The sequence below is a fragment of the Nocardia sp. NPDC051929 genome, from assembly GCF_044548645.1.
Taxonomy (GTDB): Bacteria; Actinomycetota; Actinomycetes; order Mycobacteriales; family Mycobacteriaceae; genus Nocardia; species Nocardia sichangensis.
This window is the reverse complement of record NZ_JBIUCG010000025.1, coordinates 57,672-151,500: the sequence shown is the minus strand read 5'-3', so window position 1 is coordinate 151,500 and position 93,829 is coordinate 57,672. Positions and strand designations below refer to the sequence as shown.

Below are 93,829 nucleotides of genomic sequence, written 5' to 3'. Positions count from 1 at the left end.
CCGGCCAGGTCCCCGAATTCGTCGACCCGAATACCGCGGCACCCCCCACCAACGGTGGAACAGGCAGTGGCGGCGGAACCGGAAACAACAACGGCAACAACGGCGACAACGGCAACAACAGCGGCGGAGACAACAACAACGGCAAATCCAACGCAAACGGAAGCGGTGGCACCGGCGGCGGATCCGGAAGCGAAGCCGGCGGCAGCGGCAACGGATCGGGCGCGGGTTCGGGCAGTGGAAACGGCGGGCCCAGTGGAAACGGCGGCACGAGCGGCGCACCCTCGGGCGATCCCGGCCAGGGTACCGGTCCGAGCGGTGCCCCCGGGACCGGCGCCAGCGGCGCTCTCTCCGCCTCCGAGATGCTCAGTATGTTCTCGGAGGTGTTGCAGCTCATCACTTCCGGCATCACGACTCTCGCGCAGCTCGGCAATCAACTTGCCGCCCAGCTCGGCCCGGGATTGCAAGCGCTGACCAAAGCTGTCGAGGACGGCACCCTGACGGTGAAGCAGGCATTGGCCGAGGCTGCCGAGCGGATCGGCGAGGATATAGCTGAGGTCGAGGAGCTACTCCTCCCACCGGGTGCGACCGGGCCGGTCGACTCGCGGGCGCTGTTGCCCAGCCCGAACGAGGCGCTCGAACTACTTCAGCTGGGGGTACCAGGACGTGCGGCGGGCAATCAGCCCGCGGTCTTCCAGGATTTCACGACGGCGAGGTCGATCGATGACGTCGTCGGCGAGCCCGGATCGGCGGGCGTCCCGGGTATCGCGGCGGAGGGTGGCAACTGATGGCACGGACCTGGCGCCTCACCGGCCTCGAATACCTGGTGCTGCGTGAGCGACTGGTGGGACGCCGCACGAGCTGGCCGTTCGCCTACGTCGCCGACGTGAAGGGACATTTCGACTTCCAATTCGTCAAGGCTCGGGTCTGGGGTGAGCTGCAGGCCGCGTGGGACCCGGCGCTGGCCGAGGCGATGGTGAAGTCGATGCAGGCCGATGTGCGGATCGCGGTGCTCGCCCATGATGACAGCGCGCCCCATGATCTGGCCCGGCAGTGGACGATGGCGGGCAAGCTGTTCGGCGACCGAGCGATCCTGGTCGAGGGATTCCGCGTGCGGTCGCCCTATAGTCACGACGAACTGGTGATCACCGAGTGCGATGCGGTGGAGCTCGCACGAGTGATCGTGGACAAGCTTCCCCCGATGGCGGCGGGCGGCCAGTCGCAGGTCGAATTGCTGAGCTCGACGGCCGAGCCCGTGTTCGATCACTGGCACGGTCGCAGTTCGCTGTACGACGAAGGCGACCGCGATGTCGACACTCGGAGCCGAGGGTGGCAGGCCGCGCCGAAATCCACGGTCGGCCGGATCGAGATCACGCACGGTCACTCGAATTTCGGCCCGCGCGGGCAGGTGACCAAGTGGATCTTCTGGGAAGACCATCCCGGCGATGGCCGCTACATCGTCGATGCCGGGCCGCCGGTGGCCGCGGTCGCGACCGATGCCGAGCGGCTGGTGCGGCTCATCGAACGGGAATGCGGTGAACTGCAGCGCGTCCGGGGGGACGAGTCGCGCGGTGGAATCTCGCGGCTCAGCGTCTACGACGACGGCCGTTGAGATGACCGATCCGAACTGATTGCGCTGATAGGAGTTGCGACATGGCACTTGATTCCGATGTCTCGGACAACACCAAATGGGCGAGCTTGGGCGGCGCGGAGCTTCTGCTCGAGGCGGGGACGGCGCAGAAGTGCGCACAGCACGTCGAGGACATGCTGAATGTCGTTGTCGGCGTGCACAGCTGGGTGCAGGGCAACTATGAACGCGCGAGTCCGGTGTTCGCCGCGTGCGCCTCGGGGGTGCAGATGTGGGCCCTGTTCAACTCAAAGATCGCCACCGAGTTGCTGGAACGCATGGATCGGCATCGCAACATCCTCACCAATATGGGCAACACGTTTCTCGCCGCGGGCAAGAAATACGCCCTTACCGAGCACAACTCGGCCGTGAGCTTCGAGGGGATCTCCTTCGACAGCCCGCCGGGCACGCCACCCAGCGGAGCGCCCAAATCGGTGAAGATTCCCCGACATTCGAACAAGCCGGATACCACGACGCTCTACGACCCGGCCTTGTTCTGGCCCGAGGCGGGCTCGCAGCTGGATTGGTCGATTTTGTACAACGTCGGCCAGTCGATCAATGCGCAGGCGGTCGCCGACGCGGGTGGTGTGTGGTACTGGCTGTCCAAGGGGTTGGACCGTGGTTTCGACACCCTGCGGACCACCATCGCCGGTGCGTCGGATCAATGGACCGGCGCGGGTGCGGACGCGGCGATTCTGGCGACCACGCAGTACGTATTCGCCTCCGAGCAGCTCACGACGGATATGAATCTGTTGGGTGACTCGCTGGTGTTCAGCTCGGGCTGGCTGCAGCGGACGAAGAACGGCATGCCGCAGACCCCCGAACCACCGCCCTCGACGACCAGGACGCAGAACGACGCGGACCTGCTCCGGTTCCAAGAGCATTTCCAGACGCATTACACCGAGAACTACACGCATTTGACGACCCATATCGTGGCGCTACCTCAGCCGAACGAGGTGGTGACGCCGAGCCTGAACGTCGGCGGGACCGCGCCGATCGAGGCGCTCGACACGCCCGGTGCAGACGGGTCCGGCGGTGATCCCGGCGACGAGCCGCCGACCGGCCCTGACGACAACGGCGGTGACGCGACGCCCGTCGGCGACAATCCGACGGGCGGTAGCAACCCGCCCGTCGACGGCGACGATCCCTCCTCCGAGCTCCCGAATCCCCAAACAGAAACGGGACCGAACACCTCGAACCTGCCGGAAGGGCTGAAGGACAAACCATTCGAGACGCTGAGCAACCTGCCCGACGACCTGACCTCGAAAGAATCGGGCAGCACCCCGTGGCTGATGAATTCCGCCCTCCTGCCACCAGGAAACGTCCCGTTCGTCGGCAAGGGCGGTGGCGGCGGAGGTGGGACCGGTCGCGTATTCGCCCTGGAACAGCTGAAAAACCAGGAGGCCAAGCTGTTCCCCCGCCTCACCGCCGTTCCGGACGAGAAGTTGACCGGACGGGCCGGACCCGCTGGTGGGCGCGAACCGGGTGTCCCGTTCGGCGGTCACCCCGGCCGCCCGAATGGCGAGGAGAAGGAGAAGAAGCGGTCCGAGCTGCTGGATTCGACCGAGCATCTCGACGAGGCGCTCGGGCAGCCGGGGCTCGCGATCAGACCGGTGCTCGATCGGTGAGCCGCACCTGGCAGCTCACTGATACGGAACTGATCGCCTTGTGGGACAGGCTGTTTCAGGACCGGCTACCGTTGCCGCTGTTCGCGCTGAATCGTGGCGACAACACGCGGGGCTGGGCGCGACTGGCGGCGGCGGCGCTGGCCGGGCTGGACGAGACGGCTGACGGCGCCCTGCACGACGCCCTCACCCGGGTCGCCCATGCCGATATTCGGGTCACAGCGGTGGCGTTCGACCCGCGCGATTGCGGCGACCCCGCAGGCCGGCTTCGCCTGGTCGGAGCCCGGCAGGGCGACGTGGCGGTCCTGATTCGCCAGCTACCCGGCGAAACGCGGTGGCACAGTGGCGGTTATGTGATCACCAGTGGCGATGCCGATCGGCTCGCCGGTGCGGTGGTCGGCGCGCTCCCCGCTCGGGCGGCCGGGCGGGGGCCGGATACTCCGTTGATCACCAGCCCGGCGAGCGCGGAGGCCGACCACCACTACGGCCGGTCTCCGGTCTACGACAACTATGCGGCCGATCGCGCCAGCGCGGCGTGGCTGCGACGGCCCGCGGAGCGGCTCGGAGTGATCGAAACCCGTATGGGTAGTTCGATCTTCGGGCCGCGCGGCATCACGCCCTACCGCATCGAATGGCGAGATCTGGTCGATGACGGCCGCTACGCCGTCGCCGAGACGGCAGGACCGGTCGCGACAGCGGTCGATCGGACGGCGCTGGCGTCCATGATCGCCGCCGATATCGCGACCGTGTCACAGACCATGGAGGACGAGCGACGTGTCTGAACAACCCCCGAGAATCGACGCCGAGTGGTCCGCGGACTCGATGTTCGGCGCGACGATCCATGAGAGCCCGGTTTTCGACGGGGCCGAGGCCGACCCGGAGACGACGCTCGATCGGGACGCGCCGGAACTGGAAGCACCGAAATCTGATTTCACGCCCTATTCGACCGGCGAGGCCGCACTGCGCGGTGGCGACATCGTGGTGAGCGCGACCGATTCGGCTGTGCCGCTGGCGGTTCGGCTCACCGCCGACCAACTCCGGCGCGACCCGGACGATCTCGGTGACGACATTCTGCGGCTGTGCAAGCTCGCGGCCAACCGGGCCGGCTTGCTCCGGCGTGCGTACCTGGCCGAGATCGGTGTCCCGGAATCGGCGCTGGACCTGCTCGAACTGCCGTCCCAGGACGCGGTCGAACACTACGAGCTCGCAGCGGAATCGGAGCACGGGTACGAGCCGCACAGCTGGCTCGACCGGGATGGAGATTCGTGGTGACAGATTTCGCTGCCCTCGAGGCGGGTGCTCGCGCACGACTGGATCGGATGCGACGGCTCGCCGCGGATCTCGCCGCGATCCGAGTCGACCACACCGATGCCGAGGGGGTCATCACCGTGTCGGTGGACGGGGTGGGCCGACTGCTCGATGTCCGTCTGACACAGGCGATCGCGATGCTGTCGCCGTCCGAGTTCGAACGGGTGCTCGTTGCCACCGCCGCTGCGGCGGTGCGGCGGGCTTTGGGAGCGCGCGGACAACTGATCGACGAATTCAACGGTCAAGTGAACAGCTAGCGCTGCCCTGCCCGCAGGGACGAGTCAACGGGCAGGTGAACAGCCGGGGTCGCCGCTCGCGCACCGCTTGCGGACACCGCGGCCCGAATTAGATTTCTGACGCGAGCCGTCTAGGTATCGAGATCACAGAACCAGCCCAGGAGGGTACCGCGATGAACGTCCTCAATGTGCAGCCGCAGACATTCCGCCGATACGGCGAGATTTCGGACGGGATGGCGGCGACGGTCGCCGTCGCGGGGGCCGTCGACCAGGCCGCTGTCATAGCGGCCATCGCTCCGACCTTCGGGTTGATCGGTCACGAATTCCTGACGAGTTTCGCGTACGCTCAGGCCAACCACTTCGCCGCACTGACCAAGCTCGTCGAAATCCTCACCACCACCGCCGATACCGCGCGGGTGGCGGCGGCGTCCTATGAACTGACCGAGCAGCACAGCGTGGCTTCGTTCGGTACGCTGACGGGCGCCGAACAGTGACTCCCGCGCAACCCTCCGCGGCGCCGCTACATCCGACCGTTCTCGACGCGCTCCGAAATACGCCGGCTGCTCCGTTTCTCGATCAGCCGACCCAGCAGTTGCTGGCCGGCATCGGCTTGCCGCAGTTTCCCACTCTTCCACCGCTGCCGGGTCTGCCGGTCCTCCCGCCGCTCGACCCGGCGGCACTGTTCAAACCGGTAACCGACCTGATCAGCGGCTACGGCAACGGCAACCTGGGCGCGGGGGAGTTCAATCCGCAAACGTTGATGCGGAATGTCACCGACGCGGTGCGCACCGCGATGCAGCTGGCCTCCACGGGCATTCAGCTGCTGCAGTCGATGGAGAGCTCAGGGGCAACGGCGGCGACGGCGGCGGCGGTCGACACCGTGGCGACGTCCGCATCGATCTCCGAGCAGGCCGCGCGGATCAACCTGACCACCGGCGGCGCCGCGGGCACCGTCGCTGCCGGATATGCGCAAATGGCGGCGGTAGCGACGCGTTTCGCGCTCACCACCGCAGCGCTCGGGCCCACGCTGGTGACGCAGCCCGGCCAGGCGGCGCTGCTGGCCACCGCCATCGAGGCGGGCACCGAGGCGACGGCGATCACCGCCCAGACCAAGGCGCAGTTGCTGGCGCAGTCGGCGGAGATGACCGAGGCGGGCAAGCCGGTGCCGACTCGCAGCCCGAAACATGCGGACCTCGGCAAGGTCCAGCGTTCGCTCACCCAGACGGTTTCGGCGGCCGGTCCCTCGGCGCCGGATGTGTCGGCGGTCGGTTCGCGGTCCTCCCCGGGATCGGCGTTCGCCACCGCCGGGGTCGCGCCCTCCTCGCCGAACCAGCCCACCGTGACGCAGTTGCTGTCGCGATTGCAGCAGGTGGTGACGCCGTTGATCTCGGTCGCGCAGACCGTCGGGAAAGAGGTCCCCGCGCAGTTCCCGGCCAAGCCTGGCGCCGACCCCGCGGCGCCGGCTCCGACGCGCTCCGCTGCGGCAGCCGTGCCGGTCGGGTCGACGAGTGGGGGAGCGGCGGTCGCCCCGGCGGCGGCTCCGCTGGGCGTGTGGCAAACCGAAGGCGTCATCACGGTGACCGCGAGCCCGATCGGCACGCCGCTGATTTCGGCGTCGGCCTCCACGTACTCGCATGAAGTACTACCGCCTTTCGCACCCGGTGCCAGCTCGATCGGCGACGACCGGGCACGCCCGGGGGGCGGCCGCCAGGAGTCGCCTGTCGATGCCCGCTATGGCGACGAACTGGTCGGAGGCGGCCTGCCCGAGACCGCAGCACCCATCATCGGCGTGGAAACGACCGCCGACCCGGATACGCCATTCAGCCTTTAAGAGGAGAACGTTGATGAGCAGCATCGCGATAGATCACCAACTCGCCAGGATGGCGGCCGGTCGGCTGGACATGCTGGCCGATGACCTGGAGGGCGGGCTACTTCAACGCAGTGACGCGCTGCGTCCGGTGCCGGCAGCCGCCGACCCGGTGTCGCGGCACACCGCGCAGGTGCTGCGACAAGTCAGCGCTTCGTTCGAGCAGTCCTGTCTGGGGGGCGTCGGCGAACTGCGCAAGATCGCCGCGAACCTGCGTTCCCACGCCGACCTCGTCGGGGATTCCGATGACGACGCCGTGCAGTCGTTCCAGCGCCTGGCGTAGCACCGCGCGCCGAACATCGAGACGAGGAGTGACGCGATGGTCGAACTTCCGCACGCCGGTTTCACCGGCACGATGTGGGACGCCGTACCGGCCCAGCAGCTGGCACGCGAGCTGACGACCGGTCCCGGCGTCGTGCCGATGGCCGAGGCGGGGCTTGCCTACGCAGCGCTCGCACTGCACCTGGGTGAGGCCGGTGCCGAGTATCGCGCCATTCTCGCCATTGTCGGGAACGCGTGGGGATCGGATTCCAGCGCGGAGGGCATTGCCCGGTTGGCGCAGCTGGCCGACTGGTTCGACGACCTCACCACCGCCGCCGAGCACAATGCTGCCACGGCCGCCGAGCAGGCCGCGGCCTACGAGATCGCTCAGCTCACGATGCCGCACGTGGACGAGGTGGCGGCGGCGGTGCGGATGGCCGAGGAGACGGTCAGCGGCACGCTGCTCGGCGCACCGCTTGCCGGACTGTTCGACACTGCCGAGCATCAGATCGACGCCTTGCGCGACCACGCCGCCCAGGTGATGCGCACCTACGAGGCGGGCAGTGCGAAGCTGTCCGCAGCGTGGGAGCAGGAGACGGCCCCCGTCGTCTCCGCGGGAGCCGCCCTACTCGCTGAGCAGGCGCCGAAGCCGGTCGGCGACGGGTCATCGGGGCCGCCGCCCGACGCGCAGGCCGTTTCTTCTCCCGCGCTGCGGGGTTCGCCGGTCGTCGACCTGTCGGCATCGACTGTCGCTCCGGCTCCGACCCTGACAGTCGGCGGTGAGTCGCTGGTGATCACGCCGATGCCGCAACCCGTCTCGCCGATCGTGGCGGCAACGGCCGGCGCTCCCGTCGTGGCAACGGCCTCGCAGGTACCGCCACCGTCGATGCTCGCGCCGCCCACGACTTCGCCGGTTCCGGTGTCGCCGCAAGCCGGTCAGCGGGCGGTGGCAGCCGAGGCCGGAGCTCTCGGCGAGCAGATCGTCGTCCAGGCCGGGCTCGCCACCGCACCACCAGTTCTGGGCGGCGTTGCGCAGTCCCGTACCGCCGGGGCGTCGCAATGATGACCCTGACCGTCGATGCCGCCCTCGTCGTCGCCGAAACGCTCGGCGCGCAAACCCTTCCGGTGGTTCTCGCCCTGCGCCCACAACACAGCGAGCACGCCGACTTCCTTGCCGCCCGCGTCGCCGCTGTCGCGGAGCTTTATGCGCGCGGCGTGCTCGACGAGGACGGGAACGTCCTCGACGACGAGCTGACCACGGCGATACTCGCCCTGGCCCGTCCGGAAAGGCAACTGGCCCTGCGGATCCGGCGCGCCGGCGCGCATCGGATCTGCCTGGCCCGGCGCGGCCTGGACCACGCGGTGGCGGTGCGAGTGGGCGACGAAATCCAGGTCGGCACCGTGTGGGGTGACGAGGATCCGGTCGCACTGGCCCGGCCGCTGCTGGCCGCGCTCGGCGCCCGTCCACCCGCGGACATCCCGGTGCTCACCGCACCCACCGCCGAACTGCGTCGACGGCTCGACGACGCGGGAACCACCGAGGCCAGCGCCGCCTACCAGCTCGGCATGTCCGAATCGGACGCGCTGGCCCTTGGGCTGGCACTGCGCCAGTGTATTTCGGTCGCCGAGTTGGTGTGCTACTCCCACCGTGACGGCAGCGCGGAGCGATCGCCCGCCGCCGTCGCCGTGTACGACACCGCGGCCGGCCGGATCATCGGCGGCGGCAGCATGGCCCCTGACGGGCAACCGTGGACGACCTTGGCCCCCGGCAGTGATCGCCGGTTGGCCCATGTCGTCGGTGCGCAGATCGAAGCGCTGCCCGAGGGCCGCTGGATGCCGTAATCGGTACGCGCATCCACCCATCGTCCGGAGTCACTTCTCCGGAATTCTCAACACATCATCATCCGAAAGGAACTGTCAATGGCCGGCGCAGATGCTCTCCACCTTGATTTCGCCATATTTCAGAAGTACGCGAACGCGTACGCCGACGTGATTCCGCCCATCGACAAGAGCGTCGACAACCTCGAGGCCACAGTGATCGCCGCGAAGAAGGATTGGGAAGGTGAAGCCAACGTCGCATTCACCAAATTCGCCGACGAACTGCAGGCGAGGATCCGAAAAGTGAATGTCGATCTGGGCCAGGTCTCAGAGGCGTTGCGTACCGGTGAAACGAAGGTCGCGGCAACCGAAAACGAGAGCATGGGCGGGTTCACCACGCTGAACACGAATTACCTCTGACCGGAACCGACCGAAACCACTTCTGAGAACGGAACCAGCACAATGTTGTACAACCCGGCGGGCGTCATCCAGCTGATCACCGATATGGACAACTACCACGCGGCCATTACCACGGAGCGGGAAAACGCGCAGAACGCGGCGACCTCGCTGGTGCGGGAGGGCTGGCATAGCGGCGAAGGCGGCGCCGCCGGCTCGTTCCTGGCCAAGCACAAGACCCTGATCGCCGACCTGGACGAGCTGCTCGTACTGCTGAAGAAGGGACGTGACAACGTGCAGGCCGCGCTGGACAAGGCCCGGGCGACCGATCAGCACGTCGCGGACGACTTCGTCTGGTAGATCCGGCACCGAGGAGTCCCCGGGGGCCCGCCGCCAACTGGCCGCGGGCCCCCGTTCTCATGCGGATCGCAGTGCCGGCTCTGGTTGCGGCCCGACCTCGGTTTCGGCGTCGGTTCCAGCGCCCTCGAGATACTCGACTTCCTCCCGGATCGAGACCACCTGGACGGTCAGTTCCCGGCCCGCGCTGCGAATGTGCACCCGCCCGGGCACGTCCGCCGATTCGATCAGCGCGACATCGGCGCCGAGCAGAACCGCCGCTGACTCCCGCGGCGAACGGACATGGACGGCCGTCGCTTCCGACACCTGTCCGGCCGAGGCGATACCGTCGAAAACGATCATCGTCGCCGCGGCCGTGTATCGCGCGCTACCGGACGCGGGCAACGACAGCGCGGCAGGCGTGCCGACCGCTGCGACCAGGCATTCCCATTCACGGGGGCGAACGCTGTGCACGATCACCTGCGCACCCACCGCGATCGCGCGCAGCACCATCAGTTGGGTCAGCCGCAGCGACCCGACGATCTCCACCCGCCGGACCGCGGGCCCGAACAGCGGCACCGCGACACCGAGCCCGTCATCGGTAGCGCCGATCACCTGACCGCACCCTGCGGCCTGCACCGTGAATCGCGACATCGCCGCTGGTACCCCGCGTAGCGCGGCGGATGGCTCGAGGTTCCCGCCGTCGAGCAGGACCTGGCGCTGCAGTCCGCGCAACGGACGCAACCCGAGTTCGGCGGGCGGTTCCTCGGCGTCGTGATGACCGACGCCGGCAAGGTCGCGCCGCACGACCGCGCTCAGCGCGACCATGGTGCCACGCCGGCCCGGCGAGTCCGAATCGACGGCCGGTGTCATGCGCAAGCGGGTCAGCACCGACTTGCCGGGCAATGTCCACACCGCCGCCAGCACCCCCGGTTCGAGCAGGTGCGGCCGGACCGCGTAACCGGCCAGTTCGATGCCGCCGCTGCGCAAGACGCGCCAATCCTCAGCCCACTGCTGTGGGTCGTTGTCGTGCAGGACCGCGGCCTCCGCGGCCGCCAGTTCGTCGGCGGTGAGGATCGATACCCCGACGCCGCTGGCGGCGATGCGACCCGCGACCCGGCGCGTCGCGACCAGGGCGGTGCGGATCATGCCTTCCTGTGCGTTGCCCCGGTTGTCGATCGCGCCGACGTTGTCGAGCGGGTCGAAACGCAGGACCAGCCAGACGGTCTGGGTAGCGGCGGCAGGCAGTGGCCCGAGCAGTTTTTCGTAGACCCGGACGACGTTGTGCGGGCCCTGGGTGCGGACACCGAGCGTGACGACGTCGACGGCGGCCAGCCGAATATCGAACTGGGACAGGCACCGCGCCACATCGGCGAGTGAGATGGCCGCGCCCGCCTCGATCCGAGCCGATCCGAGCAGGGTCGGCCGCACCACGGTGTCGCCGAGCCCGACCATGGTGATCAGGTGGCTGCCGTCCCAGCGCATGCCACAGCGGGCGCCACCGGAGTCCGGGATATCGACATCGAACGACTCGGGGCGTGGTTCATTACCACTACCGCGCCGATTGCGCCACCAGAGCGAGCCGCGCATTCCCAGAATTCGCCAAACATTGGTTTTCCAAACTCGGACGCCACCGAGCAACGCAATTGTGATCCCGATGCCGAGAGCTAGTCCAATATCTGCGCAGAGGGCGATGGCTGTGGTGGCGGCCGTTGTTCCCGCGGCCGCCGATGGCAGCACGATGGACAATGGAATCCGTGTGAACAGTTCGCTCGGCCCCGAAGTCAGCAATGGCACAACAGGTGATTCCCGGGTATCTTCCGGCGGCATTATCTCGCTATTCATTCAGAACATCTCCATTCGGCGCTCGCCTGTGTGGTGCGGTAGCCTCTCATATGTCGTACGAGTGTGCACATTCAGGCACACGGTGTTCATGCGCACGTGTTCGTGCGCACGGAGGAGTTGAAATGCCGGCACAGTTGACGACCCGGGCGCAGGTCAATGGATACAGATTTCTGTTGCAGCGTTTCGAGCACGCGCTGGTTCGCCGCGATGTGCGAATGCTGCACGATCCCATGCGCATCCAATTCCGTTCGTTGCTGACGGGTTTGGTGCTGGCAGTGCTGGTGACGGCAGGCTGCGGCGTCCTGGCGTTCCTGCGGCCGCAGGGGCAACTCGGCGATGCCAAGATCATCATGGCCGGCGACAGCGGTGCCCTCTACGTCATGGTGGACAAGACCATGCACCCGGTGCTGAATCTGGCTTCGGCCAGGCTGATCACCGGCACCAGTGAATCACCGACGTCGGTGCCGGATTCGAAGCTGGCCTCGGTACCGCGCGGACCGATGCTCGGCATCCCCGGCGCACCCGCGTCGCTGCCGGGGGCGGTCGATCGCGATCGCTCCGAGTGGACGCTGTGCGAAGACGCGACCGACGGTTTGCGCAGTACGGTTCTCGACGGCGTGCCACAGCTCGGCCCGCAGATCCGGCCCGCCTCACCGGATGAGGCGGTGCTCGCGACCTATGACGGCGCCACCTACCTGATCTACGACGGCAAGCACGCACGCATCGATATGAGCAGTGAAGCGGTCGTGGCTACCTTGCAGATTCGCGACATGCGGCCGCGGCCGATCGGTGCCGGACTGCTCAACGCGACCGCCGCCGCCCCCGAACTCCTCGCTCCGGCGATACCCGACGCGGGTGCGCCCAGCGCCGTGCGCGTCGGCAATGTCGTTGTGGGGTCGGTGATCCGGGTCCAAGGCGTCAACGGCGCGCAGCCGTATGTGGTGCTCGCCGACGGGCTGCAGAAGATTTCGGAGTTCACCGCGCAGGTACTGCGCACGTCGAACTCGATGGGGCATACCGTCATTCCGCTGCTGTCCCCGGACGCGATCGGCGGTCTGCCGGTGCTGAACACCCTGCCGATCGGGCAGTTCCCGGCCGGCGTCCCGTCCATCGTCGCCATGGATACCGATCCGGTGGCCTGCGCGAGCTGGGCGCGTAGCGCGAGCGATCAAGCCGCCACCCTGCGCTTGCTCGTCGGCAGGCAACTGCCGCTGGCGTCCGGCCGGACACCGGTGCGTCTCGTCGGGGGCGAGGCTGCCCACACGGCCTATATACCCGCTGCCAGCGGCGAATTCGTGCAGGCCACCGGTATCGAGCTGGACAGTACCCGGCGCGATGGCCTGTTCTATGTCACCGACACCGGCGTTCGATTCGGTATTCCGGACGCCGCGACGGCAGTCGTGCTCGGACAGACCGCCGAGCCGAAGCTGGTGCCGTGGCAGATCATCAGTCAACTGCCAGCCGGGCCGATGCTGGATCGCCAATCCGCCCTCATCGCCAGGGATGTCGTCCGCACCGGCGGGGCGTAGCCGGTGTCCGCGGGTGACGAGAAGGTGAACGGCTGTGGCGACCAGATCATGCCCGGTCGCCGCCCGTGCGTGGGCTGGGTACTTTCCTGGCAGTCGAGCGCGAAGGGAACTTGCTGATGCCGCGGATTGTGGGCAGGCGAAGCGATGGCGGCGTGGTTGTCGCTGCCGGCGGGGTGTGTGTCATCGTCGGATCCGACGCCCTCGACGCCGCCAGGCACTGTGCGACACCGCCGGAGCAACTGCGGGTGATGTTGGTCAGCGCCACGGCCGACGACGGCGATTGCACCGTTACCGACGAGCCGATGCCCGCCGGTCTGCTGTCGGCGGCGCAGCTCGCGACTATCCTGGCCTGGGAGGTCGGGTTCGTCGAGGGCGAACCAGGCGACAGTGAGCGGCCCGGACTGAGCAGTGCCGAAACCGAACTCTACCTACGCTATCGACCTGATACCGGGGACGACTATCCGAACAGGCCGGCCGTGGCGGAGGTCGACCGCCCGTTCTTCTCGCTCGAACCCGTCATCGTGCCCGCACCGGTCGGGCCGACCGATGCGCCCGAGTTCGCCGACTATGCGTCCGCGGCGCTGGTTCAGCTCTGCGCATCGATGGCCCATGTCGACGATCTGTCCGCTGCCGAGGTCGTCGGCGCGGCAGCCGAAGACCTGATCGACCGCGTCAGCTATGCCCAGACGGTCGAGGAGTTCTATCCGGCGCTGGCGCAGGCCGTTTCGACGCAGACGGTGCCCGATCCCGCCGTCGAGGCGGCCGACGGCGTCGACCGCGACGAGATCCTGGGCTTCTTCGCCCGCCTGCTGGCGGAGCTGGATCGGCGGCGGCCCTGGCCCGACCCGGTCACGGTCGCGGTCGACCCGCGCACCTGGCCGACGCCGGGGTCGAGCAGGCTCATCGGCTGGCTGGATATCGGCATCTCCGCCCTGGAGTGGGCGGTGAAGGCGGGCTTTGCGGAGGTTCCCGACGACGATCAGGCGGTGCTGGTCTTGCGTTTACGGAGCGGCCAGCTGATCGCGCTGGTGGGGGAGCAGGACCCGGACCCGGCGAGGTTCATGGTGCTGCTGCCCGATCTCGACGGCCAGCAAGACCCCGTGGCGGTGATCGCGTATCTATCGCGATACGCCGGACTACGGGTCGAATTCGATGAACGGGCGGCAGCGATGGCAGAGGTGGCGGCACAGTGATACGACCGGAGAACGCGAGCACGGCGGCCGATGCCGCTGAACTGATCGATGCGGTGAGCCGGGCCCTGAGCCAGATGCGCAGTCTGCGCGGTGCGCGCGACGCGCTGACCGCGTCCGCCACCGTGGAACACGGCCGAATCACCGTCGTGGTCAATGCTTCCGGCTCGATCATCGAGACGTACTACGCCGACGACATCAACACGCTCAGCTATGGCCAAATCGCCCGCGCGACAGTGCAGGCGGCGCAGGCGGCGGCCGCGAAGGTGGCCGCCGAGCAGGAAACGCTCCTGGCCCCGGCAGCCGAGTTGCGGTCGCGAATGCCCAAGTCAGAGGATCTGTTCGAAGGCCTGGCAGCGCTGCGGGCGCAACTGCCGAAGCACACCCCCGCACCGCTTACTTCGCAGTCGCAAAACCCGCCGAATGACCGTCGAAGCGATAGTCATCGGATTCTCGACCGATGAAGCCGCCCGTCGAATTGTGAGCGCGACAGAAGGACCCGACACGATGGATGATGATTTCAACGCTGCCGTCGAGGAATTTCAGGCCAAGATGGCCGAAATCGCCGATCTGCAAGCCGAACGTGCGCTACTTGTCGGCGTCGCCACCACTGCGCGACGGCGGGTGCGCGTCACCGTGAATGCCGACGGGATCGCCACCGACATCAAGTTTTCCGGCTCGATCGGCGAATTGACCCCGGCGGAGCTCGCGGACGCGGTCACCGCGGCGTCGCGGGCGGCGGTGCTCGAGGTCGCGCGCAAAGCCAAGGAACTGATGGCACCGCTCGACATCGATCAGGCCGAGGCGCCCAAACCGGACGATCTGTTCGCCACAATCAACTCACTGCGCGATCACCTGGGCTGACGCCGACCGCAGTGGACCGGCACCGCGCCGATTGGCGAGATCGCCACCGATAGTCGAGACTTCCGATCGGGGGTGGCCGAGCTATCGAGTCGAAGGCGCACCATGGCAGTCGAGATCAGCCGTCCAGGCCGAGTGACCCGGACGCAACCGGCGCTGCCGTCGAGCCGCGGGCGGCGCGCACTCGTCCTGTCGCTCGTCGGCGGCACCGGATTCCTGATCAGCCAGGACGTTTCGTTGCACAGCATCGCCGTGTCGACCTTGCTGCAGCAGCTGGGTGACCGGGACGTGCTCGAGTTCTCGCTGTGGATCCCGAAGTCTTATGTGTTGTCGCTCATCGTGTTTCTGCTCGTCGGTGGTGTGCTCACCGACCGTTGCGGCGCCAAGCGAGTGCTGATTGCCGGGTATGTCACCTTTCTCGCTGGTCTGCTGGCCCACATGCTGCTGGCCGCGACCTCGATTCCGTTGCTGGTGGCCAGAATCGTCATGGGTGCGGGTGTCGCCGCAATCGTCCCCGCGTCGTTGTCGATCCTCGTGCTGGTCAGCAATGCCGGTCGGCAACGTGCCCAGGCGCTGCTGTTGTGGGCAGGCTGTCTGGCCGCGGGCGTGACAGTCGTTCCGCTGGTCAGCGGCCTGCTGTTGAACAATCTGTGGTGGCCCCGGGTCGCCCTCGCCGATGCCGTGGTCGCGGTGGCGCTGCTGGTCGGCATCGTCAAGTTCGTCCCGCGCTGGCCCGGCGATCCGCAAGCCCCGGTGGATTGGCCGGGTGTCGTTGCGGCGACGATAGGTTCAGGGCTGGTCGCGCTCGGTCTGTTCAAGGCGCCCGACTGGGGTTGGACCGCGGCTCCCGTCGTGGCGCTGCTGGGGGCAGGCGCCGTGCTCTTGGTTGTGGCGGCGGCTACCCGCCGTGGCGGCGAGTTGCCGCACGACATTCTGTTGCGAGCCGACCCGCGGGCGCAGCCCGCGATGTTCGCGCTGTCCGCGGCGGTCGTGGCGGAATTCGGCATTGTCTTCGTGACGATCCAATACCTGCAGGCGGTGCGTGGCACCGACCCGGTCGTGGCGGGCGCGCTCATCTTCCTGCCCGCCTGCGTGGCCTCCGCGCTGGGTGCCAAGGCCGGTGCGATGCTGCAACGCCGTACCGGCGCGACAACTCCGCTGATCATCGGCTTGACGATGGTGCTGGATGGCCTGGCTGTCGGTTTGACCGCGGACGCGGCGGGCAGCCTGGAGCGGATCGTGGGGATGGTCGCGGTGATGAGCGTGGGTATGGGCATTGTCATGGCGGTCGCGCTCGATGCGATCGCTACCGCGCTGCCCCCGACTCGCAACGGCGTCCTCTTCGGGGCACAGTCGGCCGTCGTCCAACTCGGTAGCCTCCTCGGTTTGGCAGTAGCCGGTGGTCTCGTGGACCAGGGATATCGAGCGGAGCTCGTCATTCCGGCCAAAGTCGCCGCGCACGAAGGCATCGTCGCGGTCGGGCAACCGCTCGGCAAGAACGTGGCAACGGCGGCCGCGGTTGGCGACACACTCGGTGGGCCGCTCGCCCAAGCGGTGCAGAACGCGTTTTTGGTCGGCTACCGGCACGCATTGCTGGCCACCATCGTCGTGGTCGTCGTGATGATGCTCGTAACCGTCGCCCTGACCGCGCGCGCCCGCCGGCGGAGTGCTGGGAACTCGAGGGGTTGTCAAGAGATTCCAAAGAATATTCGAGATATGTAAATAATCGCAAAGTCGATATCAAGAATTCGCGGCGAGGTTGATCGCTTTCGATGTGGTGCGCATAATTCATTTTCGGGGCGCATTGACTATTCTATCGAGAGGCTGGGGTTGTCGTGAAAGAGGTTGACGATGGCACTCCCGTTCCGCGCCGGATCCGGCCGAGTGCTGCCACGGCCCGATCGGCTGTGTCGCGAACCTCGGCCGAAGAGATCCTGACCCGCGCGCGAGCCGAACGGGCCCAACTCGAGCAGGGTCGCCACTTCTATGCCCAGCTTGTCGATCAGGCAGAACAGCTACACCACGAGATCCGTAGGCTGCACGAGGAGCAGCGCGAGGTCTATCGGCAGCTGAACAACCTGCGTCGACGATTCACCAGCCTGCCGCCCGTCCCCCGGCCGAGCGGCTATCCGCCGATCGCGGTCGCACCGGCCGCGCAGGCCGAGCCGCGCGCCGGTGCAGGTAGAGCGACTGCCTGACTTCGGATCGCCTCGATGAGGACCGTTGCCGGACAACAATGTTGACCGATCGGCGGCGCTCCACTCCGCGACGGCAGGCGTGATCGTCTGCGGTAGTCTCACCTCGTGTTCAGGTGCGGGTCTGGACGTGTGGAAGGGACCGGGTTCGTGCGTGTGGTGGTGGTGGAGGACGACGCGGGCGTAGCCGGCGCTGTTGTCGACGGCCTCCGAGCGCATGGTTTCCCGGCCGTCGACCATTTGTCACACGGGCTCGATCTGCTGACTTCGCACGCAGGCTACGACGCGGTCGTGCTCGATATCGGGCTGCCCGACGTCAACGGTTACCTGGTGTTGCGCCAGCTCCGCAAGGTCAGCACGGTTCCGGTGATCATGCTGACCGCGGAGGGCGACGAGTTGGCGGTGGTGTCGTGCCTGCGTGCCGGAGCCGACGACTACATGGTCAAACCGCCGCGGCTCGGTGAACTCGCCGCCCGCCTGGAAGCGGTCGTGCGACGCAGGCAGACAACCGAGTCCGCTCCGGCCGTGGTGGTTACCGGTGATGTCACGGTGGATCTGGGAGCTCGTTCCGTCGAAGTGGCCGGTCTGCCGGTACAGCTGACCCAGAAGGAATTCGCCATAGCCCGCGTGCTGGTCGAGCGCGCGGGCGTCGCGGTGGCCCGGGACACGATCATGGACGAGATCTGGGGCGAGAAAACCCCGTCCACGTCTCGTTCGCTCGACGTTCACATGGGCGCGCTGCGGGCCAAACTGAACCGCCCAGGACTGATCGCCACCATTCACGGCTTCGGCTACCGCTGGACTCGGTGACCTCGCCGGATGCGCGTTCGGTTGGTCAGTGTATTCACCTTGCTGGCGGCGATCTGCATGATCTGCTTCGCGATCGGGATCGGGATGGAGTTGGCGTCGAGCCGGACCCAGGCGATGGTGATCGATCGGATCCAGGTCGCCAACCAGTTCGCGGCGACGGCGTCGGTTGATCCGGCACGCCTCGAGGGGGAGGCGCAGAGCTATTTCGAGCAGACCGGCAACGGTGTCCTGGTGATCGCGGGCAGCGGCACGGTGATGGTCGATGTCGGGGTGAACCGCGCCGACCCACGGGTCACCGAGGTATCGAACAACGCACACCGGTTCATCCCGCCGGAGACGCTGTATCCGTGGAGTACGCACCCGATGGTGGTCGGCCAGCCCATCGGAACCTCGCAGCAAGCCGGCGGTGTGGTCGTCATCGCGATCTCGACCTCGGCGACTCGCCGTGGTATCACCGACAGTTGGATTCAACTCGCCTGCGTGACCGCCACCGCCCTGCTGGTGTTCGGCGGCGTGGCGCTCGGGGTATCAGGGTGGATCCTGCGACCGGTGTCCAAGCTGCGCCGCGATGTCGACGCGCTGACCTCGACCTTGCCGGTGCGGCGCGCGGAGCCGCGGGGTCCCCGGTCCAGAGGCCGGGGGCCGCGGGAGATCGTCGAACTCGCGGTCGGTGTCGCGTCGATTACCCGAGCCGTCGCCGACCTGGCCGCGGCCGAGCGAAAACTGGTGGTCGATACGGCGCATTCGCTGCGAAATCCACTGGCCGCGCTCGCGGTTCGGTTGCAGGCCTTACAGCCGATGATCGCCCAGGATCACGCGTCGGCCACCTTCGCCGGTGTGGTGAGCGAAGTGGACCGGCTCACGGAGTTGCTGGACGGCTTGCTGGCCTCGGCGGTGGCCGATGCCGCGCCCGGACACGCCGCCGCGCGCTCGAACACGTCGGACTGTGACGCGGTAGAGGTGGCACGGGATCGAGTGGACGCGTGGCATGCCGCGTTCCAGCGCGCCGACATGACCCTCACCCTCGACGCGACTACCGAGGTTGCCGAAGCCGGTGTTCCGGCGAGTGTGCTCGCCCAGATTCTCGATGTCGCGCTGAGTAACTCCGTACGCTACGCGGGCCGAGATGCCCATACCGCGATCACCGTCAGCCAAGAATGCGAGTCGGTGATCGTGTCGGTCCGCGACGACGGTGTCGGGGTGTCACCCGATGAGCTCGATCAGCTGACCACTCGATTCTTTCGCGGAGCCCAGGCGACGGCCGGCGGTTCCGGTCTCGGCTTGCCGATCGCGGCGACCATGGCGGCCCAGTACGGGGGATTGTTCTTCGTCGACGTAGCCGAACCGTGCGGTCTGGTCGTCACGGCCAGCTTTCCGGCTGCGGTCGCGCCGAACCTTACATCCGGGTGAACGCCTGAAGGTTTGGTGAACTCCGTCGGCGCGCCGCGCGAGCGACACGAGGGCGACGGCACGATCGCCTTGTGGCACCTAACCCTGACGCCGGTAGCAACCCGTTCCTTTCGCTGTTCGGTGAGTCGGGGCGGTTCGAGTTGCCGGCGGGGTTGTCGTTCTTGGATCTGGGTGAGGACTGGCAATCGTCGGGGTTGCCCTGGGATCTCGATGGCGAAGGCAAGCCCGAAGACGGAAAGCGCGTCAAGGACGCGGATAAGGACGACAAAGATAAGGAAGATAAAGACGAGAAGAATCCGAAGGGCGACAAGGACGATCGCGCCCCGGCGCCAGGAGGCGGGTCCGGCAAGGGCGGCTCGGGGAAGCCCGCGCCGAAAGGCGGCGGTGCGGGGCCGAGCGGCGGGCCACCGGTCAACAACCGCCCGAGCGGTGGGAACCCGAACATTGGCGGCAAGCCCAACAGCGGTTCGAACCCCTACGGCGGCCGGGCCAATTACAACTCCGGTGGCGACCCGATCAAGGTCGACCCGCAGGATCTGATCGACAAGGGTAAGCGGCTCGCCGAACTGCCGAGCGCGCCGAAGGGTCTGTTCGACATTCTCAGCACACTGAGCGACTCCTTGCAGCGGCTGGGAAGTCCCTGGGGGGCGGACGAGTTCGGTAAACAGTTCGCCGAGGGCGCGACAGGCTATTCGGCATCGGCCGAAGCGCTGGTGGGCAACGCGAGTCGGGAATCGGACGCCACCGGGGCGATTCCGATCTTCGGACAGCTACTGGTCAACTATGGCACCACAATCGAGCAGGCGGGCAGAGCATTCGCCGCGGGCGAGGACCTCTACGCCCAGTGGATTCTGAAGAACTACGTAGACGAGAACGCCAGTGGCGACCCCGGTCCGTACAAGGGCCCGCTCAGCTCCGATCCGAACTTCGGCAAGAACACCGGAAACAACAACCCGTCCAGCCCGCCGCCGGGTGATCAGGACCAGCAGTCCGGCAATGGAGGCGGACAGAATTCGGGTGGATCCACCGGCGGTGGTTCTGATCCCGCTGGCTCCTCGGCCGGTGACCCGGATGCCGACCGGCCGAACGGGCCTTCCACGCCGAATCTCGCGGCTACCGGTACTCCCGATCCTGCCACGCCACTGAGCGTAGAGGCTTCCTCCTCGACCCCGATCGACGCACTCCCGATGCCGGGACCGACGCTCGGCGGCGTCCCGGCACACCCCGGCGCGCCCGCGCTCCCCGGTGCTCTCGGTCCGAACGTGTACCGCGCGACCGATCCGGGAACGGGTGTGCCAGTTGACAAGACCGGTGGTCCGGCGACCGGCGGCAAGGGTGGAGGCATTCCGTCGGCGCCGCTGCCGCGGGTGCTCGGGGCGGCCTATGACGGGGAGAAGCTGGTGCCGAAAGCCGGTGGCATCGGCGCCCAGTCGCGTGCGGGCGTACTGCCCCAGGCCGCGATGCCGGGGATGCCGGGGACGCCCGCGATGGGGAGTAGTGGTCAGTCGGTCTCTGGCAAGGAGAAGCGGCAAGAGCGTCGTGAGCCGCCGGTCGAGGAGCAGTTCGAGCCCGAGCCCGACGCTGCCGACCCGTGGCATGGGCTCGGTCCGCGAGACGGCGGCCGGTGATGTCGATTCCCGATGCGGTACGGCAATCCGATATCAACCTGCCCGAGGACCTGCGGTGGTTGAGCTGGGTCGCCGGTAGCGCTTGGCCGGAGGGCAGCGAGAACGGCATGTTCGCCCTCGCCGACGCCTGGTCGGAAGCCTCGGCGGGATTGACCGGGCTGGTCTCGACTATCGAAGACGCGGTGGACGACATCCTCTCGGCGTATCCGTCGGCCGGTTCGGGTTCGGCCATGTCGCGCACCCTGCGGAACCTCACCGATGAGTCGGATCAGGCCTCGTTGCAAGCTATCGCCAAATCGCTCGGTCAGCTCGCTGATTCGTGCGATCAGGTCGGTTGCGCGATTCAACAGAACAAGATCATGATCATCGTCGGCCTCGTACAGCTGGTCTACGAGATCGCGCTCGCGTGGCTGTTCCCGCCGACCGCCGGCCCGACGCAGGCGGCGTTGATCGGGTGGTACCGCATTGTCTTCCAATACCTGAAGCAGCTGTTGCGGCAGATGCTCGTCGCCGCGCTGAAAGCCATGGGGCAGCAGGTGATTCTGACGCTCCTGATCCAGCTGGGACAGATGGCGGCCGGACATCGCGACGGTGTCAACGGTAAGGATTTGTGGTTCGCGGCGCTGGGCGGCGCGCTGGGTGGTGCGTTCGGCGCGATGTTCGGCAAGCTCGGTGGTGATCTGTTCAAGCTCCTGGGCGGAAAGATCACCCGTTCGCAATTCGACAGCAGGTTCCAGCAGCTCATGCGCGGCGCCGTCGAGGGCGGCGCCGGTGGTGTCGGCGGAATGATCGGCGGTGGCATCGCCAACCAGGTCATCAACGGTGGCGAATTCGAACTGGACCCGAGGATGCTCGGCGCCGGTGCCGCGGGCGCGTTCAGCTCCGGCGCGGGACGTTGGCGTGGCGCCGGCGCCGGCGGCGGCAAAGTGCACGTCGATCCCGTCGGCGGCCCGCGCAGACCGGCCGGATCGACACCACCGACCGAAGTGCCGCCCTCGGCCTCGGATACCGGGCCCGCGGCTGCACCCAAGAGCGCTTCGGACTCGCCGAATGGCAACGCGGGGAGAGGGAGTGGCGCGCAGCCGAACGAATCGCTGTCCGAACACCGCAGTGGGTCCTCGGCATCCAACCAGGGCGGTGACCAGACCGATGACTCGATCGTGAGCTCAACGCACCGGAACACCGCCGAGGACAACCTGTCGCAGCAGTCGTCGTCCGCGAAATCGGGTGGTGACGACTCTTCCGCACCGAACACCGGTCACGCGCTGGCGAACCATGAACAATCGGAATCGACTGCACAACGGCAGTCTTCCGAGACGGCCGGGCCCGCGTCGCAGCAGCTCGACGGCGGTCAGCTCGTACCGCAGCCACACAACGCGGCAACCGCATCCCAGCAGGCGGCGTCGAACGCCACCGGCGGGGACAAGTCCACGAGTTCGTCGCCATCCGCCCAACGTGGCGCGGACACCAAAGTTGTTGCAAGCCGAGACAACGTGCCGACGGCACCGAAGGACGACGTATCCGGTGACCACTCGGCGCGTGCGCAACCGCGGGCGGGTGGCGCATTCGATGCTCCGGAGTCCATTCAAGCGAAACAAGCCGACTCGACCGTCGCGACCAAGCCGGACGAGGTGCCGTCGAACCCGGTCCAGCGGCGTGCGGAATCCGCGCAACCCGAGATGAATTCGGTGTCCCTGAACCGGCCGGACGCTACGCAGGGAACCCGGCCGACCCTTGAGAATTCGGCCGCGGCATCCGACAAGACAACGCCGGTCAAGGAACCAGCCGGTGCTCCGAATCCCCAGGGCGACAAAGGGGAGAAGGCTCCGGCGCGCGAAACCTCGGCCGCGCCCGTGGCCGAACCGCGGGCCCGCGCGGGCGCCAAAGGCATAAAAGGCGTCAGCGACGACCTGGCTCTCGTCGGAAGGATCGACGAGGCCACCGGCCTGCGCTGGCGGCTGGTCGAGACATCGCTGCTCGATCCGGCCTGGCCGGGCGGCAAGGCCTTCATCCGGGAAGTCCTGGGCTTCGAGCAGACAATGCAGATGCTCCGTGGCAACAAGTCCCCGCACGAAGGCCGGGAGCTGTTCCGGCCATTCCAGGACGGCGACTTGCCGATGCGCCCTGGCTTCGGCCAGAAGAAGACGGCCGACGCCGACGATCTCGGCGAGGGCGCGGGCGGCGGCGTCCGCGGTTACGACGAACGAAACTCCCGGGGTGTGTTCCGGTTCAACACCGACGAGCTGCCCGATCACCGGTACACGATCGACAAGGACGGCCTCTGGTCCAAAGCCTCCGATCCGGAATCCAACGGTAAGCCGGATCCCGGATCGGACGTGATCCCGCGCAAGGGCGCCACGACGATCGAGGTGCCGCGCCAGGGCCCGATTCTGAGGCGCTGGGCCGAAATATCCGCGCCCGCGATGCGGACCGTGGTCGGCGACCATGACGGCAACTGGTACGTCGGCAAGAACATGCACCACGAGCAATTCCACAACGCGGGCGTCTACGTGGCTTTCCAAGCGCAATTCGTCAACGGGAAAATGGTCGCAGTGCACGACTGGGCAGGTGCCTACCAGCCCTCGCCGACTCGGGTGAAAGCCGCGCTGGAAAAGCTCGGGATCTACGGCGACCTGGCCCATTACGACCAGCAGGGACGCAAGTACACCGATTCCGATCGCGAGGGGTGGACGCAGGCCGTCGAACCGACGCTGACTTCGCGAAAGACGTCTGCGACAGAGATTGATTCGACTGAGCTGCCCGAGCCGGTCACCCGTGCCGTCTCCGATGAGCCGCAGCGGGACTTCCTCCGGGAAGCCGAAGACATCACCCGGATGTACAGGCGTGAAGATTGGGAGAACGCCACACCTGAGGACCTGCGGGAGGCGCTGCGAGGCAGCGTCCACCACGATGCGCGCGACGCGGAAAGCGCTGCGAAATATCACCGCGCGGTGACCGCCGCCGTCGAAACCATCCGGCGGGGGACAACGAAGTTCGACGACGACGGTGCGGAGGTGGCGCCGGGCAAGGTCCTGCGCTGGACCCAGGTCATGGGCACGATGGGAATGCGCGAGGGCCCCATCAATATGGAGGCGGGCGAGGGTAAGACGTTCGTCTTCCTCGCCGATTCGATTCTGAAGGCCGCCGCCGGTGACTCGGTGCACGTTTTCACCACTCGCGACACTCTGGCCAACGACGCGGTCAATCTGTACAAACAGGTTCTCGGGGTGCTCGGTCCGGACGTGTTCAACGTGATCAGGATGAATCCGAACGGCGCCGACGAGACCGGCCTCGATCCGGCGAAGCCGACTATCTATATCGGCACCCTCGACGATGCGGCATTCGGGCAACTCCGCGGCAAGTTCATGCGCGGGGATATCGCCGTCATCGACGAGCTCGACGAGGCGCTGTACTACGCCGACACCACCTGGATCATCTCCGACGGCCCCAGCCTGGCCGCGGATCCGCATATCGCCTCCCGCATCATGGCGGCTCGGCACTTCCTCGACAATCGGCTTGCTTCCGGGGATCTGAGCCCCGCGGACTTCGATCGGACGGACGGGCAGGTCGGCGGCCCGGCGAAGCTCAACGCCGAAGGCGCCGAGAAGGTCAGAGGACTGCTCGCCGAGGAGGATCCCGGCGCGAGCCCCGACGACCTCGCCGTCCAGATCGACCGGGTGAATTCCGCCGCATCGGCGCACTGGGAGTTCGTCGAGAACGACCACTACATCGTGCACCGAGGTGGCGACGGCGTCGACAAGGTCTACATCATCGACCAAACCACCCACAAGGTGATGTTCGATCCGGCGACCTCGACCGAGAGCCGGTGGAACGGCGGTCTGGCTCAGGCGATCGAGGCCAAGCACGGGATCACGATCCGGGGCGACTCGGTGTCTTCACAAAGCCTCACCGCCAAGACCATGCTCGCGGAGCGGTACGAATGGCTCTCGGGCGCTTCGGGCACGGCCGAGGGGGTGTCCGGCCACCTGGTCGACAACTACGGGATGAAGCCGGTAGTCACGGTTCCGCGCTTCACGGAATCGAAACTGGACACTCTCGAGGCGAATCTGGCTCCGAACCAGTCGGCCAAGCATGATGCGATCGCCGACAAACTCATCGGTCGGCACGGTGCCCAGGCGCGTCCCGAACTGGTGATCACCAACCGCAACAGTGAGGTCGCCGAGATCTCGGCCCGGTTGAAGCTCGCGAATATTCCGCACGAGGTCGTCGATGCCCGGTGGTTCGCGGACCGGGGCCCCACCGCGGAAGCCGACCTGAAAGCGATCTTCGACAAGGCGGGGCAGCTCGGCAAGATCCTGATCATCAACCGTCAAGGCGGCCGTGGCGTCGATATCGAGATCAGCGACGCCGTCAACGCGGCCGGTGGCCTGCATGTCAGCATTTCGGGCAAGTCGGATGTGCGTGACATCGATATCCAGGCCGAGAACCGCGCTGCGCGCAACGGCCAGCAGGGCAGTGTCGAATACTTCCTGGCCGCCGACGACGCGCTGTTCGCCACCGCTCCGCACCACGCCCAGACCATAATCCGCTACACCGACGCGGTCACCAGCCATGAGAACGCGACCGTCCGGCTCGATGAGGCGTTGGCCACAAAGGACCGCGCGGAGCATGCCGATGACCTGCGTCGCACCGTGCAAACCCGCACGGTCCGGGACGCGGCCCTCGGCGACTACACCATCGCGGAGGACGCGCACCGGGCGGCGACGGCCGAACGCGAAGCCGCCGAGGCCGCGGTGCGGGCCGCGGCGTCGCACCTGCAAGCGGAAAACGCCGCACGGCGGATGGGCCGCACGGTGCTGCCGCCGACCGCCGTCCCCGCGAGCGTGGCAGCACACACATCCGCACGGGACCTGGATATCCCGTCGCCGATACACGAGCAGCGGGCGGACCTCGGGCAGCAGGATGCCGATGTCTCTGAGTCGGCTACCGGTTCGCTGTCGGACGACCTGAGCGGTACCGAACTGCCGCAGCTGTTCGGCGACGATCAGTTCGGTCCGCCGGCGCCGCTCGCCGTCGTCGACTTCCCGGGCCTGTTCGTAGCCGATACAACTGGGCATCTGGTCGCGTTCGGGACCGAGGAAATGCCGGTGGTGCGGACCTATTCGCACGAGCAGAACCTCGTGCACGAGATCGAACATCCGGACTCCGGTCCGGTGGTGCTCGACAGCGCACTGGTGGCTGAGCTTTTCACCACCCGGACGCGCGATGACGGCACGGTGGTGGTGAGCTCGACGGCGACGGGGGCGCATGTCGTCACCGCCGGGACAACGTCGATGTTGCCCGCCGGGTCCGTCTACGGACGTCCTGATCCGCTCGACTCGACCAAGTTCACGCTGTACGGCGGGTCGACTGTCGGCTGGTTGTCCGTGGACGCGAATCGGATCGGCGTGACGCCACGCCGGGCGACCGGCCCGCTCCAGCGTGACGATGTCCCCGAAGCGGCGATTGTCAACGGCCACGTACCCGCGCCGGCGGTAGTGTTCGCGGACCCGCGGAGTCGTGTGCTGGGCGAGCGGCTCGCGGAGCTGACCGACGAGATCGCAGCCAGTCGCAACGATTCCGCACTGCGTGACAAGTTGACGGCGCAGCGGAAGGCATTGCACGACGAGTTGGAGAATCACTTCGCGACACTGCCGGAGGAGCAGCGCACCATCGCTGTGGCACGCGCGAAACAGCTGGGGAGCATCGATCGGCACACGGCGAAACTTGCTGCCGAGCACGAGATTTCGCTTGATACGGCGCGCGCGGAGATGAAGGCCGAGCTGGTCGCGGCGCTCGCGGGCAAAGATATCGCCGTGCGGATCTTCGAGGAGTCGCTGCTGGAAGTACTGCGGGATGGCCGGTTCAAAACGATATTCGATCTGGGCGACACCGACACCGGAATGAATGACCGAGCGCTGCTCGAAGCCCGCTGGTTCGGCCATGACGTGAATGACCATCCGATCGATAAGCGGGCCGTCTACGGGTACGTTCGCGTCGGCGGTGAACAGCCGGTCGGCGAGCTGAACGACGAACGATTGAATGTCTACGGCGACGCCGTGGTGGTCCTGAAGTCCGCAGTGCGGGCCCGCACGACGGTGTGCGTGGGAGATTCCATCGAGCATAAGCAAAATGTCTATCCTTCGAGCCTCGAGGATCCCGCACCGGAGTCCTTCGGCGTCTACCCGCCCCGCAGGCCCGGCCTGCCGGCCGCCCATGTCGGTCTGCGGCGAGACCTGACGCATCCGGACTTCCGGAAGTGGGGGTATGTGGAGGCGCAGGTGCACGGTGGCGTCACCAGTGCCGACATCGATCATGTGGTCTTCAAGTGGGAGCCGGAATCAGCCCTGCGGGATCAGCTCCATGCAGCCGGAATTCCCTGGAAGGTACTCCCGCACACGGCCCCGCCGATAGTGAACAAGCCAGGGCAGGCGGACCACGCGATCAGCAGCGGATGGAAAACCTATCTCAACTCGTCGCGCGCATCCGATGATCCGAATGCGCTGCACGGCAAGAACTTCCTGGGCGTGACGGTCAATTTCACCTACGCCGACGTGGTGACCCAGGACCTGATCGGACCGGCGGGGACGCCGATCGGGGTCAGTTACAAGCACGTCGAGTCGGAGATCGAGGGGGCCGAGCGCTGGGCGGGTGCGCAACAGTGGCACGACAAGGTGGTGCGTACCCGGCCCGGTCAAACCGGCAAGGATGTCTTCGCTGGTCAGACCAGGGTCGGGCACGAGGTCGTCGCGGCGCCGTGGGCGGCCGAATACGGCGGGGTCGGCCGGGAACCGATTTTCGTCAACGCCCACGCTGGTCCGAACGCCTTCGAGATCCGGCTGCGAACCGGAACGACGCTCGAGGTGAGCGGCGCTACATTCGCCAAGCTCGTCGAGCAGTCCCCGGCGCTGGAAGCCGCGCGCGCCGCCGGCGGTCCGAGCTCGGTCGTGCTGGTCGCGTGTGAGCCTGCGAAAGGTTCGGCGGCCACCGACTTCGCGGCTACGCTGCACCAGAGGTTTCCGGCCGCGCCGGTGCACGCCGCCGCCAGCGCGGTCTGGATCTCCAACTGGCAGAACCCGGCCGTGCCCACTGTTCGTTACCGCTACCTCGCCGCCGACAACAATGCCGGGTGGGTGAGTTTGCACAGCGACGGCACCCGGGTCGAGCACGCCGGCACCCGCTATCCCACCGGTGCGACCGGATCGTCGACCACCGCCGCCACCGAGCTCGCAGGGTCGAATTCACTGGGTTCCAGCCGCAATCCGATCGTGCGGCAATGGAAAGAAGTCCTCGATCCACCGGTGAGCTCGCCCCTGACGACGACCACTGCGGAAGGCGTGCGCGGCGCGAGCAAGCGGCACACCGAGTTCGATGTCTCGGACGTACTCACCCGAGCCCTGCTCGACAAGAACGGCACCACGATCGGAGTGTCGTTCGTCCTCGAGTCGGAGGGGCAGCGCGAGGCGATCAAGTGGGCGCGCGCGGCATCCGGGCAGGACAGTGTGGTGCTGACCGATACCGGTCAGGCCGTGGACCAGGTCACCAAGCGGCGCTTGGAATTCGGCGAAAATTTCGTCGACGCGCCATGGAAGACCGACTATGCCCAGAACGGTCCGGGTCCGGTCTATATCGACGCGCACGCGGACTCGAAGGGGTTCATGGTCGAGATCATCTGGAAGAAGGGGACGAAGCAGGAGTCGACTCGATCGGTGCGGGTCGACGGTGCCAACTACGCCAAGATCGTGAAGGCCGCCGAGGACTTCCGGGAGGCGCTGGGGCCAGGTGGTCAGGCGACGGACCGGTCGCTGGTGCTGATCTCGTGCAAGGCGGGCAAGCGGACGGCGGCGACCGATTTCGCCCTGGCGATGCGCGATCTGCTGCCCACCGCCCCGGTGCACGCGGGCGCGGGCGTGGTGCGGGTAGGCGTCAAGAAGGCGCAGAAGACCATCGCCACTCTCGGTGTCAACGACAACCGGGGCTGGGTCACCATCGGTCCCGATGGCGCGAAGGTGGTGCAGCAGAACACGATCAAGCATGCGTCCGCCGCGGTGAGTGGGTCACCCGGGCGGTCTACGGGGACGCCGACCGGCGTGGTGCCCGAGGTTGCCGAGGAGACGGTGGCCGACACCACCGCGGAGTCCGGGGCACTCGTCACCCCGGCGGTGAGCAGTGGCTGGCGCACGTATCTGAACTCGTGGCGGGTATCCAACGATCCGGACGTCCTGCACGGCAAGAACGCCTTCGAGTTGCCGATCAATTTCACCTACGCCGACGTCGTCGCGCACGAGATGTTCGGCTCGACCGGAGCATTGACCGGCGTCTGCTTCCAGAACCGCGATCTGGAACTCGACGCGAATCGACGCTGGGCGGCAGCGACGGAATGGCACGACAAGGTGGTGCGCACCCAACCGGGGCAGACCGGGAAGCAAGCCTTCGACGGTCCGAAAAGGGTCGGACAGGAGGTGGTCGACGCGCCGTGGGTTGCCGAGTTCACCCGGACCGGACACCGACCGGTCTTCGTCACCGCCCACGCGGGTCCGAACACGTTCGAGATCCGGCTTCGGACCGGAACCACGCTCGAGGTGAACGGTACGACGTTCGCGAAGATCGTCGAGTGGTCACCGGGACTGCGAGGCCCGCTGAGCACCGGCGCGGCGACCTCGATCGTTCTGCTGGCCTGCAAACCCGCGAAGGGTTCGGCGGCGACGAAGTTCGCGCGCACGCTACACCAGAACTTCCCGCATGTGCCGGTTCATGCCGCCGCTACCTCGGTGTGGCAGTCGACTATGCGTTATACGGCACGGCCGAATGTCGACTATCGCCTGCTCGCGGCGGACCGCAATGCCGGTTGGGTGACATTGCACAGCGACGGCACTCGAACAGAGCACGCGTCCACTCGCTACTCAGGCCCGGCCGCCGCTTCGAGTGGCGTGGTCGGCTCCGGATCGACCACCGGTGGCACGCTCAGCGCTCCGCTGCGTTTTTCCTCGGACCAGGAAGCCACCGAGGTGGTCGAGGCGGTAACCTCCGCCGAAGCGGTCGCGAACGCCGCTAGCCTGTGGAAGTGGCTGATCCGCAACATGTTCGACGACGCGTTCGATCACGCGGTGCGCGGACGCAGGCTGCGCGACGGGTCCGGTCTCGAGGAACTGTCCGATCTCGAGGATATGTCCGAGGATGCCCGGCACCCGGCGCCGGGCGCGGGCTTGCTCGCCGACACCGCCGAGATCCGATGGGGCGATGACGCACTCGCCGCGCTGTTCGCCGACCCGGACGCCGGCTCGACGGCAACGGCGAGCCCACCCGCTGCGACGGCGGAGCATCACCCACCGACCACGGAAATCCTGGGGGCGTTGCCTTTGCACGTCGCCCCGGCCGCCGAGGCGTTCGTTCGCGGCGATCGATGCGTGCTGATCGACGGACTCGGTACCGCGCACCGGCTCGACGTCGGCAGCGGCTGGCGCGCCGTGCAGGGAACATTCAGCCATCCCGGCACCGGCGCCGAATACATCGGGCTGGTTCCGCTGGATCAGAAGCACGACGCCAGTCCGATCCGGATCCGTAAGACGTTGCTCGCCGAGGCATTCGAGGAGAATGCCGCCACATTCTTCTGGGAGACCACCTACTTCCTGGCCCGTGCCGGTATCGGAATCGAAGGGTCCGGCGGCACCCCGGTCTGGCTACCTCCGCGTGCCGTCGTGGCGGTGAAACACGCGCACAATTCCGATGGGACACCGGATCCGAGCCGGACGATGCTCGGGCGTCCGAAGGCCGCTACCTGGCACACCCTCGACAGCGACATCCTCGGTCCACTCGTCCCCGAACTGCGCCGGTCGAACAATCCCCTCTGGGATGAGATCAGTGGTCCCCGGGTGTCGGACGTGCGGCAGGGCGCGCTGGGCAACTGCTTCCTGGCCGCCAACATGATGGCGCTGGCCCGCAGCCCGCTGCCCTTGCTCCGCGAAATGATGACCGATCTCGGTGACTCCGTCGCCGTCCGGTTCTTCGACAAGAACGGTGACGCGGCTTGGGTGCGGGTCTCCAAGGATCTCTATGTCAACGGCGACAACAGCACTCGCTACGCGGCCGACCTGGGGGTGTTGTGGCCCGCGGTCCTGGAGAAGGCCTACGCGGTCTTCGTCGGTGAATTCGGCTACGCCGGACTCGACGGCGGCAGTCCTGGGGCCACCGCCGCGACGATGCTGCCCGCCACGCTGCCCGGCGGATTGCGGTTCCAGCCGTCCCGGGCGGTCACCGATGCCTATTTCCATCATCCGATGCGGATGGACATCGACGAACTCCGCAGCCTGGCCGGCAGCGATGACGAGTTCGCTCGCGCGGTCTGCGCATTGCGTGGCGAGTGGGAAGGTCGGGTGCGCGACCATCGCGCACGCGAGGCGAATCCGATGGGTGCGGACGCGGATCGCGCGCAGGTGCTGGCACTGGTGGCCGGCAACGGGAACGACGTGTGGGCGGCCGTGCGTGAGTTCTACCGGCTGATCCGGCCGGACAACCCCGGCTCGACCGAGGGGTTCCGGCGCTTCCTGCACCGTGAGTTGAGCCCGCAGCAGCGCACGCCCTGGGCTTCGAACATCGAGCGCCTCGTCGATTCCGTGGACCGGACGGCGTCCTGGCGCACCCGTGAGCTGGACCAGCAGACCGGCAGGCACATCGCCGAACGCGTCTACTTCGCCTTGGGCCGAGGCGATCTGGTGATGCTGGGTACGCGCAACTGGGGTCGCGACGACACCGTCCAATTCCCAGGCCTGGCGGGCAATCACGGCTACACGGCACTCTGCGTGCAGCGAGATGAGGACGGCAACCCGGTGGCGTTGCGGCTGCGCAACCCATGGGGCACGAACAGATCGGCACAACCTCCGCTGCCCGGAATCACCTTCCAGGCCGACGGGGTGGTGGACGTGGAACTGCGGCATCTCAACAAATTCGCCACCCTCGCGATCTGTGGTCCGGGTGCGCGCGGCCTGTTCGGACTCGACCGGCTCGCCCCGCCTGGCGTCGACGATCTTGTCGGAACTCATTCGGAGGCACCGGAACCGGCACAGTCGGCCGACGCAGCCGAACTTCTCGGCGTCGAGTTGCCCGGCGCCGACGAGGGCGACGGTCACGCGGTCGCGCACGTCTCGCATCCGATCGATTGGAAGAAGCACCTCGGTGTACTCGGACAGCTGGGCGGTGGAAAGAAGTTGTCCGGCACCGCGGATCACACCGTGGTGCGGTTCCGCGCGAAGAATCTGATCCAGGAGCCGATCCTCGATCAGCAGGGCCGCACGGTGGGCATCACCTTCCTTTACGGGCCCGACGAGTTGGAGGTGCTGCGTACCTGGGGGAACGCGCCGAACGGCCACGGGATGGTTTTCCGCACTCGGCCGGGCGAAGCCGGGTCCGCCGCGCTCGCCGGTGACCGGAATCGGATCGGGTTGGACCGGTTCGTCCCGGCTCCGTGGGTGGCCGAGTACCAGGAGGGCAAGCCGGGACCGTTCTACATCTCGGTGCACGCCGACAGCCGCGGTTTCGAAGTCCGCTCGCGCGCCGGGCGGTCGATCGCCGTCGACGGTACGACCTTCGCTGCCATCGTGCAGGCGTCGCCGACCTTTCAGGCGGCAATGACATCGGGTCCGTCGCGGTCGGTCGTCATGATCGCTTGTGCGGTAGCGAACGGCTCGGCGGGCGAGGAGTTCTCGGCCGCACTGCACCAGACTTTCCCCGACCGCCGGATCTACGGGTCTCGCGGCGATGTCGATGTCCATGCGGAGAGTGGTCGCGGGGTGGGCCTGCTGGCCGTCGGCGACAACGCGGGGTGGATGTCCTACCTGAACGCCGTCGCGACCGACCACGCCGCGACGAGGTACGACGCTCCGGCCACCGATGGCAGGGCGGCATTCGTCGAACAGACGGCGAATGACACCGATATCGGCGACTGGGTCGAGCAGTTGCGGTCGACGGAGGCATTTTTCGGTGAGGAACCGTACTTCGCGGTGACCAGCGACCACCGGGTAATCGGCTTCTTCGGGGCGGACGTACTCGTCAACCCGATGCTCGATCACCACGGCGACACGATCGGCGTCAGTTTTCATCAGCCAGACCATCTCGCGGGCGAGCTGTTGTGGGCGCGGACGGAGAATTTCCACAACGTGGTCACCAGAATGCGCGACGGCGACGACGATTTGAGTGTGGTGGTGCAACGAATCCTGCGTGAAGAGTCGTCGCGCACCGAAAACGTCCGTGCGCCGTGGGCCCTCGACTATGCGAACGGGAAGAATGGACCGGTATATATCAGTGCGCACGCCGATGCGAACCTCTTCGAAATCAACCTGCGATCCGGGGTGACCATCGACGTCGACGGGCGGACCTTTGCCTCGATCGTCCAGTCCGCGCAACCTTTCGGCGCCGCGCTTGCCTCCGGGCTCGCCGCCGCGCTGGAGACGCCGAAATCGTTCGTCTTGATGGCATGCAAGGCGGCAGCGGGCGTTGCGGGATCCGGTTTCGCCGAGGTCTTCGGCAGGGTGTTCCCGGGGCGCCCGGTCCATGCGAGCACTGGCACCGTCAACTTTCATGTCCTGCGGGTCGACAAGGAGGAGGGGCCGCCGATACGGATCAGCTGGCTGGGTGCGAGCCACAATGCCGGCTGGATGTCCTATCGCAACGGCCAGCAGATCCGGCACGACCATACCCGGCACCCACCGCCACACCCCGATTCGACCGAATCCAGCTGAGAAGACTGACCGAGAAGGGCTCATCAATGACCGAGCAGAGCAACGACAACGACGCGGAATGGCTGTTCCTGATCGATCCGGGCTGGCAGCCCGCCGACGAGGACGATCGCCCGCCCGCACACGCGGTGCTGGGTGGCTGGTTCGTCGATACCGACGGCACCGCAGGCGAATTCCAGCCCAATCCGGACTATCGCCCCGCCGACGAGGCGTCGTTCATCGACCCGATCGACGCGACATTGCGGCTGGTCCTGGAGAAGCGGGCCGAACCGGGCCAGCTGCTGGCGACCCTGCGCGGTGCGGTGGTCGGTGTCGCGGTCGACGAGAACGGCAATCCGGTCGTCGCGGCGTCCCCGGATCAGATCCCCTGCGTGCTGGTGACCTCGGCGCCCGAGCACCGCAGGCACGCGCAGGTCGAAGGCTGGACCGAGGTCTCGATGGCCGAACTCGCCGCGGCGCTGCCGGAGGAGGGCATCGATGTCCTGATCAATCCCGGCGCTCCCGCATCGATGCGGCTGCTCGCCGGCGCGGTCAAGGCGGCGGTCGCGGTCGCGACCTGAGCGTGTGGTCGCTGAGCGGGTGTGCGCCGGCTCAGCGACCGTCGTTCAGAACCGGGATTCCTCGAAAGCGTCGCATCGGCGGCGCATTTCGGCGATTTGCTCGGGCGTCAGGAGCCGGTCGGGTACCGGTTCGTCGCGGCGCGTGAAGCCGGGCCGGGCGAGCAGTGCGGCCAGGGCTAGTACCTGGAGATCAGCCGGCGCCACCGTGTAGCGACCCGCGGCATCGACCATGCGCGCGTCGACGACGATGCACACGCTGCCGACCGCGACGACCGGAGCTCGATCGCCGCGCTCGGCCACGATCCTCGGCAGGTGCGCGGGGACGCTCGGCTCGTTCATCACAGGCCTTTCCGATCGGACCGGATCACAGGGCGGGCAGCTGACAGATCTGGACGAGCTCGCGCCCACGCGTGCGTGACACCAGCATGCCCCGGCCCGGCGGATACTGCGCCGGGCGGACGTCACCGAGCAGCACACCCTCGTCCTTGGGGGTGCTCATCAGAATGCCGTCGACCGACATGTCCTTGAGCGGGCCAAGGACATTGTCGTAGAGCGCACGCGACGCGCCACCGGCTCGCCGCGCGATCACCACATGCAGGCCGATATCGCGGGCCTGCGGGAGCAGATCGATCAGCGGCAGCAGCGGATTGTTCGACGCCACCATGTCGTAGTCGTCGACGATCACATAGACCTCCGGGCCGGTCCACCAGCTGCGTTCCCGAAGCTGCGTGGGGGTGATGTCGGCGCCCGGCATCCGCTGGGACACAAATCCCGCGACCTCTTTGAGGGTCGGGACCGAGGTTTGCGCCGAGGTCGAATATCCGGCCAGGTGCGGGCCATCGATGGCGCCGAGCATGGTGCGGCGGTAGTCGACCATAATGACCCGGGCATCGTTCGGGCTGCAATTCTCCACGATTCCCTGCGCGATATTGCGCAGCAGTGTGGTCTTGCCGCACCCGACGTCGGCGAAGACCAGCAGGTGCGGTTGCTCCTGGAAGTCGAGCACCATCGGCGCCAGTTCCGATTCGCTCAGTCCGATCAGGACCCGCTTGTTGTCCAGGCGCAGGCCCTGCGCTCGCGCGGTTTCCAGCACCTGCGCCCGGTCCAGTTCCAGCGGGAGTTGGCGCACGGGGGGTGCGTGGCGGTCACCATAGACCCGCGCCAAGGCTTCCTTGGCCGCGACGACGCCCTCGGCGAGGGTTCTCGGGTCGACGTCGGTGTCGAGGCGGGGCAGCGCGATCAACATGTGCAGTTTGTCGGGAGTCATGCCGCGGCCCGGGCGATTGATCGGAACGCCCACTGCCGCGCGGCGATCCATCTCCGAGTCCGACGGGTCGCCGAGGCGCAGTTCGATCCTGGTGCCGATCTGGTCCTTCACCACCGGCCGGATCTCGGCCCACCGGTTGGCGCCGAGCACGAGGTGGATGCCGTAGGACAGACCGCGCGCGGCCAAACCGAGCACCTGGCCTTCGACGATGTCGAAATCCTCCCGGAACGCCGCCCAGCCGTCGATGACGAGGAAGACATCGCCGAACAGGTCGGCCGAGAGCGGGTGCGCCGCGCGTTCGTCCTCGGGCAGCTGGGCGAGCTGCGCCTTCAGTTTCCGGAAGTCGCGCATGTTCTCGATGCCGAGGTCGAGAAAGCGGCGTTCACGCTGCCGCAACAGCATGCTGAGTTCGGCCACTGTCCGCCGGACGCGGTCGCCTTCGAGGCGACCTGCCGCCGACCCGACGTGCGGGAGACCGGTGAGCGCGGACAATGTGCCGCCACCGAAATCGAGGCAGTAGAACTGCACCTGCTCGGGGGTGTGGGTGGCCGCCGCGGCCGTGATGATGGTGCGCAGGGTGGTCGACTTGCCCGACTGCGGCCCACCGACCACCGCGATATTGCCCTGGGCGCCGGCCAGATCGATCGTGAGGACATCGCGCCGCTGCTCGTAGGGCTTGTCGACGATGCCGATCGGCAACCACAGATTGCCGTTGCGGTTGCTCTCCGAACGCCAATCCTGTTCGGGCAGCAGCATATCCACGGTGGGCGAGATGTCGAGCGGCGGCAGCCAGACTTCGTGCGCGGGTCTGCCGTGCCCGGTCAACCGCTCGACCACCACCTGCAGCAGTGACTGCTCGTGCGTGGGGGCGGGGGCTTCGGTCGCGGTCTCGCCGAGCAGTTCGCTCAGGTCCGGCAGTTCCACCGGGACCGGCTGCGCCGCGCGGACCGCGACGGCCGCGGCGGTGAAGAGGTCGACCGCGCCCGCTGTGCCGGTCGCCTCGGCGACGGCACGGTCACCGGCGGGCGGCACATAGGTGCCCGACACGTAGGTCGCGTTGAACCGCAGCGGGTCCGAGGAATCGCTCTTGAGATATCCGGCGCCGGGTTGACCGGGCAGGTGATAGGCGTCGGTGATGCCGAGCACCTGGCGGGACTCGCCGGCGGAGAAGGTGCGCAGGCCGATTCGGTAGGACAGGTGCGAGTCCAGACCACGCAGCCGGTTCTCCTCGAGGCGCTGCGATGCCAGCAGGAGATGCACCCGCAGCGATCGCCCGAGCCGGCCGATCATTACGAACAGTTCCGCGAAATCTGGTTTCTGCGAGAGCAATTCGGAGAACTCGTCGACGATGATGAACAGCGCGGGCAGCGGATCGAGCTGGGCTCCGTTGGTGCGCGCCTTCTCGTATTCGGTGACGTTGGCGAAGTTCCCGGTCGCTCGGAGCAGTTCCTGCCGGCGCGTCAATTCACCGGCGAGAGCGTCACGCATGCGGTCGACCATCGAGAGTTCTTCCTCGAGATTGGTGATCACCGCGGAAACATGGGGGAGAGGGTCGAGGCCGAGGAAGGTCGCACCGCCCTTGAAGTCGACCAGGACGAGGTTGAGCAGATCCGGTGAATGGGTGGTCACCATCGACAACACCAGCGTGCGCAGGAACTCCGACTTGCCCGAACCTGTGGCACCGATACACAGTCCGTGCGGGCCCATGCCGCTTTCCGCGGATTCCTTGATGTCGATCTCGACGGGCGTGCCGTCGGGAGTGACGCCGATCGGAACACGGAGGCGTTCGCGCGCGGATCGAGGCCGCCACACGGACTCGGCGTCGATCGTCGCGGCGTCGGGAATCGACAGCAGCGACATCAGACCGGGATCGCCGGAGACGTCGTCGCCGAGATTGACGATCTGGGCGGTGGTGGCGATCCGGAACCGAGCCATGGCGCGCGCGAAGGTGGCGGCCACCTCGGGGCTCAGCCGATCGGGACCCGCGAAATTCTCCACCGACCCGCCGGTGCGCGCGCCGATCACCTCCTCGTCGACGACCAATTGCAGGCCGCGCCGGACCGCGAGCCCGGCTGGTGGCGCGGTCAGGTCCAATACGGTGACCGAGTCGAGGCCCGCGTCGCTGATCGTGCGCTCGGAACCGCTGACATAGCCGTCGTCGATGACGACGACCACGTGCAGCCGGCCCGCGGTGGGCGGTGCGTTGCGCAGGAACCGGCCGCGCTCGAGCAGGTCCTCGCTCAACGCGGTCTCCAGCTCCGATAGCGACTCGTAAACCATGCGCGCCGCGCCGATCCCGTCGCGGTCTCGCGGATGTTGCAGGTGTGGAAGCCATTTCGTCCAACGCCAGGCGTCCGCATCGGGGTCGGCGGTGACGATGGCGAAGATCATGAAGTCCGGACCGTGAAAAGTCGCCAGCTCCATCAGCATCGACCGGAGCAGCGCGCGCCCGTGCTCCCGCGGGCCTTCGATGTTGACCGCGGGGAACGCGCGCAGCGAGATGGCGGTCGGCAGGCCGTGCACGACCGAGTGAGTGCGCACGAACCGGCGCAGCGCCACCGTCGCCACCGGTTCCAGGTCTTCGAGCGGGCCGGTCTCGGGCCTGGCCAGCTTGGTGGCGATGCGATGGCTGCCGACGCCGATCCGGACATGCCCGAAGTCGGAATCGCCGGGCCGGCGTTCCCACATCCGCCGTGTGCCGATCAGGGCGTGCAGGTCGACCGGGTGGGGGTGGCTCCAGATCAACGCCGCCCGCTGCGCAGTGCCGGTGCCGCGGACGTCACGGCGCAATTGATCGAGGTAGCGGAAATAGTCCTTGCGTTCCTCATTGAGCTCGGCGGCCTTCTTGCCACCGCCACCGGTGCGACCGGCGAACATGCCGACCATCGACATCAGCATCATCATCGGAAACATCATGGCCATGGGGTTGGTCAGCATCGACCGGCCGCTCATGGTGAACATCAGCGCCATCATGCCGACCATGGCGACCACCATGACCAGCGGAAGCAGGCGCTGCCACAGCGGGCCGGGCACCGGCGCGGTGATCTCCGGCGGTGCGTTGAGCACCACGTCGCCGCCGGGCGGCCGCGGCGGGGCGATCCGGGCCAGCCGAATGAAACCTTGTGTACTCATAGCTGTTCCGTTCAGTCGTCACCGGGCAGAACGAGCGGCATGCGCTGCTTGCGGCGGAAGGGGATCGACAGCGTCGAGAAGATGGCGAGCAGGGTCAGGCAGATCGCGGCGCCCGTCACGCCGATGCGCCGCGGCCACGGGTTCACCGGTGCGATCGGGGCCGGGCCCGCGATCTGTTCGCCGGTCGCCGGCTCATGGAGCGGCGGATTCGGCAGTACGGCGGTGAGCGCGGCTACCGGATCGACCATGCCCGCGCCGATCCGGGCGTCGTGGCCGTCGCCGGGTGCATGCGCCGTGCCGATGATGCGATCCATCACCTCTTTGGCGGACAGCTGCGGAAAGCGTGCGCGCACAAGGGCCGCCAGGCCTGCGACGTAGGCGCTGGAAAAGCTGGTTCCCGCCACCGGCGATACCTGACCGTCGGCTTGTGGGGTGCCGTTGACCAGGCCGGTGGCACCAGGTTTGCTGTCGAGTGAAATCAGGTTGCTGCCGGGGGCGGCCACCGAGACCCACGGCCCGTACAGCGTGAACGGCGACGGCGAGCCGTCCGGCTCGACCGAGGCCACCGAAAGGACATAGGGCGAGAACCACGCGGGCGTCGCGATCGTTCTGACCGAATCCCAGCCGGCGCCGTTCTGCTGCTTGCACGCGCCCTGCGATTGCAGGTTTCCCGCCGCCGCTACCACGACGACATCGCGGTCGTAAGCGTATTTCAATGCGGCGCCGAGCATCCCGTCCACCGGGCCGGCACCGGCGGGCCGGCAGGACACTTCGGAGATGTTGACGACCGTTGCGTGCAGATCCACCGCGCGGACCACGGCATGCGCCAGGGTGGCGACGGTGCCGTACCCACCGGCCGACATGCCATCGGGCCGGTCATTGCCGTAGCTGTTCTTGGCTTGATAGGCCAGGCTGGTCTGCCGGATCGCGAGCACCGTGGCTCCCGGCGCGACACCGGCGAAACCATCGCCACCGTCCGGGGACGGGTGTGCGGCGATGATCCCGGCGACCAGGGTGCCGTGCCCGTCGCAGTCGGTCGTGCCGTCGGAATCGGAGACGTAGTCCCCGCCCGCGTCGACCGTCAACCGCGGATGGCGAGTGACTCCGGTGTCGATCACCGCGACAACCTGTCCCGCGCCGCGACCGAATTCCCAGGCAGCGGCGAGCCCGAGCGCCTTTTGGGCGGCGGGCACCCCAGCCGGAGGTGGTCCCGTCCAGTTGGGTTCCGAGCACAGCAGTCGCTGTTGCGAGGGTTCCGGCGGGGCCACCGGGGCGCCGGTGATCAGCAGGCCCGGATCGACCCCGGGCGGAGCGACGGCCCTGGCTGGACCGGTGGGCAGCAACGCCGCCGTGATCGTAAGTGCCGCGACGGCGAGCGCGGCCGGTGCCGATCGTGCGTGGTCACGCATTGCGGGCCAGGGCGTAGACGTCGATGATCCAGAACACCAGTGGCCCGATCAGGCAGATCATGAGGTACTCCAGCAGCTCGCCGGCCCGCTGCACGACCGGCGAGATCTCGAGCTTCGGCCCGGCCACCCCGATCAGCAGCGCGAGTGCCGCGACGACGAGCAGCGCGCCCGCAGCGGGCAACGCGGCATCGGTGAGTTGGGTGCCGAGCAGCACCATCGGCGGGATCAGCGCCGAGCAGCCGCCGAGCACCAGCAGCGCGGCCTGGGTGAGGTCGGAGAAGGCACGCCCGCGCCGGGCCAGCACGATGCCGACCGCCACCGCCAGCAACGCGGTCTGCCAGAGGTGGTCCCGGGCCGTCGCGACCACCATGATCGTCGCGATCACCGTCACCGTCACGATCCCGGCGATCATCCCGGACTGATAGTCGTTGGCCCGGCGGGCCCGTTCGCCCAGCCCGGCCGCCGAGGGAATCGAGGTCGCGCCGATCGCGCCGATGCCCTCGATGGTCGGTCGGGGCTCATGGTCGCGCGGATCGATCACTCCGCCCGCGGTCGGCACCGGCGGCACCGGCAGCCGCGCTGCCGCGACCGCGATCCGCGGCGTCAGCGTGATGCCGAGCAGTGCGAAAAAGATGACTCCGGCCGCGGTTTTGGACGGTGCCACCTGCCATACCGTGGTCGTACCCGCGGCGCCGAGGCCGAACGCCGCGATCGTGATGACGGCGGTGAACATGGTTGGGCGCACCGCGATCACCCGCATCGCGATCGTCGCGAGCAGTATCGTGACGGCGCAACTCAGCAGCAGGTGCGGTGCGCCCGGCAGACCGGGCACGAGCGCCGCGGCCCCGGCGCCCATCAGCAGCAACCCGCACAGCGCCAGGACCGTGGCGGGCAGTGTCGCGGCATACCACCGGGCGACGAGCCCGGCTCCGACCAGGACGAGGAGCCCGAACCCGCTGCCCGCCGCCCCAGCCCATCCGCCGGCCCCGTGTCCCGCCGCGTACAGCAACAGGAGGCAGGCGCTCGCGACCGCGGCGATCGCGCCGCCGAGCCCGGCCAGGCCCGCGGACTCGGCGGTCCAGCCGCGAAACGAGTTGTCGGTCAGCCGGGCCACGGCGTCGATCACGTCATCGAAGAGCGCGGGGGAGTCGACCGAATCCACTGCGGCCAGCACCAGCAGGTCGCCGTCGAAGACCTCGGCCTCGGTGAGCGTCCGGACCGGGTCGATCGCGGTGTGGCCCAGCCGGGACAGCGTCCAGTGCCGGGCGACCAGCGGCCCGTCCTCCTCGTGTTCGGACAGGTCCGGATTGCGAGAGGCGATGAGTGTCACCACATCTGGAATGAAAGTGGCGATCGGGATCGTGGCGGGCAGCGCGACATCGACCTGAGTATTCCCGCCGATCACCGAGACTCTGCACAGCTGCGGCTCGATCGCCGTTGACTCGATCACGTGATGACTCCCGAATTCCCTGGTTACGACGATCAGGAAGGTAGCAATCACGGTGCCGCGCGGCGGTGGCCCGAGGCGGAGTTCGCTTTGTCGTAACCCGCGGTGTGGCAACGACATGCGGTTATCGCGTCGAGCCCGCGCGGCGGGGTGAACTGTCCGTGAATGGCCGGTGCTCTCCGTCCGGGTTCGCTGGGCTGGACAGCCGAGTCCGCGCTAATTTCCGGGCATGTCAGCGATTCGGCAAGCGCAACAGGTCTTCGATGCGGGCGTCCTCTCGCTCGGTCTGATGGTCGACGGCCAGCAAGCCGCGAAGAATCTCGAGTACGCCAAGGTCGCCTTCCGCCGGGCGACCGAGCTCGATCCCGACATGTGCGACGCCTGGCTCGGGCGCGTCGCCGCCGGGGACGCCACCCAGGAAGTGCTACGCCAGTTACACCGCACCTCGACGACTTCGCATCTGCGTGAGCAGCGCCGTCTCGGTCTGCCGCCGCGGCAACTGGCCGGTCGGTTCCAGATCGGCCAGTACATCGACTATCCGATCGCCAGCCTCACCGAGATCTGGCTCGCCCAGGCGATGCATCTCGTCGAGGACCGGGATTTCGATGCGGCCGAACGCGTTCTCGACGAACTCGACGAGCGTCGCAGGCAGCTGACCGAGGATCCCGACCGTGCCGTCGACGACAAGGTCTGCGCCTATGCGCGCGGCGTGCTCTATTTCACCGGTCAACTGTGGCAAGAGGTGATGGGCGTGCTGGCCGGGTCGGCCGACTGGCAGGACCAATACATGGCGGCCGGCGCGCACGTCATGGTCGGCACCGCCTGCGCCCACCTCGGCCTCTTCGGCGAGGCGACCCGCAGGCTGGAACTGGCCGAGCGCGGCCCGATTCCGGCGGCCCGGACCGCGGCCATGTACTGCCGTGGGCTGGCGTTGCGCGAACAAGGCCACGAGGACGAGGCGCGGGCGTTGTTCGAGACCGTCTACACGCAGGTCCCCGGGTTCGCCGCCAACGCCACCGCGATGCGCGATCCCAAGTTCCGGATCATGGTGACCACCAAGGAACAGATCGAATCACGCACCGACCGTTGGGATCCGGCGTCCGCGCCGTCGCTGGCGGAGGCGGCCGAGGAGGAACAGCATCACAGGGCCGAGCTGATCCTGGCCGCCGCCCGCGCGGAACTGGCGGCGCAGATCGGCCTGGGTGCGGTCAAGGTGCAGGTCGCCAAGCTGCAGTCCTCGGCGATGATGGCCAAGATCAGGGCCGAGAAGGGCCTCAACAGCATGCCCCGCGGCCAGCATCTCGCCTTCACCGGCCCGCCTGGCACCGGCAAGACCACCATCGCCAGGGTGGTGGCCAAGATCTACTGCGGGCTCGGGTTGCTGAAGACCGACAAGGTCGTGGAGGCCAAACGATCCGACTTCGTCGGCCAGCACCTGGGTTCGACCGCGATCAAATCCAACCAGCTGATCGATTCGGCCATGGACGGCGTGCTGTTCGTCGACGAGGCCTACACCCTGATCCAGGCGGGCCTTTCCGGTGGTGACGCCTTCGGGCGCGAGGCCGTCGACACCCTGCTGGCGCGGATGGAGAACGATCGCGACCGCCTGGTCGTCATCATCGCAGGCTACGACGGCGAGATCGACCGCTTCCTGGCCAGCAACGACGGCCTGTCCTCCCGCTTCGCCAAGCGCGTGAAGTTCGACTCCTACTCGCCCGGCGAACTCTGCGAGATAGCCCAATTCATCGCCGCCAGACGCGATTCTGCCGTATCCGACGATGCGGTCGAACTGTTGCGCGAGTCGTGCGCGACGCTCTACGCCACCGAAGGCACCGACCAGAGCGGCCTGCCCCGCCGCGGCGTCGACCTCGCCGGCAACGGTCGATTCATCCGAAATGTCATCGAAAGTGCAGAGGAAGAGCGCGAATACCGCCTAGCCATGGACGACAGCCTCGACCACCGCGCGCTCGACGAAGAAACCTTGATGCGCATCGAGGCCGACGATATGCGCAAGGCACTGGAAGTGGTGCTCTCAACCCTGATGCCCTGAGTGCGAACACAACTGGAAGTAGCAGCATCTCGCCGAGCTTGTTGCTGCCCAGACGGCGAAGTTCGCCAACTTGTACGACGTCAGCCACGAGCGCGAGGACGTCGCGCGACTTGTGTCGGAACGGTCGAGGCGGATGCCGGAAACCTTCCACCAGCTACCGCGAGACAGGTATGAAACAGCATGAAGTCACCTCTTTCGTGACCCGTCTGCTGATTCCTTCGACATCTATCGAAGCGCACCTTGGTTGCTTCGCGCCACCCTGCGCGTTCGCAGGGAGCGGGGGTGGGTGGCGTGACCAACGGAGGTGTGGTCATGTCCGGCTCGCGATGAGGCGGCACTGGAGCCGATTCTCGGCGCGTGGCAGTGCTTGAAACTGACGTCGACTTCAACTATACAGATGTCAGGGGCCGCATCGGGTCCAGCTGGTAGTAGGAGCCGTCCGTCCGGATGTGGCGGCGCGCCCCCATCGACACGAAAGCAGGTTCGGTAGTGCAGGTTGCAGGCAAGGTCGCCATTGTCACCGGTGGCGGCGGAGGCATCGGCGGCGCTATCGCGCGGGCTCTCGTCGGTGCGGGTACCCGCGTAGTCGTCGCAGACCTGCACGCATCTACCGCTCAGGCCGTCGCCGACCGGATCAACGCCGACCATCCCGGTACCGCGGTGTCCGCCGGCGCGGACGTATCGGACACCGAGGCGATTCGCCAACTCATCGCGTTGGCTGACAAGCACTTCGGTCCCGTCGACATGTACTTCGCCAACGCCGGAATCGTCGGTGCGCCTGGGCTCGAGGCCGACGAAGCCGCCTGGAGCCTGGCGATCGACGTGAACCTGCGCGCCCACATCCGGGCCGCGCAGTTGCTGGTCCCGGCATGGGTGGAGCGGGGTGCGGGCTACTTCGTCAGCACCGCCTCCGCGGCGGGGCTGCTCACCCAGATCGGGTCGGCCACCTACGCGGTCACCAAGCACGCCGCGGTCGGTTTCGCCGAGTGGCTCAGCGTCACCTACGGAGACCAAGGGGTGCGGGTCAGCTGCCTGTGCCCACAGGGCGTCAATACGAAGCTGCTGTTTGGTGGGGACTCCGGGGAAGTCCTCGGCGCCGCGGCAACCCGCGCCGTCACCAGCGCCGGTGAGGTGCTCGAACCGGCCCAGGTCGCGGCCGACGTGATCGCCGCGATCGACGAAGAGCGTTTCCTGATCCTGCCGCACCCGCAGGTGCTGGACATGTACCGGCACAAGGCCGCCGACTACGACCGATGGCTGCGCGGCATGCGGCGCTACCAGACGAAGGTGCTGGCGCAGGACTGAGGTCCTCCCGCGGCATCGACCTCGTCGAGGCTGTCGTCGGCCACAACGAGCGCCGCACCCCCGATTCCCTCCGGACCCGTCAGGAGTTCTCATGTCCCTGTTCGACATCTCCGAACGCGCCCAGCAGTTGCAGAACGAACTGCTGGATTTCATGGATGCACACGTATACCCGGCCGAGACCGTGTACGAGGAGCAGATGCGCGCGGCCGGCGATCCACATTTCCATCCGCCGATACTCGAGGAACTCAAGACCGAGGCGAGAAGGCGGGGCCTGTGGAACCTCTTCCATCCACATCCTGCCACCGGTGCCGGACTGACCAACCTCGAGTACGCGCCGCTGGCGGAGATCATGGGCCGCAGCCACATCGCGCCCGAGGCGTGCAACTGCAACGCCCCCGACACCGGCAACATGGAGGTCCTCGAGCTCTTCGGCACCGAGAAGCACAAAGAGAAGTATCTGAAACCCCTGCTCGACGGCACTATGGCGTCCGCGTTCGCGATGACGGAGCCAGGTGTGGCCAGCTCCGATGCCACCAATGTCGAACTGTCTATGGTCAAGGACGGTGACGAATACGTCCTCAACGGCCGGAAGTGGTTCGCCTCCAACGCCCTCCACAAGAACTGCAAGGTCATGATCGTCATGGGCAAGACCGATCCGGCCGCCCCGACGCACCGGCAGCAGTCGATGATGGTGGTACCGATCGACGCACCCGGTGTGACCGTGCTGCGCAACTTGCCGGTCTTCGGTTACGCCGACCGAGAAGGTCACGCCGAGATCGACTTCAAGGACGTACGGGTTCCGGTCGAGGACCTACTCAAAGGCGAGGGAGAGGGCTTCGCGATCAGCCAGGCCCGGCTGGGCCCCGGTCGCATCCACCACTGCATGCGCGCCATCGGCGCGGCCGAGCGCGCGCTGGAACTGATGTGCAAGCGCGCCCAGTCGCGCGTCACGTTCGGCAAGCCGATCGCCGACAATGCCAACATCCAGGACTGGATCGCCGAAGCGCGCATCGACATCGAGATGATCCGGCTACTCACCCTCAAGGCCGCATATCTGATGGACACCGTCGGTAACAAGGAAGCACAGACCGAGATCGCCGCGATCAAGGTCGCCGCCCCGGCCATCGCGCTGAAGATCGTGGACCGGGCCATCCAAGTGCACGGTGGCGCGGGCGTCACCGACGACTTCCCGCTCGCCATGTCGTACGCACACCTGCGGACCCTGCGCCTGGCCGACGGCCCGGACGAAGTGCACAAGCGCGCTATCGCCCGCCGCGAACTGCGCCAGTACCGCGACCTGCGACCGGACGGTATCTGAGCATGACTCCCATGCAGTCGCGTGCCGGAGCGTCTTTTCTGGATCTGAGCGGCAGAACCGCGATCGTCACCGGCGCTTCGCGCGGCATCGGCGGCCAGCGGCTCGGCGACGTGGTGCCCTACCGGAACGGAGCGACGCTCGGTGCCTGAGACCTCGGCGCGAGATGCGATCGGCATCGATCCGATGGCGGTCACCCGCTGGTTCGGCGACCTCGGGATCGAGTTCGCCGGCCGGCTGGGCTTCCACCGGATCGGTCTCGGTCAGTCCAATCTCACCTACCTCGTGCGGGACGACGCCGGTCGGCGCTGGGTGCTGCGCCGGCCCCCATTGGGGCACCTGTTGGCCTCGGCACACGACGTCGCGCGGGAGGCGCGGATCATGTCCGCGCTCGCGGGCACTTCCGTCCCTGCACCGCGGATCCTCGGTGTCGCGGAGAATCCCGCGATCTCCGACGTGCCGTTGGTGCTGATGAACTTCATCGACGGCCAGGTCGTCGACACGATGGAGATCGCGGAGTCACTACCTCAGCGACGGCGTCGCGAGATCGCGGAGTCCCTGCCGCGCGCCCTCGCGCAAATCCACGCCGTCGACCTGGAGCGGACCGGACTGTCCGATTTGGCGAGCCATAAGCCGTACGCGCGACGCCAACTCGCGCGGTGGTCCGGCCAGTGGGAGAAGTCCAAGACGCGGGAATTGCCCGAACTCGACGATCTGACCCGCAGGCTGATGGCCGCGGTGCCCCAGCAGACCGAACTCGCGCTCGTGCACGGCGACTTCCACCTGCGCAATGTGATCGTCGCCCACACGAGCGGCGAGGTCATCGGCGTGCTGGACTGGGAACTGTCCACGCTCGGAGATCCGTTGGCCGACATGGGTTCTATGCTCGCCTACTGGCCCGAGCCGGGGGAGGACACGGGGGGAGACTTCCCGGTCTCCACACTCGCGGGATTCCCGAACCGGGACGAACTCGCCCGGATGTACCTCGACGAGACCGGCCGGGACCCGCAGGCGCTGAAGTTCTGGCACGCGCTCGGTCTATGGAAGGTGGCGATCATCGCCGAAGGTGTCCTGCGCCGGGCGATGGACACCCCCGCGAACAAGGCGGCAGCCGGCACCCCGACCGTCGAGCGCATCGATGCTCTGGTCCACAAGGCCATCGTTATCGCCGATGCCGCGGGGATATGAATCCCCGGCCATCGACACTTATCAGGAGAATCTTCTATGAAGGCATGACGCGTCAACGAACTCGGCGGGCCGCAGGACGTCGTGAAGCTCGAGGACGTCGCCAAGCCGACCGCCGGTGACGGTCAGGCAGGGTGAAGGTGTTGGCTGCTCCAGCACGTCGCCTGCGGTTCGCCGCGGCATGATCTGGCGAGCTCCGATGGTTGCGTTGCTATAACTGTTCCCATGTCACGATCGACCGCAGGGGACGAACACGAGGGCCCGCCGCCGTCCATGGCGAACTCCGCGCTGCTGCGCGAGCTTCCGGCCACCGGTCGGGGATTGCGGACGCGCTCGGCCTTGATCGCAGCTGCCCGTACGGTGTTCGAGCGTTCGGGCTACCTCGACACCCGGCTGGTCGACATCACCACAGAGGCCAAATGCTCGTCCGGCACCTTCTATACGTACTTCTCCAGCAAGGAGGAGATCTTCGCGGCTGTCCTCGAGTTGGCGCAGGAAGACATGATGCATCCAGGAATGCCGCATGTGGACCCCGACGCCGACCCTGCTGGGATCATCGAGGCGAGCAACCGGGCGTACTTCGAGGCGTACAAGCGCAATGCCAAGCTGATGGCGTTGCTCGAACAGGTAGCCAGCATCGATCCGGAGTTCCGCAAACTGCGTCGGCGGCGCGCGGAGGCGTTCGTTCGGCGAAACGCCCGCAGCATCGAGTCCCTGCAGGCGCGGGGACTCGCAGACACGGAGGTCGATCCGCTGTTGGCCTCGCGCGCACTGTCCGGGATGATCAGTCGACTCGCGTTCGACTACTTCGTGACCGGTGAAGGCGCACCGGAGGATCTGAGGGTCGACCTGGACGAACTGACGCGCATCGGAACCCGGTTATGGGTCAACGCGCTGCGCATCTCCCCGCTGTGAGCCAGGCCCGTCCGAGCCGCACAAAGCACCTTTCAGGCGACCTCCGCGCTGAATGGTGCTCATCATTTCCCGCCTTTTCCGGTCGTTTCTGTGTGATTTTGTGTGTCGTGTGACCGGTCGCAGGCCGGTGTGCCAGACGGTGGTACTCGAACTTTCGGCGAACGGCGAACCGTCGTCTTCGACAATATAGCTCCCGGCCCACCGGCCGGGGTCGCCCCCGGCAAGGTCGTCGAAGCCCCCCGTGAGCCCTGCGGGTAGGGCGACAGCCGACACCGGCGCCTCCGGGAGTTCCGCCGTTCCGGCAGGACCGTAAATGACGTTGATTTCGGATCGAGACTTGACGTAGGTCACAACTTGATGTTGAGTTCAGCTTCAATGTTCGGCCCGCCGGAGGGAGGGTCGAAGCCCAGATCCGAAACAACGACGATCGAGGGAACCGCATGGCCCCACTCCTGACTGTGAACGATCTGTCTCGCAGGCTTCTGGTCGCGGGCAGGCCGCTTCGCGAGGTCGGTGTCGCACCCGCCGCAAGCGAGGGAGCCGGCCCGGTCGGCGAGCGGCGATGAGTTCCGTGACCTTTCTGCCAGTCGAATTCGAAAGAATGACGATGTCCACTGTTTCGCCGGAGACCGCCCGGCTCACCTTCCGTGCTCTCGAACTGATTCACGGGATGATCTACTTCAGCCCGCACGGGCAGGAGTGCTATGCCGAAATCGGCTTGCAGGGGCGGGCCCCGACATATTTCGCGCCCCGCTCGGCAGCGATGGGCCCGGTACCCGCGGAAGTCGCCGTCGCGACATTCTTCAACTTCAATCCGGTGGCGGTGCGCTCCGCGCTGCCCGCGGCCTGGCACACCGCCACGCCTGGGCACGTCCTGGAGGCGCGGTACGAGGCCGTCGACCGCTCGCTGCGCCAAGCATGGGGCGACGACGTCGACGGTCCAACGGTTCGGGAGGCGGCCGATCTCGCACGCCGTGCCGCGGAACGCGCCTGCGATCGGCCTCAGGGACGTCCGCTGTTCGCCGGACACGCGCAGCTGCCGTGGCCGGACGCTCCGCACCTGGTGCTGTGGCACGCGCAGACTCTGCTGCGCGAATTCCGAGGCGACGGACACGTCGCGCTGCTGTTCACCGAAGGCCTCGATGGTATGGAGGCGCTGATCACGCATGCCGCGACGGGGGCCATCAGCGCGGAAGTCCTCCGCGTCAGCCGGTACTGGAGCGAAGAGGAGTGGGCTGCGGGCATCGAGCGGTTGCGTGCTCGCGGGTGGCTTCTGAATGGGCCCGGACTCGCCCTCAGCGAGGAAGGGCGGCGGCGCCGGCAATCGATCGAGGACCGGACTGACCAACTCGCCGTGTACGCGTACGAAGCAATCGGACCGGAGGGGTGTTCGCGACTGGGCGAGTTGGGCATGCCGCTGACGAAGGCGGTTGCGCAGGCCGATCTGGGTTTCCCGGCCGAGCTGATCGCCCGGTACCGGGACGGCCGGTGACCGGGGCGCCGAGGCTCGAGCAGGAGGAGGTGCGGATGACGGTCGATGTTGCGGCGTGGCAGGCGCTCGGATCTCGGCGGATCGCCACGAACGGGATCGAACTGCGGGTCGTCGATCATGGCGAGGGACCGGTGGTTGTTCTCTGCCACGGATTTCCCGAACTCGCATTCTCGTGGCGTCATCAGGTTTTCGCCCTCGCCGAGGCCGGGTATCGCGTGATCGCCCCGGATATGCGCGGCTACGGAGGTAGCTCGCGGCCGTCCGAGATCGAGGACTACGACGTATTGACGATCTGCGCCGACCTGGTGGGACTGTTGAACGCCCTCGGCGTGGAGGATGCCGTGTTCATCGGACACGACTGGGGTGCCGCCGTGGTCTGGCAGATGGCACTGGCCTATCCCGGCCGGGTGCGGGCGGTGGCTGGACTGAGCGTTCCACCGGCGCCGCGCGCGCCGGTTCCACCGCTGGGGATTCTGCGTTCCCGGCTGGGAGATTCGTTCTACATGTGCTGGTTCCAGGAGCCGGGAGTCGCGGATGCCATGCTCGCGCAGGACGTTCGATGGACGCTCCTCAATAACGACACTCCCTCGCCGCAGGCTCTGGCACGGCGGCCGAGCGGAGAACTACCGCGTCCCCCGTGGTTGTCGGAGGACGAGCTGCGGGTATTCGTTGAGGCGTTCGAGCACACGGGCTTCAGCGGAGGACTGAACTACTACCGGAACATGGACCGGAATTGGGAGCTCACGGCCCCGCTCGACGGTCACGTCATCACGCAGCCCTCGCTTTTCCTGACCGGTTCCAAAGATGCGGTTCGCATGTTCATGCCGGCCGAAACGATGACATCGGTCCTCGCGGATCTGCGCGAAAACATTGTGATCGCAGGCGCCGGCCATTGGATTCAGCAGGAGCGACCAGCGGAAGTCAACGAGGCGCTGGTGAAATTCCTCGATTCCATCTGATGTGGATGGAGTCGGGCGCGATGCGCGGGAGCGGTCGGAGACGGTTTCGTCGGCGGAACCGAATCGAATCGCACCCGTGCGTGTTCGCAGTCTCTCGAACGTCTGGTTCGAGGCACAAAGAAGAAGGAAAAAGATGAGGAAAACGATTGCAGCAGCGTCGCTGCTCGTCTCGACGCTCGGCATAACCGCCGGAACGGTATCGGCGGCACCGGCCGATACCGCGGCGGTCGGTTACAAGGTATCGGTCGGAGAGCGGTCATCGGTGATCGATCTCGCGGCCGGCGCGATTGCCGTCGAAGAGGGGGTGCTGAAGATCAAGGCCCCCGGCGGTGCTGTGGTGGCGGGTTCGGAATTGTCTTTCCGGGTCGATGATTTCGTCTTCCCGATCGCCGCCGATATCCGCGACCGCACTGCTACCTTGACGCCGCAGTTCGACCTCGAGCACGCCGCCTACAAGCCGGTGGCGCTGCCCTACGAAGACCAGGCTCCCTGGAAGACCCAGTACGACCGGGAACAAGCCGCTTGGGCGCGACTGTCCTCCACGATCCTCATGGGCGCGACGATCGGTACCGCCGTCGGCGGCATCGGCGGCGCGGCTGTCGGTTGCGTGCTGGGCGGGATCGCCGGGGCGACCGTCGCTTCCGCGGCGATTATCGGCTTGTTCGGAGGCTTCATTCCGGCAGCCGCCATCGGATGTGTGGGCGGAATCATGGCCCTCGGCGCGCTGGGGACGTTGGCAGGCCAGATTCTCGTCACCGCTCCGGTCGCGATCATGGCGGCAGTCCAGTACTTCACGACGATCAACCAGCCGATGCCGGCCCCGGCCCCGGCGAAGTGACGCCAACCCTGCCCAGCCGGTTTCGCCGGCTGGGCAGGGTCTGGGCTTTCATGACAGACTTCGCCGCCACGAAGCTGCCGAACCTCGGCTGGAGTGCGGACGAGGCCTCTTCGGTAGACCGTTAGCGGCTGTTCTGGTCGCATCACACGGTTTCCTTGCCGATGCGGTTGTCGCAGATTTCCCTTTTGACAGTTATTGAACTTGACGCCGAGTTCAATTACGGTGCGAGGGGGATTACCAGCTAGGCCAGAAGGAGGAATCGGATGGTCAACGTCGCCGGTCCGATGTGGAAGAACGCGCTCGATCGGCCCGAGGCGATCGCGATCAGGGCGCAGGGCGAGGAATGGAGCTATGGCCGGCTGAAGGACTCGGTGGCGGCCTTCGCCGGTGCACTGCGTGCCGCCGGGATCGACAGTCGCGACCGCGTACTGCTGGTGGCCCCGAGCGTCCCCGAATTCGTTGTTGCCTACCTGGGTGCGCACCTCGTCGGCGCCATCGTCATCACCATGAACACGATGGCGACCGGAGCCGAAATCGGCTATGTCCTCGACGATTCCACGGCACGCCTGGTGATCGCGTGGCACGAGGCGACGACATCGGCCGAGACGGCCACGCGGGAGCGCGGACTCCCGCTCTGGGTGCTCGAGCCGGGCGCACAGCGTGATCGGACGGAGCCGCTGTCCGAACCCGTTGATCTCGCCCCGGATGATGTCGCGGTTCTGCTGTATACCTCCGGTACCACCGGCAAGCCGAAGGGCGTAGAGCTCACGATCGCCAACCTGCACGCCGCGTCGACGATCTTGATCGACTACCTCGGGGTGACGAGCGAGGAGCGGATGGGCACCGCGCTGCCGCTGTTCCACGTATTCGGACAGTCGGTCGTCATGAATACCGCTCTGCACCTGGGTGCGTCGCTGTCGCTGCTGTCGCGGTTCGATCCCGGCCGCATGCTCGAGATGGTGCGCGCGGACGAGATCACCCTGATGTCGGGTGTCCCGACGATGTGGAACGCGATGCTGCACGCCGGAGGGGACTTCGGGCCCGAGCAGTTCGGGAGTCTGCGGATGGCTTCGTCGGGCGGTGCCTCACTCCCGGGGGAGGTCATCCGAGCTTTTCGCGCCCGGTTCGGCTGCGAGATCATGGAAGGCTATGGGCTTACCGAATCGTCGGGAATAGCGACGTTCAACCCCGTCGGGAAGGACCCGAGGGTGGGTTCTGTGGGTCTTCCGTTGCCCGGCATGCGAATCGAAGTCCGGGACGCCTCGGGCTCGGTACTCGCTCCCGGTGAGGTAGGCGAGTTGTACCTGTCCGGTCCGACGATCATGCGGGGATACTGGAACCGGCCGGAGGCCACCGCATGCGACCTGCGCGACGGCTGGCTCGCCACCGGGGATCTCGGCAAGGTCGATGACGACGGCTATGTCTACATCATCGACCGGGCCAAGGACATGATCATCCGGGGCGGCTACAACGTCTATCCCCGTGAAGTCGAGGAAGTGTTGTACGGGCACCCCGATATCGTCGAAGCGGCGGTGATCGGTGTGCCCGACGAGCACTACGGCGAGGAGGTCGCCGCGGTGATCGCCCTGGCGCCCGGAGCGGAGCCGACACCGGATGAACTGCGGAGTTGGGCCAAGGAGCAGCTGTCGGCATACAAGGTTCCACACCTGTTCGCGTTCGTGGACCAGTTGCCGAAGGGCGCCACCGGAAAGATCCTGAAGCGGGCGATCGACTGGAAGTCGCTGCCAGGCCTGAACGATCCGGCGGACAGGGGAGCGGTTGCCCGTCGGTGAGCTGGGCGGCTTACGCCGTCGAGGTCTCCCCGCGCCTTGATGGGTGTGACGCAGGTGTCGGCAGGACAGGCCTGTCGTCCCTGCGTCACCCGGCTCGTGAAGTCTGTGCCGAGCCGTGCGCGCACTCTGATATGGAAGATGTGGGTGCGACGCAGAAAGTTGCTGGAACCGACTCTGACGACCTTGCCGCACGGGCCGCACAGCCTCGCTCGTGATCTGGTGACGGGGTCGCAGCGTCAGCGGCTGTTGTTCGGTGTGACCGTCGTTGTCGCGGATCGCGGCTATCTCACTGCGACGGTCGCGGATATCGCTGCCGCGGCGAAGGTTCGCGCTGGACGTTCTATCAGCACTTCCCGGACAAAGAGGCGTGCTTTCTCGCCGCAGCGGAGACGGGTCGCGATCTGATGATCGATCATCTGGAGCAGGTGATGAGGCAGGTGCTCTCCGAACCGGTGGAGCCACTCGAGGCCCTCCGGCGCGGGATCCGGGCGTATCTCACCCTGTTGCGTGGGGAACCGTCGTTTGCCCGGCTCGTTCTATTTGGAGACCGCCGTGGCCGGGTCTCGTGCATATCTGGCGGTGACCGAGGCGACCAACGAGGCCGTGCGCCGGATCTTGCGTGACGGCGGGGATTTGCTCGCGCTCGAGGACGCGGTGATGTACATTCACCGCGCATTACTCGGGCTGGCTACGCCTGCCGACTAGGACACGACTGTGTCGCCTGCCCCGGTGAACTCGCAGGAAGCGTCGTCGCTGGTGTCGCCACCCTCGGAGACAATCCGCGCGAACGCCGTCGCGCAGTTGGCCGATGCGATACCGGAGATATTCGCCCTGATGGTGGAGTTCCGCACGGTCGGCGCGGTGACGTTCAGGTCTCCCGTGGTCGGATCGGCGTTGCGGCACTGCACTTTCTGCGGGTCGGGCGGTATCGCCAAACATAGCGGCCGACCGGCACCACGATCGTGCTGCCCGGACGGGCATTGGCCACCTGCACCGCGGCGCGCAGGGTGCAGGTACCAGAAGCGGTGCGGCACAATCGGCTTCCGAGATCGGCCGCGGTTTCGTCCGCAGTGGTGTCGACCGTGATCACCACCGGCGTATCCCCAGCGGGCGCGCTGTCGGCATGGTCCGTTCCGGGGAATCCGCCTGCGGTTCCAACGGCCAGGGCTGTGATGGCAGCAGCGCCGGCCACCGCGGCGGATGTTCTCGTCCTCATGGGGGTCTTTGATCCAATCATGAACCTGAAGTTGTAAACGCTCGCGTATAAGTCGGGTACGTGAGCGTTTACAACTTTGCAGCAGGCCAACGCCCAGTGGTGGCGTTTACGTGAATCCTGTTGGCAGTTAACCGGATTGATCAGACGATGCTGATCAGGACGGAACGGAGACGGAGGCGTTCCCGCCGGCCGTCGCGGGCTGACCGGCCGACACGGTTTCCGGCAGTGCCCATGCGCAGCCGAGCGTGCACAGCGCCATGACCATGAGGAAGGCGGAGACCGACGCTGTCGAACCGGTTGCCGCCAGCAGCGCGGTCATGAGGAAGGGCGTGCCACCACTGACCAGGATGGCGGCCAGCTGGTAGGACAGCGTTATGCCGGAGTAGCGGATTCGGGGCTCGAACAGTTCCGCGAGATACGCCGCCAACGGGCCGTACACCAGCCCGGAGCCGATGCCGCTGCCGACAGTGGTTGCGATCATGATCGCCGTGAGTGAGCCGCTACCCACCAGCCAGAAGAAGGGGAATGCCCACAGCGCCATGAGCGCTGCCCCGATCAGTATCAATGGGCGGCGACCCACACGGTCGGACAGCGAGCCGGCGAGATAGATGATGGGCACTCCGATGGCCGAGGAGAGCAGAGAGACGGCCAGCAGGCTGTTGCGGGCCAGGCCGAGTTCGCGCACACCGTAATCGAGCACACCGGCGACGCTGATGTAGAAGATGGCGTTTGTTCCGAACAACAGCCCGGCGCCGAGCAGAACCCGCTTCGAGCGCGTGCGCAGTACTTCGAGAATCGGGGCCTGCGCGACCGCGGTCGAGGCCACGGCGGCTTTGGTTTGCAGCCGGCGGAACTCGGGGGAGTCCTCGATGCGGAGTTGGATGAACAGCACCACCGGGAACAGCGCGGCGCTGGCCAGGAACGGGATACGCCAACCCCAGCTCAGAAAGTCGGCACCCTTGACGTATGCGCTGACCAGAAGGAACGCGCCGGTGCCCAGTAGCAGTCCCAAGGGCACGCCCATCTGGCCGAAGGTGCCCGCTTGGCCCTTGCGGTTCGGCTTGGTGGTTTCGGTGAGCAGCAGAGTGACCCCGCCCCACTGGCCTCCCACGGCGATGCCCTGGAGGAACCGCAATGCCACCAGCAGAATCGGCGCGGCCACGCCGATCGTCTTGGAGGTGGGCAGCAGGCCGATCGTGCAGGTGGATGCGGCGACCAGGATCAGGCACGAGACCAGTGCCGGCTTGCGGCCGAAGGTGTCGCCGATGTGCCCGAAGATCAGTCCGCCCAGTGGCCGTGCGATGAAGCCCGCCCAGAAGGTGCTGAAGGACAGCAAGGTGCCCATCAGCGGCGACGCATGGGGAAAGAACAGCTTGCCGAATACCAAGGCAGCGGCTGTTCCGTAGATAAAGAAGTCGTACCATTCGATCGAACTGCCCACCAGGGCAGCGGCCATGAGGCGCCGTAATTTCTTCTGGTCCGGGCTGCCGGAATCCGAATTCGGAGTCATATCTATCTCCAGGGTGAGAAACGAACCTGATGTGACGCGGGTCACCGTCAGTGGTCGGCACGCTACTTGAAGTTGACGTCGTATTCAATAGATTCCGCGAGATTCTCGGCATGCACTCCGGCATGGGCCGGTCCGGGGTGTGATGCTCGCGCGACTGTGTGAGCGGGGAACCGGCCGGGCGCTGGACCACACGGTGATCCCGTTCCACCGTGCGGAGACCGGGCATTCCTGGTTTCACGAAAACTGAACGATTCTCGAAGACGAGCTTGGTTGTTCCGGCTACCGGCGCTGTGCAGACTGCACTGTGGATCGCCGGTGCGGTCCGCTGTCCGTCGAGCGGTGAAGGAGCGTGACCATGCGATTCGCGGTGTCCACGCGCTCGGCGGTGCGGCAGGCGTTCGCCGACTGTTGTCGCTGACGCGAAACCACTTCGCGCGCCGCCCCGGACGGTTTGTTCCCGGGGTTCTCGGCCACCACTTCGCCACCCACGGCATTCGCCGCAAGGGGACGGCCACTCGTCAGGAGTTTGTCAGATGTCATCACGCAGGTTCTCGAGGGCGGCGGCGCTCATCGCCGTCACCATCACCGCCGCGGTGCTGGCCGGATGCGCGGCGCCGGCCAACCGGGTCGCGGGCGGCGGCGACGGCGGCACGCCGGTCGCGGGCGGGACATTGCGGTTCGCGGTGCTGGACGCACCGGCCAACCTCGATCCGCATTCGGGCAGTTCCTACCCCGAATCGCTGATCACCAGCAATATCACCGACAAGCTGACCTACCAGAACCCCGAGACCGGCGCCATCGAACCGTGGCTGGCCACCTCATGGGACATCGATCCCGAGCTCACCCGATTCACCTTCCATCTGCGCGACGACGTCACCTTCAGCGACGGGTCGAAATTCACCGCGGATTCGGTGAAGGAGAACTTCGACCTGCTCGGTTTCGGCAACAAGGAACTCGGCATCGTGCCGGTGACCGCGTACTGGGTCGGCTACTCCGGCACCCGCGTGCTCGACCCGCGCACCGTCGAGGTAGCCTTCACCCGCCCGAATGCGGGCTTCCTGCAGGCGCTGTCGCTCTACTTCTCCGGCATCCTCGGGCACACCACCCTGCAGCTGCCCAAAGAGCAGCGCAGCTTGCCGCAGAATCTGGTCACCACCGGGCCTTTCACCGTCACCGAGCACGTCTACCAGCAGAAGACGGTGCTGAAGAAGCGTTCCGGGTACAACTGGGCGCCTGCCAGCCGTAAACACAACGGCGAGGCGTATCTGGACGCGGTGGAGATTTCGGTGATCCCGGAGGCCGGTGTGCGCACCGGAGCGCTACGAGCGGGCCGGGTGGACGCGATCCTGGATGTGAACAACACCGACGAGGCGCCGCTGACCCGCGAGGGCTACCGGATCGTGCCGCAGCTCATTCCCGGTCGCGACATCGCCTTCGACTTCAAGACCGACCTGTTCCCCACCAACGACCGCGCGGTGCGCGAAGCGGTCAAGCTGGCCTGGAATCGCGACGCGCTGAGCAAGACCGTGCTCACTCCGAGCTACAAGGTGTCCAGTTCGGTGCTGTCCGAACGGGTGCCGGGCTACGTCGACTTCTCCGGCACACTGAAGCAGGACCAGCGCAGGGCCGAGCAGATCCTGGAGGACGCGGGCTGGCGCAGGGGCGCCGACGGCATCCGCGTCGACCGCGACGGCCGCAGGCTGGAACTGGCGCTGATCGGCATCAACAACCTGGTGAACAACAAGCCTGCCTACGAGCTGATCCAGCAGGACCTGCGCAAGATCGGCGTCGACCTGAAGCTGAACGTGCTGCCGATCCCGGACTACCAGGCCGCCATCACCCAGCCGCAGCGCTGGAACATCCAGGTGGCCAGCCAGAGCCGCGCGGACGTCGCGGTGCTCGAACAGGTGTACTCGCCGCAGTTCGGCAACATGGCCAAGCTGGCCCAGGGCGATCCGGTCTACCAGCAGGCGATCGACACGCTCGGCGCGGTCAGCAAGACCATCGACCCGCAGCGGCGGGCGGCCGCGGCCCAGGCGGCGCAACGGTTCCTGTTGGAGGACCAGGTGCTCACCGTGCCGGTGTACAACCCGGCCCAGGTCACCGCGGCGAATCCGAAGGTGCACAACGTGGGCTACGAGGCGCAGTCGCGAAACGTCTTCTACGACACCTGGATCGAGCCGAGGTAACCGATGTTCCGCTATGTGCTGGCCAAACTCGGCCAAGCGGTGTTCGTGGTGTGGGGCGCGTACACCGTGACGTTCGTGCTGCTTTACGTGCTGCCTTACGACGCGGTGGATCTGTTGTTCGACCCCACCCAGGGTGACCTCGTCACCGAGCAGGACAAGCAGAACGCGAGGGAGTACTACGGACTCGACCACGATCTGCTCGGCCAATACCTGAACCGGCTGTTCGCGGCCGCCCGCGGTGACTTCGGGGCATCCACCCGCACCGGCGAGCAGGTGTGGCCGCTGATCGTGTCGGTGCTGCCGCAGACCGCGCTGCTCGCCGCCTGCGCGCTGGTCCTGGCGGTGCTGCTGGCGCTCGCGGTCACGTTGATCTCCGCCTACACGCGCGTGCGGTGGCTGAGCGGCCTGTTCGCCGCGCTGCCCGCGGCGGGTGTGTCGGTGCCGGTGTTCCTGGTGGGATCGGCGATCCTGCAGGTGTTCTCGTTCCAGAGCCGGGCTGGCGAACGTGCAACCGGAAAAACAATTCGATTCCCTGGGTGTAGGCGCGTGCACCGCTGAGCGCGATCGCGATGTCGTCGGTGCGCACGAGTGCAGCATCAATGCCCACGGTCACGGGAAGCTCGTTCGACGGTCTCGTACGCCTCCGAAAGCCGGACGCCTGTTGCCCAGTGGCGGAGAGCCTTTCGTCCAATGATGCCTCCTTCGTCTTATCGCCCGTTTCGGTGCAGGCGCGTATCAGGCAACGGTAGCGTTCCCCTCCGACAGCCTTAATGGCGCTGGCTCTACGCAATGGGGCTTTCTGACATAAGCGGCGGGGCCAGAACTGCCCGGCGTTCAGCCGCCGGAATGGTCGTGTGCGGAAACCAGCCGACTACACGTGGTGGTTGCACTGGTCCAGTACGGCCGCATGGTCTCCACCGGAAGAGCATCCTCATCGAGCCTCGGAATCCGCTCTGTGTCAGGTTCTGGCTCATCTCTCCGATCAGGTGTTTCGTGGTCGGGGTGGTTACCCGCAGCGGGCGCCGATCGGCAAGCACCAAAGCCCGTAGTACAGGGCCAGCTCGATGCTGCTTGTTCTGGTCTATGAACCGCATTCGGTCCTCCGAGTCCATCGGCAGGCTTGGGCACGCGACGACCGAGTGCCCTGGCGGACGCATCGCGGCCTTTGGCGATGAGGTGGACGAACCGGGCGAGATAGGTTTGAGGGCGCGGCCGCCCACTGCGCTCGTCGTGCGAGCCGGTCCGATCACCAGGCTCCGGCCGCGTACACGATGCCACCACGCCGATCGAGGTGTACCGGAGGCGCCTCCAGCAAGTTTGGCAGCAATGACCTTCAGAATCAATGCGTGTCTGCGGTATTCGGCTCAGCACGTCTAGCGTGTGCTGGTGAGTCGCAGCTGGTCGCAGTGAGTTTCTGGTGTGGAGGCCTTTGGTTACCGGGTGCCGAGACGAGGGGGCCGGCCGTTTACAGCGGCGCGGTGGTGCTATTCGGTGAAGGACACGACATAGTGCCTCGACAACGGCTTAGACAACACGATCAAGGAGGTTCACGTGGCCGAGAAGAGCTACCGCTCCGCCGATACCGGCGAATACGTGAGCGAGGAGACCGCAGCGGAGAACCCGAAGACCACCCTCGGTGAGGATGAGCCTCACGACGGGGACAACCGGCGCGACCGCTCAGCAATTACTGGACATTTCGTCAAGCCTGACACCAGCCGCCGTCACCCCGACACCACCGTGACCGAGAACGGATGACGCATCGAGTCGCGCCACCGTTCGAGGCGGCGGCCAGTCCGGCATTCGATGGGAACTGCTCCGCGACAACGGCGGTTCGGTGTTTTTCGGTCACCCGGTGTTCGGGCGTGTTCAGCAGGGCGGCCGATAGGGACGGCCGTGTAGGTAGAGTCCCCAGTCGCCTTCCCAGAGCGGCCCGCTGACCTGCGCGCAGATGCGGGGGATGAGTTCGTCTGGCGTGGTGTCCCACGATATAGGTGGGTGATCGTCGTATTGGGCGTGCACCCGTCCGCGCTCGTCGAACCGAAGCGCGCGCAGGTGGACGGACAGCTCGGCGGGTAGGGACCAGGCGAACAGTTCCTGCGGTGCGGAGCGGTCGCGCAGGTCGAACAGTCGAACCGAACGATTGTCGCCCACTGCCAGCACGGTCGCGTCCGAGGACAGGCCAATGGCATACGTCGAGAGACCTGACGGGCTGCCGATGGATGCGGTCAGCCGCGCCTTGTCCGGATGTGTCAGATCGAATACCCGTATTCGGCCGTCCTCGTCGCCGAATACAAGCACACGACCGTCGCGGCTGAGGGTCGTCGCGGAGACCCGGTTCTTCTTGTCCGGGTACGTGGCGACGATCCGGGGAGTTCGCGGGTCGGTGGCGTCTACGATCGACATGCTGCCGTCGCCACCGGCGATGAGAATCAAACCCCGTTCGACGGCCTCCACCCGGCTTATTCGGAACTCGCTGTCGAGCGTGCCCAAGGGCACCGGATGGGTTCTGTCACCGACATCGAAGATCTCGAGTCCGTCGGGTACGCCAATCGCCAGTTCGGTACCTGTTGGGTCGAACGACAGCGCTGCACTGAGCCCGGTCATACTGTTGCGTATGTTCACGGTCCCGACTTGCACCGGGGCAGCCGGATCGCCTACATCCCAGAGGAACACGGAGGTGTCGTAGCCGCCGACGGCCAACGTGCGCCCATCAGGGCTGAACGCCAGTGCCACGCCGGTAGCAACAGGCAGGACGGCGGTCACCACTGGTCGGTCGACATCGACGAGATCCCGGAGCACCACCTCTTGGCTGCTGCCGGATGCCAGCAGCCGTCCGTCCGGACGCACCGCGATCGCGGCGGCCTGGTCCGTCAGATCGGTGAGCGCGGGGCCGTAAAGACGCCAGGTACGGACCCGCCCGCCGAAGGAAGCGGTCACGACATCGCGGCCGTCGGCGGTGAAAACGGCCCCTGACACCATGTTCACGCCGTCGTCCAGAACCTTCTCGATATGAATCCTCGCCAGGTCCGCGGTGTTCCACAATCTGGCGCTGTCGCGGCTCGCGGTGACCAAGTGGTGACCATCGCGACTGAAGACCGCAGTGCATACAGGACTCTCGTGCTTCTTCACTATCGCAGGGGCGGCAGGACCCGCGAAATTCCATACCGCCACCCGGCCGTCGTTACCGCCAGCCACCAGGGACCGTCCATCCGGTCCGAAATCCGCGACGCACACTCCTTCCGGACGGCCTGACAGAACCGCGCCCGGCGCCGGGGAGAGGGGGTCGGCCACGTTCCACAGGCGGATCGCGCCGTCGGGAGCTTCGACGGCCAGCATGCGCCCATCCGGGCTGAAGGGTATCGACAGAACACCGGATACACCGTCGGTGATGCTGCCGGCCCGGCTCGGATGCGCGGGATCAGCGATCGACCATAGGTCAACCCGCCAGCCCTCGCGCCGGATCTGCCCGCCGACCGCCAATGTGCGGCCGTCTGGACTGAATCGAAGTGATACGACAGGCGGGCCGACGAACTGCGCGACAGCAATTGGGTCGGCCGGATTCGTAATGTCCCACAGACCAACGGTGCCGTCGAGACTGCCGGTGGCCAGCAGCCGGCCGTCCGGGCTGAAAGTCACCGAATAGGTGAATCGAAGGGCCAGCCTGCTCAACGCGTTGGACCTGTCCGCAGCGGTCAGATCCCACAGTGTGACGGTTTGTGACTCGCCTGCGGTAGCCAGCAGCATCCGGCCGGAATTGATCGCCGCCACGGAATCGGTGAAACCGAGGTAGGTCTCCCGTGGGGTGGCGACCGCGGCCAGCAGTCCGGACCACGCTTGGGAGGTCGGCGCGTACCGGTACGCCAGAATGTTCAACTGCCTGGCGAGGTTCTGCTGCGTCGGTCGAACCCCCGCGGCATCCGCCGCGAGCCGACGCGAAAGCGCAATATCGCCCTGGTTTCTGGCTTCCAGCAGCTGCTGTCCCGCGAAGACCACAGCCACTACCGTCGCCACGGTCGAAAAAACGACGATGACGAGGGCCGCTCGGCGCAGCCTCAACCCTCTGCGATCCGCACTGTCGAGGTCGTCCGGGCTCCTGTCGTGCACGGGTGCGGCCAGTTTGCCTATCGCGGACCGAAATGGACTGTTGCGCAACGTGAGCCGACGGGAATCGAGGTCGCGCAGGTCGACCCACAGCGGCTCACCGCGGAACCATCCGTCGAGCTGCGGTGGTAGCGCCGTGGTGCGCGATCGATCGAAGTCGCCGAGCCGCTCGTCCCAGTGGATCTCACCGGCGGCTACGACTATCAGGAATTTCTCCGGCGTGCCGATCTGCTTCCAGAACTCCACCTCCCGCCGCACCCCCTTGGACGCGGCGGCCTGCGGGGAGGCCAGCAGAATGAAGAACTCGGACTTCCGGATCGCGAGTTCGAGGGTGGCCCACAGGTCTGCGTTCGCGGGCAGACTCGTGTCGTCTCGGAATACCCGCAACGCACGTAATGTGTACCAGCGCCGGGCCAAACGGTGCAGACCCTGCTGTACCGCGGTCGCAACCACCCGGTCTTCGCCGTGGCTGTAGGAAATGAACGCGTTGTAGTCGTATTGTCTGCTCCGCGAATCGGCCACCGCACCAGCATGGCGCACCCAAACCCGTGCCGGTGCCAAAGACTGCTGAAAGCCCCTACACCGGCTTCACGGGCAACGTCGGTCGAAGCGCAGAAGCAATCCGATGGAACAGCATCTCGGAACTGATTATCGGCGAATGACGCGGCAAATCGGCCACTGAGTCGTAGCTGTTGAATCCGCGCAGGTAGTTGTAGATCATCGCTCGCGATACGCCGATCAGTTTTCGGGACCGAGGAGACGGTCTCCTCCGCCTGGCACGGGCCTGGTGGATCTGTTCGGCGGTAATCGCCGGTGGTGTGACGAGGTGTTGCCGGTGGGTCCGTGCGGCGGGCCAAGCCCTACTCGGTGCCGTCGATGATCAGCTCGCGGATGAATTCGGCCAGCGCGGCGAAGGAGTGGAAGACCAGGCGCCCGCCGGAGATAAGGTCCTGCAGCGATCTGCCGAACCGACTGAAGAGCAGGGTGGTGATGCTGCCGGGGATGCGTCGGGTTCGGGTCAATTTGTGCATCACGGGTCCGGTCGATGCAGGCGGTGTGGACAGGGCCGGCGTCAGCTGGCCTTCTCGACGAAGGCCGAGCTCCAGGCCGTATTTCCGGTGTGGGCTTGCTCGCGGGCCCAAGTGAAGTGGTGGCGGGCCGAGGCCAGCAGCAGTGGCCCCGCGGCTAGGCCGGCGGCCGCGAACTTCAGGTTCTCGCGGCGGGTTTCGACGAGGATGCTGCCCAGGCCGCCGGCGAACCACGTCCACAGGACGATGTTGTAGGCGGGTAGCTGGTTGGGGTGCAGGCCCTCGGCTTCGTCCAGCCAGGGGAGGAACCCGTACCGCAGCGACCACGGCCAGTCGGTGAAGTGGACCAGAACCGAGGCCACGGCGATCCCGGCGTTGAATGCCAGCGCGGGCCCATCATCGGGTCGATTGCGGAAGACTTTGCGCCACATCAGTACTGGCGTCAACGACCATAGGACGTTGGTGGCGCGGCGGCCGAGCTCGGGTTCGAGGAAGACACCGACTCCGGCCCAGCGCTCGAAGGCGTTGTGCCCGAAACCTCCGAGGGTGGCCAGCGCGTTGAACAGCGGCGGGCGCGGACGCGCGGTGTTGTCGCGGCGGGTGAACAGTGACATGAGGGTTCTCCTATCGGGCGGCGATCGTCAGGACGTCGCGATGAGCGTCACCAGCGCCACACTGGCGACGAAGGTGACAACAGCAGGTAGATACGCGCTGGCCTGGTCGTGGGCCAAGCGGTGGTAGATCAGCGCCGCAACCATCAGTGTGGCGGCGGCCGTGGCCGCAACGGCGCTGAGCGGGGGCACCACCACTCCGATCGCCAAAGCAGCGGCGAGGGCGAGTTCGAACAGACCCAGCAGCCGGAATCGATGCACCGGAATGGCGAAATGTTCGGCGTCGGTGCGTGATCGGCTGGTCGCGAGGGCCTTGCTGGCACCGGTGACGATGAAAAGGAGCACCAGCAGTGCGGTGATGATGGTCGCGAGGGACATGGTGGCCTCCTACTCGGCCGTGCAGGTGTTGCGTAGTTCGCCGAGCCCTTCGATAACCGAGCGGATGGTGGTCCCCGGGGTCAGGAAGCGGGCCGGGCTACGTGAGTAGCCGACGCCCTCGGGCGTTCCGGTGAAGATCAGATCGCCCGGCAGCAGTTCACACACTGAGGACAGGTAGCTGACCAGCGATGCGACGTCGAACATCATCTGGCTGGTTCGCGCGGATTGCACGACCTCGGTGTCGAGCACGGTTTCGATGGCCAGGTCGGTGAGGTCCGAAATCTCGTCGATGGTGGTCAGCCAGGGTCCGATGGGGCTGAATCCCCTGTAACTCTTGGCGAGGCTGAATTGCGGTGGGCTGCCGGCCATCTGCGCGGTCCGTTCGGAGATGTCCTGGCCCACGCAGAGCCCGGCGAGGTGATCGAGCGCGGAGACGGCGGGGATGTCGCGGCCACCGCGGCCGATCACCGCGACGAGTTCGACTTCCCAGTCACAGGTGTCGGTCGGCAGCGCGATGTCGTCGGCCGGACCGGTGATCGAGGAGGTGAACTTCGTGAACACCAGCGGTTGGGTCGGCACGGCCAGACCGGTCTCGGCGCTGTGTCCGGCGTAGTTCAGTCCGACGGCGAAGATCTGGTATGGGCGGACAACCGGTGGCCCGAGGCGTTCGAGTTGGGCGAGCAGATCGGCGCGAGTCAGGCTCGCATCGGCTTTCGGACGTGTGGTGTCGAACCACACACGGATCCGGTCGAGGTTCGCGATCGCGTGGTCGAGGTCGCTGGGCAGCGCGCCGCCGGAGGCGTGAGCGATGTCGATGACGCCGTCGTCGGTGACGATGGTGGCCCGGCCGTCGAGGTTGGCGAGTCTCATTGTGGGTGTGCTGCTTTCGATCTGATCGGCGTTGCAGAAGCGCGCGGATAGAGCCTGCCGACGTGTGCCGGTGATGCTCAGTGCCGGGCGGTGCCGGCGTGAGGAGTGCGCGCGGCGTCGAGGGTGTCGAGCCGGTCGCGGCACCATGTGGCGACGACGTCGGCATATTCGCTGGTATGGAACAACATCAGCTGGTGGACGCCGTCGGGCTGGATGTAGAAGTCGACCGGTCCACTGGTCGCGTCGACGACCGCCTGCGCGACCGGGCCGGGGAATATAGGGTCCTTCGCTCCGACGGCGTAGAGGATGGGTTTGGTGTTCTCAGCCAACGGCACCGCAGGGTCGTAGCGCAGGATCGACGCCCACGAAGCCAGGTCGTAGGACCAGGTGTTCAACGGGTCACGGCGCTTTTGCGCGCCGGCGCCGCGAAAGCCGTAGTCCTGGTCGAAGTCGATGAAGCGATCGATGTCGAACCGCAGCGCGGCACCGAAGTGGGCGACCATCTGATCGAACACCGGTGAGCGGAAGGGGTTATCGGGTGGGATGAGGGGCGAGGAGGGGATGACGAATCCCATCAGGATCGCCCCGGAGTACGCCTCCGACGCGGCGTATGCACTATAGGCCGCGGCGGTGCCCAGCGACGAGCCCTTGATGAATACCGGCAGCCCGGTGGCGGCACGGATGTGGTCGGTGACCTCCAGGGCTGCGTCCACCCATTCCGCGAGGGTGAACTGCCCGGCAGGGCGGTCGGTGCACGAGCGCCCGTGCCCGGGTGCGTCCATGGTCCATACCTCGGCGCCCAGCCTCGCGTAGTGCGCCCCGAATCGGTCGTAGATCCCTCCGTGGCCTCCTGTCCCGTGCTGCACCAACAGCACGTGATCGGCATCCGGGCCCGGATATCGGTAGGCGAATGTGTCGCCGACTATGTGGTCTTCTCGCTTCATTGCGGACCTCCATCGCGTCATGACATTAAATTGATGTTCATCAATTAAGCATAGATGTTGATGATCGTCAATATCCTGGCTAGTGTTGACCGCATGACCAGCAAGCCACGTAGGGGCCGCCCGCCGGCAGATCTGTCACCGGCGTCGCTGACCAACATCTTGTCCGCGGCGCTGGACGTCTTCGCCGCGTACGGATTCGACGGCACCTCGGTGGCCGCGCTGAATCGGGAACTGGGGGTCAGTCACAACCTGATCCATCAGCGCTTCGGGTCCAAGGAGGGGCTGTGGGTCGCCACCGTCGATTGGGCCTTCGGGGAAATCGACAAGCGTATGACCTTGGACGCGCAGTTGGCCGCCACCGATCTGCTGGGTGCCGTGCGGGAGACTATCGTGCGTTTCCTGTGCCTGCACGCCTCCCACCCGCAGGTGCTGAGGTTGGTCTCGGTCGAAGCGGCCACCGACAGCCCCCGGCTGGCCTACCTGGTTCAAACCCACGTCGAGCCGCTCTACAACCGCCTGACCGGCCCGCTGAAGATCCTGGTCGACCGGGGCGTGCTCACCACCGCCGACATCCGCAGCCTGCATTTTCTCGTCGCGCACGGAGGAACCGCCCCGTTCAGCCTGGTGCCCTTCGCCATAAAACTCGACCCACTCGATCCGCTGGCCCCGCAGGCCATCCGCGCGCACGCGGAGTTCGTCGCCGACATGGCGGTTGCGGGCTTGCGCGCCCGCGGTGCCTGACACGAGGAGCCCGATGAAGGTCACGCTGAGCTTCGACAACGGCCCCACCGAAACCACGGGCGAAGTACTCGACACCCTCGCCGAGCGAGGGATCCTGGCCAGCTTCTTCGTCGTGGGCGCCGAATTGGAGAAACCGGGCCGGCGCGCCCTGACCGAACGGGCCGCCGCCGAAGGGCACTGGGTCGGCAATCACACCATGACCCACTCGATCCAGTTCGGCGACTGCGACGACCCGACCCTTCCCGCGCGCGAGATCGGCCAGGCGCAAGCACTGCTGGGGCCACTCGCCCACCCGGACAAGCTGTTTCGTCCCTACGGCGGCGGAGGCATCCTCGATCGGCGGCTGCTGAATCCGGCCGCGATCACCTATCTACGAGCGAACGACTACACCTGCGTGCTGTGGAACAACGTCCCGCACGACTGGGATCGACCCGACGACTGGGTGTCACAGTGCCTGGCCGAAATTCATGCACGACCATGGAGCCTGGTCGTTCTGCACGACCTCCCCTCCGGGGCGATGCGGCATCTCCCGGCATTCCTGGACGAACTCGATGCGCGCGGCGTAGACCTTGTCCAAGAATTCCCCGAGGCCACCGTGCCGATCTACCGCGGAGCCCAACGCGAATCCCTCGCCGATCTCAGCGTTTCCTGAGGCACTCGGCTGCGCCAACCCTGCACCGCGGTGGCCACTCCGACACGAATCCAGACACGGCAAACTGCACAGGAATACCGCCGGACAAAACTCATCCGGCAGCCGAGGCAACGCGCCAACCACCGCACCCCGCCAGTCGGCCATGCCCCTCCACCTCGAACGGTTCGTTGTTCTGCAGCCAATAGACGGTGGCCTCGTCGAGCGCGCCGATACTCGACCGCATCATCATCCGCAGGGCGAGGTTTTCAGGATCGAGTCCGAGTAGCGCGGTCCACGTCTCGATGGCCCGCCAACGCCCGGCTTCGAAGGGACCTGATCTCGATCTCCCCACAGCGGCATCCTCGGCACCGGCAGGTGGCCGGTTCGGCGGTAGAGATCGTGGCGGCCGCCCAGCGGAAAGTCGGCGATAGTGGCAGCCGGCGCGTAGACCGAGCCTTCGAATTGGTAGCACTCCCGCGCCGTCGCGGTGAGTGCCGCGGGCTGCTGCGGATCGCGCACGTCGGCTGGCCAAGTTCACCGGCCTGACGATGACCGAAGGCGGAGAACTGGGTAACCGCCTGCGTAACCTCATCGCACCGCGACTGCGCGTCGTGCCCGGCCTCACCGGCATGGTCACCAGCGGAGAGTCCCCGCCCCTCCGCCGTTCCTCGCTGGTGGAGGCGCCGCGGATGCGTAGAGGTCTGACCGGCCGGCTCGTCCCGAACGACCGCTTGGCCGATGGGCGGCGCGTGGACGACGTCGTTATAGGGCGATACGCCATCATCACCACGGCCGAATTATCGCCAGGTGATCAGGCGATCGTGAAACAACGCGGCGGTGTCGTGCTGCGCCCCGAGCCGCATACGGATCTGTACCGCTGGATTCGCCGCGGCCACGTGAGCGCGCTCCGGGTCCGGCCGGACGGCATCGTGCAGAGCTGCCGGGGAAGCCTGCCTGCTCTGTGCGCGTCGCTCCCGCGGTTCGCGCCGAGTATTCCGCGGACACGTGCGAGCTGAACGTCGCGGCCAAGGTGACCGAGCAGCAGGTGACCGGCCAGATCGAGCAGGTGATGTCCGGACTGAAGGGGTTGTCACAGGTCGCCGCCATCGTGGATCCATACAACTGTGGTCTAGGGCTCGCCGAGCGTCGTCCGATCACGCTTTCGTCATCCTCGAAGTAGCCACCGGTTTCCACCGCCTCGCGCCGCACTCTGATCAGTGCCCGATGCCGCTCGTTGCGCCGAAACCTTGCTCGGTGTCTAGCGCATCGGCGGCGATATCGACCCGTTCGATTCGCGATCCAGCCGTGCGGTGATTTCGGGGTCGGTCGATGCTCTACCGCACGTCATCGGCGACATCAGGCGCCGATGACGAGTGAGCGTTCTCCAAACCGGCTGCGATGACGGCGATTTCGCCCGCCTGTCCCGGTGGCACGCCGAGTGCGACCAGGCAGGCGCGGGCAGCCGCCACGTCGGGGTCGGCCTCGGTCCAGCTTCCGTCGGTGCGCGCCTCGAGCAGTGCCAGAACCAGCCCGGCGAGCGCGCGGGACAGCGCTTGGGCGGGGAGGTGATCGGAGTACACGCCGAGCTGCTGGCCGTGGCGCAGCATGGCCGCGCCGTGCTCGTGCACAGGCGCCAGCCGCTCCTCGATCCGCGCGCCCAGGTTCGTCTCGGTCAGCTTGAACAGCAGGCGGTATTTGTCGCCGACCCGCCAGAGGGCGATCGTGCACCGGGCCGAGGTCACCGTCACCGGCTCGTCCGGGTCGAGCGAGCGCAGCGTGTGTGCGATGTCCTCTGACGCCAGGTCGAGGAGGCCGTCGATCAGTGCCTCCCTGGTCGGGAAGTGGCCGTAGAGAGTTCTGCGCACGACGCCTGCGGCCGAGGCGATCTCCTCCATGCTCGCCGCGGGATTGCGGGCCAGTTCGGCTGCCGCGATATCGAGGATCCGCTTCCGATTGGCCCGCGCTCGTGTGCCCGGGGTCGTCGAGGAAGTCGTGCTCCTGGTCGCTGTCATGTGAGTCCCTTCACGTCGAAGCCTTCCACAGTTGCGCATCGTTGTGCAAATTCTATACATTGCACAGCAATGTGCAAATGCACAATGGTGTGCAGATAGTGAGAGGAACGGATGTGTCTCTGCTAGTCACCTCACCGGTGGAACCGGGTGCCGTATACAGCCGCCGCTGGGCCGCGCTCGCCGTGTTGTGCCTGAGCGTGCTGATCGGCGTCATGACGAATACGTCGCTGATCGTGGCCGCTCCCGATATGACCCTCGACCTAGGTTTGTCCAGCCAGGACCTGCAGTGGGTCGTCGACGCCTACACCATCCCGTATGCCGCCTTGATGCTGCTCATGGGTGCGATCGGCGACAAGTACAGCCGCCGCGGCATGCTGATCCTGGGTCTGGCCGTCTTCGCGGCCGGCGCGGTGCTGGGGTCGGCCGTCGACAGCGCCGACTGGGTGATCGCCGCGCGGGCGATCATGGGGACCGGGGCGGCGATGATCATGCCCGCGACCTTGTCTTTGCTCGTGGCGACCTTCCCGAAGCGGGAACGCGCCGTGGCCATCACGATCTGGACCGCTACCACCGGCCTCGCGATCGCGGTCGGTCCGTTGGTAGCGGGCTGGCTGCTCACCGACCACGGCTGGGCGTCGACCTTCCTGATCAACGTTCCCATCGCGGTCATATCGATAGTCGCGGCGCTGATAGTGGTCCCGCCGTCGCGGGCGCACACGACACAGCGATTGGACCTCATGGGCGGCGCACTGTCGGTCGTTGCGGTCGCGGCGCTGGTGTACATGATCATCGAAGGTCCGCGCAACGGCTGGCACACCTCCGCGGTGCTCGCCGGTGTGGTGGCCGCTTTCGCCGCGGCGGGGTTCATCGCCTGGGAACTGCGGCATCTCAACCCGATGCTCGATATCCGCAAATTCCGCGATCGCGCGTTCGCGGGTGCGAATCTCGCTGTGCTGCTGTTCTTCCTGGCCGCATTCGGCGCGATCTACTACGTCACGCAGCATCTGCAGTTCGTGCTCGGATACGACGCCCTCGCCACCGGCGTGCGGCTGCTGCCGCTGGCGGGCGCGGTCTTCGTCGGCTCGGCGATCACCGGCGTGCTGACGCCGCGCCTCGGGCTTCGGGCGATGGTGGTGGCGGGCATGCTGCTCGGCATCCTCGCCTTGGCGGCGTTGACCCAGGTCGACGCCGAGTCCGGCTACTCGGCGTTCGCCGGGCCACTGGTGCTGATGGGCCTGGCTATCGGACTGAGTGTCTCCCCGGCCACCGACACGATCATGGATGCCTTCCCGGAACGGCTGCTCGGCGTGGGTGGCGCGGTGAACGACACCTCGGTGGAACTGGGCGGCACGCTCGGCATCGCGATCCTCGGCTCACTTCTCGGCACCGCCTACGGCGACGAGATCGCACCGATCGTCACCGGCCGCATGCCCGCGGAAGCCGCCGGCGCGGTACAGGACTCCATCGGCGGCGCGCTCGTTGTGGCCCAGCGGCTCGACGAAGCCGGGATGCACCAACAGGCAGCCCAGTTGGTGTCCGCCGCCGATGCCGCCTTCGCCCACGCCGTGTCACACACCAGCCTGATCGCGGCGATCGTGCTGGCGGTCGGCACCCTCGCCGTCGCCGCACTGCTGCCCGGCGGGCGCAAGAAGGGGTCCGTCGCCGCTTCGAGTGCGGTCAAGGAAGAGATCACGGTCGGCTGACGCGGTCTGCGCTCCAACCGCACAGCGTGGGCACGCAGATGCGTGCCCACGCTTGCGCTGTCGGTGGAGAGGGCGTCTCTGTAATCGGTTCTCACAGCTGTCGGGGATTCATGTGTCGATCTCCGATCCGGCGACGTGGAACGACCTCAGGTCGGGTGCCGGTGACCAGGATGGTGGCGGTGAAGTGCGGCGATCAGCGTGTCCGGCGAACCCCAGCCCCGGTTGGTGCCGTCCAGCGCTTCGGCTCGGTCGGGTCGGGTGGTCCGACGCGTTGGATTGGCTGTCGTCGGGCACGAGCAGCGCATCGCGATGTGTCACAGATGAAGGTCGTCGGGTTGCCGACGTCGCCCGCGCCCCAGGAGTCACCGAGGCCACCCTGTACCGCTGGAAGCGGCAGGCCCTGGTCGACCGTGGTCGCGCACCCAGCGGATGAGCGTATCCGTGGGTGTGACCGGCGCGGTTTCCAGACGTTCGGCAAGGTCTGCGTGACGCTCGCACCCAGCCTCCGACGATGATCCATGCGCCCTGGCAGTGGTCACCCGTGGAGTGCCGTGGCGACGTCGGCGCGCATTCGCGATTCGATGTGGCGAATCAATTTGGCTAGGTCGGCGCAATACACCGAGGGATTACGGAAGCCGTCGCCCGCACGGTATCGCGTGACGTAGTGACCACCACCGCACACGGTGTGTATCGAGCAGGCGCGGCAGGTGTCGCTGAGCGCGTCCGCGCCGATCTGGCGCGCCACGATCTCGGGTACCAGCATCGCCTGGTCGAGCGGATTGCGTTGGCCGGAAGGCAGTTTGGTCGCACCCGAGAAGGTCGCCTTCAAGTCGTCGATCTGCGCTACACTTCCGTCGGTTTCGATCACCGCTATGCGGGTGGGGCCGAGGCCCCATACCTCTGATTCCACGGTCCCGCCCAGTATCAGGTCCATGATGTTCTCGAACATTCGGATCCGCGTGTCCAATTGCGGCGCGCCATACCAGCGGTCGAAGATCGGGATCAGCCAGTCCGCATACGGAGTGGCTCCGGGATCTGCGGATAACCCAGGCGGCGGCGTCGTCCAATTGCCCAGTGGAATCTCGAAATTGACTTTCGGGGGCTGAAACGCGAGTAATCCTTCGTAGGCCTGCAAGGGGTCGTTTGCGAGGTCGATGACGCAGAGCAGACCGTTGAGCAGATGCCGCCGATCGCCGATCCTCAATTTCTCGAGGGCGGCAGCCACCCGGGAGTAGCTGCCCGCGCCGCGGCGGTCTCGGCGATGGCGGTCGTGACTGCGCTCATCGCCGTCGAGACTGACGGTGATGCCGATGTCCCAGTCGTCGCAGATCCTCAGGAACTCGTCGTCGAGCAGCACGCCGTTGGTCTGCAGAGTGAGGTTGACAGCGGTAATCGGCTCCAGCGCCGCCCGCGCCTGCGATGCGAAATACTCGAGATCGGCATGACCCGCCATGAGCGGTTCGCCGCCGAAGAAGACGAGACTCACCGCGGGTGGGCCGAACCTGCGAACGTGATCGGCGATTGTTCGCAGCGCGTCGTCGAAAACCTCCCGGCGCATCGCCTTCGGCTGCTCCCGCCAACTCTGGTCGGCCATTTCGTAGATGTAGCAGTAATCGCACGCCAGATTGCATCGACTGTGAATCTTGAGGAGAAACTCCGTAAACGGAAGCGGCTCGAATCCGTTGCGCTGCAATTCGGCCACGTCGAGTCCCGTCTCGGGCCATGACTTCCGCACTGTGGGCAGCCCCAGTGCCACCGATGTCGGTTCCATTGTGTGCTCTCGATTCCTGGTTTCAGATATCGGTGCGTGGGCGGTCGGACAACCACCGCACCAGCTCGACGACGTCGGTCTCGGTGCCGTCGGACAGCAGCCGCTGGTACAGGCGCGCCGCCACCTCGGCCCGATCGTTGAGAACGCCGAAGTCGGTGTCGGGAAACAGTTCCGGCAGGCTCGAGGCCAGACCAGCCCAGAGCTGCGGGAGCAGCGGGTCGACGCGCAGATCCAGGGCGTACAACTCGACGGCCTCGGCAGGCTCGCCGGCCAGGTAGGCGCGAGTGCCGCGGGGCAGTTCCGCGGGCGCGACGCTCGAAGCGGCGGCCGGGTCGTGCATCCTCAGCCGTACCGGAATATGCAGATCGCGGTGGCGATCCGGGATCGTCTCCTGATCCACGTACCGTATGGACGGCAGTTCCGCGGGAGGTTCCGCTCGCGCGACCCACAGCTCCGCCAGCTCGGCCAGCTCGGCGTCGTCGGATGTACGATTGCGCACCTGCCAAGAAGTGCGATGTGCCACCAGAATCTCGGCCACCGCGTCGCGAGCCTCCGCCGGCACGTCCTCGTCGGCCCACGGCCGGACGCCTGCGGTCAGCGCGCTCAGGAACTCCTCTCCACTCTCGGTCAGCAGGCCAGAACCGGATGCCTGCTCCATCGCGGTCGCCAGTTGTGTACGCCCGCGCTCGAATTCGATGTGCGCACGCATCGATCGGTGGCAATCGGCATGCCGGTGTACCCGCCAGAAGTCGGTGACCCCGAAGAAGGCGTAGATCCCGTGCAGCAGACCGAGGATCGGCCGTGGATCATCGCGCCACGGCGCGTAGAAGCGACACGTCGGGTCGGGATCCACGATCAGCACCTGATCGGCGAGCATGGCGAGTTTGCTGTGCTGGATTTCGTGAATCAGCGACACCGCCATTTCGCAGGAGTCCTTCGGGGCTGTGGTGTACACACAGCCGGTCCCGCTGAAGGCGGTGTGGCCGACGGTCGCCGCCACCGGTCGCGCGGTGAGCGGCGTCAGTAGCCGCAGGCAGGCACGCATCGGCGTCAGATAGCCGGGGAAGTCTCGTTGCAGGACGTGCCAGGCCTGCGCGAAATCCTCTCGCCAAGTGCGGAATTCGTCGGTCGTCAGCCGCGGTGCCGTACCCGAGGGCAGGTCGCGGAACGGGTCGAGATCATCGAGGACGACCTCCGGTTCGCCGTTTCCGCCGTGCAACCGCCGCAGCGGCAGCCACGCCGGGTCGGACTCGTCGGCAGGCGACGCCACCGAGATCGGGGCGCTGCCGTCAGCGACGATGCGTATCGCGCCATCCCCCCAGTTCAGCATGCAGTGGCCGTAGTCGCCCGCGGATCCAACCCGCGCCATCCCGATCCCGGGCAGCATGACTTCGCCGTTGCGTACGACAACCCGCATCGATCCGCTGGGCAGATTGGTGACCACGGCGGCCGCCGCCAACCAGCCGAGGTAGCCGCAGTCGGCCCACAACGGAGTTGGTTCCCGATCGTCCGAGCCGTTGCGCAAGCGCTGGAGCACGCGGCCGAGCCACACCCCGGTGTGCGGGTAGGCCAGCAGTGCCTCGACCGCGCCAGGATGTGACTCCTCCAGCTCGGTCAGGACCCGATAGGCATCGGAAAGGTCGGCGGCGTCGTCGATTTTCGGGTGGTGAGCGGTGACTTCGGTGATGAGCGCGCGTAGTAGTACGAGTCGTATGGTCAGCATGTCCGAAGTCATCCGGACGACGGCTGCCTCCGTGCCGTAACCGGTGAACAGCTCGGCCGCTGCATGGTCGATACCGATGGTCGGGGCGGACATGGTTGCACTCCTGTCGTCAGTGATCTGCGGCGGCGAGGTCGGTGCGGACCCGCGCTCCGATGTGGTGGATCAGCTTCGTCAGGTCCGCGCAATACACGGAGGGATTGCGGAAGCCGTTATCGGCGCGATACCGGTGCACGTAGTGCCCGCCGCCGCAGACGCTGTGGATCGAACATGCCCGGCAGGTTTCACTCAGGGCATCCGCGCCGATCTGACGAGCGACGATCGCGGGTTCCAGCAGTGCGAGGTCGAGCGGATTGCCCACGTTCGCGGTGCGCAACTTGGTGGCCCCAGCGAAGGCCGACTTCAACTCGTCGACCTGCTCCAGAGTGCCGTCGGTTTCGATCACGGCCAGCTGTATGGGGGCCAGCCCGAGTAATTCGGATGTCACGGAGCCGCCCAGCAGCAGGTCGATGATGTCGTCGAAGATCCTGACCCGGGTCTCCAGCTCCGGAGCCCGGAACCAGCGATCGAACACCGAAATGAGCCAGTCGGCGTAGGGGGTAGCGGTGTGGTCGGCGGTCCGCGCCGGTGGTGGCGTCGTCCAAGTGCCGTGCGGAAGCAGAAAATCGACCGCCGGGGGTCGACAGGCCAGCAACGCTTCGTAGGTCCGCACCGGGTCGTTGGCCACATCGATGGTGCAGAGCAGGCCGGCGAACAGGTGCCGGTTCTCGTCCGCAGTCAGTTGCGTGATCCCGGCCGCGACGCGCGTGTAGCTCCCGGCGCCCCGCCGATCCCGGCGATGCCTGTCGTTACCGCTCTCGTCGCCGTCGAGGCTGACTCCTACGCGAACATTCCAGCGCGCGCAGATGCGCAAGAACTCCAGGTCGAGCAGCACGCCATTGGTCTGCACGCCCAGCCGCACCTCGGTGATCGGCTCCAGTGATTCGCGCGCCGACCGGGCGAAGTATTCGAGATCGCGATGTCCGACCAGCAGCGGTTCGCCACCGTGGAACACAAGATCCACCGCGGGCAGCTGGAAGCGGCGAGCATGATCGGCGATCATCTGAAGGGCCTCGTCGAAAACCCTGCGGCTCATGGTCTTCGGTTGATCGCGCCAGCTCTGATCGGCCATCTCGTAGACGTAGCAGTAGTCGCAGGCCAGGTTGCAACGGCTGTGGATCTTGACAACGAATTCCGTGAACGGCAGCGGCTCCCAGCCACGGCGGCGCAGTCCTTCGACATCCAATCCAATTGCGGGCCAGGACGTTTGCACCACGGGTACGCCCAACGGCACCGGGCCGGACTCCATATTCGCTCCCTCGAGCTGCGGGAACGGCCACGGGCGCGCTGCTACCGAGTCGCCCGTGGCCGCGTGATCACTTGGTGGGGTTGATGAACGACTTGAATCCGCCGGGGGCCCTGTCCTGCGAACCCTTGGCGTAGCGCTCGAGGGCGGCTCGCATGGCCGGAGTGCAGTGGGTGGCCAGCTCTTCCGTGTTGAGCGCCGCGAGTTCATCGAGTCTTCCCATTTACGGGACCTCCTTTTCTGTATTCCCGTAACGGCGCGGCAAATTGCCAGGCGTTGCAAGAATTGATCGGCTCGACAATGCCGACAAGTGAAACGGGATATCTATCAATGGGCGACGGTTGTCGTCCCGAGAATGATCTTAATCGCGCGGAACGTACGATCGCTCACGCCTGTCCCCGTTGTTGGGAAGGACATCTCGCACTCGTGCAACAGCTATTCACGGTGATGGGCGAGTGCGAGGTCGTATGGAGCTCAGATTTGCAGGGGGCCGTTGGGTCAGCTCTTGATGTCGCTTTCAACTCGAACCCGCTTCGCTGCAAAGATGCGTGCAAGCGTGAACCGGCCCAGTTCGACAGAAAGTCGCATACCGCCCATTACGGACAATTCGCCAACTGGCGGCAATTCCTGCCGAATGCCCGCGCAGCGGCACGGTGTGCAGGTTGATGGGTAGCCGTCAATTCTGTGGGGCCAAGTCCGCGAGTGCGCCCCCGATCATCTCGCGCAACCAAATCCGCCGGTTCCACCTCGAAGGTCGCGGTCTGCTCCATGGCGCTGCACAACTTTCGTGTCACCGTGGCCAAGGCGGCTCCGAAAGTCGCCGATAACACCGAAATAGCAACCGACGCGGCCGTCACAGTGACGTAACTCGCCGCCATGGCGGGCAAGGTCTGCCAACTCCGCGACCTTGGCCGTCACGGTCGCACTCGCCGCGATGTCCAGCGCCTTCGCCACGCCCGGTTCGGGTCCGCCATATGCGGGCGTCTATGCCGCGACCAACTGCTCGTGCGAATGTCCTGGTAGACCCCACCCATATCCTTGATCGCACCGGTCACCGTGCCGCAGCCGGATCCCTTCCCTTGGATCAGGGCACTCGCTGCCGTGCCGCGTTCGCCGATGCTCTCCGGATACTCCCGATTCCCAACCATGGGAGTTTCGATTGTCAGGAATCCCATTGTCTTGCAATAGACTTCAGCCAACGGGGCCGATGGCATGTCGTCCAGCGAAGGTAATCTCCCAGAACGGTCGATTATCCGACTGCGCGATCGGCAATTTCACTGTCCGTACACGGGAGTGAAAGAAGGAGGTATCTCGTGGAGCATCTTGCCGTACCCGCCCGACAGGAGCGGCGCAGTTGATGGTAAGTAGTCCCGCGATATAGAGATTGACCACGGGTGGTCTGGTGCAATGCTACCCGTGGTCGTTCACGCAGGTGGACGGAGCAAGAGATGGCGCCGTTGCCTGTATCGATAGGACATTTCCGGGAGCAACCCTTCTGGTCCGCGGCGGGATTGGATGCGACCCGGCTACCTTGGAAACCGGCGTGCGATTCTTCGGTGACATCATCGATCTTCTGCTCGGCGGACATCCGACATCGGAATTCGCTGGACTCACGCCCATTCGATTTGCCGTGATCTCGTGTCGGTACGGACTTCGACTCTGCCATTGACACCTAGCGACGGGACACCCATATGCCAACGATAGTCACCGGGATCGACGATGTCACGGCCAGCTCGAGTTCCGGATACGGAACCGAGCCTGCTATCGCGACGCTGACCGAAGGCGCGCTGTTGATGCGGCTGATCCTGCTGCGCACTCTCATCGCCGAAACCACGTCGCGGCCGGAAATTGCCGACGCCGCAGGACTTTCCCTTGCCTACCAGACGCTGGCCGAATTGCAACGATCCCATCCGGCCGAGGTCGCTACGCTGTTGTCGTACCCGCACGTCGGCCCGTGGCTCGCCCAGGTCCTGCAGCGCCTCCATGCCGAGCCCGACGACGCGCCGACCCCACTGTGGGCCGACTGTGGCTACCTGGGCTGGCTCGCCGCGGCAGGCTCCATCGCCTGTTTGCCCGGAGGTTCCATCAACCTCGTAGTGCGGAACGGCGTGGTGATGTTGCCCGGGATCGGCAGGGCCGAGCTCGGCCCTGCCGAGGACAACGGGCACTGCGAACTGCACTGGACACGGGACGGCGCGCTGCGCTTCACCCGGGGAACCAGCACAGTTCTGGTTCCGTCCCAGGATGACGAGTCCGATCCCGCCTGGCTGCCGCTGCGGCGATTGCGGGGGGCGGATGCGGAACGGGAGGTGTTCCTCGACGACCTGGACCCGTTCCGATACTTGCTGGACGGTCAGCAGCCACCCCGGCTCACGACCGCCCAAGCCGGCACATGGCAACAGGATTTCGCGGCGGCCTGGGAACTACTGCGCCGAGACTTCGACCGGTACCTCGTGCCGATGCGCAGTTGCTTGCAGTCTTTGGCGCCGCTGAGTGCACAACCACTCGCGGCGAGCACGAGCCACACCGCATTCAACGGAGTCGGCTGCGTCTACACCACGGCCCCCGCGGACCCATGCCAGCTGGCGCTCACGCTGATCCATGAGGTCCAGCACACGAAGTTCACGCTGCTGACCGATCAGATCGTGCTGTTCGATCCCGACTCGGTGTGCCGCTTCTACGCGCCGTGGCGCGACGACCCGCGTCCGATCATGGGCCTGCTGCACGGGATCTACGCATTCTTCGGAGTCACCGACTTCTGGCGAATACATCGTCACGCCGACTGCCACCGATCGATGGAAGCGAATGTCGATTTCGAATTGTGGCGTCTACAGGTGGAAGGTGCCGTGGCGCAGGCATCGACCTCGAGTCTGCTCACGGAGGCGGGTTCGCAATTCCTGAACGCGCTCAGCGCTGAAATGCGCCCGTGGGGAGAGGAGGACGTGCCCACGGCGGTCAGGGTCGCCGCGTCCGAGGTGGCGATAGCGCATCGGACGTTTTGGCAGGTGCGGAACCTGACACCGGACGTCGCCGGCATCGCCGAGCTGGCCGTGCGCTGGATCGCGCGGGCGCCACGGCCCGACGGCCTGCCGCCCGCGGATCAGGTGGACCAGAGCACCGTGCCGAACGATCATCGCCGCCTGCACCTTCCAGCGCAGCTGAAGCTGCTGGACCACGCCGCGGCCGAAGCTCTGTCGATCCCCGAGCAGCCGCGCGGCGACCGGGCCTATCTGGCGGGTGACATGGCTGCGGCGGTCGCGCTGTACACCGAGGAACTGCGCGTCGACCCGCTCCGGCCACAGTTGTGGGCGGGCTTGGCGCTGGCGTTGCCGAAGCTCCACCCGGACGATGACTTCAGCGTTCTCGATGACAGGGCCGAGGTCGCCGCCCACCTGTGCCAGGTACTGCTGGCGGATGCCGAAGGTGTCGAGATCATCGAGCTGGTGCGGTGGTTGTCGAGGTATCCGCGCACTCATGGGTAGATCGGGAATCCACGCCAACCGGAACTTCCTGCTGCTGTGGTCCGGAAACGCGACATCGCTGGTGGGCTTCCACGGCGTCCGAATCGCCTATCCGATGCTGGTTCTCGCGGTGACCGGCTCGCCCGCCGCGGCGGGATGGGTCGGTTTCGCGTTGAACCTGCCGAGTCTGATCTTCCAGATCCCTGCAGGCATCGTCGCGGACTATTCCAATCGGATCCGGACCCTGGTGATATGCCAGATCACCGGGTTGATCGCGGCCTGCCTGGCTGCCGGGGCGGTCGCTGCCGAGCTCTCGAGCCTCGCGCTGATAGTCGGTGTCACGGCGTTCATCGAGGGCAGTGTCTACGTCTTCGTCGGCCTCAGTGAGCTGGGCGCGATCCGCGACGTGGTGTCACACGCACAGCGACCCGCCGCGTTCTCGTTCCTCGAGGCCGAGCAACCGATCGCCATCCTGGTCGGACGAGCAGCAGGTGCGGCGGTCTACGGCGTGGCCCGCTGGCTGCCGTTCATCGCCGACGCCGTGTCGTATCTCTACTGCCTCGTCGCACTGTTGCTGATCCGTCCGGACTCGACAGCACCGCAGAAAGCCGCCGAGCCCGATCGTCATTCGGTCCGGCGTACGATCGCCGACGGCTTCCGTGTCGTTTGGGCCGAACCTTTCCTGCGGACGTCGACGGCGATGATCGGACTGTCGAATATCGTCATTCAGCTCGTCTTGCTGCTGATATTGGTGGAACTGAAGAACGGCGGCGGTCCCGCGTGGACCGTCGGCGTGGTGCTCGGCGCCGCGGGCGTCGGCGGAGTACTGGGCGCCGCCGCGGCAGCACGGCTCACCACTCGCTTCCCTCCTCGGAATGTCTATCGGGGCGCGCTGTGGGCATGGACGGCGCTGCTCGTTCCAATGGCGCTCAGCGCCGATCCGTTTGTGCTGGCCGCGTGTTGGTGTGGCATCGGCGGCGTGGGGGTCGTCAGCAACGTCGCGTTGACGATATCCCGGCTCGATGTGATCCCCGAACAGACCCTCGGTCGCGCGGTCGCGACGATGGCACTGTTCTGCGACGGCGCGGTCGCGCTCGGCGCGCTCGGGGCGGGCTATCTGTTGTCCACAGTTGGCGCCGTCGCCACGCGATGGTTGGCACTCACGGCCATGTTCACACTCGCCGTATACGCAAGTACTCGCACCACCCGGTCTCGCGATCTACCGCTTGCGCTGACATCACCCGATTGCTGAGGCGCGAGCCTGCTCGTCCTAGTGGGGCAGCAGTGCCGCTCGGGCAGCGCGATCCATGATGAGATTCTGCTGTCTGCTCTCGATTTCTCGCTGAGCCGACCGCGCCGCCGACCAGCGAGGGGCGAGCGGGAGGCTTCAAATCGGCTCGATGACGTTCTTCCGTAGGTGTCCGTAGACCACTGAGGTGCGTACGTCTGCGAGTTCCTTTCGCTCGGTCAGCTTGTCCAAGACCACCGAGTGCAGATGGTCGGTGTCGCGAACGGCCACATGAAGGAGGAAGTCGTCGGTGCCTGTCAGCGTGAAGATTTCGATCACCTCGGGCATTCGCGTTACGAAGGCTTGGAACTGTTCGATGACCGCACGTGTAGGCGGTCGTATCCGTACGGCGATGATCGCCTGCAGCCCCCGGCCGAGCGACGGGAGGTCTACCTCGGCGTGGTATCCCAGCAGCACGCCGCGCTCACGGAGGGAGCGAATCCGCTCCAAGCAGGTCGAGGGTGCGATGCCCAACTCCTGGGCCATGTCCCGGTTGGTGCGCCGACCGTCCAACTGCAGAAGCCGAAGTAACGCCGAATCTAGTTCATCCATATTCCGTCTCTCTGGTAAAACTCCGAATCTAATTCGGACATACTGCCAGGCTGCCCGGCTGATTGCTACCTTGATTGCCATATCCCCGTTCATAATTCGCCTCCGATGAAGCGGACGAACAGAGATCAGAAGTTTTTGGACGGTAAGGAGCACGGGAAGTGGATGAGCGGCAGGCCGAAGTCTTGGCGATCTGTTCGGTCGTAATGGCCGCGCTGTTGTGGAGCAGCTCGTACGCGGTAACCAAACTGGTGCTGACGGACGTCGGCCCGCTGAGCATCGGGGCCATCCGTTTCACGCTCGCCGCGGTACTGCTCGGGATCATCATGTTCTTGCGCCGCAACCCGGCCGTCAGACCGGATGCCCGTCGGCGGCGGCTGATCTACCTCAGTGGGTTGCTGGGCATTACGGCCTACTTCGTGCTGGAGAACATCGGCGTCGAGCTGTCGACCGCCTCCGACGCCTCGTTGATCGTGGCCACCTACCCATTGATGACCATGCTTTTGGAGCTGGTGGTCTTTCGGAGCAGAATGCCGCCGCTCCGGGTCGGCGGTGTGCTGCTGGCTACCCTGGGGGCTTTCCTCGTCGTTCACAACGGGGCGGATGTTGGAGGCAGCGGTCGCTGGTCCGGCGACATTCTGCTGTTGCTCGGCGGACTGGTGTGGGCCGGGTACAACATGCTGGGCAAGTATGCGGGGCACGGGCAGGACGCGGTGACCCTCACCTACTACCAGACCATGGCCGGCGCCGCCGGCTTCCTGTTCGCCTCGCTACCGGAGTTGAAGCATTGGCGGGTACCCGACGCCACGGCCTCGGCGCTGCTCGTGTATCTGGCCGTCGCATGTTCCGTCGGCGCCTTCCTGCTCTACAACTACGGCCTGCGCCGGATGGCCTCGAGCGTCGCGGTGAACATCCTCAACCTGGTGCCGGTGTTCGGTGTGCTCGGTGCCGTGGTGATCAATGCGGAGACGGTCCGGCCGGCGCAAGTCTTCGGTGGGGTCATCATCATCGCCGGGGTGACACTCGGATCGGTCGAGCACCGCTCGCCCGCCGGGAAAGTCGCAGTTCCCCGAACCGACCCGGCCACCGAGTGCGTGCGAACGAGTTCGTCCTGCAGGGTTGCGGTCGAGTCGTCGTCGGATTCGGCCCCGTCAGTGATCGACGAGAGGATGCGCCTGAACCGGTAGGGGAGTGGGCTTCAAGATCACGATCGCGTCCTGCTCGGTCGACTGTGCCCGAATGTCTGTGGCTCCCTGCGCCGTCGGACCTCGACGCCGAGCTACCGAGTGAACCGAGCGATGTCCTCGGCAACGCGCTCTGGTGCTTCGAAGGGGAACGCGTGACCGAGCCCGGGGTAGATCAGCAATTCCGAACCGTTGATGTAGCGATGTAGCACGATGGAGTTGGCGGCGGGTTCTTGCTCGTCGTTCTCCGCGCCCAAGATGAGGGTGGGCAGCTGCAGGGCCGGCAAGCTGCTGATGACGTTGGTGGTGGGGTTGATGAGCCAGTCGGTCATCGCGGCGCGTTGACGGTTGAGGCCGGTGAGGTTCGTCCCGATCCTGTTGAGGCGCAAGCCTGTTCGTCGACGCCACGCTGACAGAGCGTCGGGGTGGCCGCTGAAATACAGTGGAATGACCTGGTCGGCGGGCGCAAGCGGGTCGAACGCGGGCAGGCCTCGGACCAGACTGGGCAGATCGGGCAGCACCTGCTGTGTTCCGCCGGGGCCGGTGCCCATCAGGACCAGGGCGCCGACGTCATCGGGATGGTCCACGGCCATGCGTTGCGCGACGAATCCTCCGAGGGAGAAGCCCACCACGGTGGGGCGGCCCAGGTGGAGCGCCTGGATCAGGGCTGACGCCTGATCGGAGAGCTGAGGGACAGTCGAGATGGCCGAAGAGCCGGCCGGGGTTCGTCCCACGCCGTCGGAGTCGAAGATGACGACGTGATTGGTCATGGCGAGGCGGTCGAGCAGTGCCGGATCCCAGTCGTCCATGCTGAGTCCGAGACATGGGGTCAGCAACAAGGTCGGTCCATGTCCGAAGCTGCGGTAGGCGATCGGCAGCCCCGCGACGGTGACGACGTGGGTGGGTGCCGTCAGCGACGGCGACCGGTCGAAGTGATCGGCCGTTGTCGACTCGATGTCGGTATGGGCAGGCGGGCGGGCCGTAGGGGCGGCGTCAGCGGCGGTGGGCGCGACCAGCAGCATGCTGGTTGCCAGTGCGGCCACGACGGCCGAGGCGGGCACCGAGCATCGCGAGACGGGTCGCCCACGGTGGGGCATCGGCCCGCTGCCGGGTGTTGCCGGAGTTGGCTGCCGTGGATGGTGGGCGGACATGCGGGCTCCTCGCCGTTGCGGGATGGACTGAGTGGATGTGCTGTGATGGGCGTAGGCGTGCTGTTCGGACACACGTCCACTGCCTCTTCGGGTCTGAATGGTCGTCCCCGCGCATAGGAGATGCCGGGGGCCCGAAAGGATTCACAGCTGTCATCTGCCAAGAGGCGAAGCGGCGACCACGAGATCGTCACCGATGCACCGCGTCGGCGGCGACAATCCGAGTCGGCCGGCGTATTCCGGTGCGACACCTGCGAGGCAAGGGCAATTTCGTCGCGCTGCTTCTCACATTCGATGCGCCACGTTCTGCAACATTCGGCCGGTTATGGGCTGCGCGGCGCGGCCGCGCCAGGACAGCGTCCCAGATTGCCTGGGCTGGGTGCGCGCCGTATTGACAAGTCCCCTGATCCCACGGGTGAGTCTTTACGCCCGAGTTCGGAAAACGACGGCGCACCCCGTCGAACGCACTGAGATGCCGCCGGTCGATCGATTGACTCGGTGATCGGCTGTGGCGCAGGACATCCGCTCGAGTAGCCGATTGAGTGCGTCTCGCGCCGAGCTTTCCATCCGGCTCGTGGACCGGGTCGCCTTCACTGCCGAGGCGGGGGATCGAGGTATGCGATCGTGGCTATCTGCACGAACGATCGGATCAGGGGGTTGGCGTCACCTTCATTCCAGGCAACCACCACTCTGCTCGGTGCCATGTCGATCAGTGGGACCGTGCCCAGTCCCTCTGGCACACTGTGCCCGAGCGGGGATATGCCGACGGTGCCGTTCCAGAGCACGGCCTGCACACATTCCTGAACGACCCGCACTACCGGACCTTCGCGTGTCCGGCCCCCGTTCCAATAGGTCTGCCAGGTGGGATCGGTGCCGTCGGGGAACTGGAACCAGTGGCGGCCGGCCAAGTCGGCCAGCGTCAGGTGGTCGCGGCGGGCCAGTGGATCGTCGGCGCGCAAGACGGCCCCGACCGGGTCGGCACGCAGTTCATGCACGGTCAGGGCGGTGTCGTCGAACGGGGCCCGGGTCACTGCGACGTCGACCAGGCCCGCCCGCAGTCCGCAGGTGGGGTCGGTGAGATCGGTGTCGCGGATGCGGATGTCGACCTCGGGATGCTTGTGGCGGTAGGCCGCGGCAAGCCTGGTGACACCGGGGTCGGTGCCGTCGCCCAGGATGCCGACGGTGAGGTTCGCGGTTCCGGCCGCGGCGGCGACCCGCACGGTGGCGCGCTCGGCCTGATCGAGCAGGGCGCGCGCCTCGTCGAGCAGCACCATCCCGACCCGGGTGAGGCCGATGCCCGTGGGCGACCTGTCGAACAGGGGCGCACCGACTTCCGACTCCAATTGCCGGATGGCGCGGCTCAGGGGCGGCTGGCTCATGTGCAGCCGGGCGGCGGCGCGACCGAAATGGCGTTCCTCGGCAACAGCTACGAAGTAGCGCAGCGTACGCAGCTCCACGCTGGCACGATACCCGTCCGGTATCGGCATCGCAGAACAGGTCTTGGACGCCCACGACAACTCGGCGGTGCAATCGAAACATGTCAGACGACAAAAACAACTCCGGCACAACCGTTTCGGTGGTGGGCCCGGGCGAGGGAGAGCTGATCATCCTGGGCGCCACGCGAATGCGCGTCCTCGAGGACGGCAGCAACACCGCGCACCGCCTCGGTCTCGCCGAATCCATCATTCCCCCACACACGCCCGGACCACCGCAGCACCGGCACGCCCAGCACGACGAAGGGTTCTACATCATCTCCGGCACGCTGCGGTTCACCGTTGGCAACACCGACTACGACGTGACAGCGGGCACGCTGGTGATGGTCCCACCCGGCACCCCGCACACCTTCGCCAACATCACCGATCGACCAGCCGTCATGCTCAGCACCTTCACCCCTGACCTGTACGTGCAGTACTTCCGCGACCTCCAAGACATGGCCGCCGACAGCCGGGGACTGACACCGCAGGTGAACATCGAGGTGATGAGCCGCTACGCCACCGAGCCCGCCACCGACTTCGCCTGAACCCCAGCGGGCCGGGGCGCTTTCGCCTCGGCCCGCACATGACACCTCTGGATGGAATCGTGAACATCGCATTCTGGATCACTGCCGGTCTGCTCGCCCTCTTCTACCTCTACGCAGGCGGACTGAAGATCACCCGAAGCCGGGATCAACTCCGGCCCATGATGTCCTGGGTGGACCACATACCACTGTCCGTGATCCGGACCGTCGGCGCACTCGAAGTACTCGGCGCACTCGGGCTGATCCTTCCACCTCTGACCGGTCTGACGCCTGGGCTCGCCGTCGCCGCGGCCATCGGGTTCGTACTCCTGCAACTCGGTGCGATCCCGGTCCATCTGACCGGCGTGGACCACAAAGTCGCCCTCAACATCACCCTTCTTCTCATGGCAGCCGTGACCGTTTGGCTCGCAACCATCTGGGTGTGATGCGAGATTATCTCGGAGTCGGCTTCGCACCGCCCGACATGTCGTGTTCCCAGCTGCCGCGCGTGTCGACGTCCGCAGCGTCCGCCAGCGCCTCCAGCTCCGCGATCTCCTCGTCGGCGAGTTCGATGCCGTGAGCTCGGACCAACCCGTCGATGTAATCCGCCTTCGTGACCCCGATGATCGGGGTGGTCCCCTTGGCGATGGCCCAGGCGGTGGCGACGTCGGCGGCGGACGCGCCTCGGTCCTCGCCGATCGCCCCCATCCGGTCCGTCAGCGACTGCAGCTGGGGGAGGATGCCGTTGTACACGGCCGCCCGGCTGCTGCCCTCCGGCAACGGGTGGGCCGGGCTGTACCTGCCGGTCAGCGCCCCTTGTTCGAACCTGATCACGTACACCGCCGAACCCGGCCACCGCACCCGAAGACCGGCTCAAACTCCTCGCCAGCTGGGCAGCTACGCAATCTCGGGCAGAAGAGCCCACCCGCCACTCTCCTCAGCCCGGGCCGCTCTGATCCGTCGCGGTTCACCCGGCCGGGAATCCGGGGTACGAACTCGACCGGCCCGCGCGAAGTTCCTATACCCGCTGATTCACTATGTCTCGCGCGGGACGCGCGGGGGCCATGCCGGTGTGAACCGGATGGCCCGAGGAGTCGAAAGTGCGAACCCCCGTACTTGGTTTCGCCTCACACTGTTTGTTCGTCATCCGCTCGACCGGCACCCGGTAGTGCACCTCACTTCGGTGCCTGGAAGCCGCCGATCTTCTGCTCGAGGAGCTCGGCCAGCCGCAGCGGGGTGCGGTCCTCGAACATCGGACCGATGAGCTGCACTCCCACCGGCAGGCCCTCGGGTGAGCGGCCCGCGGGTATGGCGGTGGCGGGCAGGCCGGGCATGGTGGCCATACCGGCCCAGACGAGCTGGTCGAAGTACGGGTACTCGACGCCGTCGATGTCGATGTGCCGGTCCTCCAGACCTCCGTCGTGGTCGTGCGGGAACGCGGGAGTAGGCGTGATGGGGCACACCACGGCATCGAACTCGGCGAACAGTTGCCGCCAGCCGTGGCGGTGGAGTTCGCGACGATTGTTCGCCTCGACCCAGTCGCGGTGGCTGAGCACCATGCCGCGCAGCCGCGCCGCATCGAGGCTCCGGTCGTCCGCGCTCAGTGCGGCGGCTTGGGTCCGCAGCTGTCGGTACACGTCGAGGGGAAGACCCGCGGCGGCGTTCGACAGCATCAGCTGCATATAGAGCGTCGCCGCTTCGATCGGATCAGGCAGCAGCGGGCTGTGCCGTTCGACGCGGGCGCCCTCGTCGACGAGGGCCTCGGCGACCCGGTTCACGCCCGCCCGCACCGCCGATCCGGTCGGAATGAGCGGATGTTCCTCGATGATCAGGACACGGAAGTCGGCCAGCCGTTCGTGGCGCGCGGGCGGCAGCGCGACGTCGTAGGCGACGCCGTAGGTTAGCGGGTCCGGTCCGGCCATCACGTCGAGCAGGAGCGTGAGGTCGCGGGCGGTGCGCGCCATCGGACCGACAACAGCGAGGTCGAGATCGACCGGCAATGCCGGCGCCGGCGGTGCGCCCATACCGCGGGACGCCACCAGTCCGAGTGTCGGCTTGTGCGCGTAGATGCCGCAGAAATGCGCGGGGGTGCGCAGCGAACCGGCGAGGTCGGAGCCGATGGACAGCGCGCCGAATCCGGACGCCAGGGCCGCCGCGGAACCGCCGGACGACCCACCCGACGTGCGGCTGTGGTCCCACGGGTTGCTGGTGGTTCCGTAGATCTCGTTGAAGCTTTGGATATCTCGCAGCGTCAACGGCACATTGGTCTTTCCGAGCAGCACCGCGCCGGCGGCCTTCAGCCGCGACACCTGTACCGCGTCCTCGGCAGGCACATAATCCTTGTACTGCGGCATGCCCCAGGTCGTGGGCAGTCCGGCGATGTCGTAGGACTCCTTGACCGTCACCGGAATACCGAGCAGCGGCCGATCCTCGCCGCGGGCGCGCGCCTGGTCGGCAGCGCGTGCGGCGGCCCGCGCATTATCGAAATCCGGTACGCAGATCGCGTTGATCGCCTTGTCGTCGCGCTCGATACGCGCGATCGCCTCGTCGGTCAGTTCCACCGATGTCACTTCACCAGCATGCAAGGCGGCCGCGAGTTCTTCCGCCGACTGAAAACTCCAATCCATGAATCCGACGGTATTGGCCTGCCGGACAGGACATAAAATGCCGCTTCGCGCAATGGAAAGTCGAGCGGACACCATGCACCGGTGAAGTCATGCGCTCGTTCTGCCATCGCCGGACATTCCACCCCAGGTCACAGCGTCGGCAGCGGGCCAACTCCATGAGCGCGGGGCATAAGAATGCCGCGCCGGGCAACGGGATATATGTCTCATATGCTCATCCGCGGTCAACGCGTTCGTAATCACTTCCGCCGACCTCTGGCTTAACGCACACACCGACTGAGAGAAACCGCCGGAAAACACCGATACCGAGATTGGCCCGAGCGTCGCCGCGCCCAGTAAGAGCCCGGATCAGGCCCCTTCCGGTGATTCGGCCGTGCCGAGGCGGCGGATAAGGGCGCGGAGTTGAGTGCGATAGTACTCCTCGAATTCCGGTGAGCCGGGAGTCTTTCCGGTGGCTCGCAGGGCGGCCTCGGGGAGCATCAGGGGCGCCAAAACCATGCTCATGACGGCCATGCGGACGAACGCGGGATCCAGCTCCGGGGCTATCTGGCCGCGCTCCTTTGCTCGGCGGAGGTTGGCCAGATCGGTGTCGATGACCGTGGCGTCGTCGATGTAGTCGGATTCGGTGCCGCCCCCGGTCAACCCGCGCCAGATGACCAGGCGGGCCGGGCGTGGGTCCGCCAGCGCGGCGGTGAGGTAACGGGCGGCGGTCTCGTCGAGGGGGAGTGCCGGATCGGCACGCTCGGCCTCGGCCTCCGGCCAGTGCCGTTGAATCTCTTGATAGAGGTTTTCCTTGCCGCCGAAGTAGTAGGCGATTAGCTGTTTGTTCACCCCCGCGCGAGCGGCGATGTCCTGGACCCGCGCACCGTCGAAGCCCTTTGCGGAGAACTCATCCAGGGCCGCATCGAGCAGAGCCTGACGGGAGCGCTCCGCGTCGCGGCGGCGCTCGTCCGCGCTGGGGGCGCGGCGCGGACGGCGGGCCGGGCCTTCGGGCGTCGGATCCGTGCTGCGGGCCATGCGAACAGGTTACCGGTTCGGGTGACTGGTTCAACCAGTCGGATGCATTGTCATCCAATTGGTTGACAGAGTTTCCCGTGTGGATAACACTGCGAAGGTGACTGCTTCCAACGTTTCCGACGGCGTGACCACCGGGCTGAGCCCGCAGGCACGTCGGGCCGTGGTCGTCGTATTGGTCGGCGCGGTGCTCGCCTTCCTCGACGCCACGATCGTCAATGTCGCTCTGCACTCCCTGGCTACGGCCCTGAACGCGTCGCTGGACGCCATCCAGTGGGTCGTCACGGCTTATCTCCTGGTGCAGGTGGCGGTGCTGCCCGCCAGCGGCTGGGCTGCCCGCAAGATCGGGCCCAAGCGGCTCTATATGAGCACGCTCGGCCTGTTCACCGTCGCCTCGATCGCCTGCGGACTCGCGGACTCCGTGGGTACCCTGATCGTCGCCCGCGTCGCGCAGGGATTCGGCGCGGGGCTGATGATTCCCGTCGGGCAGTTGATCCTGATCACCAGCGCTGGGCAGCGCGGCATGGCGCGAGCCATGGTGGCGGCGGGACTGCCGATGGTGCTCACACCCGTCATCGGGCCGACCATCGGCGGACTGTTGTTGCAATACGCGGGCTGGCAGTGGATCTTCCTGATCAACGTGCCATTCGGCGTGCTGGGCCTGGTGCTGGCGTGGCGACTGCTCCAGCCCGACGAGCCGACCGAAGCCGCGGGTCCGTTGGATGTCGTTGGACTGGTGATGATTTCACTCGGAACAGTGGGCGTCACTTTCGGATCGGCTCGCGCCGGAGTCCGGAATGTGACCGATCCGCAGGTGCTGGTTCCGGTCCTGGCCGGCGTCGCCGTCATCGGCCTTTTCGTCGTGCACGCGACGCGATCCGCGCATCCTGTTCTCGATCTGCGGCTGTGGCGGGATCCGCTGTTCCGTGCGGGTGCGGTCACGACGCTGGTGCTGGGCGCGGTGACCTTCGGGGCGATGGTGCTGCTGCCTCTGTATTTTCAGGTGATCCGAGATCAGGATGCCGCGCACACCGGAATGCTGCTGGCCCCGCAAGGGCTGGGCGCGGCCGTAGCCATGGGGCTGTCGGCACCCATGGTCGAGCGGCTCGGCGGGCTCACCAGCGTGGTCGGTGCGGTGATCGGTGTCGTCGCCACGGTGCCGTTCCTGTTCGTTGCCTGCGACACGCCGTACTGGCTGCTGGCCGCCGCGATGATCGTGCGTGGCCTCGGCATCGGACTGGCCGCGACACCTGCCATGACGGTGGCGCTGCGCAACCTCGGCCCGGCTCAGATGGCGGATGCCACACCTCAGCTCAATATCATGCAGCGCATCGGCGGATCCATCGGCACGGCCGTGTTCGTGGTGATCCTGCAGCAGGGGCTGAGAGACAGCGGGATCCAGCACTCGGAGCAGGCGGGGGCGTTCGCGACCACTTTCACCTGGGTGCTGGGAGCCGCGCTGGTCGCCATTATTCCCGCGGCCGCGTTGGCCGCACGTGGCGGACGCCTCGACGCGGCCGGTGACTCTCTCGGCAACGAGCCATGATCCGATTGGCAAAGCTCACCGGGGTGGTGATGACCGACGGTGGCGAGCTCGGCAACCGGCTGCGCGGCATCATCGCACCACGGATACATCGACTGCCCGGCCTCGCCCGTGTGATGTCCAGCGGCGAGACACCACCACTGCGCCGCTCGGCGCTGGTGGCCGCTCTACTGCTATGGCGCGGCTCGGCAGGGCGTCTGTTGCCCAACGATCGCCTCGAGGACGGGCGCCGCCTCGACGAGGTCGCGGATAGACCTGCGCCACTCCGAGCATGACGATGCCACCGGAACTATGGATCGGGCACTAGCTGCGGCTGCGGCTGCGGGGGCAGGGGGTGGGAGACGAGCTTCTGCGCCGAACGCTTGTTCATGCCGAACATGCGCAGCACATGGAAGGTCATCTCGTCGGTCAGCGCGCCCGCATCGGCCCCGGGTTGGGCGTCCAGGAGTTGCAGCAGGCCCAGCAGCGCGCCGCCTGCGGCCATGACGGCCATGTCCGGGTCCATCGGCTCGAACCGGCCCGCCTCCTGGGCGGCGATGATGTCGCGGCGGGCACGCGGGGCCAGGCCCTCGTCCCGAAGCAGCACCGGCATGCCGGAATTCAGCAGCACCCGCACTATCTCCGGCGCCTGCCGCTGGAGACGGCCGGTCATCCGGAAACTCACCGCGAATACCTCGGCCGGGTCGTCGTACAGCTTCACGATCTCGTCGCGCATCTCGCTGTAGACCTGCAACACCGAGCGGACGGCTTCGTCGAACAGCTCTTCTTTGGAGGTGAAGTGGTTGTAGAACGAGCCGAATCCCACGTCGGCGGCGTCGGTGATCTCTTGGATGCTCACCGCCGAACGTCCTTCCGCCAGGAACTTCCGTGCTGCGCCCAGCAGTGCGTTGCGGGTGCGTTCCCGGCGGCGGTCGATGCGATTTCGCACCACGGGGTCGGCGGACATGGATCCCTCTTCCATCGGCGAATGTCACCGTAATCGTATCTGATGGCTCCATCAGATACGATTACAGTGGTGACGGCCTCCCGGCGGTGGTCCATGCGCCGAACGCCGGGTGTCCTGGATGCGCTCGCCCGGCGTGGCTCGCTATGGATGCCCACGGTGCGCTCGATCCGCCGTTTCGCTCGGATCGACGACGACGGCCTGCTGAAACTCGCTTACCTCAGCGTCTTCAGTGCCGCCGCGTCGTACGGCTTCAGCTCGTCGATCCGCCCCGCCAGGACCTTGGACGCCCACTCCGGGTCCTGGAGCAGGGCGCGACCGACGGCGACCAAGTCGAATTCTTCGCGCTCCAGGCGATCGAGGAGGTTGTCGAGGCTGCCGAGTTCGGCGCCCTCGCCGGTGAAGGCACGGAGGAAGTCACCGTCCAGGCCGACCGAGCCGACGGTGATGGTGGGCTTGCCGGTGAGCTTCTTGGTCCAGCCTGCCAGGTTCAGGTCCGAGCCGTCGAACTCCGGGAGCCAGTAGCGACGGGTGGAGGCGTGGAAGGCGTCTACGCCGGCTGCGGCGAGCGGAGCCAGGATCGCTTCCAGCTCCTGCGGCGTCTCGGCGAGCCGTGCATCGTAGGCCTCCTGCTTCCACTGCGAGTAACGGAAGATCACGGGGAAGCCGGGCGAGACGGCCGCACGAACAGCGGCCACGATCTCGGCGGCGAACTTTGTCCGGGCCGCGATGCCGCCGCCGTAGGCATCATCACGGCGGTTCGTTCGCGCCCACAGGAACTGGTCGAGGAGATAACCGTGAGCGCCGTGCAGTTCGACGCCGTCGAAGCCGATGCGCTCGGCGTCCGCCGCGGCCTCGGCGAAGGCGCCGATGACGTCGTCCAGGTCACCCTGGGTCATCGCCTTACCGAGACCCTCGGTGCCGTCGACGCGAATACCGGAGGGGCCGACGGCGGGCGCATCGGGGTAGGGCGCGTCCCCCTGGTTGCGGACCATGCCGATGTGCCACAGCTGCGGCACGATGGTGCCGCCTGCCGCGTGAACGTCCTCGGCGACCTTCGCCCACCCCGCCAACTGCTCTTCACCGTGGAAGCGCGGCACGCGGTCACTCTGCCCAGCGGACTCGTGGCCGACGTAGGTGCCCTCGGTGACGATCAGGCCCACGCCTGCGGCGGCGCGGCGGGCGTAGTACGACCGCACATCGTCACCGGGAACGCCGCCGGGGGAGAACATGCGCGTCATCGGCGCCATCACGATGCGGTTCGGGACGGTCAGGCCGTTCAGCGCGACGGGCCGCGAGAGGATCTCGGCTGTGCGCGAGGCGTCGGACGCGGTGACGATCACTGGGTACTCCTCGTTGGTACGACTTCGATGGTTGAGAACTTCAAGCAATGGCCACACACGCTAAGGGTAAATATTTGAGATAGTCAAGTTTCTGCGGATAGGCTGGTTGCCATGGCAGAAGCTCCCCGCGTCGACACGGCCCAGTTGATGGAGCTGCTCTCGGTGTCGCTCGGCGTCTACTACGGCGACTTCACCGTCGCGGCGGCGAGCGAGAACTTGACGGCGAGCCAGGGCAAGGCGCTGACCGTGCTGCGCCGAGGGCCCGTCGCGATGCGCGCCTTGGCCGAGACCTTGGCCTGCGACGCCTCCAACGTCACCGGGATCATCAACCGGCTGGAGAAGCGTGGCCTCGTGCGACGAGAGGCCAGCGAAGCCGACCGGCGCGTCACCAATCTCGTCATCACGCCCGAGGGCGAACGGATAACCGACACGATCCGGGCGAAAATGCGCGCCACCCAGGACGGCCTGAACAGGCTCAGCGACCAGGACCGCGACTGTCTGTACGAACTGTTGGAACGGGTCTTCGTCTCCCGCCTCGTCACCCGAGCGGACTCGCCTGCGTCGGTCGCAGGTCGATAAGCGCCGGCACACCGACCCGAAAGAGCTGTTCCAGGCCAACGACCGACGTT

79 protein-coding genes are annotated in these 93,829 nt (G+C 66.6%); 52 read left to right on the top strand and 27 right to left on the bottom strand.

Features of this window, described 5'->3' with window-relative positions:
• The 13 genes from ACIHAX_RS30460 to ACIHAX_RS30400 form a co-directional block, all read left to right on the top strand.
• A partial coding sequence (locus tag ACIHAX_RS30460; RefSeq protein ID WP_397281011.1) for a hypothetical protein occupies positions 1-785 on the top strand: 785 nt, incomplete at its 5' end.
• Positions 785-1,609: an ESX secretion-associated protein EspG gene (locus ACIHAX_RS30455; RefSeq protein WP_364433972.1), complete on the top strand. Its 825-nt coding sequence runs from the start codon at positions 785-787 to the stop codon at positions 1,607-1,609. The genes ACIHAX_RS30460 and ACIHAX_RS30455, both read left to right, overlap by 1 nt.
• 41 nt (positions 1,610-1,650) lie before the next feature.
• Positions 1,651-3,252, top strand: coding sequence for a hypothetical protein (locus ACIHAX_RS30450; protein ID WP_397281009.1), 1,602 nt, complete (start codon positions 1,651-1,653; stop codon positions 3,250-3,252).
• On the top strand, positions 3,249-4,031 hold the full coding sequence (locus ACIHAX_RS30445) for an ESX secretion-associated protein EspG (RefSeq protein ID WP_364433966.1): 783 nt from the start codon (positions 3,249-3,251) through the stop codon (positions 4,029-4,031). The genes ACIHAX_RS30450 and ACIHAX_RS30445 overlap by 4 nt, the downstream gene beginning before the upstream one ends.
• Positions 4,024-4,521, top strand: coding sequence for a hypothetical protein (locus tag ACIHAX_RS30440; protein WP_364433963.1), 498 nt, complete (start codon positions 4,024-4,026; stop codon positions 4,519-4,521). Before ACIHAX_RS30445 ends, ACIHAX_RS30440 begins: the two co-directional genes overlap by 8 nt.
• Positions 4,518-4,814, top strand: coding sequence for a YbaB/EbfC family nucleoid-associated protein (locus ACIHAX_RS30435; RefSeq protein ID WP_397281006.1), 297 nt, complete (start codon positions 4,518-4,520; stop codon positions 4,812-4,814). The genes ACIHAX_RS30440 and ACIHAX_RS30435 overlap by 4 nt, the downstream gene beginning before the upstream one ends.
• Before the next feature lie 152 nt (positions 4,815-4,966).
• The gene (locus ACIHAX_RS30430; RefSeq protein ID WP_356967663.1) at positions 4,967-5,287 is read left to right on the top strand and encodes a type VII secretion target; all 321 of its coding nucleotides are present in this window, start codon (positions 4,967-4,969) and stop codon (positions 5,285-5,287) included.
• Positions 5,284-6,624 (top strand): hypothetical protein, encoded by a 1,341-nt coding sequence (locus tag ACIHAX_RS30425; RefSeq protein ID WP_397281003.1) that lies wholly within the window; start codon positions 5,284-5,286, stop codon positions 6,622-6,624. Before ACIHAX_RS30430 ends, ACIHAX_RS30425 begins: the two co-directional genes overlap by 4 nt.
• A gap of 13 nt (positions 6,625-6,637) precedes the next feature.
• Entirely contained in the window at positions 6,638-6,943 is a 306-nt protein-coding gene (locus tag ACIHAX_RS30420) for a PE domain-containing protein (protein ID WP_356967660.1), read from the top strand.
• A gap of 36 nt (positions 6,944-6,979) precedes the next feature.
• Positions 6,980-7,984 carry a PPE domain-containing protein gene (locus tag ACIHAX_RS30415; protein ID WP_364433951.1) on the top strand — a complete coding sequence of 335 codons (1,005 nt, stop codon included), beginning with the start codon at positions 6,980-6,982 and terminating at the stop codon, positions 7,982-7,984.
• Positions 7,981-8,763: an ESX secretion-associated protein EspG gene (locus tag ACIHAX_RS30410; protein ID WP_364433948.1), complete on the top strand. Its 783-nt coding sequence runs from the start codon at positions 7,981-7,983 to the stop codon at positions 8,761-8,763. Before ACIHAX_RS30415 ends, ACIHAX_RS30410 begins: the two co-directional genes overlap by 4 nt.
• A gap of 78 nt (positions 8,764-8,841) precedes the next feature.
• Positions 8,842-9,159, top strand: coding sequence for a WXG100 family type VII secretion target (locus tag ACIHAX_RS30405; RefSeq protein WP_356967654.1), 318 nt, complete (start codon positions 8,842-8,844; stop codon positions 9,157-9,159).
• Positions 9,160-9,201: 42 nt separating this feature from the next.
• Positions 9,202-9,495, top strand: a complete 294-nt coding sequence (locus ACIHAX_RS30400) for a hypothetical protein (RefSeq protein WP_356967652.1) — start codon at positions 9,202-9,204, stop codon at positions 9,493-9,495.
• Positions 9,496-9,552: 57 nt separating this feature from the next.
• On the opposite strand, the gene eccE is transcribed toward ACIHAX_RS30400, so the two are convergent.
• Entirely contained in the window at positions 9,553-11,301 is a 1,749-nt protein-coding gene (gene eccE / locus ACIHAX_RS30395) for a type VII secretion protein EccE (protein WP_397281022.1), read from the bottom strand.
• 137 nt (positions 11,302-11,438) lie between these two features.
• Between eccE and eccB the strand changes: the two genes are divergently transcribed.
• The 11 genes from eccB (at position 11,439) to ACIHAX_RS30340 (ending at position 34,230) form a co-directional block, all read left to right on the top strand.
• Positions 11,439-12,845, top strand: coding sequence for a type VII secretion protein EccB (eccB, locus tag ACIHAX_RS30390; protein WP_364433940.1), 1,407 nt, complete (start codon positions 11,439-11,441; stop codon positions 12,843-12,845).
• Between the two features lie 152 nt (positions 12,846-12,997).
• On the top strand, positions 12,998-14,038 hold the full coding sequence (locus tag ACIHAX_RS30385; protein ID WP_397280998.1) for a hypothetical protein: 1,041 nt from the start codon (positions 12,998-13,000) through the stop codon (positions 14,036-14,038).
• Complete coding sequence (locus ACIHAX_RS30380; RefSeq protein ID WP_397280996.1) at positions 14,035-14,499, top strand: YbaB/EbfC family DNA-binding protein; 465 nt, start codon at positions 14,035-14,037, stop codon at positions 14,497-14,499. The genes ACIHAX_RS30385 and ACIHAX_RS30380 overlap by 4 nt, the downstream gene beginning before the upstream one ends.
• On the top strand, positions 14,459-14,899 hold the full coding sequence (locus ACIHAX_RS30375; RefSeq protein ID WP_364433932.1) for a YbaB/EbfC family nucleoid-associated protein: 441 nt from the start codon (positions 14,459-14,461) through the stop codon (positions 14,897-14,899). The genes ACIHAX_RS30380 and ACIHAX_RS30375 overlap by 41 nt, the downstream gene beginning before the upstream one ends.
• Positions 14,900-15,001: 102 nt before the next feature.
• Positions 15,002-16,618, top strand: coding sequence for an MFS transporter (locus ACIHAX_RS30370; RefSeq protein ID WP_364433930.1), 1,617 nt, complete (start codon positions 15,002-15,004; stop codon positions 16,616-16,618).
• A 185-nt stretch (positions 16,619-16,803) separates the two neighbouring features.
• On the top strand, positions 16,804-17,094 hold the full coding sequence (locus tag ACIHAX_RS30365) for a hypothetical protein (RefSeq protein WP_364433927.1): 291 nt from the start codon (positions 16,804-16,806) through the stop codon (positions 17,092-17,094).
• Positions 17,095-17,241: 147 nt separating this feature from the next.
• A complete protein-coding gene (locus ACIHAX_RS30360; RefSeq protein WP_397280992.1) occupies positions 17,242-17,901 on the top strand; it encodes a response regulator transcription factor in 660 nt (219 codons plus the stop codon).
• Between the two features lie 9 nt (positions 17,902-17,910).
• On the top strand, positions 17,911-19,311 hold the full coding sequence (locus tag ACIHAX_RS30355) for a sensor histidine kinase (RefSeq protein ID WP_397280990.1): 1,401 nt from the start codon (positions 17,911-17,913) through the stop codon (positions 19,309-19,311).
• 71 nt (positions 19,312-19,382) lie between these two features.
• Entirely contained in the window at positions 19,383-20,939 is a 1,557-nt protein-coding gene (locus ACIHAX_RS30350) for a hypothetical protein (RefSeq protein ID WP_397280988.1), read from the top strand.
• The gene (locus tag ACIHAX_RS30345) at positions 20,939-33,673 is read left to right on the top strand and encodes a C2 family cysteine protease (protein ID WP_397280986.1); all 12,735 of its coding nucleotides are present in this window, start codon (positions 20,939-20,941) and stop codon (positions 33,671-33,673) included. The genes ACIHAX_RS30350 and ACIHAX_RS30345 overlap by 1 nt, the downstream gene beginning before the upstream one ends.
• A gap of 26 nt (positions 33,674-33,699) precedes the next feature.
• Positions 33,700-34,230, top strand: a complete 531-nt coding sequence (locus tag ACIHAX_RS30340; RefSeq protein WP_397280984.1) for a type VII secretion system-associated protein — start codon at positions 33,700-33,702, stop codon at positions 34,228-34,230.
• Between the two features lie 45 nt (positions 34,231-34,275).
• Here ACIHAX_RS30340 and ACIHAX_RS30335 read toward each other — a convergent pair whose 3' ends face one another.
• Genes ACIHAX_RS30335 through eccD form a run of 4 tightly spaced genes read right to left on the bottom strand, consistent with a single transcriptional unit; the run spans position 34,276 to position 41,488 of the window.
• Complete coding sequence (locus ACIHAX_RS30335; protein ID WP_397280982.1) at positions 34,276-34,569, bottom strand: hypothetical protein; 294 nt, start codon at positions 34,567-34,569, stop codon at positions 34,276-34,278.
• A 25-nt stretch (positions 34,570-34,594) separates the two neighbouring features.
• Positions 34,595-38,629, bottom strand: a complete 4,035-nt coding sequence (eccCa, locus tag ACIHAX_RS30330; protein WP_397280980.1) for a type VII secretion protein EccCa — start codon at positions 38,627-38,629, stop codon at positions 34,595-34,597.
• Positions 38,630-38,640: 11 nt separating this feature from the next.
• Positions 38,641-40,038, bottom strand: a complete 1,398-nt coding sequence (gene mycP / locus ACIHAX_RS30325; protein ID WP_397280978.1) for a type VII secretion-associated serine protease mycosin — start codon at positions 40,036-40,038, stop codon at positions 38,641-38,643.
• A complete protein-coding gene (gene eccD / locus ACIHAX_RS30320; protein ID WP_397280976.1) occupies positions 40,031-41,488 on the bottom strand; it encodes a type VII secretion integral membrane protein EccD in 1,458 nt (485 codons plus the stop codon). The genes mycP and eccD overlap by 8 nt, the downstream gene beginning before the upstream one ends.
• Before the next feature lie 226 nt (positions 41,489-41,714).
• Here eccD and eccA point away from each other — a divergent pair, with 226 nt between their 5' ends.
• The 11 genes from eccA to ACIHAX_RS30265 all read left to right on the top strand — a co-directional run bounded on the left by eccA (position 41,715) and on the right by ACIHAX_RS30265 (position 54,042).
• Positions 41,715-43,535, top strand: coding sequence for a type VII secretion AAA-ATPase EccA (gene eccA, locus ACIHAX_RS30315; protein WP_356967624.1), 1,821 nt, complete (start codon positions 41,715-41,717; stop codon positions 43,533-43,535).
• Between the two features lie 489 nt (positions 43,536-44,024).
• The gene (locus ACIHAX_RS30310) at positions 44,025-44,840 is read left to right on the top strand and encodes an SDR family oxidoreductase (protein ID WP_397280974.1); all 816 of its coding nucleotides are present in this window, start codon (positions 44,025-44,027) and stop codon (positions 44,838-44,840) included.
• 91 nt (positions 44,841-44,931) lie between these two features.
• Positions 44,932-46,158, top strand: coding sequence for an acyl-CoA dehydrogenase family protein (locus tag ACIHAX_RS30305; RefSeq protein WP_364433898.1), 1,227 nt, complete (start codon positions 44,932-44,934; stop codon positions 46,156-46,158).
• A gap of 11 nt (positions 46,159-46,169) precedes the next feature.
• Positions 46,170-46,307: a hypothetical protein gene (locus ACIHAX_RS30300; RefSeq protein ID WP_397280972.1), complete on the top strand. Its 138-nt coding sequence runs from the start codon at positions 46,170-46,172 to the stop codon at positions 46,305-46,307.
• A gap of 34 nt (positions 46,308-46,341) precedes the next feature.
• On the top strand, positions 46,342-47,343 hold the full coding sequence (locus tag ACIHAX_RS30295) for a phosphotransferase family protein (RefSeq protein WP_397281020.1): 1,002 nt from the start codon (positions 46,342-46,344) through the stop codon (positions 47,341-47,343).
• A gap of 222 nt (positions 47,344-47,565) precedes the next feature.
• Complete coding sequence (locus ACIHAX_RS30290) at positions 47,566-48,255, top strand: TetR/AcrR family transcriptional regulator (RefSeq protein WP_355074393.1); 690 nt, start codon at positions 47,566-47,568, stop codon at positions 48,253-48,255.
• Positions 48,256-48,862: 607 nt separating this feature from the next.
• Positions 48,863-49,747, top strand: coding sequence for a hypothetical protein (locus ACIHAX_RS30285; protein WP_397280969.1), 885 nt, complete (start codon positions 48,863-48,865; stop codon positions 49,745-49,747).
• Between the two features lie 35 nt (positions 49,748-49,782).
• Positions 49,783-50,706 (top strand): alpha/beta hydrolase, encoded by a 924-nt coding sequence (locus ACIHAX_RS30280; RefSeq protein WP_364433993.1) that lies wholly within the window; start codon positions 49,783-49,785, stop codon positions 50,704-50,706.
• A 133-nt stretch (positions 50,707-50,839) separates the two neighbouring features.
• Positions 50,840-51,544: a hypothetical protein gene (locus ACIHAX_RS30275; RefSeq protein ID WP_397280968.1), complete on the top strand. Its 705-nt coding sequence runs from the start codon at positions 50,840-50,842 to the stop codon at positions 51,542-51,544.
• Between the two features lie 263 nt (positions 51,545-51,807).
• Positions 51,808-53,337: a long-chain fatty acid--CoA ligase gene (locus ACIHAX_RS30270; RefSeq protein ID WP_397280967.1), complete on the top strand. Its 1,530-nt coding sequence runs from the start codon at positions 51,808-51,810 to the stop codon at positions 53,335-53,337.
• A gap of 507 nt (positions 53,338-53,844) precedes the next feature.
• Entirely contained in the window at positions 53,845-54,042 is a 198-nt protein-coding gene (locus tag ACIHAX_RS30265; protein ID WP_364434009.1) for a hypothetical protein, read from the top strand.
• A 163-nt stretch (positions 54,043-54,205) separates the two neighbouring features.
• Here ACIHAX_RS30265 and ACIHAX_RS30260 read toward each other — a convergent pair whose 3' ends face one another.
• On the bottom strand, positions 54,206-54,529 hold the full coding sequence (locus ACIHAX_RS30260) for a CSLREA domain-containing protein (protein WP_397280965.1): 324 nt from the start codon (positions 54,527-54,529) through the stop codon (positions 54,206-54,208).
• 178 nt (positions 54,530-54,707) lie between these two features.
• Positions 54,708-56,063, bottom strand: coding sequence for an MFS transporter (locus ACIHAX_RS30255; RefSeq protein WP_355074381.1), 1,356 nt, complete (start codon positions 56,061-56,063; stop codon positions 54,708-54,710).
• A gap of 533 nt (positions 56,064-56,596) precedes the next feature.
• Between ACIHAX_RS30255 and ACIHAX_RS30250 the strand changes: the two genes are divergently transcribed.
• The 3 genes from ACIHAX_RS30250 (at position 56,597) to ACIHAX_RS30240 (ending at position 60,007) form a co-directional block, all read left to right on the top strand.
• Positions 56,597-58,252, top strand: coding sequence for an ABC transporter substrate-binding protein (locus ACIHAX_RS30250; RefSeq protein ID WP_397280962.1), 1,656 nt, complete (start codon positions 56,597-56,599; stop codon positions 58,250-58,252).
• 3 nt (positions 58,253-58,255) lie between these two features.
• Complete coding sequence (locus ACIHAX_RS30245; RefSeq protein WP_397280960.1) at positions 58,256-58,810, top strand: hypothetical protein; 555 nt, start codon at positions 58,256-58,258, stop codon at positions 58,808-58,810.
• Between the two features lie 993 nt (positions 58,811-59,803).
• The gene (locus ACIHAX_RS30240) at positions 59,804-60,007 is read left to right on the top strand and encodes a hypothetical protein (RefSeq protein ID WP_039798023.1); all 204 of its coding nucleotides are present in this window, start codon (positions 59,804-59,806) and stop codon (positions 60,005-60,007) included.
• A gap of 111 nt (positions 60,008-60,118) precedes the next feature.
• Here the strand turns inward: ACIHAX_RS30240 and ACIHAX_RS30235 are convergent, their stop codons facing one another.
• The 6 genes from ACIHAX_RS30235 to ACIHAX_RS30210 all read right to left on the bottom strand — a co-directional run bounded on the left by ACIHAX_RS30235 (position 60,119) and on the right by ACIHAX_RS30210 (position 66,184).
• Complete coding sequence (locus ACIHAX_RS30235; RefSeq protein ID WP_397280958.1) at positions 60,119-62,875, bottom strand: TIR domain-containing protein; 2,757 nt, start codon at positions 62,873-62,875, stop codon at positions 60,119-60,121.
• Between the two features lie 338 nt (positions 62,876-63,213).
• Positions 63,214-63,375 carry a hypothetical protein gene (locus ACIHAX_RS30230; RefSeq protein ID WP_364433872.1) on the bottom strand — a complete coding sequence of 54 codons (162 nt, stop codon included), beginning with the start codon at positions 63,373-63,375 and terminating at the stop codon, positions 63,214-63,216.
• A gap of 50 nt (positions 63,376-63,425) precedes the next feature.
• Complete coding sequence (locus ACIHAX_RS30225) at positions 63,426-63,995, bottom strand: hypothetical protein (RefSeq protein WP_397280956.1); 570 nt, start codon at positions 63,993-63,995, stop codon at positions 63,426-63,428.
• 27 nt (positions 63,996-64,022) lie between these two features.
• Entirely contained in the window at positions 64,023-64,370 is a 348-nt protein-coding gene (locus tag ACIHAX_RS30220) for a DoxX family protein (RefSeq protein WP_397280954.1), read from the bottom strand.
• Positions 64,371-64,379: 9 nt separating this feature from the next.
• Positions 64,380-65,240, bottom strand: coding sequence for a fumarylacetoacetate hydrolase family protein (locus tag ACIHAX_RS30215; RefSeq protein ID WP_397280952.1), 861 nt, complete (start codon positions 65,238-65,240; stop codon positions 64,380-64,382).
• A gap of 77 nt (positions 65,241-65,317) precedes the next feature.
• Entirely contained in the window at positions 65,318-66,184 is an 867-nt protein-coding gene (locus ACIHAX_RS30210; RefSeq protein ID WP_364433859.1) for an alpha/beta hydrolase, read from the bottom strand.
• Between the two features lie 93 nt (positions 66,185-66,277).
• Between ACIHAX_RS30210 and ACIHAX_RS30205 the strand changes: the two genes are divergently transcribed.
• Together ACIHAX_RS30205 and ACIHAX_RS30200 are read left to right on the top strand one after the other, a co-directional pair.
• Positions 66,278-66,925, top strand: coding sequence for a TetR/AcrR family transcriptional regulator (locus tag ACIHAX_RS30205; RefSeq protein WP_364433856.1), 648 nt, complete (start codon positions 66,278-66,280; stop codon positions 66,923-66,925).
• A 13-nt stretch (positions 66,926-66,938) separates the two neighbouring features.
• The gene (locus ACIHAX_RS30200; protein WP_397280950.1) at positions 66,939-67,577 is read left to right on the top strand and encodes a polysaccharide deacetylase family protein; all 639 of its coding nucleotides are present in this window, start codon (positions 66,939-66,941) and stop codon (positions 67,575-67,577) included.
• 91 nt (positions 67,578-67,668) lie between these two features.
• Here ACIHAX_RS30200 and ACIHAX_RS30195 read toward each other — a convergent pair whose 3' ends face one another.
• Positions 67,669-67,908: a hypothetical protein gene (locus tag ACIHAX_RS30195; RefSeq protein WP_364433850.1), complete on the bottom strand. Its 240-nt coding sequence runs from the start codon at positions 67,906-67,908 to the stop codon at positions 67,669-67,671.
• A gap of 196 nt (positions 67,909-68,104) precedes the next feature.
• Between ACIHAX_RS30195 and ACIHAX_RS30190 the strand changes: the two genes are divergently transcribed.
• Positions 68,105-68,572, top strand: a complete 468-nt coding sequence (locus ACIHAX_RS30190; protein WP_364433847.1) for a hypothetical protein — start codon at positions 68,105-68,107, stop codon at positions 68,570-68,572.
• Between the two features lie 14 nt (positions 68,573-68,586).
• Entirely contained in the window at positions 68,587-68,736 is a 150-nt protein-coding gene (locus ACIHAX_RS30185; RefSeq protein WP_355074340.1) for a hypothetical protein, read from the top strand.
• A 154-nt stretch (positions 68,737-68,890) separates the two neighbouring features.
• Here ACIHAX_RS30185 and ACIHAX_RS30180 read toward each other — a convergent pair whose 3' ends face one another.
• Positions 68,891-69,568: a TetR/AcrR family transcriptional regulator gene (locus ACIHAX_RS30180; RefSeq protein WP_364433841.1), complete on the bottom strand. Its 678-nt coding sequence runs from the start codon at positions 69,566-69,568 to the stop codon at positions 68,891-68,893.
• A 113-nt stretch (positions 69,569-69,681) separates the two neighbouring features.
• Here ACIHAX_RS30180 and ACIHAX_RS30175 point away from each other — a divergent pair, with 113 nt between their 5' ends.
• Both ACIHAX_RS30175 and ACIHAX_RS30170 read left to right on the top strand, forming a co-directional pair.
• Positions 69,682-71,271 carry an MFS transporter gene (locus tag ACIHAX_RS30175; protein WP_397280946.1) on the top strand — a complete coding sequence of 530 codons (1,590 nt, stop codon included), beginning with the start codon at positions 69,682-69,684 and terminating at the stop codon, positions 71,269-71,271.
• Positions 71,240-71,704, top strand: a complete 465-nt coding sequence (locus tag ACIHAX_RS30170; RefSeq protein WP_364433837.1) for a transposase — start codon at positions 71,240-71,242, stop codon at positions 71,702-71,704. Before ACIHAX_RS30175 ends, ACIHAX_RS30170 begins: the two co-directional genes overlap by 32 nt.
• A 102-nt stretch (positions 71,705-71,806) precedes the next feature.
• Here the strand turns inward: ACIHAX_RS30170 and ACIHAX_RS30165 are convergent, their stop codons facing one another.
• The 4 genes from ACIHAX_RS30165 to ACIHAX_RS30150 all read right to left on the bottom strand — a co-directional run bounded on the left by ACIHAX_RS30165 (position 71,807) and on the right by ACIHAX_RS30150 (position 76,330).
• Complete coding sequence (locus tag ACIHAX_RS30165) at positions 71,807-72,973, bottom strand: FxsB family cyclophane-forming radical SAM/SPASM peptide maturase (RefSeq protein WP_397280944.1); 1,167 nt, start codon at positions 72,971-72,973, stop codon at positions 71,807-71,809.
• 91 nt (positions 72,974-73,064) lie between these two features.
• Positions 73,065-74,858 (bottom strand): HEXXH motif domain-containing protein, encoded by a 1,794-nt coding sequence (locus ACIHAX_RS30160; RefSeq protein WP_397280942.1) that lies wholly within the window; start codon positions 74,856-74,858, stop codon positions 73,065-73,067.
• Between the two features lie 16 nt (positions 74,859-74,874).
• A complete protein-coding gene (locus ACIHAX_RS30155; RefSeq protein ID WP_397280940.1) occupies positions 74,875-76,110 on the bottom strand; it encodes an FxsB family cyclophane-forming radical SAM/SPASM peptide maturase in 1,236 nt (411 codons plus the stop codon).
• Between the two features lie 67 nt (positions 76,111-76,177).
• Positions 76,178-76,330, bottom strand: a complete 153-nt coding sequence (locus ACIHAX_RS30150; protein WP_354957206.1) for a hypothetical protein — start codon at positions 76,328-76,330, stop codon at positions 76,178-76,180.
• 1,468 nt (positions 76,331-77,798) lie between these two features.
• Here ACIHAX_RS30150 and ACIHAX_RS30145 point away from each other — a divergent pair.
• Both ACIHAX_RS30145 and ACIHAX_RS30140 read left to right on the top strand, forming a co-directional pair.
• The gene (locus ACIHAX_RS30145; protein ID WP_397280938.1) at positions 77,799-79,589 is read left to right on the top strand and encodes an HEXXH motif domain-containing protein; all 1,791 of its coding nucleotides are present in this window, start codon (positions 77,799-77,801) and stop codon (positions 79,587-79,589) included.
• A complete protein-coding gene (locus ACIHAX_RS30140) occupies positions 79,582-80,820 on the top strand; it encodes an MFS transporter (RefSeq protein ID WP_397280936.1) in 1,239 nt (412 codons plus the stop codon). Before ACIHAX_RS30145 ends, ACIHAX_RS30140 begins: the two co-directional genes overlap by 8 nt.
• A gap of 135 nt (positions 80,821-80,955) precedes the next feature.
• Here the strand turns inward: ACIHAX_RS30140 and ACIHAX_RS30135 are convergent, their stop codons facing one another.
• Positions 80,956-81,408: an Lrp/AsnC family transcriptional regulator gene (locus ACIHAX_RS30135; RefSeq protein WP_357883269.1), complete on the bottom strand. Its 453-nt coding sequence runs from the start codon at positions 81,406-81,408 to the stop codon at positions 80,956-80,958.
• 158 nt (positions 81,409-81,566) lie between these two features.
• Here ACIHAX_RS30135 and ACIHAX_RS30130 point away from each other — a divergent pair, with 158 nt between their 5' ends.
• Positions 81,567-82,592: a DMT family transporter gene (locus ACIHAX_RS30130; RefSeq protein ID WP_355074325.1), complete on the top strand. Its 1,026-nt coding sequence runs from the start codon at positions 81,567-81,569 to the stop codon at positions 82,590-82,592.
• A 92-nt stretch (positions 82,593-82,684) separates the two neighbouring features.
• Here the strand turns inward: ACIHAX_RS30130 and ACIHAX_RS30125 are convergent, their stop codons facing one another.
• Positions 82,685-83,632, bottom strand: coding sequence for an alpha/beta fold hydrolase (locus tag ACIHAX_RS30125; RefSeq protein WP_397280933.1), 948 nt, complete (start codon positions 83,630-83,632; stop codon positions 82,685-82,687).
• Between the two features lie 695 nt (positions 83,633-84,327).
• Positions 84,328-85,194: a LysR substrate-binding domain-containing protein gene (locus tag ACIHAX_RS30120; RefSeq protein ID WP_397280931.1), complete on the bottom strand. Its 867-nt coding sequence runs from the start codon at positions 85,192-85,194 to the stop codon at positions 84,328-84,330.
• Between the two features lie 80 nt (positions 85,195-85,274).
• On the opposite strand from ACIHAX_RS30120, the gene ACIHAX_RS30115 reads away from it, so the two are divergent.
• Positions 85,275-85,757, top strand: a complete 483-nt coding sequence (locus tag ACIHAX_RS30115) for a cupin domain-containing protein (protein ID WP_397280929.1) — start codon at positions 85,275-85,277, stop codon at positions 85,755-85,757.
• A gap of 59 nt (positions 85,758-85,816) precedes the next feature.
• Entirely contained in the window at positions 85,817-86,179 is a 363-nt protein-coding gene (locus ACIHAX_RS30110) for a DoxX family protein (protein ID WP_364433809.1), read from the top strand.
• Positions 86,180-86,186: 7 nt separating this feature from the next.
• On the opposite strand, the gene ACIHAX_RS30105 is transcribed toward ACIHAX_RS30110, so the two are convergent.
• The 3 genes from ACIHAX_RS30105 to ACIHAX_RS30095 all read right to left on the bottom strand — a co-directional run bounded on the left by ACIHAX_RS30105 (position 86,187) and on the right by ACIHAX_RS30095 (position 89,374).
• Positions 86,187-86,573 (bottom strand): aldo/keto reductase, encoded by a 387-nt coding sequence (locus tag ACIHAX_RS30105; RefSeq protein ID WP_397280927.1) that lies wholly within the window; start codon positions 86,571-86,573, stop codon positions 86,187-86,189.
• Positions 86,574-86,908: 335 nt separating this feature from the next.
• Positions 86,909-88,435: an amidase gene (locus ACIHAX_RS30100; RefSeq protein ID WP_397280925.1), complete on the bottom strand. Its 1,527-nt coding sequence runs from the start codon at positions 88,433-88,435 to the stop codon at positions 86,909-86,911.
• A 270-nt stretch (positions 88,436-88,705) separates the two neighbouring features.
• A complete protein-coding gene (locus ACIHAX_RS30095) occupies positions 88,706-89,374 on the bottom strand; it encodes a TetR/AcrR family transcriptional regulator (RefSeq protein ID WP_379253465.1) in 669 nt (222 codons plus the stop codon).
• 97 nt (positions 89,375-89,471) lie between these two features.
• Here ACIHAX_RS30095 and ACIHAX_RS30090 point away from each other — a divergent pair, with 97 nt between their 5' ends.
• A complete protein-coding gene (locus tag ACIHAX_RS30090; protein WP_397280923.1) occupies positions 89,472-90,917 on the top strand; it encodes an MDR family MFS transporter in 1,446 nt (481 codons plus the stop codon).
• Complete coding sequence (locus ACIHAX_RS30085; RefSeq protein ID WP_364433794.1) at positions 90,914-91,189, top strand: hypothetical protein; 276 nt, start codon at positions 90,914-90,916, stop codon at positions 91,187-91,189. The genes ACIHAX_RS30090 and ACIHAX_RS30085 overlap by 4 nt, the downstream gene beginning before the upstream one ends.
• 14 nt (positions 91,190-91,203) lie before the next feature.
• On the opposite strand, the gene ACIHAX_RS30080 is transcribed toward ACIHAX_RS30085, so the two are convergent.
• Together ACIHAX_RS30080 and ACIHAX_RS30075 are read right to left on the bottom strand one after the other, a co-directional pair.
• Positions 91,204-91,860, bottom strand: a complete 657-nt coding sequence (locus ACIHAX_RS30080; protein WP_355074313.1) for a helix-turn-helix domain-containing protein — start codon at positions 91,858-91,860, stop codon at positions 91,204-91,206.
• Between the two features lie 212 nt (positions 91,861-92,072).
• Positions 92,073-93,200, bottom strand: a complete 1,128-nt coding sequence (locus tag ACIHAX_RS30075; RefSeq protein ID WP_397280921.1) for an NADH:flavin oxidoreductase — start codon at positions 93,198-93,200, stop codon at positions 92,073-92,075.
• Between the two features lie 111 nt (positions 93,201-93,311).
• Between ACIHAX_RS30075 and ACIHAX_RS30070 the strand changes: the two genes are divergently transcribed.
• The gene (locus ACIHAX_RS30070) at positions 93,312-93,779 is read left to right on the top strand and encodes a MarR family winged helix-turn-helix transcriptional regulator (RefSeq protein WP_379253468.1); all 468 of its coding nucleotides are present in this window, start codon (positions 93,312-93,314) and stop codon (positions 93,777-93,779) included.
• Positions 93,780-93,829 lie beyond the last annotated feature (50 nt).

Coding starts and splice junctions, on each gene's coding strand:
- eccE (WP_397281022.1), bottom strand. CDS start 11,301: ATGCCGCCGGAAGATACCCGGGAATCACCTGTTGTGCCATTGCTGACT.
- ACIHAX_RS30225 (WP_397280956.1), bottom strand. CDS start 63,995: ATGTCACTGTTCACCCGCCGCGACAACACCGCGCGTCCGCGCCCGCCG.
- ACIHAX_RS30430 (WP_356967663.1), top strand. CDS start 4,967: ATGAACGTCCTCAATGTGCAGCCGCAGACATTCCGCCGATACGGCGAG.
- ACIHAX_RS30180 (WP_364433841.1), bottom strand. CDS start 69,568: ATGACAGCGACCAGGAGCACGACTTCCTCGACGACCCCGGGCACACGA.
- ACIHAX_RS30205 (WP_364433856.1), top strand. CDS start 66,278: ATGACCAGCAAGCCACGTAGGGGCCGCCCGCCGGCAGATCTGTCACCG.
- ACIHAX_RS30220 (WP_397280954.1), bottom strand. CDS start 64,370: ATGTCCCTCGCGACCATCATCACCGCACTGCTGGTGCTCCTTTTCATC.
- ACIHAX_RS30245 (WP_397280960.1), top strand. CDS start 58,256: ATGTTCCGCTATGTGCTGGCCAAACTCGGCCAAGCGGTGTTCGTGGTG.
- ACIHAX_RS30100 (WP_397280925.1), bottom strand. CDS start 88,435: ATGGTGTCCGCTCGACTTTCCATTGCGCGAAGCGGCATTTTATGTCCT.
- ACIHAX_RS30250 (WP_397280962.1), top strand. CDS start 56,597: ATGTCATCACGCAGGTTCTCGAGGGCGGCGGCGCTCATCGCCGTCACC.
- ACIHAX_RS30115 (WP_397280929.1), top strand. CDS start 85,275: ATGTCAGACGACAAAAACAACTCCGGCACAACCGTTTCGGTGGTGGGC.
- eccA (WP_356967624.1), top strand. CDS start 41,715: ATGTCAGCGATTCGGCAAGCGCAACAGGTCTTCGATGCGGGCGTCCTC.
- ACIHAX_RS30340 (WP_397280984.1), top strand. CDS start 33,700: ATGACCGAGCAGAGCAACGACAACGACGCGGAATGGCTGTTCCTGATC.
- ACIHAX_RS30305 (WP_364433898.1), top strand. CDS start 44,932: ATGTCCCTGTTCGACATCTCCGAACGCGCCCAGCAGTTGCAGAACGAA.
- ACIHAX_RS30300 (WP_397280972.1), top strand. CDS start 46,170: ATGCAGTCGCGTGCCGGAGCGTCTTTTCTGGATCTGAGCGGCAGAACC.
- ACIHAX_RS30290 (WP_355074393.1), top strand. CDS start 47,566: ATGTCACGATCGACCGCAGGGGACGAACACGAGGGCCCGCCGCCGTCC.
- ACIHAX_RS30070 (WP_379253468.1), top strand. CDS start 93,312: ATGGCAGAAGCTCCCCGCGTCGACACGGCCCAGTTGATGGAGCTGCTC.
- ACIHAX_RS30255 (WP_355074381.1), bottom strand. CDS start 56,063: ATGACTCCGAATTCGGATTCCGGCAGCCCGGACCAGAAGAAATTACGG.
- ACIHAX_RS30420 (WP_356967660.1), top strand. CDS start 6,638: ATGAGCAGCATCGCGATAGATCACCAACTCGCCAGGATGGCGGCCGGT.
- ACIHAX_RS30375 (WP_364433932.1), top strand. CDS start 14,459: ATGACCGTCGAAGCGATAGTCATCGGATTCTCGACCGATGAAGCCGCC.
- mycP (WP_397280978.1), bottom strand. CDS start 40,038: ATGCGTGACCACGCACGATCGGCACCGGCCGCGCTCGCCGTCGCGGCA.
- ACIHAX_RS30345 (WP_397280986.1), top strand. CDS start 20,939: ATGTCGATTCCCGATGCGGTACGGCAATCCGATATCAACCTGCCCGAG.
- ACIHAX_RS30335 (WP_397280982.1), bottom strand. CDS start 34,569: ATGAACGAGCCGAGCGTCCCCGCGCACCTGCCGAGGATCGTGGCCGAG.
- ACIHAX_RS30450 (WP_397281009.1), top strand. CDS start 1,651: ATGGCACTTGATTCCGATGTCTCGGACAACACCAAATGGGCGAGCTTG.
- ACIHAX_RS30400 (WP_356967652.1), top strand. CDS start 9,202: ATGTTGTACAACCCGGCGGGCGTCATCCAGCTGATCACCGATATGGAC.
- ACIHAX_RS30295 (WP_397281020.1), top strand. CDS start 46,342: ATGGCGGTCACCCGCTGGTTCGGCGACCTCGGGATCGAGTTCGCCGGC.
- ACIHAX_RS30095 (WP_379253465.1), bottom strand. CDS start 89,374: ATGGCCCGCAGCACGGATCCGACGCCCGAAGGCCCGGCCCGCCGTCCG.
- ACIHAX_RS30140 (WP_397280936.1), top strand. CDS start 79,582: ATGGGTAGATCGGGAATCCACGCCAACCGGAACTTCCTGCTGCTGTGG.
- ACIHAX_RS30455 (WP_364433972.1), top strand. CDS start 785: ATGGCACGGACCTGGCGCCTCACCGGCCTCGAATACCTGGTGCTGCGT.
- ACIHAX_RS30080 (WP_355074313.1), bottom strand. CDS start 91,860: ATGTCCGCCGACCCCGTGGTGCGAAATCGCATCGACCGCCGCCGGGAA.
- ACIHAX_RS30215 (WP_397280952.1), bottom strand. CDS start 65,240: ATGAGACTCGCCAACCTCGACGGCCGGGCCACCATCGTCACCGACGAC.
- ACIHAX_RS30370 (WP_364433930.1), top strand. CDS start 15,002: ATGGCAGTCGAGATCAGCCGTCCAGGCCGAGTGACCCGGACGCAACCG.
- ACIHAX_RS30145 (WP_397280938.1), top strand. CDS start 77,799: ATGCCAACGATAGTCACCGGGATCGACGATGTCACGGCCAGCTCGAGT.
- ACIHAX_RS30410 (WP_364433948.1), top strand. CDS start 7,981: ATGATGACCCTGACCGTCGATGCCGCCCTCGTCGTCGCCGAAACGCTC.
- ACIHAX_RS30270 (WP_397280967.1), top strand. CDS start 51,808: ATGGTCAACGTCGCCGGTCCGATGTGGAAGAACGCGCTCGATCGGCCC.
- ACIHAX_RS30405 (WP_356967654.1), top strand. CDS start 8,842: ATGGCCGGCGCAGATGCTCTCCACCTTGATTTCGCCATATTTCAGAAG.
- ACIHAX_RS30280 (WP_364433993.1), top strand. CDS start 49,783: ATGACGGTCGATGTTGCGGCGTGGCAGGCGCTCGGATCTCGGCGGATC.
- eccB (WP_364433940.1), top strand. CDS start 11,439: ATGCCGGCACAGTTGACGACCCGGGCGCAGGTCAATGGATACAGATTT.
- ACIHAX_RS30135 (WP_357883269.1), bottom strand. CDS start 81,408: ATGGATGAACTAGATTCGGCGTTACTTCGGCTTCTGCAGTTGGACGGT.
- ACIHAX_RS30190 (WP_364433847.1), top strand. CDS start 68,105: ATGACCGAAGGCGGAGAACTGGGTAACCGCCTGCGTAACCTCATCGCA.
- ACIHAX_RS30275 (WP_397280968.1), top strand. CDS start 50,840: ATGAGGAAAACGATTGCAGCAGCGTCGCTGCTCGTCTCGACGCTCGGC.
- ACIHAX_RS30355 (WP_397280990.1), top strand. CDS start 17,911: ATGCGCGTTCGGTTGGTCAGTGTATTCACCTTGCTGGCGGCGATCTGC.
- ACIHAX_RS30150 (WP_354957206.1), bottom strand. CDS start 76,330: ATGGGAAGACTCGATGAACTCGCGGCGCTCAACACGGAAGAGCTGGCC.
- ACIHAX_RS30160 (WP_397280942.1), bottom strand. CDS start 74,858: ATGTCCGCCCCGACCATCGGTATCGACCATGCAGCGGCCGAGCTGTTC.
- ACIHAX_RS30085 (WP_364433794.1), top strand. CDS start 90,914: ATGATCCGATTGGCAAAGCTCACCGGGGTGGTGATGACCGACGGTGGC.
- ACIHAX_RS30415 (WP_364433951.1), top strand. CDS start 6,980: ATGGTCGAACTTCCGCACGCCGGTTTCACCGGCACGATGTGGGACGCC.
- ACIHAX_RS30285 (WP_397280969.1), top strand. CDS start 48,863: ATGTCCACTGTTTCGCCGGAGACCGCCCGGCTCACCTTCCGTGCTCTC.
- ACIHAX_RS30200 (WP_397280950.1), top strand. CDS start 66,939: ATGAAGGTCACGCTGAGCTTCGACAACGGCCCCACCGAAACCACGGGC.
- ACIHAX_RS30155 (WP_397280940.1), bottom strand. CDS start 76,110: ATGGAGTCCGGCCCGGTGCCGTTGGGCGTACCCGTGGTGCAAACGTCC.
- ACIHAX_RS30210 (WP_364433859.1), bottom strand. CDS start 66,184: ATGAAGCGAGAAGACCACATAGTCGGCGACACATTCGCCTACCGATAT.
- eccCa (WP_397280980.1), bottom strand. CDS start 38,629: ATGAGTACACAAGGTTTCATTCGGCTGGCCCGGATCGCCCCGCCGCGG.